The organism is Enterococcus gallinarum NBRC 100675, assembly GCF_001544275.1.
GTDB classification, from domain to species: domain Bacteria; phylum Bacillota; class Bacilli; order Lactobacillales; family Enterococcaceae; genus Enterococcus_D; species Enterococcus_D gallinarum.
The window spans coordinates 1-115,343 of sequence record NZ_BCQE01000003.1; the positions used below are offsets into that span (position 1 = coordinate 1).

Genomic DNA, 115,343 nt, shown 5'->3' on the forward strand with positions numbered 1-115,343 from the left:
TTTTTGAGACTTCAAAATGAATAAGTACTCTCTGAGTATCTTACTATGTATCAAAACAATGGTTAAATCAGTATTTTCGCTAAATGGAGAAATAAGTGATTTGCTTTGTGGTCTTACTTAATCCATCTCACTATCCAAATCATATTATTTCGTCTATCGTTGCTTTTTTTGTTAAGATAAAGAAATAATGAGTAAGAATTTAGGTGATGATTTATGCGACTGTTGTTTTTCTTTTTCCTTTTTACATTTTTGATTGGGTTTTTCTTCTATTTATTGACCCGTCGCACAATCGCCGAAGTCTATCATGAATTGACCGATAAGAACCGCTTCTTTCGAGGCATCAAAGCTTTCTTCATTGGAATTTATCGCATTTTGACTTCTGTTTAAAAAAACTGTCCAACAACAGATCTCTTGATCGTTGCTGGACAGTTTTTTGTTTGATTCGTCTTCTATTTCAATGGTTTCCATTGCCAATCTTGGACTTCAGCAATGTCGTAGCCATTCTCACGGATAAAGTCATGGTGATAGGTAACCGTCTCTGTCATTCGTTGCGCAAAGTCGGCAGCTTGTTCGCCATAGACCCATTCAGCGCCGTCTTTCGCTAAATGGAAGCGATCAAGTTCAGACAAGATCCGCATGTCAAATGGTGTGGTGATATCGCCATTTTCACGATAGCCATGAATATGCAGACGCTGATTCTTGCGGCCGAAGAAAATGTCCCTAATCAGTCCTTCATAGCCATGGAAAGCAAAAATGATTGGCTTGTCCTTAGTAAAGTAAGCCTCAAATGCTTCATCTGTCAATCCACGAGGATCGACATCCGGATGACGTAGTTTCAATAAATCAACAACATTGATAAAGCGAATTTTCAACTCTGGAAATGCCTCATTCAGTAGGCTTACAGCAGCGAGAGCTTCTAAGTTTGGCTCTGTCCCTGCTGCAGCGATCACCAAATCAGGTTCTCCTTGGTCTGTTGAAGCCCAATCAATGATCTTCAAGCCGTCTTTTACCAATATCTCCGCTTCTTCTGCCGTATAAAACTGCGGGCGAGGATGCTTCGAAGAAACAATCAGATTGATCTGTTCTTCAGTTTGGAACGTTTCTGCCATTACAGCCATCAAGCTATTGGCATCTGCTGGTAGATAGACCCGTACGAATTCCGCTTTTTTCTCAGCGATATGTGTCATGATCCCTGGGTCTTGATGGGTATACCCATTATGGTCTTGCTGGAATACGGTTGAAGAAGCAATCAAATTCAATGACGGATAGGCATGGCGCCAAGGCAGTTCTTTCGATTTACGCGTCCACTTAAAGTGCTGAGTGATCATGGAATCAACCACGCGCAAGAAAGATTCATAGCTAGCAAAAAAGCCATGACGCCCAGTTAAGATGTAGCCTTCTAGGAAGCCTTCTGCTTGATGCTCCGATAATTGGGAATCAATCACCCGTCCGGTAGCACTTAGCCATTCATCATAGTTTGGCTGTTTTGGTTCTAACCATTGGCGATTTGTCACTTCAAAAACATGGTTCAAACGATTGGATTTGGCTTCATCCGGACCAAAGATTCTAAAATTAGTCGGGTTTTCAACAATCAAATCCCGAGCAAACTTTCCGAACTCCATCATGTCTTGAGCAGTGGTTGAGCCAGGAACACCAATATCGATCGCATGCTGCCGCCAGTCGGTGATTTTCAACGGTTGAGGATCGATTCCCCCGTTAGTGATGGGATTCATTGCCATCCGTTGCTGTCCTTTCGGCGCGAGTTCTTGAATCTCCGCCTTGATGCGGCCAGATTCATCAAAGAGTTCTTCTGGCTTATACGATTTCAGCCAATCGGTTAGTGCATCCACGTGCTCCATCTGATGCGCATTGACTGGGATAGGTACTTGATGGGCGCGAAAACCACCTTCAATCGGCTCTCCCTCCCAAACTTTTGGTCCTGTCCAGCCTTTAGGTGTGCGCACGATCAGAACAGGCCAGCGGGGCATGACTGCTTCATCCGCTTTTCCTTGACGGGCTTTGGTTTGAATCGCTTTGATCTGCTCAACGGCGCGGTCCAATGTTTTTGCCATTTGCGGATGAACAGTAGCGGGATCATCTCCCTCAACAAAATAAGGGGTCCAACCCATTCCTTCAAAATACTTGGTTAGGTCTTCATCAGATTTGCGAGCCAGAATCGTTGGATTAGAGATTTTAGCACCGTTCAGATGTAAGATCGGCAGAACAGCCCCATCATTTACCGGATTGATAAATGTATTAGAAAACCAGCTGCCCGCTAACGGACCGGTTTCAGCTTCGCCATCTCCAACCACCACAGCAGCGATCACATCAGGATTATCAAGGACAGCCCCTGTTCCATGCGTGATGGAATAACCTAGTTCGCCCCCTTCATGGATCGATCCTGGTGTTTCTGGTGCCGCATGGGAAGCAATTCCTCCTGGGAAGGAAAAAATTTTGAAAAGATGCTGCATCCCGGCTTCATCTTGGGTTACTTCTGGATAGATTTCCGTATAACTGCCATCTAGATAGGCATTCGAAACCATCACTTGCCCCCCATGACCAGGTCCTTCAATGTAGAACATATTTAAATCATATTTATTGATGACACGATTCAAGTGGGTGTAGATAAAATTCTGACCAGCAATGGTGCCCCAATGTCCAATCGGATTGACTTTCAGATCTTTTTCTTCAATGGGCCGTCGTAACAGTGGATTGTCTTTCAAATAGATTTGTCCGACAGAAAGATAGTTCGCTGCCCGCCACCAAGCATTCATTTTGTCAAAATACTCTTGGGTATCAAATGTTGTCTCCATACTACTCCTCCTTGCTTTCTCTTAATTAAAAGTCTATGCGTCTCGATTTTAAAAGTCAATTTTGCTGATTGTACGTCTTGTATCTCTCTTATGGTTTGTCTGCCTCAGCACAAGAAAAAACAAGACCATAGTTTCTCCCAACATGGTAAGTTTGAGAGGGTTTGGTCTTGTCAGTGCTGGCTCTTTTCTGTTGTTTTGTCTATTTTATTAATAGCTACTTGATCGTCACATAGTCCAAACCAACGAGTTTTGCCCACGTTTCGATTTGATCTGACGTCAAAGCTAATGAAACAACCGTATGATGTCCGCCACCTGTTTCGATCCATTGTTTGACCCCTTGATGAAAGTCGGGACGGGGCGTCCACATCACGCGAGCCACCGGCAATTTAGGTGCGGCTTCTGTTGGCTCAAAAGCATCGACTTCATTGATCAATAATTTATAGTGAGTCCCAAAGTCGGCCATAGATACAACTACTCCTGCGCCGCCTTGTCCGTCAAAGACTAATCGTGCTGGGTCTTCTCGATCCCCCATCGATAGCGGCGAAACGACGATTTTTGGTTTATTGACAGCCAATACTGGATCCACTTCCATCATATGCGACTGCAAGATGGCTTCTTTGCCTTCGGTCAACTCATAGGTGTAGTCTTCCATAAAGCCGGTTGCTTTATTATGTGCCATGATCTTCATAAGACGATCGATGGCTGCTGTCTTCCAGTCGCCTTCACCAGCAAATCCGTATCCTTCCGCCATGAGTCGCTGTACAGCTAATCCTGGTAGCTGTTGCATGCCATAAAGATCTTCAAAGTTGGTCGTAAACGCACTATAGCCTCCTGCTTCTAAGAAACGGCGGATGCCGATTTCTTGTTTGGCCTGTACTTTCACATGCGCTTCCCAGATTGCGGCATCGTAATCTCCCTGATCAAACTCATACAAATTACGGTATTCTTCAAACAAGTCATTGATCTCTTCATCGGTCACAGCATCGATTACTTGAACAAGATCACCAATGCCAAAGTAATCCACGGTCCAACCAAATTGGATTTGTGCTTCGACTTTGTCCCCTTCTGTCACCCCAACATTACGCATATTGTCGCCGAAACGAGCGACTTTGATAGCAAAACTTTCATTGTAAGCAACCGCCACATCCATCCAAGCTGCGATTTCTTTTTGGACCGTCTCTTTTTTCCAATAACCGACAACGATTTTGTTTTGTTTCTGCAAACGCGCATTGATAAAACCATATTCGCGATCCCCATGGGCTGCCTGATTCAAATTCATAAAGTCCATATCGATGGTTTCCCAAGGAATGCGCTCATTGTATTGGGTTGCCAAATGAAGCAATGGTTTTTGCAGCAGTTTCGTTCCCCGAATCCACATTTTTGCTGGGGAGAAGGTATGCATCCAAGTAATGACACCAGCTACTTCATCCCGATAATTGACTTCCTTCATGATCTTTGTAATCGTGTCCGCAGTGACTGCCAATTCTTGTAAAACGACTGGATACGGCAGATTTCCACTGTCATTCAAACGTTCGACCATTTCAGATGCATGATCGCGGACTTCTTGCAAGGCTTCTTCCCCATATAAGTGCTGAGATCCTACAACGAACCAAAATTCTTTTTTACTGATTGCTAACATATTGTCTGCTCCTTCTTGATTATTTTTGCCCATAGTAGGCATCTTTGCCATGTTTTCGTAGATAATGCTTGTCAAGGATGCGCTGCGGCAGTTCCGGTGCATAACTATTGATCTGACGCGTCACAACGTTCATCTTTGCTACTTCTTCTAAAACGACTGCGTTCATGACTGCACTTTGAGCATCTTTGCCCCAAGTGAATGGACCATGCCCCTGCAGCAAGACGCCGGGAATCTCTAAAGGTTGGATACCGCGTTCCTGGAAAGTTTCAACAATCACGTTTCCAGTCTCTGCTTCATAACCACGGTCAATTTCTTTCTGTGTCAAAAAGCGCGCACAAGGGACACTGCCATAAAAGGTGTCAGCGTGGGTCGTGCCCATTGCCGGCAAATCAACTCCTGCCTGTGCCCAACTTGTTGCCCAAGTGGAGTGGGTATGGACGATGCCGCCAATTTCTGGAAACGCTCGATACAATACAGCGTGAGTAGGGGTATCAGAAGAAGGATTCATCTTTCCTTCAACAACGTTCCCCTCAAAATCGCAGACTACCATATCACTAGCTTGCATCGTTTCATAATCAACCCCACTAGGTTTGATCACAAATAGCTGCTGGCTGCGGTCAACGGCAGACACATTGCCCCAAGTGTATTTGATCAAGCCCTGTTTTGGCAGAGCTAAATTGGCTTGGAAGACGGCTTCTTTCAATTGTTCTAACAAATGACTCACCTCTATTTTTGTTTTAAATCAATCCATCGATCGCTGCTTGCTCAATTGGCAGGCCATGTTGGTAGCGCTTAACAAACTCAGTAAAACCAACTATATCCTCAGGTAATGGCGCTAAAGTTGTCCCTTCTTTCCCTTGGAAAACTCTGGATAAAAAGACTGTAAGTGTTTCTTCTACCGATTTTTTTTTCATAAAAGCTGCCAGTAAAGCGATGCCCCAAGCGCCACCTTCTCCTGCCGTTTCCATCACCGTCACTGGTGCTTCCATCGCAGCAGCCAACACCCGCTGCGCAACAGTCGGAGTCTTGAAAATCCCGCCGTGTCCCACGATTCGGTCGATCTTAACATGTTCTTTAGTTAGGATATCCATCCCGATCTTCATCGCACCAAACGCACTAAACAAATGGAGCCGCATAAAGTTTGCTAAAGTAAAACGGCTTTCTGGGGAGCGAACAAACAGCGGTCTACCAGCTGCTATTTTTGTAATATTCTCTCCTGAGTAATACCCATAAGACAACAACCCACCACAGTCAGGATCCCCTTTCAGTGCTTGGTTGAACAATGTCGTAAACAGAGCTTCTGTGCTCATTTCGAACCCTGCTGCTTCTACAAATTCCCGAAAAACTTTGACCCATGCATTGATCTCCGAAGTACAATTATTCGTATGGACCATGCCGACTAAATCTCCTGCTGGCGTTGTTACCAGATCAATTTCTGGATAGACTTTAGAGAGACCGCTTTCAAGAACGATCATGGCAAAAGCTGATGTTCCGGCAGAGACATTCCCACTTCTTTGCGCAACACTATTCGTCGCAACCATTCCGGTTCCCGCATCTCCTTCGGGTGGACAGAATGGAATGCCCGGCAACAATGTTCCTGTTGGATCTAACCGCAAAGCACCTGCTGCCGACAAAGTGCCGGCTGCTTCACCAGCCACTAAGACTTTGGGCAAAATATCTGCTAACTGCCAAGGTAAATTTTCTGGAAGGATCAGATCATCAAACTGGGCCATCGTCTGTAGATCATAGTCTTTTTGTAGGCTGTCGATTGGGAACATTCCCGAGGCATCTCCAATACCGATTACTTTTTCTCCTGTCAGCTGCCAGTGAACATAGCCCGCTAATGTCGTCAAAAAGTCGACTTCCGGTATATGCGCTTCTTGATTCAAAATGGCTTGGTACAGATGAGCGATACTCCAGCGTTGCGGAATATTGTATTGGAACAATTCAGTCAGAGCCTTTTCGGCTGCTTCTGTGCTGGCATTGCGCCAGGTGCGGAAAGGCACCAATAACTGATCATTCTCATCAAAAGCGAGATACCCATGCATCATAGCGGAAAAACCAATCGAACCAATTCTCGTCAAAGGTTCCCCGTATCGGGATTGAACAGAAGCTGCTAATGCTTGATAGCTTTCTTGGATTCCTTGCCAGACAGATGCCAAAGAATAGGTCCAGACACCATCTAATAACTGATTCTCCCACTCATAACTACCGGTTGCGATGGTTTGAAATTGCTCATCGATCAAGACAGCTTTGATTCTTGTGGATCCTAACTCGATTCCAAGTGCTGTGCGCCCTTCTTGAATCGCTGCACTTATTTGCTGCTCCATTTCTCTTCTCTCCTTTTGAATTTAGATATACATGAATCACGAATGGCTCATGACGGAGCCGCGAATAATCAATTCTGGCTCATAATAAAACGTTTCTTCCAACGTAGTTCCTGATGTGACCCATTGTGCCGCTAAAATCCCCATCTCTTCCTTTGGGTGAGCCAGAGTGGTTATTCCTGGTGAAGTCAATGTACTTAAAGGTGAATCATCATTTCCTACAATTGAATAATCTTCTGGTACACGCTTTCCATTGGCTTCTAATTGCTGGATCAACCCATGTGCAATTTCATCGTTATAACAGACGATTCCAGTGATCTCATTTGATTGGTTCAACCGGTCAATCGCTTGTGCAATGACAGCCTCTTTGGTTTCTGTGGTATAAGTCACGACATCTTCAGCAGCAAATGTTTTCTTTGCTTGTTCCAAAGCTTTGACAAAACCTTTCATCCGATATTTCCCTTGTAAATCATCAATTTTAGTGATCAGCATCAAGTGTTGATGCTGCTGTTCCAATAAATAATTCGTGGCTAGATAGCCTGAGCGAGTGTCATTGACACAAATATGAGGCAGATCCAGTTCTTCATAGTAGGCATTGATCATCACTAGCGGAATCCCTGCTTCTTTCAATGCCATGTAGTAGGCCAAATTGGGATTGTATTGACTGCTCTTCGTCGGTTCAACGATCAAGCCATCTACTCCTTGGTTCATCATTTGTTGAAGGCAAGCTCGTTCTTGTTCATGGTCATTATTTGTTGATCCCAACAGCAAAGAATAGCCTTGTTCCCGCAATGTTTGTTCGACTCCGCGCATAATTGAAGGAAAGATATAATCCGACAGATAAGTCATGATGATGCCGATTGTTTTATGGCTGCGTTGCGGAAGATTCTCAGGTTTTGAAACGTACGTACCAGATCCTCTTTCCTTACGTAAATAGCCTTCGTTTACCAGCAAAGCAATCGCTTGTCGCACGGTATGTCGGCTCAAATGATATTCTTCTTGTAATGCAGCCTCTGAAGGAATCGTCATTCCTTCTTTATAGGTTCCTAAACGAATGTTTTCCCGTAATTCATCCGCAAGTTGTTCGTACTTTGTCGTCATATTAATCCCATCTTCCGAAAGTTGTCCGTACATATAGTATATTTAGAATGCGCTTTCTTGTCAATGTAATTTTGTAAAAATCAATTTTTTACCTGAAGCAGAAATATAATAGTCAGTGGCAGCCTCTGCTAATTACACTATTCTATCAATTGCAACTGTTCAGAAAAGATGAATTGCTATACAATAAATGACAACGACAGCAAAGGAGGTTCTTCCTATTTTCTCTTTTAAAGATATTAAAGAAAATTACCCAAACGCTGCTTTGCATCCAGCAAAATCAACAGATCCAGGAATCGAATCGATTCCATTTGGTCAGAAATTCATCTGGCTGCCTACTGCTGATCTATCGGCAAAAGAAAGAATCATGCTGCAATTAGGCAGCGGTGCACTGTTTCCGGTAATCGACAACCGTTTTCGACCATGGTACCCGATTTTATTTGAACATCAGCCGATAAATGAGACCGGTGACTATCGCTTGTTGCAAGTGAAATTTACGAGTGGGATCGATTTATTGCAGACTGAGTGGCTGCAAGAGATCCAGCAAATGCTTCCCCATGTCGTCGACCTCTTTTTTGTCACCGAAGACAGTGCGTTGATCGTTGAACAACGGGCTGGTGAGAACTTGCGTTTAGATGAATTGGATGGTCTGTTTGTTGCTTTAGATATGGATTTTGACTGTTACTCGCATTTATTTGTGGGTCCGTTTCACCACTCCAGCCATGATTTCACACTCCTGCTGACAGAAGAAATGGCTCTTTTTCAGCAACAATTGACCCGACAAACCAATTTAAAAAGTTTGGATCTGGCCACATCTCTTATCCATTTATTGAGTACTGCCGGTTCCAACTATCAACTATTATTTCGGACACTTTATCAAGATTGGTTTCAGGAAAGCGATCTTATCCATTTGATCGAGTCGCTGTGGAAAAATCAAGGAAATGCCAGTTCTACAGCCAAGTCACTCTTCATGCATCGCAATACACTACTTTATAAGATCGATAAATTCCAAAGTATGACTAATCTGAACTTAAAGGAAATGGATGATCTGTTGCTGTGCTATTTTCTTATCAAAAATTTCGCTCATCCAGCCGATTGAACAACTTGCACAAGAAAACGTTTTTTTTCTTGTGCATATTTCCGTTGCTGAATCAAAGCGTTTTCATTTATGATACAAGTGTAAACTAAATGGAAAGAGGTAATCCTAATGGTAGAAATGGCTCTGAAACACGTGCATAAAAAATACGACAACAATGATAATTATTCTGTAACAGATTTTAATTTAGATATTTCTGATCGCGAGTTTATTGTTTTTGTTGGACCTTCCGGTTGCGGAAAGTCAACAACGCTGCGGATGATCGCTGGATTAGAAGATATTTCTGAAGGAGAATTATCCATCGGCGGCAAAGTAATGAACGATGTCGCACCAAAAGATCGTGATATTGCCATGGTATTCCAGAACTATGCGTTGTATCCACATATGACAGTTTTCAACAACATGGCTTTCGGATTGAAATTACGTAAATACGATAAAGAAGAAATCAAAAAACGGGTAGAAAATGCTGCCGAGATCTTAGGATTGACAGAATATCTAGACCGTAAACCAGCCGCACTATCTGGTGGACAACGTCAACGGGTAGCTTTGGGTCGTGCCATCGTACGTGATGCCAAAGTCTTCTTAATGGATGAACCTTTGTCAAACTTAGATGCGAAATTGCGGGTAGCAATGCGTGCGGAGATTGCGAAACTTCATCAACGTCTTGAAACAACTACGATTTATGTAACCCATGACCAAACAGAAGCGATGACAATGGCAGACCGAATCGTTATTATGAAAGACGGATTTATTCAACAAATCGGTTCACCGAAAGAAGTGTACAACTCACCTAAAAATATGTTTGTTGCCGGCTTTATCGGTTCACCTGCTATGAACTTCTTTACAGTTACTTTGAAAAACGGCATGATCTCAGATGGTCATGGATTAAACTTACGTATTCCTGAAGGCAAGAACAAAGTCCTTGTCGAAAAAGGGTACGAAGGCAAGGAATTAGTCTTTGGTATCCGTCCAGAAGATATCCACAGCGAACAAATCGCATTGGAAGCTTCACCAGAAGCAACTGTCCGTGCAGAAGTAGTCGTTTCTGAACTGCTTGGTGCTGAAACAATGCTTTATACAAAGATTGGTTCCACTGAGTTTATCTCTAAAGTAGATGCTCGTGACTTCCATCGCCCAGGTGAAGTGATTGATCTTGCTTTCAACATCAACAAAGCCCACTTCTTTGATAAAACATCTGAGAATGTGATCACGTTACCTTAATTTGTAGTTTTCTTGCACTGTCCTTGGTTTGCCCCCTAGACAGTCGCAATTAACTAATATCCACTTTTATTCCTTATTTGTATCCCCTGAAAACAGACAGCCCTGCGGCTGTCTGTTTTTGGGTGGATTCTCTTTAGGTGAAGGGCCTATTTTGAAGCTCTCTTCTCAAGAAAGCGTACATAAAAAGTTTTAATCGTTGGGTATTGGCGATACGCCAAGAAAACAACTTTGATTCTTTTAGTAGTAATTGGGTCGACATCAATGATTTTCTTATACCCGACGGTTCCGCATTCTGCTAAAAAGCAATCCTTGCCATCTTTTTCATAATAAAGTACTGCTTTTTCAATTCTCTGACTCTCGCGGATTTCTTCTTGTAAAATCACTGTATTGATTTGTGTTGGTTGTGCAAAAGTCACTGTTATCCACGGCTCATGATCGTTGTTCGCAGGTTGCCAATACGTCTTCTTTGATGCGGTAACCTTTTGTAGGCTTTCTTGATCCCAGGGTGATTTTTGGGAAGAAGCTGTGATTTGTCCTTGGTACAACGGCTGATCCGTTTGTAATGGCCGTAGATATTGCCCTAATTGCATCAGTGACTGCTGATCTTTCAGGTGGATCGCCCCATTGGGCATTGGCGGAACATTTAATAAAAATACCGCATTTCCTCCTACCGCTTTCCGATACAAAGAAAATAATGTTTCGGCACTTTTCACCACTGTATCCTCTTCCGGATGATAAAACCAGCCGGGTCTGATTGATAGATTGACCTCTGCTGGATACCAGACTAAATCTCTGCTGGAATCGTAGTTTTTCAATACAGATCGGCTACCTAAATCTTCTGCCATACTTGAGATTGTCGTCCGGAATTCTGCTGTGTCTGTTTGCTGTGATTTTTCGGCCGTCTTTTCGGCATCCAATAGCTCCCGAGGAACGACACTCCACTCATTCTGCCTTGTGTGTCCGGCTTCATTTCCGATCCAGCGAACATCTGGACCGCAAACGGCAATCACAGCATCCGGCTGTAATTGCCGAATCTGTTGATAATACCTTTGCCAGTCATAAAACTGCCGCTTTCCGTTAGGTCCTTCTCCATTGGCTCCATCAAGCCACACTTCTGCTATTTCACCATACTGCGTCAATAATTCTGTCAATTGACCCACATACACCTCGTTATAGGCCTGTCCGGTGCCGTAGCTTGCGGCGTGCTGATCCCACGGAGAAAGATAGATGCCAAACGCCATCTCTGCTTCTTGACAAGCCTCCGACAATTCTTTGACTAAATCTCCTTTGCCATTTTTCCAAGGTGTATAAGCGACTGTCTGCTGCGAATAGTTGCTGGGCCATAAACAGAAGCCGTCATGATGCTTACAGGTTAAGATCATCCCTTTCATCCCGCTGCATTTGCAAAGCGTGACCCACTCTTTACAGTCCAGTGCTTGCGGGTCAAATAGTGCTAAGGATTCTCTCCCATTTCCCCATTCCCGATTCGTCATGGTATTTAAGCCAAAATGAATAAAGCCATAAAATTCCCGTGCTTGCCATAGTAGTTGACGATGACTCGGACGTATCGCCGTCAATTCTTCAACTTTCATCGCACTTCCCCTTTCTCCAACTGACTGTCAACAAACTGGAACCCATTCAGATAAGTGTTCTTATTGGTGATGGCTCACTAACCGCAGTTGTTTTGCTTTTGGTCTTTACAGCAAATAGAGTAGTAGATGCCAAATGAATTGACAAGCCACTACTCTAAATTACATAGTTTAGTTTGTTTCACATAGTTTGTTCCCAGAGGTTGCGTTCAGGATTGCAACACCAGAATAGCCGAGAGCTAATTCAACTGCAATAATGTTAAACTATCTGCTAAGACCGCTTCACCATCAAGAAGCTCGTAATCTTCTGGTGTGATCAGTTTATACGGAACTGCTTTATAGTTCAAAAAATCTTTTAAGCGATTGATTTCATATTTCGATTGTGGTCCAATCAGTAATGCATCAACAGTCTGATTTTGAATGATTTGTTCAGCAATGATTGCTGGTGCTGAATAAATATGGACAGCTATTCCTTGTTCATCCGCTGCTCGCTGCATGTTTTTCACTAATAGACCTGTTGTGATGCCTGCTGTACAGATCAATAAGATCGTCTTTTGTGCTTCTGTCCCCATACTTACAGCCTCCTAAGATATTTTCTTTTTCTTATTATAGATATCTAAGACAACTGCTAACAGCAAGATCAATCCTTTGATTGCCTGTTGCCAGTCGACCCCTACACCTAGAATCGACATCCCATTATTCAGTACCCCCATCACTAATCCGCCTACGATCGCACCCATGATCGTTCCGATCCCGCCAGAAGTTGAGGCACCGCCAAAATAAACGGCAGCCATGGCATCCAGTTCCATAGAGGTTCCCGCTTGTGGTGTCGCAGCGTTCAATCGGGCAGCCAGAACCAAACCTGCCAATGCCGCCATCGCGCCCATATTGACAAAGACCCAGAAAGTGATTTTTTTCGTTTTGATTCCTGACAGTTCAGCGGCTTTCCTATTTCCACCAGTTGCATAGATTTGACGTCCGGCAACTGTTTTATTTGTTAAGAATCCATATGCTGCGACGATGACTCCTAATAAAATCAAGATGATCGGGTAACCCTGATAAGAAGCGAACACATAAGTTGCTCCAATGAAAACGACGCCGATGAAAAGAGCTTTGAACAAAAAGGTACTGGTGGACTCTACTTCAAACAAATTTTTCTTGCGGCGTTCCCGGGTTCGCCATTGGCCAAAAATCAATAGTGCCGTGATACCGACACCGATAATCATTGAAAGGAGATGAATATGATCGCCGCTGACAATATCAGGTAAATAGCCTGTTGAAATTTTTTGAAACGAGGTAGGAAATGGTGCTAAAGATTGGCCTCCCAAAACGACTTGAGTCAATCCACGGAACATCAACAGTCCAGACAACGTAACAATAAAAGCAGGAATCCCCACATAAGCTACCCAGAAACCTTGCCAAGCGCCAATCAACGCACCAATGAGTACACATAATGGCACAGCCGCCCAGGGACTCATACCATTATTGACCATCAAGACGCCGGCGATTGCGCCAACAAACGCCATGACAGATCCGACAGACAAATCGACATGTCCTAACAAGACAACTAGTAACATCCCCGCAGCTAAAACCAATATATGACTATTTTGCAAAACAAGATTGGTGATGTTCAATGGTCGCCAGAAAATACCATCTGTCATTGCTTGAAAGGCAATCAATAAGACGACCAGGATAATGATCATGCTGTATTTGCTAAAAATCTCTAACGCTTTATCTTTGATAGAATGTTTTTGCACTTTTTTTAATTTATTCGTTGTTTCCATCCTAAACCCCACTCTCTTCTAATGTCATCAAGTTCATCAGCAGTTCTTGATCCGCATCTTGCCGCAATACTTCTCCTGTAAAACGCCCTTCATTCATCGTATAGATCCGGTCACACATGCCCAAAAGTTCCGGCAGCTCGGAGGAAATGATACAGATCGCTTTACCCGCAGATGCCATTTCTTCAATGATCGTATAAATTTCATACTTTGCTCCAACATCGATTCCTCGTGTTGGCTCATCTAAAAATAAAATATCCGGTTCCGTCATCAACCACTTAGCCAAAACAACTTTTTGCTGGTTTCCGCCGCTAAGGCTGCCAACATTTTGATAGATTGAATTGGTTTTCGTCCGCATTTTTTTGCGGTATTCTTCTGCCAAAATTACTTCTTTCTCTTTGTCCAAAACACCGTTGCGACTGATTTTATTCAGACTAGCAATCGTTGTGTTCTCCCGAATGTCCATCAATAGATTAAGTCCTAATGCTTTACGGTCCTCTGAGACATACGCAAGCCCATTTCTAACGGCAGCTGGAACATCTTTTACGGAGATTTGTTGCCCTTCTTTATAGACCTCGCCCGTGATATTGCTGCCATAGGAATGCCCAAAGACACTCATCGCAAATTCTGTTCGTCCTGCGCCCATAAGTCCAGCAATGCCGATGATTTCTCCTTTGCGGATCATCAAATTGAGGTCTTCGTTCACGATTCGATTTGTATCGATAGGATGATGAACGGTCCAATTCTTCACTTCAAAAAAAGGATCACCAATCTGGGGATGTCGTTCCGGATAGCGATTCGTCAAGTCACGACCAACCATCCCCCGAATGATTCGCTCTTCAGAAATCTGATTGCCAGCCATCGTTTCAATGGTTTGTCCATCGCGCAAAATCGTGATGCGATCGGCGACATTGACTATTTCATTCAGCTTATGAGAAATAATGATTGAAGTAATCCCTTGATTACGAAATTCTTTGATCAATTCTAGTAAATTGGCACTTTCTTCTTCATTCAGAGCGGCTGTTGGTTCATCTAAAATCAATAATCGGACTGATTTAGAAAATGCTTTGGCGATCTCTACTAGTTGCTGCTGCCCTACGCCGATTTGTGAAACCAATGTATTAGGATCAAGACGCAAGCCAACTGTTTTTAATAAATTATCGGTCTTCTTTTCTGTGATATCCCAATCGATGATGCCATTTTTGGCTTGTTCATTTCCTAAAAAAATATTCTCTTTGATGGATAAATAAGGACTTAATGCCAGCTCTTGATGAATGATTACGATCCCTTTTTCTTCGCTATCTCGTAAATCTTTAAATTTACAGAGCTCTCCTTCGTAATATATTTCACCTTCATACGTGCCATGTGGATACAAACCGCTTAGCACATTCATCAATGTAGATTTTCCTGCGCCGTTTTCACCACATAGCGCATGGATCTCACCTCGTTCGATCGAAAGATTTACATTGCTTAATGCTCGTACACCTGAAAATTCTTTGACGATATTCTTCATTTCGAGAATATAATCTGCCATGTCCTTTCACCCTTTTCTTTTTATGTAGTCAGAGATTCTGCAGAAGAAATAAAATGATCCATTCAAAAGAGGAACGGCTCTTTGACAAACAAGTAAGAACAGGGCAAAACATTGGAGTATCCGCTGATCTGCCCCGATCATTATCCTTTCAGCTGCTCTTTTACCTTTTTTGCGCTTTTGACAGCCCCTCTGTCAACAACTAGCCCAGATCTTTTTCTGTGTAATAGTCACTGTCCACAAGCTCTTCTTTATAATTGCTGCTATCTACAGATACTGGATTAGATAGATAGGTCGGTACCACTTTGACCCCATTGTCATAAGTTTCGGTATCATTGACTGGGACCTCTTCATCATTGGCGATTGCTTCGATCATTTCGATCGTGTTTTTGGCTAGAACTCGGGTATCTTTGAAAATCGTTTGCGTTTGTTCTCCAGCAATGATCGATTTAACTCCAGCAATGGTTGCATCTTGTCCTGTAATTACAGGTAATGGTTTGTCAGAAGAACCATACCCCACACCTTTTAGGGATGAGATGATTCCTAGACTGATTGGATCATAAGGAGAAAGAACGGCATCTAATGTTTTATCGGTATAATTGGCACTCAATAAGTTGTCCATCCGTGCCTGTGCAGTAGAACCATCCCAGCGCAGTGTTGCAATTTGGTTGAAATTCGTCTGACCCGAAGGAACCACTAATTGATCACTATCAATATACTGTTGAAAAACAGACATCACGCCATTGTAATTGATCAACGCATTGTTATCATCCGGTGAACCACCAAACAATTCGATATTGAAGGGTCCTTTTCCATCTTTCAGGCCTAGCTTGTCTTCAATATAAGAAGCTTGTAAAACACCCACACCGAAATTGTCAAAGGTTGCATAGTAATCGACGTATTCCGAATTCATCAATAACCGATCATAAGCAATCACTTTGATGTCCTCGTTATGAGCCTTTTCGAGAACATCGGTAAGCGCGGAGCCATCAATAGAAGCAATCACTAATGTATCGACGCCTTTAGTGATCATATTTTCAATTTGGGCGACCTGATTCTCAACCTTATCTTCGCCATATTGCAAGTCTGTTTTGTAGCCCAACTTTTCCAGTTCATCTACCATATTGTTTCCGTCGGCAATCCAACGTTCTGCTGATTTTGTAGGCATAGCGATTCCCACAAACCCTTTGTCCCCGCTGCTGGCTCCACCACTATCTGAGCCGTTTCCGCAAGCTGCCAACATCCCTCCCAAGAGAACGGTTGAAGCGATACCTACGATTTTTTTCATTGTGCTTTTCATTTATTGATCCCTCCATACTTTTACTTACAGGCTAAGTATAGAAAAAACAGCAATCGCTTACATTAACTATTTTTGGTAGTTTCTTTGATTTCTTGGGACATTGGAATTCAAACCTTGATTTTCTTTCGATTACCTTGTTTTTTTTCGGAATCTTGAAATTAAGAAAAGCGCTTACCTTTTTTTGGTAAAATAGAGGTCGGGGGTGAAATTATGGATAAAAAATGGTTACACATCTTCCTTTCGATCCTGCTTATGACCAGTCTTAGCGCCTGCCAACGACCAGCTGAGGGGACCAATGAATCTGCTAAAGAGAGCATTGTAATTGGCTTTTCGCAATCTGGTACAGAAAGCAGTTGGCGCAAACGTCATACTGAATCGATTCGGACAGAGTTAGAGAAAGAAGGGTATGAAGTACTTTATCGAAATGGCTATATGAATCAAGAAAGACAGATCCAAGATATCCGCAGTTTTATCGTTTACCAAGTAGATGCAATCGTCTTTACCCCATTACAAGAAGATGGTTGGGAACCAATACTCGAAGAGGCGGCCAAAGCAGGCATCCCTGTTTTTATCGTTGATCGTCATGTAGATCTGGCAGATCCTTCCTTATTTTTGACACATATCGGTCCTAGTTTCAAAGCGGAAGGCAATCGAGCTGGCCTTTATGTCAGCAATTATTTCAAGCATCATGAAAATGAAACGATCAACGTGCTGGAATTGACCGGACTCAGCGATACATCCCCTACGCAACTACGTTCAGATGGCTTTCGAGAAACCATCAAACGAGATTATGCGAAAAACAATGTAACTATTCAAGTAACTGATGCCTTGAATGGCGACTTCATTCGTAGAAAAGGCAAAGAAGTGATCGAACAATATATTGCAGAAGGAAAAATGGATGACATCGATGTTTTATTCAGTCATAACGATGAAATGACTATCGGGGCATTAGAAGCCTTGAAACAAACAGATATCGTCCCTGGAAAAGACATTGTTATCGTTACGATTGATGCTCAAAAAGAAATGATCGACAATTTGAAAAACGGCATCGTTAATTGCGTTGTTGAATGTAATCCCGATGCTGGTATCTTCGTTAAAAATGCTATTTCCCGTTATTTAAGTCGGGGCAGAAGTGCAGTTCCAAAAGAAATCTATGTTCACGAGACAGTTTTTTCAAGTGATATGGATTTTGACCAGATTCCTCCCCGAAATTATTAAGGAGCCATTCATGAAAAAGACAAGTATAAAGGGCATCTTCCAACAAACCAATAAATTGATGATCTTAGTCGCTTTTCTCCCTTTATTAATTAGTAGTATCTTTTATTCCCGCCAAATTTTTATTTATCAAAATACGATCAACAATATTGAAGAAGCCAATCAGCTCTCGGGTAAAGTGGATGCAATTGTTTTAGAAGAAATGTGGGATCTTGTCTTTGGCCAAAAGAGCGTGGCGGATGTTCAAGACAACAACGTCATTGAAGAATTGCGCGCAGATCTTGACCATATCCAAACAAATACGAATACAGCCAAAGAAAAAAACACGTTGGCTGTTGCCTTACGTACACTGGATTCATTAGAAACCTACCAAAACAAGCTCATCGAAAATATTGCTAACGATGAACCACTAGAAAAAAATCAATATGTGATGGTCCAAGTGGATTCTGTGATTGAATTATTATCAGAAATCCTGCAGGAATTTGTTCGTGTAGAGATTAGTTTGGCAAGTCAAACCAATCAAGATTTGATTCAATCTGTCTTGTTATTGATCGCTTTTCAATTGCTTTTGATTCTTTTGATCATTTACTTTATTTCTAAAAATCGCCGCTTTGTTCGCGAAAATCTCCAAAATCCATTGGATCGTCTAGTCGAATTATCTGATGAACTTGCCCAAGGGCATCTCGGCTTTCGAGCAGTCCTGCCTGATACACCGGAATTGCGCACATTGACGAGCAGTTTGAATAAAATGGCGGATGATTTAACCCGTTTATTAGAAGAGAATGCTCTGAAACAATACCATTTGGCTCAAAGTGAAGTTCGTGTGTTGCAAGCTCAGATCACGCCTCACTTTATTTACAATAGTTTGGATGCGATCGTCTCTTTGATCGAAGTAGAACGATATGAACAAGCAACTGAAATGACGTACGCCCTCTCCGATTTTTTTCGGATTTCACTAAGCAAAGGGCACGATTGGATCCCTCTTTCAAAAGAGTTGCGCCATGTTGCTGACTATTTAACGATCCTGAAGATTCGTTATGGGGAGATGCTGACCTATGAAATCAACCAGCAGACCACTTCCCAAGACCTACTAGTTTTAAAGATGATCCTACAGCCTTTAGTTGAAAATGCCGTCTATCATGGCACCAAGTTTGTACGCCGAGTAGGAAAAATCACCATCACGATTCAGGAATATGAACAGACAATCCAGATGTCTGTCCGTGATAACGGTATTGGCATTTCCCACGAACGATTAATGGCCATCCAACACAATCTGAAAGAAAATACAGATCCCGATCCAGAAAATGGGTATGGTCTTTATAATGTTTATCGTCGTCTATTACTAAATTACGGTAGTGACGTACAATTTGAGATCGCGAGTATTGAATCACAAGGAACTACGATTTCGATCATCGTTCCTAAAAAAGGAGGAGCCCACTAATGTACAAAGTCTTCATTGTTGAAGATGAACACCTGATCCGTGATAACTTGCGGCATCAGATTATTTCCCTAGCTGAAAAATACCCCATTATTTATAGTAATGAAGCGGCAGATGGCGAGTTGGCACTTGCATCGATTCTTGACATTCGTCCAGATATCATTTTGACGGACATCAAAATGCCTTTTATGGATGGACTGACCTTTGCCAAAGAGGCCAAAAAATTATTGCCGCGTGTTCGAATTATTTTTATTAGCGGCTTCGATGATTTTGATTACGCAAAAACAGCTCTACAATTGCAAGCTGATGACTATTTGTTGAAACCGATCAAAAATGAGGACCTTGAACAGACATTGATTAAAGTCATTGCTGCATTGGACCAACAGTCCCAAGAACAACACTATCTCTCACAAGATGATGAACTCCTGCGAATGGAGGTTAGAAAGAATCTCTTTCTGAATACTCTTTTCGCAAGTAAAATCACAATTTCAGAAGCTTTCCAGCAAGCGACCGAGCTAAAGCGTTCCTTTTCTGGTAAACAATTTTGTGTCTTGTTGGCCAAGACACCATACAATCAGAATTTTTCGGATTATACCCGCTTCAGTAAGCAGTTGACTTCTACTTATGGTTCCGATGAAACAGTCTTATTCTCCAGCATTTCCAGTCGCTTCATCAAATTTCTGCTTTTTGATTTCAACAAAGATGCTGTACTCGAAAAAGCCTACCAAATGGCGCAAGCGCTAACCCATGACTCGAGTGAGGAAGTGGCAGTTGCCATCGGACCTGTAGTTGAGCGGTTTTCGGACATTCCAACTTCCTATCACAAAGCCAACGGGATGTTGAAAACTTATGGCGGCATCCGCAAGGAAAAGATCATTAGCTATGAGGATGATATGAAAGAAGGAGAATTATCTCCTACGAATCCTTTCAAAATCGACCTTGCCGAACGGATCTCCCAGACTGAGCCAGAGGCGATCAATGACTTAGTCAATGAGATCATGTCCGCTCAAGGAACTGCAGAAAGAACCCAAATGTATCGTTTTTTTGTTCTGGTGGAATTGATTGCACTGGTAAAAAAGCGTGAAGGCAAAGAGCAAAAGGACTTGCTAGCTCAAACTGCGGATTTAGACTATTTATCCCAACTGACCAGTGAGCCACACAACTACCAAGACAAAGTGACTGCACTGCTTACATACTTAGTCAAGCAGCAAATCAATCCGGCAATGGCAAAGTATCAAAGTGTGATCAGTCAGGCAAAACAGTTTATTGACAAAAATTTTTCTGATCCAAATATTTCGTTGAATGTCGTTGCAGAAAAAGTCAACTTGAGCCCCGCCCATTTCAGTACGATTTTTTCGCAAGCAACCGATGCCACATTCATTGAATACCTCACAGAACAGCGGCTTTCTTTGGCAAAAAAATTACTGATCACAACAAATTTGCGCCTTTCCGAGATCGCCTTTGATATTGGCTACAATGATCCCAATTACTTCTCTTTCCTATTCAAGAAAAAAGAACAGATTTCACCCAAAGAGTATCGTCAGATCCACCATTGACAGAAGTTCAAAAAAACCAGCCCAACCTTATAAATAAGGTTGGGCTGGTTTTTTAGACTAGCAAATAATGCAAGAAGCAAAATCGTTGAACGAACAAAACCAATACTGGCGTCTTGCCTTCAGCCGTTCGTCATTCTTTTCCCTCCATCGCCGCTTTTAATGCTGCAGCCAATGGACTTTCTTGCGGTTCTTCCTGATTGATCTTTTGCATCAACCGGCGTTCTTCCTGTTTGGTCAATTTTTTATTACGCTCTTTCTTATCCGCCATTTTCTCGGTGATCCCATCGAACTTGCAACGGAAGAAAGCACCATTCTTTCCTTCAATGATCTCCATCTTTCGATGACATTGTGGACAGCGATGGTTAGACACTTTAGGATCTTTACGGCGACGATACTTACAGGTTTGACTTGAACAAACATAGATCTTGCCATCTCGGGTACTTTTTTCCCTTAATGGTTCCCCGCATTCAGGACATCGTTTTTGCGTTAAGGAAAAGTCTTGGTATTTACTTTCGCTTTGCTTGATTTCTTTGACCAATTGCTTGGTATCTTTTTCAATTTGAGCCAGGAATTTTTGTTCCGAGTATTTTCCTTTAGCGATCAGTTCTAATTCCTTTTCCCATTTCTCCGTCAATTCTGGAGTGACTAAAGATGGGTTGACTAGCACCAACAGCTGCTTGCCTTTTGGCGAAACTTGTAAACCGCTAGGTGTTCGCTCCATCAACTCTGACTTGATCAACTTCTCAATGATCTCAGCTCTCGTCGCAGGCGTTCCTAAGCTATGTTTTTCCATTTTGCCTAAGAGCGTACCTTCATTCAATGGTTTCGGCGGCGTCGTTAGTTCCTTTTGGATACTGAATGCTGGTTTGACACTCATTTGTTCCTGCCAAGAAACAGTGGTTGCTTCTTCTTTTGACTTTTTCCAGCCTGCCTCGATCACAGTGTTGTGGGTAAAGACAAACACTTCATTACCAAATTTGACTGTAACTTTTTGCTGCTGCTTCTTATGCGGTTTGGCAAAAAGCATCAAAAAACGTTCAACGATCATTTGATAGATTCGCTGTTCGTCATTACTCAATTTTTCATAACGTGCCCGTTGCTCTGTAGGCAACAAGGCATGGTGATCCGTAACTTTCTTATCATTGAACACAGCTTGCTGCTGAACTTGACCGCCATTTTTCAAATAGCTTTTGACTTCAGGAGCAAAATCGGCCACTGCTTGCAACCGTTCTTTCATCGTTGCTTTCATGTCACTGGTTAAGTATTTTGAATCAGTCCGCGGATACGTGACGATTTTATGGGTTTCATACAAACTTTGGACCAATGACAACGTTTTTTTGGCAGAAAAGTCATAGCGTTGATTGGCTTCTCGCTGAATCTCCGTCAAATCATAGGGTAAAGGAGCCGCTTCGGTTTTGATCTTCTCTTCAATAGACGCAACACGGCCATTTTGCTGACTCATCTTTTGAACCAGTGCTTCGGCTTCGCTACGGTCTTTCAATTGATAAGGATTGCTTTGTTGCCGCTTTGCTTTACTGTCGCCCACTTCTAAGTTGATGACATAATAGGTTTGGGGGCGGAAGCCTTCAATCTGTTTCTCTTGTGCGCGAACCAAAGCAAGCGTTGGTGTTTGAACTCGGCCAGCGCTTAAATTATCCTGATATTTCACTGTTAAGGCACGGGTCACATTCAAGCCGACTAGCCAGTCTGCTTTTGCCCGAGCAATGGCAGAATGATACAAGTTATCATACTGCTTCGCCGGCTGCAACTTTGAGAACCCTTCTTTGATAGCCTTAGGGGTCTGAGAGGAAATCCATAGCCGCTTGACAGGTTTGTCACAGCGGACCCACTCTAAGATCCATCGGGCCACCAACTCGCCTTCTCGTCCTGCATCGGTAGCGATCACGACTTCCGACACATCTTTGCGATGTGCCAGTTGTTTGATTGCTTTCAACTGATGCCCCGTCTTAGGCAATGGTTTGATCCCGATCGTTTTGGGAACCATCGGTAATGTTTCCATCTGCCACGAGGCCCATTCTTTGTTTAAATCTTCGGGCATTTTTAGACCTAATAAATGACCAAGGGCCCAAGTAACGATTACCTTGGGTCCTTCGTAATAATTTTTATTTTTTTGATTACAACCCAATACTTTGCTGAGGTCTTTGGCAACGCTTGGCTTTTCCGCTAGAATTAGTTGTTTCATAAAAATCTTTCCTGCTTTCATCGACGACTTGTTGGTATTCTTTAAGTAGTGCCAACCCAATATATTGTTGGAGATAATCGTCGCATTCTTCACACCAGCGTTCTTCGTCTTCATTCCAAAAAGCCGTCATAAAGTTGGTTTTTGCATTTATGTACGAATACTCTTTCCGAATCTCGTGCCATTTTTCTTCGTAAAATGACTGTGCTTCCGCAAAAGATGCAAATGTGAACGCCTCTTGAATATCTGCCTGCCATCCTTCAAAAAACCACCATGGCTCGTTATCACCATACATGACTATTACTTGATACATCCCATCGCTCCTCTCAAGATTCCTTTCCCATATTAGTCACTTTTACCAAAAGTTGCAAGGAATAAGTCTCAACAATTAAGCACCCTTTAAAAAATTCAAAAAATCATCGTTTTTTTATGTTTTTATACTGTCTCTTAAGATGACATCAAAATGATGTTACCCTTAGTCTAGCATAGAACACAGGGAATGTGAATATAACAAGAAAAGATAACAACTCTACATAGGTGAAATTATTTTACTTGGAAAATTTTTTTTATGGCAAGAACAATTATGTTACACTAAACAAAAAATCTGTTAGGAGTTGGCGCGTTGATGTACCTTAATCAAATTACTTTTCCTGATCATGAATCCGAAGGGTCATTTTTTGCGGGGATTATGCGAACTGTCTATGATTCCTATTACCCCTATCAAGTCTTGTCAAAGAACGCCTTTTCTCAAATCGATTTTGAACCAATCACTATCCTTTACGGAGGCAACGGTTCAGGAAAAACCACCGCACTGAACGTCCTTGCTGAGAAGATCGGCGCGCAACGGTCCGCCGCTTATAATCGTTCCAACTTCTTTGAAGATTACCTTGATCAATGCCATTGCATAGTTACCAACGAACCTAAAATCAAGCAAATTTTGACCAGCGATGACGTATTCGACTATATGCTCGACATTCGCAATTTGAATCAAGGCATTGATCGCCGCCGAGAAGAAGTCTTCGACGAATATTTTGAAGCCAAATATGCAAATTTTCGTTTTAAAGGCTTTGAAGACTATGAGAGATTAAAAAAAATCAACCTCGCACGTTCCAATACACAATCGAAATTCACACGTAAAAATCTGATGGATAATGTCCGTGAATTCTCAAACGGAGAAAACGCGGCAAGCTTTTTCCAAGAAAAAATCGTGCCTAATGGACTGTATCTTTTAGACGAACCAGAAAATTCACTGTCGGCCCAACGACAAATTGAGTTAGTCGCATTTATCGAAGACATGACCCGCTACGAACATTGTCAATTTGTCATCGCTACCCACAGCCCTTTTGTCCTCTCCATCAAAGAAGCAAAGATCTACGATTTGGATCAAAAGCCGGTGGATGTGCGTCGCTGGACACAGTTGGAAAATGTTCAGACCTACTACCGCTTTTTCCAAATGCATCAAGAAGCTTTTGAAGATGAAAAAAGACGTACCGATCAATAAGAATCTCCTAGAATCAAACAGAAAACGATCCGAAAGATCATGCCTGCAAATCCACACAGGCATCACTGATCATTCGGATCGTTTCAATTATCACTGCTGCAATCGTTCGAATCGTTTAGACATATTGCAATTCTTTTGCTTCTTGGTAAGCGGCATCGATCAAGCCACCGCCAAGACATTCCATGCCATCATAAAAGACCACTGCTTGTCCTGGGGTGATTGCCCGAACGGGTTCATCGAAGATCACTTCGGCACGGTCATTATCTAGCAAGCGGACAGAGACGCCGACATCTTGTTGACGGTAACGGAACTTGGCTGTGCACTTGAATTCTCTTGGACGATCTATGTCTGTCGTAAAGTGGATTTGACTTGCTTCCAAGCGATCTGCATACAATGCTGGATGGTGGAATCCTTGTCCCACATACAATGTGTTTGTTGCTAAATCTTTGCCGACAACAAACCACGGTTCTTGTGAAGTGCCGCCGCCACCGATTCCTAATCCTTGACGTTGGCCGATGGTATAGTACATCAGACCATCATGTTGTCCTTTGACTTCACCATCTAATGTGACCATGTTGCCTTTTTTTGCTGGCAAGTAATTGCTTAGAAATTGTTTGAAATTCTTTTCACCGATAAAGCAAACACCTGTAGAATCTTTTTTCTTAGCTGTTGCTAAACCAGCTCGTTCAGCAATGGCCCGTACTTCAGATTTTTCCATGCCGCCTAAAGGGAACATGGTTTTACTCAATTGTGCTTGCGACAGTTGGCTCAAGAAATACGTTTGGTCTTTGTTGCTATCCACTCCGCGCAGCATATGGGTGACCCCATTTTCATCCGTTTCGACTTGAGCATAGTGTCCAGTTGCCACATAATCAGCACCAAGATCCATGGCATAATCTAAAAAGGCCTTGAATTTGATTTCTTTGTTACACATAACATCTGGGTTTGGTGTACGTCCAGCTCGATATTCAGCTAAGAAATATTCGAAAACGCGGTCCCAATATTCTTTTTCGAAATTGACTGAATAATAGGGAATGCCGATTTGAGCTGCTACTTTAGCCACATCTTTGTAATCTTCCGTTGCAGTACATACACCATTTTCATCGGTATCGTCCCAATTTTTCATAAAGATCCCGACAACATCATACCCTTGTTCTTTCAGCAAAAGTGCTGTTACCGACGAGTCCACCCCGCCACTCATTCCAACCACCACACGGGTGTTTTCGTTAGACATGATTTTTCACCATCATTTCAATTATAGATTCTGAAATCATCTACGATTTGAAGGTCGCAACTTTTCAGTAATTTGCATTATACAACAGATTGGCAAAAAATTCACGGAGAGTTTCATCGGTTTAGCTTTTCCTGTAAAAAAATTAGATACTTCTTTAAATTCAAAAAAACCTTTCCCACATAAATAGTTCCTCCGACAGCTGCTGCTTAAGCCTAATGCTAGCCTGCTTTCAAGCAAAAAGAAACTATCATAAAATCGTATGAATTTCTTCATAAAATACAGAAATGTCTGTTGCAAGGATCAGCTATACTCCTCTTAGATAATGACAAAAGGGGTAACAGAACATGAACAATCACGCAACGACTGACCGCAGAAATAGAAAAAAGCCAAAAAATTCCGTCAAAAAAAGTATTCTTGTCTTACTGATCATTGTCGCCGGTTCTTTCCTTTTACGACAATTAGTCTTTGAAAGAGTAAAGCATTCCGACTCACAAGATATCGTATTATTGCCAAAGAAATTCTCAGAGCAAGCCAATCAAGTGCTGCAAGAAGTGCTGCCGAAGTCCCAACAAGTCCCTTTGATTTTGCAAAGAGACGAACGTTGGGGGATGAAACGTTACGGCTCTGGGGAACAGCAAAATACCTTTGCCGATAATGGTTGTGCCATCGCATCTTTAGCAATGATTGATTCTTTTTGGCGAAATCAGGCATCAGAACCAGACAATATTCTCAACTGGGCAGGCAACCAATTTTATCTTGCTGATCAAGGAACTAGCTGGCAAATCTTTCCTCAGTTTGCCGAACATTTTGGCTATCAATTCTTAGATCTGGGAAATTCTTTCGAGGAAGCTTACAAGATGATCCAGCAAGGCTTTCCCGTCATTGTCTCCGTACAGCCGGGAACATTTACTACCACAGGCCATTTGATGGTATTGGCTTTGAATAGAGAAGGGGGGATTCAAGTGCTTGATCCAAATGATTCACCAGATAAAAACCACTACAAAAAAACTTTCTCTAATGAACTGCTTGCTGCTGAAGGATTGAATTATTGGTGCTTTTGGCTTTGATTTTCAAAAGCAACTTACAGACTTGCACTATTGACTGAGAACCATCCAAAAAAAACAGACTAGCCGATTAGCTAGCCTGTTTTTATATTTGCCGTAATTATTGAACTCGTGGTTCGTTGTTTTCTTGGATACGGCTGGCAGTTTTGTTGAATGCGCCTTTGGCTTTACGTGTTTGTTTTGAAGCAAATTCTCCAGTTGTTTCTGCAGCACTGCTAACTTTGTCTTGAACAGTTTCTGAATCTTTTTCGAATTGTTCACGAGTTTTAACATCTGCTACATTAACGTTCACTTCGATAACTTCCAAGTTTGTCATTTTGTTGACTTGTGTTGAAACGACTTCTTTGATTTGGTCGTAAATGGCAGTCATGTCGCTACCGTATTCTGCTACGATATCTAAATCTACGGCTACTTGTTTTTTACCAACTTCAACGTTGATACCGGAAGTAACATCATCCGTATTCACTAATTTTCCTGCGATATTTGAGAAGAACCCACCATCAACCGTTAATAGTCCATCTACGGATTCTAGCGCAATCCCGACAATCTTTTGAATTACTTTATCTTCGTAAGTCAATTCTCCTTTAACACCTGCAGTAGTTGTTGGTTTTACTTGATTTTCCATTGTACATTCCTCCTATATCTTCATAAAAATTATAATAATAAATGTTACCGATCACTAACGCCGCGGCTTTTGAAATTGATCAAAGAAACCGATCTCTTTGAGGTAGAAGCCAAGGTAACCTCCTAGTGCTGTAAAAATCAGTAGTAGCAATGTTTTCAAAAAGCCGACTGTCAGAAAGAGAATTGCTAGTATCAGTCCTAATGCAGCAAAGATAACCGGGATCTTATTTTGTTCGAACCATTTGTTCATCATTTCTCCTCCTAAACGACACGGGGTTGTGTGTGATGTTCTCTTGTTTCTTCAGCGTCTTTCAAGACAACTTCTGTTTGTATATCATGAGTGACACCGAATAGCGTTTGAAGCTTACTGCTGATCTCACCAACCAATGCTTCTTGTTGTTGCGGGATGGCTGCGGTCTGTTTCATTTCTCCATCGATCATGACTCGGACTTTATTCTTGATAATCTTGACCTTCACTGATGGCGAATGGATAAAATCAGCTTGTTGGACATTCTTTAAAACAAAATGTTCCAAGGCTTTCTTTTGAATCACCAATTCCCCGGATTTTTGCTGGATAACCAAACGATCCGAACGCTTTGGAAAGAACAAGACAACGAAAATACCAATGATCGTCAGCAGTGCAAAGCCGACACATGTCCAAAACAAAAACATGCTCATGGAAGCTCCGACCCACGGATACTCACGCAGTGGAATCAAGTAGAATGGTAAATCTACCGCTTGCTGATTCTCGATCATGCCAAAGAAAAAGACGAGCAACAATAACAGTAACCCAATGATCATGATCACTTTAGAAATCTTACGCATAGGCAACCTCCTTTACTACTTTCTATTTAAAGCATACACATTTCTTAAATATCCTTCAAATGATAAACCTTGAAACCGATTATTTTTTCATTCTATGACCAATGATCAGCTTACTAGAAGCAGAAATTTTGTCTTGCTATTATAACTATTGTTAAAAAGATATATGACTATAATTCTTTAACCGACTGTTTTCCTTGTTATTTCTCAATGAAACGTTTGGTGTATTTCTGCTTGTTTGGCTTGAAAGATCCTTTCTAATTGGTTTTCGGAAATTGGTCGTCCAAACGGCCAAGGTTGAGGAAGGAATGCTAATTCCGGCGCATCGACACCGACATTGATATTCTCAGCGATAGGCAAACTATGATGATGGATATGCCCATGAAGGTTACGGCTATTCTTTGTCATTCCCAATAGCATCGGATAATGACTCAAATAATACTGGTGATGATCAAATTTTAACAACAGACCGACATCCGCAAAAGAAAACTTCGGCTCTCCGGAAATTCCGGGATCGTGCTTTGCTAGATAACGAAAGAGTGCGCGCGTATCATGGTTGCCTTTGATAAAAGCGATCTTTCCTTGCAGCCGTACTAATAGCGCTAAAAGCTCTGCAAACCCCGCTTCATGTTCGGGATGGAGTGCAATATCTCCTAGATGGTAGACCGTATCTTGTGCTTGAACCACCTGATTCCAATTAGCGACCATGACTTCATGCATCTCTGAGACAGACGCAAACGGACGTGGGGCAAAATCATTCGAACCTAATAATTTTTCATGAAAATAATGAGTATCTGATGTAAAATAGCGCATCTTCTCTTCCTTTCTCAGGGTAAATGTTTTACATATCTGTCAGTATACGCTTAGCCTAAAAAGAAAACAGCAAACAAAAGCCATGATTGAAGTCACGATCTTTCCTTCAACTGTAACAAAAAAACAACCGAACGATTTCATTTCTGCCAAAGAGCAAGGGACAAGTCACAACAACATCCACATTGATAGTGTGGAACCGCTAGCGTAGTGGATTAGCGCTAGCCTCCACACTCGCTACTGTGGACGATCCAACATTGTCCACGGAATAATTTGTTCATGATTGTCTTCCAGATACACTTTTGAAACGAAAATCTTTTGGTTGCTTTTCCTAAATAACGGATCATTTTGTTCGCGATGGTTTACGCTTTGATGAATAATCCGCGACTAATAAACCCATCCATCAAGAAATAAAATTTTTCTTGCAGCATTTTGTGTTGCGGGTCTTTAAAGATGTTGACTGCTTTCAATCCATTGGCTGTCGTAATCGACATCTTAAACGTTTTGATGTCCTTTGCGACGGTGATTTTTAATTTAAAGCCTTCTTTACTTTGCGGAGTTGCTTCCAACCCGCGGATCAGTTGGAAATTGCCACTGTTTGTTTCAGTAAATCCATTGTCCCGCAGTGTATACTTTTTTGCTTCTGGTGCTAATTGGTAGCGGGTCTCTGCACCTAAGACAGTTGTTGTTGTTTCAAATGCCATTTGCTTTCCACCTCGTTCGACGTTTTGATTTCCGAAAAAGCTTCTCTAGAAAAAATACAAGTGCTTTTTTCTATAGAAAGTCTCTTTGCTATCCGGTATTTCTTTCTTCAGATTATCATGAATGGTTGCATGAGTGCCAGTTTTTTTTGCTTTCTGCACTCTTTTCGCTTATCTAGGAGCAGCCCCTTCGATTCCTCTAAAATCACGAAACTATGGGTACTACTTCTTCGTTCCTAAAACGGTTCGAGCAAGTAACTCTGCAAAACTATGGACCTCTTCTTCTGTGTTACCAAGACCAAAACTGATCCGCACAGATTCTCCCACAGCGGGATGCTCTTTGCCATACATTGCTTCTAAAACATGAGAAGGTTCCACGTTCCCTGCGGTACAAGCTGAACCCGTCGAGATCGCAATGCCTTTTAGATCCAATTTCATCAACAGCAGCTCACTAGTAACACCAGGAAATTGCAGATTGATGATGTGAGGCAGCTTGCTATCAGGATCTCCATTTAAACGGTAGTCAACCCTTTGCTCTTCCAAAACAGAAAAAACTTGCTTAGCAAATTGCTGATACGTCTCACTGTGCGCACGCTGTACTTCTGGAGTCAGCAAGGAAACAGCTTTTGCCATACCTACGATCCCTGCCAAATTTTCTGTACCGGCACGGCGCTTTTCTTCTTGCTCACCACCGTGTAAGAGAGTGGGTGGTGACAAGCCGTCTCGTTTGTACAAGAAACCAACGCCTTTAGGTCCATTGATCTTATGTGCTGAAATACTCAACAAATCGATGCCATACGCAGCGGGATCAATGGGCAGCTTGCCGTAAGCTTGTACGGCGTCCGTATGAAAAACAGCGGCGTGTTCTTTTAGCAGTTCGCCAATTTCTTGGATCGGCAAAATATTGCCCGTTTCATTATTGGCGAACATAATTGAAACGAGGATCGTATCTGGACGTAGTGCCGATGCTACTTGTTCTGCTAAGAGCTGTCCTTTTTTATCGACAGGTAAGTAAGTGATCTCGAACCCTTGCTTCTCCAAAAACTTCATGCTTTCGATGACTGCTGGATGTTCGATCGTCGTAGTAATGATGTGTTTTCCTACTGCTTGTTTTGCATACGCGGTGCCGAGGATCGCTGTGTTGTCGCTTTCCGTTCCGCCACTATTAAAAATGATCTCGTGGGCTTTGACACCTAACTGATCGGCGATTACTTGTCGCGCTTCTTCTAGCTTGGTATGGGCATCCCGACCGTACCTATGGATACTGGAAGGATTGCCAAAAAATGTCGTCATTGTGTCATTCATGGCTCGAATGACAGCCGGGTGCATCGGCGTCGTTGCTGCATGATCTAAATAAACCATTTGTTTCACCTATCCTTTATTAAAGCCATTATAACAAATCTAAACCAACCGTCTATCCCTAACGATTGATTTTCCGGTAGTTTAAAAGAATAGCAAAAAACAGCAAGCAGGTTTTCTTCTGCTTGCTGCGAATGATTTGGTTCTTCAATGTATTTTTTTAGAAGAAGCAATCACTTATGCGTTCTCGCCAGGTTCAGAGGCGATCACCGTCAGTTCTCCCTGTAATGTCCATTTTTTGATTGGATTAGGCAGAATACAGCTTGTTCCCATCTTCAATTCATAGGAATGACCATCGATCACAAGTTGACCATATCCGTCAATCACGGTCATCAGAGTATAGTCTGCTTGTTGTTCCAGATTCAATTTGCCACGAACTTCCCATTCATAAACATTGAAAAATTCGGTTTCCAGATACGTCACGATTGCCGAAGATCCTTGCTTGATTTCACGAATCGACAGTTCTGGTGCTTTAGCGGGCACAGTCGTCACATCAACAGATTGTTGGATATGCAGTTCTCTGGTCTTGCCTTGATCGTCTGTCCGATCATAGTCATAAACCCGATAAGTGGTATCTGAACTTTGTTGTGTTTCCAAAATCATGATGCCTTTACCGATTGCATGGATCGTTCCGCTTGGCACATAGAAAAAGTCGCCTTTTTTAACAGGAACTTTCGTTAATAGATCATCCCAACGGCCGTCTTCGATCATTGCTTTTAATTCTTCTTTGGTTTGTGCGTGGTGGCCATAAATGATCTCTGCCCCAGGTTCTGCATCAATGATGTACCAGCATTCTGTCTTGCCTAGTTCACCTTCATGTTCCATGCCGTACGCATCGTCTGGATGCACTTGCACAGATAGATCGTCTTCTGCATCCAAGATTTTGATCAGCAAAGGAAATACCGGCGCCTCCGAATGACCAAACAATTCTTGGTGATCCCGCCATAAGTCTGCTAATGTCTTCCCTTTAAATGGGCCGTTTTCAATCACGCTGACACCATGAGGATGTGCACTGATCGCCCAGTCTTCACCGATCTTATCATTTGGCAGATCAAAACCGAAAACAGAATGTAAACGGCTACCGCCCCAAATTTTTTCTTGAAAAACAGGTTTCATAAATAATGGTTCCATAGTTGATCCCCTCTCTATTGATTCGCTAATATTATAGCACGAAAAACTTCAACGAACGGATTCTTTTAAATAACTTTGTACAATTTGATCCCGATGTTTCAGATAGCTATCTCTGTGATCCTCTGGATGTACGCGATTCGAAAGAAAAATAAATGCTTTGCCATCAGAACCAATCAAAAGGAAGGTCCCTGTATACCCTGTATGATAGAGGTGTACAGGCGTACCTTTCAAGTCCCAGCCGATTGAGCGATGTCCTGTTTCAGAGGGCGTATGGTCTAGATATAGTCTTTCCAGTATATCTGCTGAAAGAAAAGATTGCGTCGCTGTCTGACCTTTCTTCAACATCATTTGTACAAATTGAGTCAAATCATCAATGGTTGAAAACAGCCCTGCGTTTCCGGCATGTTTGCCCAAAACTCGTGCTTTGGGATCATGGGTGATTCCTTTCAGAACAGTCCCATCTTCTTGGCGCTGAGTGGCTGCTACCTTGCTTGCTGCCGGCAAAGGAGTAAACCCACTGTTGGTCATTTCTAGCGGTTGCAGAACCTCCTGCTGGAAGATCTCGGTGACAGAACAGCCAAAAAGTTCCTCCAACATGAAGCCTAGAAGAATCGTGCCCGTATCCGTGTACTGGACTTGCTTGCCAAGCTGTGGTCCGCTTTGGACTCGAAGATACGCGTGACGCAGCTCTTCAGCAGACAATTGATCGCGGCGAGGAATCCAAGTCTGGATATCGGAGGTGTGGGTTAAAAGATGTCGTAACGTTACTTTCTGATCAGTAAAAGCAGGCAAATAGCGGACCAGAGGGTCATCGATTGCTAGGACTCCCTGTTCCCATAGTTTGAGAATCACCGTCGTCGTACAAACCACTTTCGTCAAAGAAGCCACATCAAATAGGTGTTCCGTCGTAAGTGATTCTATTTGGGGCTGCCGAGCCGCGTAGCCTAAACAATGAGTCTCCATTTGCTCTCCATGGATGAATCGATAAACAACTCCCGGAAAGACGCCCTCCTGTTGCTTTTCAGCGATTAGCCGAATCGTTTCTGGATACATACCAGTTCCTCCTTTCGTGCGCCTCTAAACTGTTTTGATTATACCAGTCAGGCCCTAATTGCACAAAAAAATACAGAAGAGATTTCCAGAGAAATTCTTCTGCATCTTAGTGGTGAATCGCATTATTTATTTGCAACGAACCACCATTCGATCCCGATGGTATCGTAGGTAGTCAGTAAGTTTTTCTTTTTATCAATAAAGAGTTCTTGCTTGCTGTCAGTCAAATGAGCTTCCAAAGTCAATAAGTCTTCTTTATCAATAGCGATCTTCAAAAAGTCCAATCCCAATACCTCATGTGTCGGTAAATCGATGGTTCCGCCTTGGCCTTCGATCAAACCAACTTGAAAATCATCTTCATTCAAATGTAAGAAACCATCTGCTTCTTTGGTCGTCAAACCTAACAGCTCTTCCAAAAAGTCGCGTTCTTTCGCTACATCACTGACATTCAGATGAATTTGGTTGAAGCGAGCTTTGCTTGATAACAGGACTATCTCACTTGGTGCAGCTTCGATCAATGCTTCAAGCGTTTTTGGCAAATCTGTTTCTTGAGTGCCTTCGTAAAAAACTTCGATTCGGTTTTCTTCAGGATCAGCCAAAACAACTGCGATTTGACTTTCTTCAAAAATAGATTCTTCAAAAGTCGCAGACTGTTCTTTCGCTTTTTTACAAATTGCTGCCAGTTCTTCTAAGGAAGCGACGGTCAAGCGGATCCGTTGCATTTTTTTGATTTCCCCAAAATGATCATTGGCCCGTGGACTTTCTTCTAGCCAGATGACTTCACCTTCTGCACCTTTGAAACCAAAAATGGCTAATTCGTTTTCTTCCCGTTTCAAATCAAAACCTAGAACATCACGATAAAAAGCAATCGCTTTATCCCGATCTTTTACTCGAATCGCGATTGTCCGCAACTTTGTGCTCTTCCCCAATACAAAATCTGTCATTATTTCTCCCCCTATATATGTATGCGTTTATCTATGCATTTGTCCTTATTGTACTGATAAACCGTTATACTAGCAAATGAAATCCTTTATCATTCTACCATTATCAAGCATTTTTTTTGACAAAAAAATAGATTTAACGACAAAAAAGGTCACTGAACTTCTTTTTTTTGTGGTTAAATCTACCTTTATTCATTGAAGGAAGGCTGTTTCTTTCATTCTTCTGATCTGAGTACCGTTTTTTTCTAATCGGTCGGTGATACTGACAGTTGCTACTCCGCTCATAAGCGCTTTTTTAGCACTGACTAACTTTGGCAACATCCCGCCAGTGATCACCTTCTCATTGATCAATGTTTTTATGTCAGTCAATGAGACTTGCTGCAGCCACTGGGAGTCTTTCTTGATTCCCGGTACATCTGTCAGCAGAATCAATCGTTCTGCTCTCAGACTGCTGGCAACTTTACAAGCGACTTCGTCCGCATTGATATTCAGCCACTGGCCTTCGGCTGTGATCCCAAGTGGGGCAAGGATCGGTATATGATTGCCTTTGATCAGCAGCTGAAGCAACTGCTGATTAATAGTCTTAGCCTTCCCAACATAGCCAAGTGTGGCGTGATTGATCATTTCCCCTTGGATCAACTGATCACAGCCAGCATTTAAGCCGATTGCCTGAAATCCAGCTTGCTGAAAACAAGTCGTGATCATTGGCTGGACTTGTCCCAGCAAAACCATGCGAGTGATCTCAAGAGTTTGCGCATCCGTTACCCTCAAGCCTTCTTTGATCTGAATCGGCAGTGACAATTTCTGCAGCATTTCCGAGATATAATGGCCGCCACCATGAACAATCACGATTTTCTTTCCTAGAGCTTGCCATTGTGCGACTTGTTCAAAAAAAACGGGGGTCAGATTATCTGAAGCAAGACCACCCATCTTGATGACAATGATTTCCATATGTTCTTCCTCCTGTTGGATCTTGTGGCGATTTTTTGATTCTTACAGCCAATGATTCCGATTCTATTCGTTTGATACCTCCATGAGATAGGCATTACGTATGATAGAGTGCATTGATTTTGACATAATCATACGTAAGATCACAGCCCCAAGCTTTCCCGCGACCGGCCCCTTCTTGTAAAATGACATTGATTTTTACTTCTGAGGCTGTCAAGCGTTCTTCCATCAGTGTTTCATCGTAGTCAAGGGGGGATCCTCCTGCAAAAACCGGGATCGCCGCTAATTCGATCGCCACATTGGCAGGATCGATTCTTTGTCCGCTATACCCAATTGCACAAAGGATCCGGCCCCAATTGGGGTCTTTTCCATAGATTGCTGTTTTCACGAGTGGTGAACCTACGATCGTTTTACTGATCATGCGGGCAGCTAAGTCGGTGGGAGCCCCTTTTGTTTCAGCTTCAATCAGTTTTGTCGCTCCTTCACCGTCTTTAGCGATGGCTTTGGCCAATGTCGTTAAGACTGTCTGTAGCATTTTTTGAAATTGCTTATAAGCAAATGTATTTTCTTCAATCGGCGGATTGCCCGCTTGCCCATTTGCCAGCACCAATACCATGTCATTGGTGGAGGTATCGCCATCTACTGTGATTTGATTAAAAGTGACTTCCGTGAGTTTTCGCAGCAATGACTGCAGAAGGGACGGTGCAATAGCGACATCGGTAGTGACGAATGCCAACATTGTCGCCATGTTTGGATGAATCATCCCTGAGCCTTTGGCGCAACCTGCCATGGTGACAGTGTGGCCCGCAATCTCCGTCTGAATCACTTGATTTTTTTCAACAAGGTCTGTCGTTAAAATGGCCTTCTGAAATCCGGTAGGACTGCCAGAATGACTTAATTGACGAATCCCAGCAGCAATCGTTGCCATTGGTAGTGGTCGACCAATGATTCCCGTAGATGCCACCGCCACCTCTTCTGAGGCCACTCCGGCTTGTGCTGCAGCCAAAGCGATCATTTCTCTGGCATCTGCTATTCCTTGTTCTCCAGTACAAGCATTCGCATTCCCGGAATTCACGATCACTCCCCGAAGCTTTCCTGTTTTCAACTGTTCTCTTGTTACTAGGACGGGGGCCGCTTGTACTTGATTGGTTGTGAAAACTGCGGCGGCACTTGCCGGAACTTCAGAGAACAACCAGCCAAGATCGGCTTTTCTTTTTTTCACCCCACAATGGATGCCATCTGCATAAAAACCTTTTGGTGAAGCAATTGTCCCTATGATTTCTTTCATGTTACACGCTCCTTATTCTGAACTAATCGAATTCCCAAGTATCGTTAAGGATACCAAGGGATCTGTCGTAATCCAGCTGTTTCCTCCAGCCCAGCCCATTTATTGACGTTCTGGATTGCTTGTCCGGCAGCCCCTTTTACTAAATTATCGATCACCGCAATGACTGTCACGATGTGGGTCATCGGATTTAAGACCAACCCAATGTCACAAAAGTTGGTTCCTGTCACCTGACGCAGTTCTGGCAGCTTTCCTAACGGCTGCAAGCGAATAAATGGTTGTTCTTGATAGTCTTCTTGATACCTCTGATAAATATCTTCCGCTGTTCTTTCTGGCGCTACAGGCACATAAAGGGTCATCATGATCCCTCTGTTAACCGGAATCAAACTAGTGGAAAATTGGATGGCCGTCAATTCTGGATCCCATTGTTGAAACTGCTGGACAATTTCTGGGATATGCTGATGCTGATTCAATTTATATGTCCGCATATTTTCTGAAATCGTCACAAAATGACTGGTATCTGACAGTTTTTTCCCCGCACCAGAAAGCCCAGATTTGCCGTCAAAAATGGGAATGCCTGCCAACCATTTTCTTCTGACTAAAGGCGCAGCGGCTAAAATTGCGGCAGTGGCATAGCAGCCTGGATTGGCCATTAAATTTCCGTGGGACGTCTGAAACTCTGGCAATGCATATGTTGCAGCATGCAATAAACGATCCGCAGCTGGCGTCTGCTGGTACCATTGCTGATAAACACCTGCTTCTTTCAAACGCAGATCTCCGGATAAATCCATCACAGGAAAGTCTTGTTCGACAAATGGCGAGACCAAATCTTTGCTAATACCAGCCGGTGTCGCAAAAAAGACCAATTCATTTTCTTGCATAATCTGCAGCGGATCAAACGGGTAAATCCTTTGGTTGACCAGTTGCTGCAGATGGGGATAAACATTGACTGAATTTTCTTGGACTGAATGACTATGTAACGTTCCTATCTCCAAGACAGGATGCAATTGGATCAAACGAACCAATTCCAATCCTGTATAGCCGGTAAACCCGACGATTGCTGCTTTCACTTACTACACCCCTTTTTCACTTGTTCTCAAATTCTTTTTCAACAACCTTTCAACAACCAAAGCAGCTCTTCTTTCTTCATTCTCGCCTTTCAGTGGTTTCTTCTTTCGTTCCTAAAACATGGCGTAGAACAGCGAGTCCTTCAGCCATTTCTGCTTCCGTTATAGTCAATGCTGGCAGCAGACGCAGGACGTTCGTTCCAGCTTTCAACACCAGTAACCCTGCTTGACGCAATTCTGTCATCGCCTGTTGGAGAGCAGCGCTATCCTTCAACTCTAAGCCAATCATTAGGCCCTGCCCTCGAATAGCCACGATCTGTGCCAGATCCGTTAAGCCTGCCATAAGCTGCTGATGTCTGGCAGTAACATTTACTAACACAGGGGAATCGGTTAGGACCGTACATACGGCATTTGCTGCAGCCATCGCTAACAAATTACCACCAAAAGTTGAACCGTGACTTCCAGGGCCAAACCTCTGCTGTAAGTCAGTTTTTCCTAGCATGGCACCAACCGGCAGCCCATTGCCCAACCCTTTTGCTAATGTAAAAATATCAGGTTCGATCCCATATTGCTCAAAAGCATAAAAACTCCCCGTGCGTCCCATTCCTGTTTGAATTTCGTCTATGATCAGCAGTGCACCTGCTTCTTGACATAACGCGGCCACCTTTTGGACCCATTCTTTTTCAGCTGGGATCACGCCGCCTTCTCCTTGGACCAGTTCCATCATCACCGCAGCTGTTTCCTCATCCAACGCTGCTTGCAGCGGGGAAAATTCATTGAAGGGCAAATACTCAAAATCTGGTACGAGCGGACCAAAATCCTGATGGATGCTTTCTTGAGCCGTTGCTGTCATGGCACCAAATGTTCGTCCGTGAAACGAGCCCTCGAAAGTTAAAATCTTTGTCCGACCAGTTGCTTTTCGAGCTAGTTTTAAGGCTGCTTCATTTGCTTCAGCCCCACTATTGCAAAAATAGGCAAGATATGGACCTTTTGCTAGTTTTTGCGCGACTGTCTCTTGTAACGAATTGGTGTAGAGGTTGGGCGCATGCCATAATTTGTCCGCTTGCTGCAGCATTGCCTGCTGGATTTCAGGCTGCCCATAGCCAAGGTTGACGACCCCAATACCGCTTGTAAAATCTAAATATCTCCGACCTTGAGTATCTGTTACATAGCTGCCCTTTCCTGCAGCAATCTCTAATGGCAAACGTGTATAATTGGGAAACAACTGACTCATCCATCAACGACCTCCTATGAATATTTATGTATTAATATACATTTTTAGCAAATAAATTGCAATATTTATTTATTTTATAACAAAAATATTCATTCCAACACAAAAAAAGAGAAGCTTAATGCTTCCCTTCATTCTTGTTTATATTCACAAAAATCGATTGAATAAAATCGTTGAATCCTTTTCGTTGTCTTCTTGTATCAGGCCGCATCTTCTGAAAATTGGCTGTTATACAAGTCCGCATAAAAACCATTCTTAGCCATCAATGTGTCATGGTTTCCGGTTTCGACAATCGAACCATGATTCATCACAATAATATTGTCGGCATCCCGAATGGTAGATAAGCGGTGAGCAACGACAAAACTTGTCCGATTTTCCAACAATTTGTTCATGGCTTTTTGGATGAGAATCTCGGTCCGAGTATCCACACTAGATGTTGCTTCATCCAAGATCAACACATCTGGATCAGCTAAGAAGGCGCGCGCGATCGTAATCAATTGTCGTTGTCCTTGAGAGATATTGCTAGCTTCTTCATTGAGGACCGTATCATATCCGTCCGGCAGCTTGCGAACAAAGTCATCCACGTGAGCAGCTTTAGCGGCTTCGATTACTTGTTCTTTCGTCGCTTTGTCATTGCCGTAATGGATATTGTCATAGATTGATCCTGTAAATAGCCATGTATCTTGTAGAACCATTGATATGTTGCTACGAAGCTCATCACGGGTCAGATCTCTTGTGTCCCGACCGTCGTAGCGAATACTACCGCCGGAAACATCATAGAATCGTTCCAACAGATTAATCAATGTCGTTTTACCGGCACCGGTAGGTCCAACGATAGCTACCATTTCCCCAGCTTTGACGTCTAGATTAAAATCGGTCATCAATAAGTTGTCTGGTGTATAACCGAATTGAACATGGTCAAAACGAACTTTATAGTCGCTTTCTTCCACGGGTAATCCAGAAGGTTCATCTGACATTTCTTCTTCATCCAAGACCTCAAAGACCCGTTCTGCTGATGCAACAGTTGATTGGATCGTATTCAATAAACTAGCAATTTGAGTGATCGGTTGTGAGAATTGGTTCGTGTATTGCAAGAATGCTTGCACATCCCCCAAAGTCATGTTCCCATTCGCTACTTTGATCCCACCCAGAACTGCGACAAAGACATAGCCCAAGTTCTTGATGAAGTTCATCAATGGCATAATGATTGCGGAAATGAATTGTGCTTTCCAACCAGCACTATACAGACGATCGTTTTCTTCTTCAAATACTTTTTGATCAGCCGCTTCATGGTTAAAGGTTTTGACAACGGTATGGCCGCCATAGGTTTCTTCAACCTGATTATTCAGTAATCCCAAGCTCTTTTGTTGCGCAGCAAAGAATTTTTGTGATTTTGGTGCGACGATCATTACGACGATCAAGCTTAGCGGCACCGTTGCTAATGCAACCAATGTCAACTGCCAGCTAATCGTTAGCATCATCCATAACACTCCGACTAAAGTAACAATACTGGTAATAAATTGGGTCAAGTTTTGTTGGAGTGTGCTGGCGATATTATCCATATCATTGATTGCCCGTGACATGATATCTCCGTTTGAATGGGTATCATAGTAAGAAATCGGCAAGCGATTCATTTTTTCTTCTAAATCACGACGCAGTTCATAGACGGTCCGTTGTGATACACGGGTCATGATGAATTGTTGCAAGAAATTGAAAATAGCAGAAATAACATACATACCGATAGCGATCATAATGATTTGTCCTACTTTATCAAAATCGATCGGAAATTCGGTGACAGTTTTTCCAGCTTTCATTTGCTCTGCACCAATCATAACACCTTTAAAGATTTCGGTTGTTGCTTCCCCTAAGATCTTTGGTGTTTGAATCTGGAAGATTACGGCGGCAATCGCTAAAACAAATACCGAAATGATTGCGATAGAACGTTTCGACATATAACCGAAAAGTCGTTTTACCGTTCCCCAGAAATTTTTTGCTTTTGGTCCTTTCGCTCCAATGTTGCGCCCTGGACCGCCACCCATCGGTCCACCGCCGCGAGGTGCTTGGTTTTTCCGTTCACTCATGCCACATCCTCCTCTCTCAATTGAGATGATACGATTTCTTGATACGTTTGGTTTGAGGCCATCAATTCTTCATGGGTTCCTTTACCCACCAATTGACCTTCGTCAAGGACAAGGATCGTGTCTGCATCCATTACTGTACTTACCCGTTGTGCGACTACAACCATAATGCTGTTCTTCATGTCTTTTTTCAATGCCGCTCGCAGCTGTGCATCTGTCTTAAAGTCAAGCGCTGAGAAAGAATCATCAAACACATACACATCGGCTTGTTTCACTAATGCCCGAGCGATCGCTAACCGTTGACGTTGGCCACCGGAGAAATTTCCGCCGCCTTGTTCTACATGACTGTCTAAGCCTTCGCTCAATTCTGAAACAAACTCTTTGGCTTGTGCGATTTCCAGTGCTTTCCAGATTTCTTCATCTGTCGCATCTGGTCTACCGTATTTCATGTTTTCTCGAATCGTACCAGTAAATAAAACCGCTTTTTGTGGGACGAAACCAACTGAGTCCCGCAAATTATGCTGTGTTACTTCAGCGATATTCACTCCATTGATGCGGATCGCTCCTGATTCGATATCATAGAGCCGAGGCAGCAAATTGACCAATGTCGTCTTCCCAGAACCCGTACCACCAATGATTGCCACAAAATCACCCGATTTTGCTTGAAAATCAATGTCTTGCAGTGCTAATTTTTCTGCACCATGGTAACGATAGTTGACGTGATCAAAAGCAAGTGTGGCTTGATCACCTTTTAGTTGAATCATCTTAGGTGCTTTATCATCAACGATCTCTTCTTCTTCGTCTAATACTTCATTGATCCGATCTGCAGAGGCTTGTGCTCTTGGGACCATCACAAAGATCATTGACAGCATCATAAAACTGATCAAGATTTGCATGGCATACGTCATGAATGCAATCAGATTCCCAACTTCTAATGTCATTTCAGCAATATAATGTCCACCAAACCAAGTGATAGCAATATTGGTCCCACTCATAATCAATGTCATCAAAGGCATCATAAGTGCCACGATAGTATTTACTTTGATGGCCGTGTGGGTATAGTCTTTATTGGCTTCATCAAAGCGATTGGCTTCATACCCGGTCTTATCGAAAGCTCGAATGACCCGCACTCCAGTCAATCCTTCACGGAAGACCAAATTCAGACGGTCAGTTTTTTTCTGCATGCTTTTGAAAAGCGGCACAGCAAAATACATGATTCCACCAACCAAAACGATCATAATTGGAATAACGACTAAAAAGATTTTGGTTAACTGAGCGTCTTTTTGATAGGCCAAGAAGCTTGCTCCGATCAAAGTGATCGGCGCATTGATCATCATCCGCAAGAACATTTGTGCCACCATTTGAATTTGGTTGACGTCATTAGTCGTACGAGTGATCAAAGAGGCAGTTCCGAATTTATCAAAAGAACGTGCTGAGAAATTTTCTACTTTTTCATAAATATCTGTCCGTAATTTTTGCCCCAATTTTTGTGATTCTCTAGTAGCAAAGAATGTATTGCCTAATGCAGCCAGAATACTGATCAGTGAAAACCCGATCATTAAAAAGCCGGTACGCCAGATATAATCAATGTCTCCAGTTGCAACGCCATTATTAATGATATTCGACGTTAATGTCGGTAAATAGAGATCTGCTATTACTTGTACAACCATAAAGGCAACGGCCATCAGTGCCGAAACGAGTGAAACTCGTTTAATCAACTTTGTCATTCTTTTCCCCTCTTTCTTTTTGTGCGCCATCTCTTAACCAGCTGATTTTATTATTGAAATCAGTCGTTGCTAGCGAAGGATCATAGGCATGACTTTCTGCTAACTCTCGGTATGCTTCAGCAATCGTAGAAAAAACGGTGTGCATCAACAGTTGGACGAGCATTTTCAATTCATGATCATCCTTGACCCGCAATAAGTCTTTATCGATCTCAGCAAAAAATTCTTCCTCCCACTTCTGTCTCGCTTCCTGATGCTCTTTGTGAGAGCCGTAGAGTGGTTTTTTGTGGATATCCGGCATCACTTTTCGCAAAGAACGATAATCCATACTCATGAAGAGATTGCGATAAAATTTTGCATTTTTTCCTTCTAACACTTCTTCGATCATCCGAGAAAAATACCATTCAAAGCCAGCAAACAGATCGCCCTTTTCGTGTTGAATGGAACGAATCAAATCCCGCTGACTGTTTTTTTTCAACGTATGAAAATAGTAGTAGTATAAGTCTTCCTTATTTTCAAAATACTGATAAAAACTTCCCCGAGGGATTTCTGCGTCTTTGATGATATTGGCAATCGAAGCATCCTTCAATGGGACCCGAGAAAATTCTTTCTTAGCAGCGCTTAAAATGCGTTTTTGCTTATCTAATGGCAAATGGAAAAACGTATCCGTTGGCATCGTCATCTCTCCTTTCAGTTCAAATGATAAATGACAACAATTATTATGACAGGTTGTCATATGACACTGTGTCATTATACACCCCTCATGAGAGAATGCAAGTAAAAAAGTTTGAATATTTTATGAAAGTCATTTTCTTTATAAAAAGGAAATTCGCTTAGTGATTTCATTTCATTGAAAATAGATTCATTGTCTTTTTCTGAAAACAAAAAAAGCAGCGGCTATTCCTTAAGAAAGGAAGCCACTGCACAACAGCCGTTTTTCGATTTTAAATAACGTCTATTTTTTCTTTCTAACCCACAGGACACAGCCTACTCCGACTAACAAAACGACTCCAACGACTGGTAAAAACCAATTGCCGGTCTCTCCCGTTTTTGGCAATGCTCGACTGTCCGAAGTAGCACTAGCTACTTCTGTTTTGCTAGTTGTTGTTTGTTCCGACGAAGTGTTGGCAGCAGACGTATCAGAAGATTCGGCATTCCCCGTTACTTCAGAAGCTGCTGGGAGATAATGACCTTGGTTCACAGCATAAATGATCCACCCAATCCGACCTGGAAACAATGTTTCTGAACCACTGGCAGCTACTTCTTCGTCTAAGTGTGACAAAATCGATGTCAACCATTCATCTGAAATTGGCTGTTCCGGAGAAATATAAACACCATTTGTTGGGTAAACAACTTGCAGATATGTTTTTAAGCGATCCAGTTCTGGAATCAACGCTGCAAAAGAAGAATAGCTGCTTGGATCAAAGGCTAGCTGCGGTTCAATCTTCTCCCAAGATAAGAGATGATCGATAAAAAGAGCACGAACGATCCGAGCAAAATAGCCGATATCCATTCCCATCACATCTTGGCTATATCGTAATGCTAATGTCTCTGCATCTTTTAATTGCTGATCGGTCAATTGATCCAACTCATCTTGCGTGAAAGCTGTCACACTTCCATCAGTGATGCCTCTAGTAAAAGCAGAGCGCAAATCACTTTGTTCTGTAATGGTTTCTGACTCAGGACTTGCTTGAACGCCTGTTTGAGCGACAATGGCTTCTACCACATCCTCGGGCTGTGTCGTCACGGATTCACTACTTTGTGCAGTGTCAGCGGTTGATTCCATTTCAGTATTCGAAACCGTCGCTTCTGTCGAAATGATTTCTTCAGTTGATTGCGTAGATTGAATCGTTTCTGATGATTCCGTTGTTTCCTCTGCAATGGCAGTAATTGGTAAAAATAATAGACAGCTCATGAACCAGATACTCTTTTTCATTCCTCTACCTCCTCAGGATTCTCAGGCTTTCTTTGTAACACGAATGTAACACAATAGTAAATTATCCGCAATGTAAAAAGGCACTTCCTTAAGAAATTTAAAAGATATTCAATGTCTTCCGATGCACTCCGCTTCTTCCCTAACAAAAAATCCCGAACCACTTCAGATGATTCACATTAACAGAAGCATTAACGAGATCATCATTCAGCAGTACGGGACGAAGCGTTCTTAATCACCGAATGACACATGGGTAGAAAAAATTGTACCATTCGAATCTAGCTGTTTTTTAATTATTTGACTTGTACAGTCATCACAGGACTAGCACTTGTGACTGTTCCTTTAGCAGTCATGGTTTCTGAGATAACTTGTTCCATATTGGTGAGTACCACAAGCATATCAGTTGCTTTATTGCTAGCTGCCAATTCTGCCAGATCAACTTCAGCAACTTGTGTCGCGGCAGTCACTTGTTGCCCTTCTTGGACGAGGATATTGAAAGGCTTGCCTTGTAGCTCAACGGTATCGACACCCATATGCAACAGAATCTCAAGTCCATTTGGTGTCGTGATTCCAATGGCATGTTTGGTTGGGAAGATCGTTGTTACAGTTCCTGCAGCTGGTGCATAGATTTTTCCATTTGCAGGAGCTACATAATATCCGTCACCCATCATTTTTTGAGAAAAAACAGGATCCTTTGACTCTGTAATCGCATGAACGGTTCCTTCAGCAACTGCATATAGTTCAATGGTTTCAGGTGCTGCAGACGTTGCTGGTGTTGTAGCCACCGTTGAAGTAGCCGCCGGTACTTCTTCATCAACAGCATTGACAGCAGCTAAACGGTCTTTAGGAATCCCAAAGAAGTAAGTAGCCACAAAGCCACCTGCATATCCTGCTAATAAACCAAAGACATAGCCTAACCAATGACCGTTTGCAATCAACGGAATCAAAGCTACTCCAGAAGGTCCAATGGCGGTAGCGCCGATATTCGACAATGCGCCGATAACCGCCCCACCGATTCCGCCTCCGATACATGCCGTAATAAATGGTCGGCCTAATGGCAGTGTTACACCGTAGATCAATGGTTCTCCAATACCTAAAATCCCTACTGGCAAAGCGCCTTTGATCATTTCAGAAAGTTCTTTATCTTTTCGCAGACGAATCCATAGGGCTAATGCCGCCCCTACTTGACCAGCGCCAGCCATTGCTAAGATTGGCAATAACTGTGTGCTGCCAGTTGCTTCGATCATTTGAATGTGGATCGGTGTCAAGATTTGATGTAGACCAAACATGACCATTGGCAAGAAGGTTGCTCCGAGAACAAAACCTGAGAATGCGCCGCCGACATTTAATACCCAATTGATTGAGCCAACCAAACTGTCTGAAATAAACCCAGCTAATGGCATGATCAAAAAGATCTCTGCCAAACCGATCGCTAACAAACACAAAGTTGGGGTAACGATGATATCAATGGCTTCAGGAATCACTCGGTGCAAAACAGTTTCCAGTTTAGCCAGCAACCAGACTGCAAAGATTACACCGATGATCCCTCCTTGTCCAGCTGCCAGAGGATCTCCTGTAAAGAGGTTGGTGATTGGGGCTTCTGGATTCATTCCAGTCAATAAGACGACCGACCCAATGACACCACCTAGCGTTGGGTTCGCTTTAAATACTTGAGCTGCATTGACACCTGTGAAGATCACTAAATAAGAAAACATCCCGTTTTTTAAGATATTTAAAATCATGACATAATAATTCCACGTGTCGCCATCGATTTTTCCTGCAGTGATCAAGTTCGTCATAACAGAAGCAATACCAGCAACTAGACCAGCACCGACAAACGCTGGGATCATTGGGACAAAAATATTCGAAATATCTTTCAATAATGACTTGATTGGTGATTGTTTTTGTTTCGCTTTTTGAGCAGCTTTCATTTCTGCTGCTTTCGCATTCACAGCCTCTTTTCCACTGGTGGCTGCCACAGGAATTTCTTGCCCTAGATCAACACCCGCTTGTGCCGCCATGGCATTTGCTACTTTATTGACTTTTCCAGGACCGATGATCACTTGCAGTTGTTCATCGTCCACTACTCCTAAGACTCCGGGAATGTTTTGTAACCCTTGCTTGCTGACCTTGTTGTGATCACGGACCGTCATCCGTACTCGAGTCATACAATGAGTGACAGAGGCAACATTCTCGATACCGCCTGATTCTTGAAATATTTTTTCTGCTAGTTGTGTAACTGTCAGTTCTTCTTTTGCCATTGATTTTTTCCTCCTATCCTTCTAACGTTCCTTTAACGAACCCTTCTGATTGTACCAGCTTTGCAGCAGCTTCTTCTTTTTCACTATTGGTAAGCAGCATAACGATCGCTAACTTCACATTTTGATCGGCTTTTTCAAAGTAGTCTGCCGCCGTTTCATAATCTGCTTCGGTAGCTTGCATGATGATTCTCTTGGCCCGTTCAACGAGTTTGTCGTTCGTTGGTTTAACATCGACCATTAAATTATTGTACACTTTTCCGATGCCTACCATCGAAATCGTGGAAATCATGTTCAAAATCAATTTTTGAGCAGTCCCTGATTTCAATCGGGTAGAACCTGTCAGAAATTCTGGTCCGCAATCCACTTCGATCGGGAAGCTGGCATGTTTTGAAATTTCTGCTTGTTTGTTGCAGGCGATCGTTCCTGTGGTAGCCCCGATTTCATTTGCATAGTCTAGTGCTCCAATGACATAAGGTGTGCGGCCGCTGGCTGCGATCCCAATGACCATATCATTTTCCGTCAGCTTCAGGTCAATCAAGTCTTGACGCCCTAATTCAACAGAATCTTCTGCCCCCTCAACCGCTACAGTCATTGCTTCTTCACCGCCAGCAATCAAACCGATCACCATATCCGGTGAGACCCCAAAAGTAGGGACACATTCAGCGGCATCTAAAACTCCTAGTCGTCCGCTGGTACCAGCACCGAGATAGATCAATCGTCCCCCTTTTTTGAAAGATTGAATCGTTTGCTGAATTACTTTTTCAATGCTTGGCAATTCCTTTTCAACGGATTGAGCAACTTTCTGGTCTTCGGCATTCATTTTCTGACAAGCCTCTGCCACAGTCATTTCATCCAAACCAAATGTTGCTTGATTTCGTCTTTCAGTTGTTAAGTTTTCTAAATTAATCATTGTCATTTCTCTCATCTCTTTCTATTTTGAATCGCATTCCTGCTTTGATTTGTTGGAGCAAGGGTAGATCTTCTTCAATCACTTGCGCAGCGACATTGACTTTGTCATCTGCGGGCAGGATTCGCTTACAAATTTGGATTTCCCCCATATAGCGCAAGTAATCTTGATTATCGATAGTCACAGCTCCGACAACCCGTTTTTGAGCAGTTTCTGGGGAAATCAATGGGACTTCAGCAAATCGGGCATTTGCACTGCGAATCACATCTCTTGCCTCATCTTGCCGGTTCTCATGCTCTCCTAAAATATGTTGATAATAGGCAGAACCAATATCCTTTGTGCGAAGAAGGACGGTCTGATCGGCTAGATAAGAACTGAATTGCTTCAAAGAAGCAGGGGTCACGATACCATCACCAATGTAGACAGCATCAACGGCACAATCCCTCAACAACTCCAGTGCTGCTGCGAAGGGGCTCATGCTGCGATGCGCTTCCAGTGTCGGCAATCCTTGGTAAAGAGGACCTCTTTTATTCGCATCCCCAGCAACAAAGGCCTGTACAAGAAAACCTTGTTGTTTCAACCACTGATTTTTGGCCTGAAACCATTCTTTGTCTAATCCCGTCTCCGGACGCGGATAGTAATTGTGCCACGCCTCTAGATTAGAAAAATCTGCCTGATAGGTGTTCAACTCGTTAATATCTTTTTCAGTCAATGTACTCGCATTTAAACTAATAGTTATTTTACGAGATAATTGAGCAATGGTCTGATTGTCGATCGCGTAATCCATTCGCAGCCCAGTGACTCCCCGATCCGTCAGTTCATTTAACTCTTTATAGGAAAATCCTGCTTTAGCCAATGCCTCTCCTGAAATATCTACCATTAATGACAACCGATTCTTTTTTGCTATTTCACCAAGTGTTGTCAATCGTTGGCGATAACTGGCGGCATCATCTTCTGGTATATGCATGGATGTAAAAATCCCAGAAAAACCTTGAAGCGCCATTTCTTCGATGGCATCGATGTCTGTGGTAGTCAAATCGGCATTCATAAATACTGAAAACCCAAACATTGTTGATTCCTCCTTGCTGGTACCGTTTTCTACAAAATGATTATACAACGGCCTGTTTGTTTTTGCAACTATATTTCATAATATATAATTATAAAAAGAAATATAATTTCATAACGGTGTATTTTTTAAGAAAAAGTTGTCCCTTAAACTTTCTAATGCGGTTCGGCCATTAGTTGTGGTACACTTTATAAGGAGTCAACGAGCGCGTAATTTTTACATAGTAGGAGGAATCACATCATCAATGATTACAATGGATGATATTATTCGCGAAGGCAACCCAACTTTGCGGGAAGTAGCAAAAGAAGTCCCCTTTCCATTAAGTGAAGCGGACATTCAATTAGGGAAAGACATGATGGAGTTTCTAGAAAATAGCCAAGACCCAGTGAAAGCCGAAGAATTGAATTTACGAGGCGGAGTCGGTTTAGCAGCACCTCAACTAGATATTTCTAAAAGAATCACTGCTGTTTTAGTTCCTAGTAGCGATCCTGAAAATCCAGAACCTGAATTTAAAGATGTGTTGTACAATCCTAAAATCTTAAGCCACTCCGTACAAGAGGCATGTTTAGGTGAAGGCGAAGGCTGTCTGTCTGTAGACCGGGAAGTACCAGGCTATGTCGTACGTCACGCCCGAATCACGATCAGCTATTATGACATGCAAGGCAAGAAGCAAAAAGTTCGTTTGAAGAACTATGCAGCTATCGTCGTGCAACATGAAATCGACCATTTGAATGGTGTCATGTTCTATGATCACATCAATGAAAAAAATCCTTTCTCATTAAAAGAAGGAATTTTAGTGATCGATTAACGATTAGCAAACAAGAGCGCACTCCCAAGTGGGAATGCGCTCTTGTTTACTTTAGTTGTCATTCATTAGGATTAATTTCCCTTTGCCAAGCTGGCTTGATGGTCCGCTTTGATTTGAGACAACAATTCTGGCTTTTGATAAAGATCTAATGCAGTCAATGCGAGTAATTCCGCTGCGATCGCAATCGAGTTCAGTCCTTTGGTACTACGAGCAGCCGCTTTAAATTCCTCGGAGTGACCAGCAATGTATTCATCCGAAATTGAGACAGTTGGCTGGATCGTGGGGATCACTTGGCTGACGTTTCCTACATCTGAAGAGCCTAAACTTGCTTTTGTTTCCACATCGATCTCTGCTTGGGGAACGCCAACTTCCTGAGTATGGGCAAAGAATAGTTCATCAAAACTTGGTGTTACGATCACATCGTCGACTGAATTCTGGAAGAGTCCAAATTCATAAGTCGTTCCTGTTGCTAAAGCTGCTCCTTTAACGATATTCTCCACTTTCTCATAGACTTCATCTAGTGTCGCCCGATTGGCTGCTCGTAAATAAAAACGTCCAGCTGCATATTCTGGAACAACATTCGCTGCCACACCACCATCAGTGATCACGCCATGAATGTTGACATCTTTCGGCAAATGAAGACGCAACCCATTGATCCCATTAAAAACTTGGATCAATGCCTCTAACGCATTAATGCCTTTCTCTGGTGCCGCTGCCGCATGGGATGCCCGACCATAAAATTTGATATCGACAGGATCATTAGCCAAAGATGCGGTGGTTTTGCCATAGCGATAAGCTGGATGCACGCACAATGCAGCATCGACATCCTCAAAAAATCCTTCACGCACAAAACTGCCCTTTGCTGAGCCATTTTCGCCCCCCTCTTCACCAGGAGTACCATAAACGCGGATTTCTCCTCCTAGTTCATCTACATAAGGTTGCAACGCACTAGCAGCCAATACAGAATAAGTTCCAAAGAGATTGTGCCCACAGGCATGACCGATGCCGGGCAGCGCATCATATTCTGCCAAAAAAGCTAATGTTGGTCCAGGTTTGCCGCTTTGATAACGGGCATCGAACCCTGTACGATGACCAGCCACTTCTTTTTCCACGGTGAATCCTTCTTTTTCTAATTGGGCAATCAGCGCATCTGCAGAATAAAATTCATAGTTGCTGACTTCTGGATGATCATGAATATCCAAAGCTAGTTCTTGGTATTCCGGTAAGCGTTGTACGATAAATTCTTTAATAGAAGTTTTTACAGTTGTTGTCATATGATTTTCTCTCCCTTTAATATGGATAAATAAGTATGAATAGTCAGTGGTCTCACAGCTCCTGCCTCAGAAAGGTAGGCATTCTTGCTATACTCTTCTTTACTTCGCGCCAAATGTCTCCCAGGCTGGAACGCTAGAACCTTTCGATGTTTCTTCGATAACTTTCTTTGTTTCGTCCGTTTGATAAGCAGCAACAACTTTTTGATACACTTCGTTTTCTTGATCTTCTTTACGCGCAGCAATGATGTTCACGTATGGGCGAGCCGTTTCATCTACAGGCTCTAAGAAGATCGCATCTTCTGTCGGAACAAAGCCAGCATCCACAGCCATTCCGCTATTGATTACTGAAATATCAACATCTGATAATGCGCGGGCAGTTTGGGCAGCATCTAACTCAGAGATTTTCAACTTTTGATTGTTTTCAGTGATATCCGAAACGGTCGGCGTCTGGCCTGCTGCTTCATCAACTTTGATCAAGCCAGCGCTTTGTAGTAACAACAACGCACGGCCGCCATTGGTGACGTCATTTGGAATTGCTACTGTCGCGCCTTCTTTCAATTCCTTGATATCTTTCACCTTGTCTGAATAAATCCCTAGCGGCGCATTGACTGTATTGCCGATAGAAACAAGATCCGTTCCAAACTCTTTATTGTAATTGTCTAAAAAGAACTGGTGTTGAAAAGAATTTATATCGATAGAACCATCTGCCAACGCCGCATTCGGTTGATTATAATCAGAAAATTGAACATATTCTAAGTTGATACCTTCATCTTTCAAACGATCTTTGACATCATCCCAAACATCCGTGTCGGCACCGATCACTCCAAGTTTGACGGTTACTTCTTTCTCTTTTGTTCCAGCATTGCTATTGCTGCACCCAGTAATAAATAATAATGCCGCACCTACCACGATTGCTTTAAGTAATTTTTTCATTTTCTTCCTCCAATAGTTTCTACTTAATTTTATTTGTTTTTTTTTGCCCTTTTTAGTGGCTGACTTTTTTAACCAACAGATTGCTGACAAATTGACTAAAAAAGACCAAAATTAAAATGATCAGTGTCGCCATGATGGTGACGTCGTTTTGGAAACGATTATAGCCGCGGGTGATCGCCAAGTTCCCTAAACCGCCAGCACCAACTGCACCAGCCATTGCGGTCAGTCCAATCACATTGATGATCGTTAAAGCAGAGACGCGAATGATCCCAGCCAACCCTTCGGGTAAATAGACCCGCACAATAATTCCCAATGGACTGGTTCCCATTGCTTCTGCCGCTTCAATAACCCCAGGATCAACTTCTAATAGGGCAATTTCGATTTGACGAGCAAAGAAAGGAATGATCCCTGCAATCAATGGAACCAAAGCAGCTGTTTCCCCAATCGTTGTTCCTACGATCAAACGAGTCGTCGTTCCTAACAAAGCCAATAGGATAATAAAAGGAATGGAACGTACGATGTTGATGATTTTATCCAAAAGTTCAAATAATCCGCGGCTTTCCAAAATACCTCCTGGTCGGGTCACGACAAGAACAATGCCCAAAATGATTCCTAAAATCCCTGCAATCAGTGCTGTCCAAAAGGTCATGTATAATGTTTGGATCGTTGCTTCTACAAATTCATCAGAGATAGCAACGACATTGGGAAAATACCGTTCAAAAAAAGTGCTCATCTAAAATCCTCCTTCAATCACGTTATTCAATGGTTCCGCGTGATTTTGCTTAATGATATTCGTGTAAACACCTTGATCCGCGAGAAAATCTAATGCTCGTTTACGCTGCCCATATTCCCCTGATAAACTAACGATCAAACTACCGATGGGAACATCTTGCAGAATCTCTACGTTTCCGTAGAGGATATTCGTCGTTACTTGATAACGACTAAACAATTGTGCGATCAATGGTTCATTGGTCTGATCCCCAACATAAGACAGTTCCACCAGCCATTCGTTGGCAGCCAATGAGGAGAATTTCGCACTGCCGAGAATCGTTTCCAGCGCTTGATCAATATGAGTAGCAGTCCGAATAAAGTCTTTTGTCAGCGGTTTTGCCGGCTGGCTAAAAATTTGAACACTCTTTCCTTGTTCAATGATCTCGCCATTTTCCATTACAGCGACTTTATTACAGATTTCTTTCACCACTTGCATCTCATGAGTGATAATGACGATCGTCAACCCTAATTTACGATTGAGTTTTTTCAATAATGCAAGTATCTGTAATGTTGTCTTAGGATCAAGTGCGCTAGTCGCCTCATCGCAGAGCAAGATCTCTGGGTCGTTGGCTAATGCTCGTGCGATGGCGACTCGCTGCTTTTGTCCCCCTGAAAGTTGACTAGGAAACGACCTTGCCTTTTCTTCCAGTCCAACCAAGGACAGCAATTCTGTCACTTTTTGACGACGTTCCTGTTTGGAGATTCCTGCATATTTCAAGGAAAAATCCACGTTGTCAAAGACATTCCGGCTATCCATCAAATTGAAATGCTGAAAGATCATTCCGATCGTTTTCCTTTTTTCTCTTAATGCTTTAGCCGGTAATGCGGTCAATTCAGTCTGATTGACTACGACACTCCCTGACGTTGGACGCTGCAATAAATTGATTACGCGTACCAGGGTACTTTTACCCGCGCCGGAGTAGCCGACGATCCCATAAACATCGCCTTTATCTACTTCTAGTGACACATTTTTGACCGCTTGGACCGTTTCCTTGTTTGGTTGTGTGAATGTCACCGATACATCCTTTAATGAAATCATTTTTTTCCTCCTTATTATCGCCGATTGATTAACTAGTTGATTTTTGGGGTGATCAACTACGCTCCCTCCGGTCGCCTAGTACTGTTCATCATCTGCTCGGGTCTTTGACCAATCGCAGTGATTCACAGCAAAAAGGCGTCCTCAAGCAAGCCAGTTATGGCTTGCTTGAGGACGCCTTTTTGCGTGTTACCACCTCAGTTTAAGCTATATTCACATATAGCTCCTCTTCGAGTACGATCATACTCTAGCAAGATAACGGATGCTGCCGTCGCCGCCTTGCATCATTGCTCGGGACGAATCACTCCTTGGCCATTTTCCAAAATTCGTTTCCTGCTTCTTTTCAGCTACCGAAGCTCTCTGTTTAGGAACATTCCTTTTGTACTTACCAATTCATCGTGTTGACTCTATTTTTTTATGCCGCTTTTTGTTTTCAAAGATCGATGAAAACAAAAAAAGTCCTTTTACCAGCATCTGCTGATAAAAGGACGATCACTCGTGTTACCACCTTTTGTTCAGAAGGTTTCCCTTCCCTCAACCCAACGTCTATCAAGAAAATTCCATCAAGAGATTGGTGCTCCTTTTAACGGTAGAGCAGATTCCGTGATTGCCTACTTATCGACAATCAATCCTCCAAGGCCATTTTTCAACGTTTCAGACTTAACTCTTTCCACCAACCAGAGTCTCTCTTTAAAGTATCTACGATTACTTTCCTTATCAACGGATAGTTATTCTTGTTGAAATATACTTTACCGGAAAAAGGATACCTTGTCAATCAGAAAACTATTTTTTTCAGAATTTTTTGGCAATGCTAGAATCTGGGCATAGCGATCTTGCCAGATCCGCTCATACCAATGAATGATTTCAGCAGCTGACCAGCCTTCGGATGCATAAGTAGTCGTTGCTTGCTGATACAACACATTCTGATACCCTAATCCATGGGCAAATTTGATCGTGCCATCCATACAAAATTCAGTCTGCGCACCGATCCATTCGATGCTGCGAACATGGTGCTTTGTCAACAAGGACTGTAAGGAGGTATTGAAAAAGCTATTCGCATGAGTCTTGCGCAAAAACAAGTCGGTTGCTTGCACAGCCAAATCTGGATGTAAGAGCCATTCATCTGTTTGGTAGCCGAGTTCTTCTTCCTCATGCTGCACAAATAAAACGGGGCGTTGTGCATGACGGTAAGTTTGGATCCGCTGGTTGGCAAACAACAGCAGCGAATCGAGATGATCCAGTTTGGTGCCATTGTTTGAACACACACCTTTTTGTAAATCAACGATGATCAGAATATCTTGCATCCACTTCTCCTTTAGTTTTGGTATAAGATTCCTTTATCAGCCAACAATTGCTTTGCTTGCTCTAACTCTGCTGCTTCTTGGTAGCGTAACGTATGGAGATGGATCCCATTGGTCAAATCAGAAAGCAGGCGGGCTTGTGAATGCTGGTATTTCCGCATAAAGTCTGCGACATCTTGTTCCGTTTTGATCCGCAGATTCCCTGTTAATTCCCCATAAATCTCATGTTCAACGATCACATCAATCACTTCGATTCCGCAAGAGACAAATGTCAACAATTCTTCTTCTGTTTGTTCCGGACGGTGTTGCACAGCAAGTTTGCTGACATGACCTGTCTCACTTGCAGCTTCTAAGCGGTAACCGCGAGCGGTAGCCACGATAGCCTCTCCTGCTGCTCGCAACAAGGCAATGTCCCCAACGATGATTTGGCGGCTGACACCTAACTCTCCCGCTAATTTACTAGCACTGATCGGTTTCTCGGCGGCCTGCAACTGCTTGATGATTGCTTCCCGTCGTGTTGCTCCATCCATCATTATCCCTCCAATTGATTCTTTTGATAAGTGCGAGAATGTTCCATGATCGACTCAAAGGTTGCGACAATCGTTTCTTCGAAGGCTTTATTGGAAACGGACTGGCGAACATTGTTCAAAACAGCTTCTTCCCGAGATTCATCCAGAACTGCTGTCTGTTCCTGTTTTTTCCATTGGACGATTTCACTGACTGCTGTCATGCGTTTTTCTAATAATTCTGTCAGTTCTCGATCAATCGCATCGATCGTCTCCCGTTGATGATCGATAGCAGCAACGACTTCTGTCGTGCTTTTAGTGGCGGGAGCGACATCTTTTGCGATCTCTTCGATGGTTTCACCAGATTCAATGGTTTTGATGATCCGAGCTGGATTTCCAGCGATCACCACGTTATCAGGGAAGGATTTAGTCACGACACTTCCCGCACCAACGACCACGTTATCGCCTAAACGAACACCTGGAAGGATAACTGCACCACCACCGATCCAAGCATTGTCGCCAACTGTAATTGGTGCGCCATACTCAAGGCCACTATTACGCTTGACTGGATGCAATGGATGAGAAGCTGTAAAGAGACGAACATTTGGTGCTAGCATACAGTTATCACCAAAGGTAATGGGACAAACATCTAAAAAGATACAATCATAATTGGCATAGAAATTTTTTCCAACTGAAATATTATAGCCGTAATCAAAGCGGACATTCGGTTCGATATAGATACGGCCAGCCACTTGACCAAATGTCTCTTTTAGCAGTTGTTCTTTGATCATCGGTTCGGATTCCCGATTGATCAAGTGCATTTGTTCTCTGGCAAATTTGCGATCGGCAACTAATTCTGGATCTGGTGAAAAATACAATTCACCAGCAATCATTTTTTCTTTTTCTGTACGTTCTGTCATAATGTGCCTCCATACTCCTTTTCAATTTTAGTGTGAGAGTTTTGCAAAAACTGTTTCCCCACTTGCTAAAACTTGAGGAGTCGTATTTTGTTCAAGCATTGTTTGGTTGATGATCAAGCAATTCTGGCTATTTTGATACTGCAACAAACCAGCAAAAGGATAGACTTGTAATGAGGTGCCTACCACGACCACTAGCTGTGCATTGGCAACAGCGTTGATAGCTGCAGTAATTGTTTCTTCGCTGAAACCTTCTTCATACAAGACGATCGCTGGACGAATCTGTCCACCGCAATCGGCATGATGCCAGTCTGTCAAATAGGTTTGCCAAGGAACTTCTGCACCGCATTGACGGCAGTAACAGCGGTAAAGGGTCCCGTGGAAATCAATACGCTGCTGACTCCCCGCCTGTTGATGGAGGCCATCAATGTTTTGCGAGACTACCCAAACGTTCCGTTCTTGAGCGAACTCTGCCATCGTCTGATGGATCACATTGGGCTTTGCTTCAGGATGGTAGAGATGTTTGACAAATTGATAAAATTTATCCGGCTCTCTGACCATACAAGTATGACTCAACAGATATTCTGGCGCTTCAATGCCATGATAAATCCCTTTCAAAGAGCGGTAATCCGGAATACCGGAAGGGGTTGAAACGCCCGCTCCTGTCAAAAAAGTGATAGACTCGGCAGCTTGAATCTTTTCGACAGCTGTTTCAATCGATACTAACATTTTGCTGAACTCCTTCCGTGATTGTTCTACTTTTTAATAGTATACCTAATTTCCCCATTTTTTATAACCATCATCCGCGATTTTTCACAAACCTTCCCTTGAAAAAGCCTCAACAGGAAGGAAATCTTCACTTGGAATTTTCAGCTCATTTCATTGATTCTTTCATGACATTCTACAAAAAACGTGGTAAACTATTCACGAATCAAAGTGAGGTGAAATACATTGGTAGCATCTATTATTTATTGGGCAATGATCATCATCAGTTTCGGCTGGTTGGCAGTTAGCTTATACTTCTCTATTTTCTATTTATCTCGTAAAGAAAATGGAAATCTATGGGCGTTTGCTTTCTTAAATGTCATCACAGCAATCATTCAAGCACTCGTTCTATTGGTTTATCGTACATTAGGTCAAGACTGGGGCGTTACACAATACTCAAGTCTCATTTATTTAGCTCTAGGCTTATTACTAGGTCTGACAGTTATTCAAGCTGTCTTAGGCCGCGAACCAAAAGCCAAAGTTGCTTAAAGTATCCGAAAGTAAAGAAAAGCAGTTCCCTTTTCCAAAGAAAAGAGACTGCTTTTTTTGTTGAAAAGAATTGACAAATCCACCTTTTTCTTCTACACTCGATTAAGTATCATAATCAAATACGAGTATCCTTTAACATTTAGGTAGAGGTCGCGAGGTTCATTAATCCTGCTGAGTGAAGCAACACGTCAAAAGCAGAGCTAGGGAACATCGCCGAAACAAAATGATTCTTGCTTGAATTATTTTGTTGGGACGCAAGTGAACAACTTGCGTACTGTCTTAGCTTGGCTAAGTTGCGCTATGTTTTGTGAAAGGTTTGTCGACGAAATTGTCAACAGCCGTTTTCCAATCATGGAGTACGGCTGTTTTTTTGTTACCTTTGCCTGTCTGTAGTGCCACTCGTGAAAGGAAAGAGAAAATGAAGAAAATGAATTGGTTTTGGGCATTTTTCGCCCTCTGTTTCACACTTGTCAATGTATCGATGACTGCTCATGCAGATGATCAAACTCCAGCTGATCAGTTTCGAGTGGGGATGGAAGCGGGTTATGCCCCTTTCAACTGGACCCAAACCACCGATGCCCATGGAGCGGTACCTATTTCTGGCGAGAAAGGGTCTGCCTATGCTGGCGGTTATGACGTTCAAATCGCGAAGAAAATCGCTGATGGTCTTGGCAAAGAATTAGTGATCGTCAAAACACAATGGGATGGCCTGGCACCTGCATTACAATCAGGGACCATTGATGCGGTAATCGCTGGGATGTCCCCTACAGCCGAACGACGGGAACAAATCGATTTTACCGATCCTTACTACGAATCGAACTTAGTCGTTGTCGTTCAAAAAGATGGTAAATTCGCAAATGCGAAAAGTTTAGCTGATTTGACAGGTGCAAAAATCACCGCCCAATTAAATACATTCCATTACACAGTGATCGATCAAATTCCAGAAGTACAAAAAGAACAAGCCATGAAAGATTTTTCTTCCATGCGCGTCGCGTTGGCTTCAGGCATCATTGACGGGTACGTCAGCGAACGTCCTGAAGGCGTCACTGCTACAGGGGCAAATCCTGATCTGAAGATGATCGAATTTGCCGAAGGTCAAGGTTTTGAAACCAACCCAGAGGATGTCCAAGTTGCCGTTGGTATGCGCAAAGGTGACCCCGATGTCCAAAAGGTCAACGAGATTCTAGCGACGATCCCTCAAAGTGAACGCACGAAACTCATGGATGCGGCTATCGAAGAGCAGCCTGCGGACACCAGCGGAGATTCAGCGAATCAAGGTCTGCTGGCCGATTTCAAAAAAATCATCGATGACTATGGTTCTCTATTTTTACGAGGGGCAGGATTGACGCTTTTCATTGCGATCGTTTCTACTGTCGTCGGATTATTGATTGGTCTATTAGTCGGTGTCTTTCGGACGCTGCCAGCTGCTGAAAATCCTGTAAGTCGCTTTTTCCAAAAATTGATCAATGCATTATTGACGATCTATATTGAAGTTTTCCGTGGCACACCAATGATGGTACAAGCTATGGTCATTTTTTATGGGACTGCTCTAGCATTTGGTGTTTCCATGAATCGTACGATTGCGGCATTATTGATCGTTTCTATCAATACAGGAGCCTATATGTCTGAAATCGTCCGTGGCGGGATCTTTGCAGTGGATGATGGCCAATTTGAAGCAGCACAAGCAATTGGAATGACTCACTGGCAAACGATGTTCAAAGTTGTCTTGCCACAAGTTATGCGAAATATCTTACCAGCAACAGGTAACGAAATCATCATCAATATCAAAGATACTGCCGTATTGAGCGTAATCAGTGTCGCCGATCTTTTCTTCCAAGGAACATCGGCTGCCGGAACAAATTATCAATACTTCCAAACATTTGCGATCATCGGTGCAATCTATCTCGTTTTGACAATCTCTGCGACTCAAATTTTACGTTTTGTTGAACACAAAATGGATGGTCCTAGTTCTTATGTCAAACTAGAAGATATCAACCCAGAATAAGGAGGAAGACAGATGTCAGCAATTATCGAAATCGATCATTTAAAGAAAAGTTTTGGCGACAATGTCGTTTTGAAAGACATTAGTCTTTCGGTCAATAAAGGTGAAGTCGTAACGATTATCGGCTCCTCCGGTTCAGGGAAATCCACACTGCTTCGGTGTATCAATCTTTTAGAAAAGCCAACCAGTGGAAAAATCATTTATATGGGCGAAAATGTCCTAGAAAAAGGATACAGCTTACCAAACTATCGGACTCATTTAGGGATGGTGTTCCAGTCCTTCAACCTTTTTAATAACATGGATGTTCTGGAAAATTGTGTCACGGGCCAAGTCACTGTTCTAAAAAGAAATCGCGCCGAAGCAGAAAAAATTGCTCGGGAGAATTTGGAAAAAGTCGGCATGAGCCGCTACGTCAAAGCAAAACCGGCTCAATTATCTGGTGGACAAAAGCAACGGGTAGCCATTGCCCGGGCATTGTCAATGGATCCTGATGTGATGTTATTCGATGAACCAACTTCAGCTCTTGATCCAGAGATGGTCGGAGAAGTTTTGAAAACGATGAATGCGTTAGCTCATACTGGGCTGACTATGGTCATCGTGACCCATGAGATGGGCTTTGCTAAAGAAGTCTCTGACCGAGTGATCTTCATGGACAAAGGTGTGATCGCTGAAGAAGGCACACCAGAAGAAATCTTTATCCATCCAAAAGAACAGCGGACGAAAGAATTTCTATCGCGGGTACTTAATTGATCCTGTGCTGAACTAGGGTACAAGTTGCAGACAAAATGATTTAGACGAACAGTCAGTGCCTTCCTGTCTTACAAGAGGGCATTGCTCGTCCTTACCGAATCATCTTCTTGTCGCTTGTTCCCTGGTTTCTTTTTTTGACCTGGATCAACTAAGAGTTGCTATTTGATCATTTTTTTGTTATTTTTTTTAAAACTAGAGAACTATAGGAGTAAGTTGATATGAAGAAAAAGTTACGTATTCAAGACTATTTGTATGTTGGTTCTATGTTGTTTGGTCTATTTTTTGGTGCGGGAAATTTGATTTTCCCAGTGCATATGGGACAAGAAGCTGGTAGTAATGTAGCCCTTGCCAATTTAGGTTTCTTAGTGACCGGAATTGGGTTACCATTCTTAGGCGTTATCGCATTTGGTCTTTCCCAAAGTACGGGTGTCTTCGAATTAGCTTCACGGATCAACCGCCGTTATGCCATTATTTTCACTGTGTTGCTTTATTTAGTGATTGGTCCTTTTTTTGCACTCCCTCGGTTAGCCACAACTTCCTTTGAGATTGGACTTGTACCCTTTGTTTCCCAAGATCTTCAAGCACCCTTGTTGGCCGTATTTTCACTATTATTCTTTGGGGCTGCATGGTGGTTCTCACGCAAGCCTAGTAAGATATTGGATTATGTAGGAAAATTCTTGAATCCCCTCTTTTTGGTATTGCTTGGCTTACTTTTAGTCTTTGCTTTTACGCAGCCAATGGGTACAATCCAAGAGGCACCTGTTTCTCCGCTTTACCAAGAACACGCCTTCTTCACCGGCTTCACAAATGGGTACAATACGTTGGATGCACTAGCCTCATTAGCCTTTGGCATCATTATTGTGACTGCGATCCGTAACATGGGTATCACGAAACCTTCCGAAATCGCGAAAGATACGATTCTTTCTGGCTCTATCAGTATCTTTCTGATGGGGATCATCTACACATTGCTTTCCTACATGGGAGCGATGAGCCTAGGAAAATTTGCGATCAGTGCCAATGGTGGGATCGCTTTAGCACAAGTAGCCAACCATTACTTAGGCCGCTCTGGAAGTCTGCTCTTAGCATTGATCGTCATTTTAGCTTGTTTGAAAACTGCGATCGGATTGATCACCGCATTTGCCGAAACCTTTGCAGAATTGTTTCCTGCAAGAAGCTACTTGTTTTTCAGTGCTGTTGCCAGCATTCTACCGGCGATCTTTGCAAATATTGGTCTGACGAAAATCATTGAGTTTTCAACTCCTGTTCTGATGTTTGTCTATCCGCTGGCCATTACATTGATTTTGTTGGCGATCATTAGTCCATTGTTCCAGCATCGTGCCAGTGTGTACCGTATGACCACTTATTTCACTCTGGTGGCAGCCGTTATTGACGGATTAAATGCTTGCCCGGCATTGATTAGAGACACTGCTGTCGTTCAGCAGTTATTGAAATTTGCAGAGCAATACTTGCCGTTCTTCAAAATCGGCATGGGTTGGCTGGCACCTGCAATCATCGGTTTCATCATAGGTCTCGTTTGGGCTTGGTGCAAAAAAGAACCGAAATCCGTCAAAAATCATTAATTCATTAAAAATGACCTACCATTTTTGAAAGGTAGGCCATTTTTTTTGATAAAAGACTGACAGTTGAAACAAAAACAGGTACAATAGACCCATTAAAGGAGGATATTTATGTTTTACGAAGAACTTATGATGGATCCGCAAACGTTGATCAAATTTAAATTATTCCGGCGCATGCTTACTTTACAAAATCCAAATCATCCAATCGCGCAATTAGCCAAAGAAATGGACTTGAGCTATCAGCAAACATTCATTGAGTTGACTGAGATCGATCAAGATTTACACGAGTTGACCCCGGATCACTTGTCAATACTTGGACGTGGTGGCAAGCTGCAGCCCCAAAATATTGCGGCAACGATTGATGAGTACCGGTTTTATCTTTTGAACAAGAGCGTACCATTCTTATATGTTCTTTATATGCTGAATGAAGAAAATCCTACCATTACGGATTTTTGCAAGAAATATGATGTCAGCCGTTCAACAGTATCCCGAAAATTCGAACATCTAAAAAACCATTTGAAGCAGTTTCAATTGCGTTTTACTTATACAGAATCGAATCTCGTTGGCGACGAGCGCTTAGTGCGTCTTTCCTTATTCAATATCATTTGGTTAGGCGTCCGGGGGATCAAATGGCCTTTTGCCGTTTCTGAGTCTGATGCAGAAGCTTTCGTCGATGAGTTTGCTAGCTATTTTCCTATCTCTCGTTCTTATCTAGGGAAGCTAGAGTTAAAATATTTTGCTGCGTTGGTCCTTTTACGCATTAGAAAAGCGAATTTTGCAAAATACGACCGCCGTTATAATTTTTTGATGAAAAACAATCGCTATTATGATTTCAATCGCTTGCGTACCACGTTGACTGCCGATACTGAATTAACAGAAAAACAGCTTAAAGGAGAATCAAGTTTTATCTATTTGCTCTCCCAAATGCTACCCTTCTACTTGTCTGAGGAAGATCCTTCCTTGCAACAAACATTGACATTCTATACGACTAAACAGAATCCGATCTATCCGTTAGTTTCTGATTTCCTTGCCCAAATGAAACAGACCTATTTTGCTGGACAGCAGGAACTTTTAGATGATCCTATCTTGATTGGTAATCTAATCAATGCGACCTTTGGCAACTACGTCTTTCGACAACCGTTTCCTAATATTTACCGGCTGCTCACCCTTTCCATGGGACATGGTCTGCCACAGGAACAATTGCATCAGCATATCGATCAATTCTTTACCGACTATCGCTCTTCCAATAATGTAGACTATATCAATGACACCAATCAAGAACAGTTAGCAGCGATGTTTACTCACGTCTTGTTACCATTCTATGATAAGATCCGCTACGCCAATCGGCTGCATGTCGGTGTCGTTTTGGAAGACAACTTTTTACTTGTCCAATCCTTGAATCAATTTCTGCAAGACCTGACCTTTGTGCAAGCGGATCCTTATGATCCGCAATTGAAGGAAACCTATGATTTAGTGATTAGTTCCAATCAATTGATGAAAAAAATGAACCCAACGATGGCAACTTATCTATGGGATTATGCAGCTGCTGATGCTCAATACATCGATCTTTATCGTACGTTGAAAAAATACTTCAATGAAAAAAATCAGCACGTGTAACCGAATCGTTATCTTTTCTTAAGAACTTCCGAAAACTTTTGTCACAGAATATTCATATTTAGTTAGTATAGTATAAGCATACCAACAAACAACCCTAACACTTTTTCATTTTTAACTCCTTCCCGCCGGCCACCCACCGGCGGGTAATTTTTTGCCTCTTTTTCTCTAGAAAGCAATCTTTAAAACTTTCCAAGCTTTTCTCCACAAAAAATTCACATTTGCCGACTATAGTATAAGCATACCAACAAACAACCCTAACTAACACTTTTCATTTTTAACTCCTAGCCTGTCAGCCACCCACTGACAGGCTCCTTTTTTTGTAAAATTCCTTTCTGTAGTACAATCAATACAAAAAGGGGGGGCTTTATGACAAACACCATTGAAACAGTTGATCAGTATATTGCTGGCTTTCCGGATCATTCCACTGTATTGCAGGAGGTCCGACATGTAATCAAAACAGTCCTGCCGGATGCCGAAGAGCGGATTCGTTATCAGATGCCAACCTATTTCCAAACAGAGAATATCGTCCACTTTGCCTGTGCAAAAGAGCACATAGGATTTTATCCAACACCCTCTGCCATTCTTGCTTTTGAAAAAGAATTGCAGCCTTATAAGACCAGTAAAGGAACAGTCCGTTTTTCGTTTACAGAACCTATTCCTTATGAGTTGATTGCTCGAATAACCGCTTGGCGTTTGCAAGAAGTTTTAGCGAAAACAACTACCGATTAACTAAAAAAGTGTAACAAAAAAGTCTGTGAGTGTAATAAAACAACGTCCTAAGATCAGCTTGATTGCTTCTTCCGCCTACATGGCTGTTATCTGCTGTCTTGGTCTCTTGTTTTACTTACGTCACAGACTTTTTTTACTTTTCGGGCCGCGTTGCTTTGACCTTTAATGTGCTGACCTTTAAAACGCTGGCTAAAGGGATCATACGAATTTGTTGCCGATCACTTTGCAGTTTCAAAACAACTTGTTCTTTCGCAACCGTTTTTCCAACGATCCAACCGGTAACGGTTTCAAAACTGCCAACCTTCTCGGTTTTCACTTGTAAGACGACCAGATGTTTGTCACTGGCCGCTTTTTGCAAAATTTGCCGAATCTCATTGATCTTTTCAGTTTGATTTTTTTTATCGGCATTGTCACTGAAGAAAGTATCCAACAAGGTTGTCGAAGTCATGACAATCAACTTGCCCAGCTGTCTGATGGGAGATGATTTCTTTTCCATTGGTCTTTCCTTTCTGCTAACAGCAGCGGGTTTCTCTAAAACCGCACATACGTTCTCGTTTATTGCTTTTATTTTAACAAATTTTGAGGAAAAAACAAGCGAACATTCCCTTTATTGGGCAGCATTTTTTATTTTTTCTATCCAAAGGGGCAGTCCTGCTTGAATCAAGCGGTATGTTTGGTTGAAATCTCCTGTGTAATAAGGATCTGGAATATCTTCTCCCTCTCCAGGAACGACACTTAAGTACGTGTAAAGCTTATGCTGCGTACCTGCTGGAGCCATTGCTGACAGGTCCTCATAATTGTTACGATCCATGCCAATGATCCAGTCATAGGTTTCAAAATCCTCAGAAGTGATCTTGCGGGAAACCATGTTCTGCCAAGAAATCCCCGCATCTGCTAATAGTTGACGAGTTCCTTGATGAGGCGGATTACCCGCTTCCCATGAACTAGTGGCTGCTGAATCGATCTGCCAAGGCAATTGACGTTCTGCTATTGCTTGCTTGAAAAGCCCTTCTGCCATCGGTGAACGACAAATATTTCCTAAACAGACAAATAAAACTTTCGTCATGATTATTGCTCCTCTTTTTGATAAATTTGATAAGAAAAAAATTCCACATCTTTTGCCAAGCGAAAGAGTTGGGTCGCGATTTCTAATGGCATTTCCGGAAAATCATCACGAATCCAAGTTTCTAAGATTCCACTACAGCCATAAGAAAAGAAACGGCTGTAAAAAGCAATGTCTTGTTGCGACAATTGTTGCTCTTCATCGACTTCATCAAACAAGCGCTGAAATAACGGCTCCGTAATTTGATAAAACTCACTCATCAGAATATCTCGGTCATAAGTAACAGATTTCCGATAGAAGGTTCCGTTTTGCCGCATCGCCTTCAACATTTTCAAAGCTGCTTCTTCCCAATTATCTAGCGAAATGTTTTCAGATGTTAGATAAATCAGCGCATCTGTTTTGTAGATCCAACGAATCAATGCTTTTTTATCCGGGAAATGATAATAAAAGGTTTGTCGATTGATCTGCGCCTTCTCAGCCAGCTCTTGAATGCTGATTTTGTTTAATTCTTTTGTCTCACAAAGTTCAACGAATGTTTGACCAATGACTGCTTTGGTTTGATTCCCTTCTGCCATGGTACACCTCTTTTTCAAATTCTCTCCTTATCATACCAAATTTCCAACTAAAAAAGTATTCTTGCAGAAAAAATCCCAGCTATTTCACTAGCTGGGATCAAAAAAAGAGCTGAAAACAATTTCAGCTCTTTTTTTAATGATGCAATCCTTCACGTCCCAATCGGTTGGGTGAACTTATTTCTCAAATTTTTTTTTCAAAAATTCTCTGCGGATGCCCACGACTTTCTCGGTAAAGTTGACCCAATCCACTGGACGCGGCGGCGCCAGCCACAAAATATGATTGATCCCCATTGCCCCATAAAAAGGCATGTTTGAAAGAGTCAGATGAGTCTTTTCATCTGGAAAACTTTGAAACTGAATATTCAAATCGAGAATCTTTTCAATATTGTTGCGAATCATTTGATTATACGAACGACCATAGGAAAAATCGACACATACATAGAGAGGAACAGATATTTCTTTTAATGGTATCGTTGAGATCAATAAAATCAGATAGCGAAAGAATAAGAATTCCTTATTGTTCCACAAAATTGGTCGATTCCGGTTGGCTTCAAGGTAGTTCCGACAAAAAGCCACATATTCAGGGTATGTTTCCAAAAAGTAGGTGACGTCCAAATGCTGATACTCACATCGCGAACTGAAAGAAAAAGAAAGCAGTTGGTAATGAATGCTCGTCAATTCAGTTGTAAGTAATGCCAGAAGTTCTTGTGAAAGAGTGAAACGTCCACTAAGTTCTGTATAGAAATGTTCATTTAATTGCGTGATGTAATGATTTTGATCAATGTAACGGTCATTTTCTATTAACCAGCCTTCAACGATCAAGAAACGCAATATTTCCCGCGCTTCCCGCTCTAACGTAGCAAGACTCGCCATAGGAACGATCTTAGACAACCACGTCTTCAGCTCTTCAATGATCCGTAAGTGTTCTGCATTAATCAATCCGTCTTCGACGGTATTTTGCAGGAAATGACCATTGCACATTCGGGTAATAATGATTCCTAAGTATTGTTCTTTGCGGATCTTCATTCGAGCAGATTGCTGTGGATTCAACCAGCCTTGACTATTAAGCATATCGAATGTCTTTCTTTTCGTCTCGATTTCTTTAGGAAAAACCGATTGATTCAAATAGTATTCTTTCATAAAAAACAATAAGATGAATTCTCTTATTTCATTTTCTTCACCGGTCAATCGAAATTCCTTTGTCACCTCAATGTCATAGTCGTTAAGGATCTGCTTGAATTGTTTAAATTCCTTATAGACAGGCGTATGGCTCAAAAAATGGTTCGTAGCGAATTCATAAAGTGAAGAAAGCTGTTCAAAAAAACACTCTTTCAGCATGGAAAATTTCAAGGACTGGTCTAAATAGTAGGTCAAAACTGTATCAGAGGTTGCCAGACCCGAAGCATTTAATTTGATCACTGTCCCATCAGTCACAATGCCAAATTCGTCATCCAAGCCAAATTCATAGAAGTCTGTATTTAATTCTTGAACGGTTTTGTTGATCAGAAATTCGGACATTGTCAGATTATCCATCAATGTCTCTTTTGTCTCGGATAAAGAAACCGCATTTTCCAAATATTGAAGCAGCACCAATTTTCGCTTATCCGCTTTATTCAAAAATGTCAAAAACATGCGTTTTCAGGCCTCCATCATTCTTTTGCCCATAAAGGACACTTCCGGTAAATAAATAGCACAAGCTCGTGAGATAAGACGGCTTGTCGTTGCCATCACCATCTGAATCATCATCTGGCATCGCTAGGTCGACCGACAGACTATTTGCAAGGAAGATATCTTCGACCGTCACGCGTTTTGCCAGCTGCTTGCCATCAGCCAAAAACGGTTTTGCTATATTCGACAATGGCTGTACCTTTTGATTGTTCTCTTTTGATTCGGGTTCTTCCTTAGGCGATGCTGGCTCTTCTGTTTTTGGTGCCTTCTTATCGACAGGCGCCTCGTTTATTTCCGGAGGATCTTTCGGAACGATTTCTTCTGAAGGATTTAACGGATTGTAAATGGTAGCGAATACGACCTGTTCTGTGACCAGATCGATCATTCCGATAATAATACAGGCTCCTAAAACAAAGCCAAATTTGCGTTTCATTGATCATTTCACCGCCTTAAAATAGTTGTATCTGGAATCAATCACTTGTATCTGTCCCCACGCGCCATCAATCGATGGGCATACCAGAGACACCCGCACATAATTAGGAGAAACAGGAGAAGAAAGAACCAGCTTTTTCTTACTTGCCGCTGCCAAATCTGTTTTTGATACTGCCTGCTCTTCCACTGCTGACTCTTTTCAACGGTTTTCTCTGATTGCTCCGCATTTTTTGAAAGCGTGAAGGTCGGCTTTGCCGAAATTACCAATCGCTCATCTGTCCTAGAAGGTGTAGGACAAGTGATCAATGTTAAAAGGGGCTGCTGATTTTCAATCACTGTTAAATCTGTTTCATTGACTTGCTTGACTTCGTCAATCGTATAGGTTTGCGTTTGGTCTAAATAAGTGACACTCACTTCCATGCCGGTTTCAGCTTGCTTCAACAAACCGAACAATAAACTTTGTCTGCCTAAATGATGGCCTAAGATCACAAAGTTATCTTGGGTCAGCGTTCGCTTTGGAAACATCACAACACCGCCTTGCAGCAGCTGTTGATTCGTCAGTTCTACCAAAAGAGGTTGCTGAAATTGGAGCGCTTCAATCGATACGAATCCATAGGCAGTCAATTCCGCTGGTTGAGGCGTAAGGACATCTTCCATCGTTGGAATCTGAATCTGCTCTTCTTCCATAAATTCATCAGGTAATTGATCTGATACGATCAATTGCTTTTGTCCTAACTGGATCCCGATAAGATTTTCTTTGAGAAAAGGGAGAGAGAGAAAAATGAACCCGCAAAGAATCAGTCCATCGATCATCACTTTCCAAAACCAGTTACTCTGCTTCATTCTTTTTCTTTCGGCGATACCAAATAATCAGAAATGCAATGATCAATAAGAGCAAACCAATCAAAAGATACAGCCATGTGTTATCTTCTTCAATGGTGACATCTTTTCGATTGAGAGCCCGCGCAACATCACCAGCTACTGTAAACTCTTTTTCAAATTCCCATTTGTATAAATATGTTTCTTCTTCATCGCCATTCTTGACTTTATACTGTCCTTCATCATTTTTTCCGCTGTAGGCAACAGATTTCAATACGTACGTACCTGCTTCAAGCTTTTGGCCTTCCAATGAGATGGGGTAGGAGAAATGGGAATTCGGTGCCATCTGCATACCAGAAGTATCAGAAGAATAGAGGCTGTCGCTTTGACCTTTTTTAGTGACTTCGTTGATCAAGCGAAATGAATTCAAATAGGTAGCTGTCGGATTTTGTAAAGTCACATTGATTACATTGCGGGCATTCACTTGACTTGGTTCGACGGCTAACAAATTCAAATCTGGAACGACTTCATCCGTTGTTTGACGCAGCAAAATCGCGACGACATAAGCATATTCATTTTTGATAGCTAATCCTTGCTCCTCGGACTGATCAGAGGATTCTTCCTGCTTTTCTTTTAATGTCAAGCCCCCGGAAATCATGCCTGTAAAAGATTCTGAAGGCATGCTTATTTTTAAAGGCACTGTCACTTGAGACTGTTTAGGAATGGTGATGGTCTCTGCAACGTCTACCAAATCTTTCAAATTGTGCTTTAAGGTTTCATCAGGTTCGATATCATTCTGACCGTATTCAACAACACCGTTTAGATTGGTCGTTGCGGAAGCGATCTTAGGTTCGATTATCACGTCTTTATCCGTATCATTTCTTAATTGAACCTCCACCGTTTGAACAGAGCCTGGCGACATCTTCAAATCAAAATAAGTTTTAGATTTGTCTATTTGGTTCTCTGGTATGACTGGATTTACTGCAAAATTGAATTCAGAGGCCATGCCCTTTACCGAAATAAACAAGAAAAGACTTGCCAAAATCAGCGTAACGAGCTGTTTACTTTTTTTCATGATGAATTTTTTCCTCTCTATCTATGTATCGCCCTTAAATGTCAAAATCATAAACCTAAGGGCGCTGACTGCTATGGATTTGTTGGTGTATCTGTTAGCAACCAGGTAAATGTGGTACTGTATTTCGCGGCATATTTCGTTGTTGAGCCTGGTACTTCTAATTCAATACTATCTACGGCTGCAGATAAACTGTCGCCCCAGCTCATGAGATAAGTACCGGCCCCTTCCCCTTCTTGGGCACTCATAACTAATGATTCAGCACCATTGGGATTCAATGTAATCGCGCTTTTAAAATTAGAAGGTTTTGGTGATTCCGATGGGGTAACAATCGTACCGTTATTCAAGCGAATTTGAGCTGCTTTTAATTCTTGGTCTTCTGCCGTTTTAAACTGACCATTTTGTTTGACATGCAATGTCCAGCCACTTTCCGTTCCTCGGTTGTCTGTGACTTGCACAAAATTCGGTCCTTCTTGCTCCGCACCTGCTGCATCCACATATTTTTGCAATGCAGCATGGTAGATCTCCGTTTTTGAAGTGATTTTTTGCGTGCCAAAATACAAACTGGAGGCAAAATCGATCGATAACGGCCCATTGGTTCCTGGTTCAGGTTTGCCATCTGGTGTTGTTGGATCGACTGGTTTGATTGGATTTTCTGGATCTGGGTCTGTTGGACTAATTGGATCCGTTGGCTCTGTATTTGGTTCAAAGACGATTTGTCCATTTGAATGATAAGCTGCCACTTCTGCTGCTTGAGCAGTGATCGGTATTGTCAATCCCAATCCTACGAATGCTACTGCGGTTACTAATTTTTTCATTTTTTTCTCCTTCTTATACTTCATTTCCTGGTGTATCTGATAATGTCCAAGTCAACGTTGTTTCATAGCTGACCGCGTCTTTTGGCGTGTTGCCAGGTACGGTTAATGAGATCGCTTTAGTGATCGCTGATTCAACTTCTTGACCATTGCTGTCATTTTCTCTCACTGTTTCGACAGCTCCCCAAGCGTTGACCCAAGTTCCCGCACCAGATTGAGCAGCGGCTGTCATCACGATTGCTTCAGAACCGCTCGCATCTAATGTGATCGTCTCCGTTGGAACCGGTGCAGTCACCCCTAGCGCATTGGATTTTACAGCAGGTTCCGTTAATTTAATGACTGAACCTGTTAATTCTTGATTTAATGTGTTCTCATTTTTGAATTGACCATTTTGTTTTACAGTCAGACGCCAGCCAGCATTATTTCCCCGATTATCTGTGACTTGTACATAATTTGCTGTTTTCAACATTGCTGCCGTCCCATCATCGTTCAAGTATGTTTGTGCTCGAGCGTAATAAGTTTCATTTTTATTCGAGATTTTATTGACCCCAAAATCCAAACTTGACGCATAATCGATCGATAATGGCCCGTTTGTTCCTGGATTCGGCCCATCTGGATCCGTTGGGTCGACAGGATTCACTGGCTTTTCTGGATCAGGATTTTCCGGATTGACGGGATTTGTAGGATCTGTATTGGGGATAAAATCAACCGCCCCATTTGACCGATAAGCCACTGTTTCTGCTGCGGACACATTCACTGCCCCCACAGTAATGCCTAAAGCAATTCCCACTCCTACGAATGCTCTTTTTTTCATTTTTCTACTCCTTCTTATTCAGTCCCTGGTACATTTTTGAGGTTCCAAGTCAACGTTGTTCGATATTCTTTGGCTAACTTCACGGAACGACCAGGAACGTTTAATTTTACAGCTTTCGCTCCTTCTGATGCATCAGCACCAAACCGATAGATCCAAGTCCCCATCCCCTTGCCTACTGGAGCATTCACCAAGTTCATTTCACTATCAGGGACAAATGTATGGTTCTCCACCACAGTTGGTGCGTAGTGCATATCTGTCACGGAAATCGCTGTTCCGTAAGAAATTGACAATGAAGCACCTTCTAGCACTTCATTCTGTGCTGTCTTAAATTGACCGTTCTGTATGACGCTAAGAGACCAGCCTTCTTGAGTCCCCCGTTTATCTGTGACTTGCACATAATTCGGTCCTGCTGAACCTGAAGTGAATTCTTGTAGCTTTGCGTAGTAATCCATTGTTTCTGATGTGATCTTTTGATTACCAAATTGGAAACTGGAGGCAAAATCAATTGACAATGGACCGGCTGTCCCTAGATTTGGCCCATCTGGGTCTGTTGGATCGACCGGGTCAACCGGTTTTTCAGGATCGGTAGGATCCACTGGTTTAGTAGGATCATTATCCGCTTCAAAAGTGATTGCTCCATTTGATGTATACTCTGCTGCAACTGCAGTAGTCTGCAAGAATGCTGAACTAATGAGGACGATACCCGCTGTTAATAAAATCTTTTTCATTTCGTATGCTCCTTTTTGATAAAATAACTAGTGCTGCCAACAAACAAGCTCCCCCTGTGAGTTGAATGGTACTGTAATAATCAGAACCTGTTGCTGGCAAGATTTGATTCCCTCGATGGTCGAATTGTTGATTTCCCGGTACTTTTACCGGTGGTTCTGGATTTTCTGCCGGATACTCATAAACGCCATAAAATGACGTTACTCCATTGCTGTCATATGCGCCTATCTCAGCAGCTAAGGTAGTTGCAGAAAACAAGAATAACCAGCCGAGCATACTTCCAATAATGATTTTTTTCATCTTTCCTCTCCTGCCATTTATGGATTTCCAGGGGCAGATACTAGTTGCCAAGATAATGTTCCGCTATATTCGCCTATTTTTTGCTTTTCTACCGGAACAACTAATTTAAGACCTTTATTCGCTGTTTCTCCCCAATCTTGATTCACATGATAGTCGCCGTTTTCTGTCAATTCCGTCTCTTCAACGATAATTTCCCCATTTGTTAGTAATTGCTCTTCCCCATTTTTTACAAAGAACAACGTATTTTCTAAATGATCTGTCCCATTACTCAAGCTCTGCTGTTCTTTCACAGTGAGCCGCCAAGGACTTCGTTCAGATCCTCGTGTATCTTTGACAATCAAATCTCCTTGAATGTCAGGCCAATACGTTTGAGTGGTGGTAGTGATTTTTTGTGCCCTAAAATCGATAGTTGTCGGTACACTGCTCAAGGTCAACTCACCAGCGATCGCCACATTCACTGTTTTTTCAGCTGTTTGCCCATTTTCGGTGAAATGATACGTAGTTGTGACATTTTTTAGCAGCTCTTCTTCGCTTGTTTGCTGGATCGATTCGAGTGCTTCTGGTGCAACTTGCGGCAACTGCTCGTCTCGACCATCAGCAAAAATCGTTGCGGCTTCCGTATATGCTGCTAAATCAGCTTGATTCGTGATAGCCGTTGCTTCCCCTAAAGTCAAGCGGCTATCTTTGGCAAAGACAGCGAATTGCCGATTGCTTGCCAAGGCACTCTCATTTTTCACGACTACCAGATTGACTGCTTGTTCTACAGATGATTGATTTGCTGCTCCTGCTTTGAATGAAACAAGATGCTTGCGAGAAGTTGCTGACCCCAATGGTTTTTGAATCTCTGCTATTGCTTCTTCCGTCAGACTATCTGTAAAGAATGGGCGTCCTTGTGCCTGCAAATAGTCCAGTGCATCTTCTTTAGTGAGGTTCTCAGCTTCTTGTTCTGTAATGATTGCGTTCTGAGCACGAAGTTCAGCTTGATTCGAGTAAGAAACCTTCACTTGATAGCTGTATTCACCATCGGGAATCTGCCAATCGACTGGATCTGAAGACGATTGTTCTGGGATTGTTTCTGTCGCACTAGCAACTTTGCTTGACTGGATCTGTCCAGCATAAAACCAAGAACCTGTATTCTGGGTTTCTGGTGTAAAGGTCAGTGTCGGTAAATTTGACCCAGTATATGGAATAAGCAGCCGCCCTTTTTGAACCTGGATGCCAGCAATATCTGTTCCCCATGCTTGAATCACAAGTGGCGCATTATTTTCTTTAACGCCTGTCACGTCATGAGTAATTGAACCTTGCCCATCAGCGATACCGGGCATTTCGACTTCATAGTCGATCACTGAACCAGGAATCGCAATTCCGTAGCCATTGACCCCCGTCACATCATTGTCCCCAATGAATGTTTTACCAGTCGCTTTTTCGATGCCGCTAAAAGTGATTGGCGTGATCGGCGTCGCATTGTTTGCAACTGGATTGATAGTCAATACTTGGTAGCTTGTGACTTCTCCAAACCAAGTGCCCTGACTTTTTACTTGTGCTGCAGCATCATTCTCCGTATTTTTGATCCAAGTCAAATGATCTTTTTTTGAATCTGGCACTTCAAAATCGGAAAGGTTGATCCGACCAGTACCCGGAGGAGATTCAATGGTTGCCTCATCTTCGATGGTTAACTTACTGCCTGAAATCATGTTGTTTGCTGAAGAAATTCCAATACCGGCATTTTTCGACAGCTGGATCGTCCCAAACTGGTGATAAGTCGTACTATGGTTGGCCGCTGTAGCTGAGCGCCCATTTTTGATATCCCCACCGGTAGCCATCAATGTCAATCCGTTACTCACAGTTAATTCGGTAAAATTCACGAGACCTAATCCTGTCATAGATATGGGCTCATCTTGGTAAGCATTGGTTCCATCTACATTCTCGCCAAAATTCATTTTGACTTGATTGGTGCTGTTAGCAACGATTGCATTGGTGAAATTGTCCGTTGCATTTCCGCCAGAGATCCCATTGATACTTTTCGCCCCTTGAATACGCATCTCTACATCGCGCAAAATCTGATTAGAGGAAATATTCGAGTAATAGGTGGTATATAAATTACCAATACTGGAATCTTCCGCTTGAATGTTCATCATGATCTTGCCGCTTCTCGTATTGCTAGCAGTTCGGCCGCCATCCCCATAAATCGTGGCACCGTTCAAGACATCCGATCCTGGTTTTGTATAGATGTTCAGCGTAATCGTATTGGATGTATCTGCTCCGACAATATTTGTACTGTTGAATGGATTTCCACCTGAAATATTGGTCCCGCTAGGCAGCTTAAACTCACCGTCATAATTTCTTAAATCCAATGTTAAACTTGCATTTCCCAACAGTCTGCCATTGTTAGTCACACCACCAGAAAAACCATTAGAGCCAGTTCGTGGGGTACCAGAAAAGTTCCCGCCGAAAATCCGATTATTCGAATTTCCGTTGATCGTATGAGAACTGGCAACACCATAGGATGCTCCCATTGAGGCGTTGATCACTCCATCGTAAACCGTTACTGCTACATCGCCACCGATCAGAAGATCGTCCCAACCGCCGCCAGACAAGAACCAATCCACTTGTCCGTTATTGACCGTCGTTTCACCATTACCATAGACTCTTCTACCGGTATAGCCAGTACCTTCAAGGGTGTCTACGATCCCTGAGTTCAATGTATTCGATGCATTTCCTTCAATAACTCCAGAGAAAGAGCCGCCATAGGTCCAGCGAGCAACCGTATTATTTAGAATTGTTTTAGTATTCCCTTTGATATAGATGTCCCAGGCAGTTCCTGGATAGCCGCCACCCCCGACAATATCCCAGCCAGATAGTTCCCCTCGATTTTTGGTTGTTGTGGAATAAGCAAGGTTGGTCGGTTTTGATCCTTTATAAGCAATACCGTCTCCACCTGGACTGCCATCTGCTGTAATCGACCCCACTTCAATCGTGGTATTCCCATCAATATAACCGCCGCGACCTGCAGCTGTAGTATATGTTGCACCATTTGAAAAAGAACCGCTGACCAGATGGGAGGTAATATTGCCGTATACTTTGAAACTTGCTCCCGCTTCTGCTAATTGAGCCCGTTGTGCGGGAGTATAATTGTCGTAAGTCGTTGTATTCGAAGCTCCCATCGAACTTTGTGAGAGCGTGCTGACATTGTTCCCGCCGCCGCCATTGAAATCACCGATCCCACCGACACTAGCGCTAGGACCCGCTTTGACCGTATTTACGATGTTTCCATTGATTGTGCCAGAGTATCGATTACCACCTTCAAAAGTTGCCCGGCCTGTAGAATAGAGACTCGAATCAAGATTCGTTACGATGGCCTCTTTAGCAGGTTCCGAGCCAATATTTCCATAATAGGAACCGCCGATAAAACGATTGGCTGTCCCAGTCCAGCCTCCACTACCGGAAACAGTGCTGTTGATTCTACCGTCGATCGTTCCATACTGAACCCCTCCGACAAACGTTCCCAACCGAAAATTGGCATTTTCCGTAGCAATCGTCGTTTCAACATTCCCAGTCACATTGGCTGCATTTGTAGCACTTGATCCAACACCACCGCCATAATAGTTTGTCAATGTGCCATTCAATTGCTTGATCGCTACTTTTGTATTGCCATCGATCGTTCCAACATTGGCTCCCCCTGCAATGGTACTTATCCCAGAGACGGTATTGTTTACGTTGATCGTTACATTCCCCTTCAACGTTCCGCCGCTTTGGTTGCCCCCATAAATATTCCAAGTACCTGAACCCGTGTTATTCACATGGATCGTCGGATTGCCTTCCAGATCCCCACTGTTTGTGCCACCATATATCGTAAAGCCATTTCCAACGGCACCCCCATTGAGGAAAAGACTGTGCCCGTTCATGTAAATCGTCGATCCCCTATAGTCGATATTGCGAAACACGATATCCGAGCCAAAATAATTATTCGTTGAGAAATCAACCCGTCGACTGCCTGAAGCCAATGTTGTCGCATCTGTGATGGGATCGTTAGCATGACCAGTTAATATCAAGCGACTAACTTTCCCTTGTAATGCATAAAACGTGATATTGCTACTGTCTACTGTGCTTGGTATTGTTTTGGCTGTCAGATCAGCCGGTAAAGTCAAGGTACCCCCTGATCCGACATACAAAGCAAACTCACCGCCATTGCCATTTTGATACATATCAAACAAGGCTTGCCGAAAGCCATCGACACTATTTGCATACTCTGCGTAAGTTTCCCCATCGCCTGCAGGACTTGGAACGGCAACAAGTCGTGAAGGATCTGCACTTGCAATAATATCTTTGATGGACAGGTCTACTAAGGAACCGCTAGACCGGACACTCACGCCCTGTTTAAAAACTGCTTGCAAGGTCTGATCATGATCTAGGTCCACGTTTTGCAATGCTTCATTACTATAAATTTTTCCTTCTAGCTGCCAGCCTTCAAAGGATGCCGGATTTTTAAAGGAAGGAATGTCCGTTGCTGTAAGACGTTCCCCTTTTTTCTTGCTGATTTGAAGGCTTGTTTCTCCTGTTTCCAACAAACGCCCTTCAGCACTTTTGAAGGTTATCGTCAGTTCTTCTGACTCTTGTGAAGAACTAGTAACAGATTCTTGGGAATGAGATTCAGATGCTGAATGTGCTGGCGATTCATCCGATTCTGCTGTTTCAGTCGCTTCAGATGTTTCGTTTGTTTCGTTATCCTGACTTGCGGTACCTTCACTGCTTTCACTGCTACTTTCTCTGTTACTCGTGATACTTTCCTTATTATCTATATCGCTAAGCTTTTCTAACTCGTTTAAAGCATCCGTTGTTTCACTTTTTTGCGCGATACTTTCTGCATGTGCAACTACCTCTGTGTATGAAAAACAAGGAGAAGATACTAATAGAAAAACAAGAAAATTGGTTAAAAAACGATTCACTTTATCCCTCCTGACTGAGTGAAAATGAGTAAAATATTGCGCAATACACGCATTATGCTATCCATAGTCTATATCCAAATAAAAAAAGGATTATAATTTTTTTTCATCCATTCCAAAATTATGATTATAAATTGACATCCTAACCGCTTGTTTCTTCTCATTTTTGGCCTTGTCAGGCAGTTTGTTTGACATTTACTTGAAATGCTTGGAAAGGATAAATTTAGAGTTAATTTCACCTAGCATACTAAAAAAACGTAAGAGTTCAAGAGATATAATTAGAATAAGATTATAAAAATCACATAATAAAGCAATCTTTACCACTGAAAAATTAATCTATTATCCGAATTATTTGTACTTGATGCCCCTATATAGAAATCGCTAACATCATTTATATTTCATAGAATTAATAATGTTATAACGAATAATAATTCACTGTATTTTCTAAAATAAAATAACTCAAAGTATAATAACCGAAAAAAATTTATAATTTTTTCTAAACAACATTAGAAAAATAATACAATCATAAAAAATAAAATATCTATTAATCTAATTTAACAGCATGTATTTTTATTTCCGTGCGCAAAAAAAGCACCAAACAGTCCTCTGTTTGGTGCTTCATTTTCAATTATTTGGAAAAGAACGTCCATCAATAAATGTTGTATAGATATGCTCGTCCTCTACTTGCTCTCCTTGAATCGATTTGACGATTTTCTCTGAAGCAATCATTCCCCAACGATGCTTCGAGTAAGAAATTGTCGACAACCGCGGCTGTATAAACGCCCCTAATTCTGTATTGTCAAAACCAATGATGCGGATATCTTCTCCGATTTTTAAGTCTGTTTTACGTACATACTTATAAACCCCGATGGCCATTTCATCGTTTAAGGCAAAGATATCGATTGGTCTTAGCGGATTTTTTGCTAAAATTTCTTCTGCTCCCCGATACCCTGAGGGTTCAGTAAAATCACCAGCTATTACATCATAGGAAATGCCAAATCGGGTAAGCTCTTTGATACTGGCTTCTAACCGTTCTTGACTATCATAACTTTTTTCAGGACCAGCAAGTAAAAAGACATGTTGGCTGCCACCTGAAATCAATTTATCAATAGCCAGTGCCGCACCGCCTTTATTATCCAAAAGGACTTGATGGATATTTTCATGATCGAGGATCCGATCTAGTACAACGATTTGATGTCCCTGCTGAGCATACCGCTCAATTTCCTCTGAAGGAAAAGTCCAATCTAAAATGATGGCTCCATCGATCATACGCTCTGGTATAAACAAATGGGATTTTTTGCCGCTGCAAACAATCATTTCGTAACCAAAAGTCTCGAGACTTTTTTTAATCCCGTCTAGCAACTCTCCATAGAAACTCCCCGCGTAGTCTGCGAGGTACACGCCAATGATGTTCGTTTGTCTGCGCTTCAGTGTACGAGCAGCCATGTTCGGAACATAATTCAAGTCACGAGCAATCGCTTGGATACGGGCGCGCGTCTCCTCCGTCACTTTAGGGCTGCCGTTCAAAGCATAGGATACAGTGGAAATAGACACACCGGCTTTTTTAGCAATATCTTTGATCCCTACCATGGCTCCTCCTTTCTATCGATAAATATCGATATGATTTATTTCCTTATTGAACAACGGCAGTACTGCTGATTTGTCTAAACAAAAGGCCCCTTTTCGATAGCTGTTTTCTGCTAGTGTATAGTCTACCGGTTGGCCATTGATCAATACCTGTTCTTTTGACGCTTCGTGAAAATGGATCTTAACCGGTTGATCAAAGACCCGGTAGGTCATCGTTAAGTCAGATAACTCAGTTGGCAAGACAGGATCAAGGAACAAATCATCTGCCATTTCGCGAATGCCCAAGACATTGCTGATCAATTGATTCAAATAGATACCTGGTCCGCTTGAGTACACGCGCCAACCGCCTTTTACACCGACGCTTCCATCTCTAAGTTTACCAAAATTCTCTTGGGCTTCAAGCCTTGTTTTGAAATCGCCGTCAGAGCTGCTGAAATAGACATTGGCTTGTCGCAGTTCTGCATTTGGCACGCGTTCTTGCAACTGAATAGGATTGATGACCCCTAAAGCATGCCAAGTTTCTTCTTTTTGTCCCAATTTGGCCATTGCTTCAGTAAAACGGATGTGGGCATGAACATATTGCAACCCGATTTCCCGACCAAAGTTCGCTGCTTGCTCTGCACGTTTGAAATTCGTACTGACCCCACCATGATAAGCCGCTGGACGATTCATCAAGCGAACGCCATCTGGATGTTGCAAGTGTTCTTTGATGATGCCTAAATGGTGCTCGGCTTCGTCCGGAGAAAGTAATTCACCGATCATGCTTTGCTGCATCGGCAACAATCGGTACTGAATCCCTGTCTTTTTGTCTTCTGGATGGATCATCAATTCCACATGTTCAGGGTCTTCCATATAAACAAATCCTGGGATGGTTCCTGAGGACAAAATGTATTTATCAAAATCTGTACGAATGCCGCTGACGATGGTTTGTAAATGATCAGCATAATTTGGATCATAGTCTTTCAGCTGTGCCGCTAGTTTCTTCATCACTTCATAAGTTAATGCAACTGTCCAACTGCTGGCCATCTGCTTTTTCAATTTGCTATTGTTTGGTTGCAGGGTATCATCCCAGTCCCCATCCCCATAACATGAAAGATACGTACCTTCCAAGAAATTCGCTTCGATATATGCAATCTCTTTTTGTAAATGATCATAAAGAGAAGCAGTTTGACTTGTCTTTAAGAACGTTTCGCGATCTGTATAAGGTATTTGCGTTTCTAAAATCGCGAAGTCCTTCGTTTTTTCCAAGTAATCGCTGACGACTTTCATTGGCCACACAATCACATCTCCATGACTTTCGTCGGCTTTTTGTTTTTCGTAGCGGTCAAACATAAACCATTGCGGCCAATTGCCATCGTCGGCAAATTGATTGGCAAAGAGGTGTTTGATGATCGACGCAACGATCTCTGGACGATTGACTGCTAAGAAAAATTCTGTTGGTCCTTGTGAGACATCTCTGGTCCCCCAAGCAGCACCGCCATACTGTTCCAAACCATGAGGAGACAAATAATGGACCAGCATGTTGTGCGTGTACCACCGAGAGAGCAAATTAAGAGTTTGGACTTCTGCTTGGTCATGGGTCAATTCAAATTGATTCAGCAGTGAATCAATGAACGTCACATATTTTGCTTCTTCTTGCTGCTTAGAAGACGCTTGTTCTCGGTAAGGATCTCCGGTCAACGTTCCTTGAATCTTAAGGGTAACTTCTGACTGATCCGCAAATGTCAGAACAGTTAGTGCGCCATCACTGTTTTCTTGTAAGAACAAGGAATCATCTGTCACATCAAAAGGCTGATCCGCCTGCAGATAATAAGTTAATTCTGGATACGCTTCTTTTACTGGTGACGTAGTCCCGCTTGTGATCACTACTTGCTGCTCTTTTTTCACAACCGCTGTCGGTGCTTCTTCATCTGGTCCCATCAAAAACTGGTTGCTGATGGCCCATGAATAAGCCTTTTTGCTATGGATCGTCGTTCGGATCTCACGGCTGTCAAGCAGTGTATACGTCGTGACCGTGATCAAATCATCTGCTGTTTTGTAATACCACGTTGCAGAGTTCAGCCCCATCTCGAACGCAGATGGCATCGTCAATAAGCGCCACGTATCCTGTTCTTTCAAGTAGATCCGCTGTCCTGATCGTTTCATGACATTCAACGCATTACGGCTGTTACTCAATAATTTATTCATTGACGTATTCCCTAGAACGATCTGCGAATTGAAAATACCATACATATAAACCGTCGTACTAAGCAACGGCTGATCTACCACTAGATCACTGCCACTCAGCAATATATGCCCATGAGCCCGTTCCATGGCACTTTCTTTTTCCTTCAACACAACGTGACGATAGTTTTCGGTAAAAAATGAATACATTTGGCCATCGATTCGTTCCATTGCTTCCTGTTTTGGAAATAGCGCGGAAATATCTGCTTCTGACAAGGTCTCACCAGTCAATGTTGCTCCTAGTTGTTTTGCCGGAAGTAGCTGTGTCGTCAATGACTCAAAAGTCAATTTTTGAAACTGTTCCTTCAGAGAAGGGCGGTCGAATTGCGGACCGGATACTGCTTGTGGCTGATCTGCCTTGACAGCACTATAAAAAATGACTTCTGTTGTTTCGTCAGATAGCTGATAAGACTCGGACTGCAAAGCAATGTAGGCAAATTCATATTGATACACTTCATTCGCTAATGTTTCTTGCGCTAAGGCTTGCGGCAAATTAGTCACCTTGTATGTTCTGCCAAAAAATTGATACCCATCTGTTGAATAACTCCGCAAGGGTTGGAAACTTCCTTGTTCGACTAATGGAAATTTGCCGGATTGCGGTTGATTTTGACGAGAAGAGACGACGATCGTTCCGTTATCCTGAGTCACGTGGTGATCCAGATATTGAGAAACATACGCTTCATTGGACTGAACTGCTCCTTTTAGTGCATTGCCTATATCTTGACCATAAATGATATCTGCTTTTCCAGAACCCGTTAACTGGATTCGCCAAAACCAGCAATCTTCTGCCAGTTGCAAGTCCACTTGATAATGAACGTCCAAAAACTCTCCTGACCAAGACAACTGCTGTTGGGAATACCCAAACTTACTGGCTGAATTAGAACCGACCATCGGTGTCCAACGAATCCCTTCTGATGTATAGACTCGCAGATACAATTGATTCAAACTGCCGTCTAACGGATTGCCATTTAGTTGATTGATCATCATGCCATTGCTATCTATTTCATACAGATCCCCGGTTTTCAAAAACCTCAGGCGTGTCTGATTCTTTTCAAGAGTAATATATTGTGTCATATAAACCTTCCTATCCTTATCTTACGAATTTGAATGTAGCCATCTGCAGATCGCGACTGTTGCTGCCGACCATGGCTTGGAATGTGCCAGCATCACTGGATGTTTCCTGATTGCTGTGGACGTAACGCAACATATCTTCCGTAATTGAAAAAGTTACTTCTTTGGTTTCCCCTGGTTCTAACCATACTTTTTGGAATCCTTTTAATTCTTTGATTGGTCGGACAACTTCACCAACGAGGTCTCGCAGATATAACTGGACGGTTTCTTCACCAGCAAAGTCGCTATTATTCTTGATCTGAAGGGATACTGTCAGTTTCTCTTCAGCAGACAGTTGTGATTTATCTAAACTTAACTCACTATACTGAGCCTCGTGATAGCTCAAACCGAAACCAAAAGGATATTTTGCATAGTTGGAGACATCCAAATATTTCGAGACATATTTTTCATCAGGTGCACTTTCATAAGGACGACCGGTAGTTTCAGTATTGTAATAAACAGGTACTTGACCGACTGTTTCTGGGAAAGACATACTCAAACGGCCGCTTGGATTGTATTGTCCCCATAAAAGATTTGCTAATGCGTGACCACCTTCTGTTCCAGGGAACCATGCTTCAACGATGGCTTTTGCTTCATCAATGCCTTGAAGATCTAATGGACGACCATTATACAAGGTCACAACGAGTTGCTCATTGACTGCCTGCAATTGTTTGAATAATGCTAACTGCGCTTCAGGCAAGCGAATATCGCTGCGGCTCGCTGCTTCTCCGCTCATCCAGTCTTGTTCACCTAGTGCGAGAACCACTTTATCTGCTTGTTTAGCTAATGTAACAGCTTCATTGATCGCTGCTTCTGTTGGCGCAAAATAATCGAATGGTTCTTTTCCATAAAGAATGTTCTCTGAAACTGCTTTGCTCCCTTCGATCAATGAAACGGCTTCTTCTTGTTTCCCTTGCCATGACCATGCACCTAAAATATCTTTAGAGTGAGCCGCTGGTCCAATGATCGCGACCGTCTCCGTTGATTTAAATGGTAAGATGTTCTCATTCTTCAATAAAACCATTGATTTTTGAGCGATTTCTCTCGCGGCTGTTCGATGTTCTTGCGAAAGTACGACCCTAGCTTCAGCAGCTTCATCTGCCCCACGATGAGGATTTTCAAAAAGACCAAGATCATTTTTAAGGGTCAAGATCCGCAATACCGCTTCATCCAATAACTCTTCCGCAACAGCGCCTTCTTCGATCAATTCTTTCAAATAATCGTTGTAGCAAGTCGTCATCATTTCAATATCGACGCCTGCTTTGATCGCTAATTCTGCCGCCTGTTTCTCATCCTCTGCTGCGCCATGGGCAATGATTTCTTTGACCGCACCCCAGTCAGAGATCACTACGCCATCAAAACCAAATTCTTTTCGCAACACATCACGGAACAACCAGCGATTCGCTGTAGCCGGAATCCCATCTACCGTATTAAAGGAAGTCATCACCAATTTTGCCCCAGCTGCTAGTGCGGCTTGGTAGCCTGGTAAGTAACTTTCCCGCAATTGACGCTCAGACATATTGACTGTGTTGTAATCACGACCGCCAATTGCTGCGCCATACGCCGCAAAATGCTTCACACAAGCGGCGACCCGTTCAAAATCATTGGTCAAATCTTCTCCTTGGTAGCCTTTCACGAAAGCCTCCGCAAGTCGACTGTTCAAGTAGGGATCTTCTCCGGTAGATTCCATCACTCGTCCCCAACGAGGGTCTCGGACTAAGTCCACCATTGGCGAGAACGTCACATGGAGCCCAGACACAGCGGCTTCTCTAGCTGAAATTTCGGCCATTTGTTCCGCAGCATTCAGATCCCACGAACTACCTAGAGCCAATGGAATCGGGAAGATTGTTCGAAACCCATGGATAATATCTGCCATTAGAATCGTCGGGATCTGCAGGCGATTGTTTTTGATGTATTCTTGTTGTACTCGGATCGCTTCTTTGGCACCGGAAACACCTAGCGTTGTTCCAGCGTTGTTGATGGTTTCTTGGGTCAGTCCCAGATCACTCATCGGTCCGGTTTTTTCTTCCGCTTTGTCTGAATAAAACGCAGCAGCCAGTTGCAATAATTGATCGATTTTTTCATCGATAGTCATTTGTTCAAGTAAGTGCGTCAATTTTGTCTTTTCCATTTTTGTTCCACCTTTATCGTTCATCGAATCGGAGATCTGCTTCCAACGGGAAATGATCGGAAGGAAACCGTCCGTCACAAGAATCCGTCAAACACCCGGTTTTAATGATTCGAAATCCTTTAGTATAAATATAATCAATTTCTTCTAACTGGTTCCATGGGAGTTGATAGTCAAAATTTTGATAGGAACCTCTGGGACCGTAATGTCCTTTTTCATTTTGTTCTTTTGCGTTAACAAAAATCGTTTGCAGGGATTCATGGACGCGTTCAACTGCTTCTGCATTGAGATCCCCCATTAGTAAAACGGGTAAAGTGGCGATTTTATCCGCTAACCGTTCCAAGATGACTTTCATCCCTTCAAAACGGGCGATTTCTGAAATATTGTCCAGATGCGTATCGATGACTAAAAAGTCATGTCCTTTTCTATCTCTTAGTACCGTCCACAAACACAGACGCAAGTATTCCGCTTCTGGATGAATACTTGGCACATCAGGTGTCAGAGATAACCAAAATGAGCCAGAATCTACTTTAGAAAACATCGTCTTCTTGTAATAGATCCCGATACCTTCTCCTGTTCCATCGCCGTCTCGTTCAGCTGTTACCGACTCGTAATCAGTCAATCTTGTTAAATCAGCGACTTGCGTCGGCCGGACTTCTTGTACGCACAAAATATCCCAATCATGATAATCGATCAATGCCAATACTTTGTCCGCACGATAAGACCATTGCCACTCTTTATCGTAATCCGTATCCACACGTAAATTGTAAGTTGCCACTTTCATTTCTTCATATCCTTTTTAACAATTTTTGGATCTGTTGCATTTCTTTTCGAATCTGTTTGGCTTCACCGCCGCCATGCCCTTTGTTTAAATACACAGTTAATTGTTTGGGGGTTGAGATTCGATGATAACTGACAAAAAAATCGGTCATTGGGCAGATAGGATCTTGGCTCCCTACTGAAGCAAAGACAGGGCCAGTGATTTTTGCTGCCAGATTTTTCAAATCATAGTAGGCCATTTGGTAATAGATGGTCTCCTTGCTATCTGGAAAGGTATCGATATATTCTTGCATCACATGATAGCTCCCAGTTCTGCTTTCGATGCGGTGAGAAATATTCGAGTGACTAGGAACATCTGCAAAAGTCGCAAAGATTGACGTTTCAGCCAGCGCATTGACAATTAATGCAATCCCGCCGCCTTGTGATCCGCCTCTTAAAATCACTCGTTCAGAATCAATCTCCGGCAGCTCTGCTGCGACCTCTAGCAGGCGAAGACTATCTGCAATCATGCGTTTCATATAAAAATCTTCTTTTTTTAAAATTCCTCGACCAAACGGTGCCTCATGTTGCGTCGTTTCATAAGGATGTGTATCTTTCGTACGGCCGCCTTGCCCGCGATTATCGATCACCAAGCAGGCACAATCAATCAATGCCCAGTGGGCAAACTGAAAGGGTTCCTGTAGATGATTCATATAACCTAAATAATCGATGACGATTGGAAGTTGGCTCTTATTTTTCGGAACTAAAAGATAGCCGTAAATCGTTTCATTGTATAAACTTTGGAAATTGACCTGATAGACATCGATTCCTGTCAGCAATGCTGGTTGTTGCTTTCGTTCAAACGCTAATGGAATCTGTTTGATTTCTTGTTTGACTTGTCGCCAAAAACGGTCGATTTCCTCCTGAGATGGTTCATTTCTAATTGATTTCATTGACGTCACCCTCTTTTGCCCACACCTTATGAAAGAACAGTACTTGCAGATAAGCGAATCCTGAAATACCTAAACATACGAATAAGAAAAAATTGATCTTATTCAGCAATAGAAATACGAATACTGGAATCACTAGCAAGATAATCGCATTGGCGGTACTGCTCAACACCGCATAGGCAGTTTCGTGTGCGGTTTGTTTGACTGTGGAAGAAAACAAACAAAACAGTAGGACAAACACCGTCAAGAATAAACCAGCTAAACTGCTGAGTATCACTGCCAACACCCCAAGATAAGTGGTGATTCCCATCAATCCATAAATGATCGCCGCGGTGACAGCAACATACCCCACGATGATCCCTTCAAGTACGATTCCACGTTTGATATTTGCTAGAAAAGCTCGACTATACCGTTGCCAAACTGGAACATCTTTTTCTTGGTAAAGTTGATCGATGGTTTGATACAAGGCGATCAAGGCTGGTCCTGTCAGTACAATCGTGACCGCAGGAACAAGGAACAAAAAACTTAATAGGATCATATCCGCGGCAAAGGAAAAGACACGATAGTACCATCCTTCATAAGAGAAAATTTGTTTCATCTCCACTCACCTGCTCCCTTTCTAGTTTCAATCCTACTGATTTCTTGTTGTTTTCTTACTCATCTCTTGTTTATTATCCTTTTGCTAAAGTAGTAAAAAGATCCTTTTACATATACTTTTGTTGGTACTTTTCTACATCTGCTCGTCTACGCTGCGCTTCGCCTACAGTTGCTTCTAGGCTGGCGCCAAGAAGAACTTGCATGCCTTGCTTTGCAAGCCAATCGCAGTGTTTCAAAGCACCGAGTAGGTACTTTTCTACATCTGCTCGTCTACACTGCGCTTCGCCTACAGTTGCTTCTAGGCTGGCGCCAAGAAGAACTTGCATGTCTTGCTTTGCAAGCCAATCGCAGTGTTTCAAAGCACCGAGTAGGTACTTTTCTACATCTGCTCTGCCTTGCTTTGCAAGCCAATCGCAGTGTTTCAAAGCAAAAAGAGGAAAGGTCGTTGGGTCTCGCTTTCCTCTTTTCATCCTTTCTATAACTGATTATTTAAGTTTTTCGCGGTTTTCTGCCATTTTTTCAGATTTGACTTCTTTGATTGCATCCCAATTGTTGGAATCTAAGAAACTTTCAAAATCAGACAGTGTTGAATCAAACGTTTTTTCATCTTTTGAACGAATCAAGGAGATGACTGTGCTATTTAGTTTTGTTTTGATCGAATTATTGGAACGAGCTTCTGCAGTCCCAGCATCTGGATCTGTGTTCTCAATAACAAAGTGCGGATAAAGTTTTCCTTCGCCCCATTCTTGCATTTGGGTTAATGCGCTCTCTGTTTCTACTTTCAATGCATTGACACGGTCATTGTTGAAGTAGTTGAAGCGACTGATACCATATTTCTTGTTGTACCCTTCGTTATCTGTTTTCTCCATTTCTTTTACTTCAGGTAAGTAATCGATTTTGCCTTCGTCATTGTATTCATAAGTGACGCCTTCAACACCGAATTTCGTCAAGATTTGTCCTGGTTCATCGATCAAGTAAGTGAATAGTTGAGTGACTTTTGCTGGATCGACTGCATCTTTTGTGATGTAGTTGATCAACCAGCCTGAGATACCGGTTTGATTCAATGTTGGTTTCCGGCCTGATGTGCTGGCTGGTCCATCAATAGCAATATAGCGAGTATCAGAATTCTTCATAAATTCAGTAAAGTTGCCGCCTTGACCACTAGTTCCTGCAACAAGCATCGTTGCATATTTCCCTTGCTTCACTTTTTCATCATAGGTCGGACCGTCATCTGTAAAGCTGTCATCACTGATGTTGCCTTCACGGTATACTTTGTTGAATGTTTTCAACCAATTGATATATTCTTCATCTAAGTTGCGGTCATAGTAATTACCAGATTCATCTTCTAATGGAACACCTAAGAAGTCTTGTAATTTATCTAAGAAAGGACCTGCTGTGTCACCGACAGTTGTGAAGCCCATTGGTGTTAGATCAGGATATTTCTCTTTGATTTGATCCATTACTTTGACAAAATTTTCTGGTTTAGAAATGTCTGGTTTGCCAAGTGCTTCATAGACATCTTCACGAATGACGAAGTTATCATTTACCGGAATATTGCCGCTTTCATAATCGGCTGCTGTATTCGAATAGTTTGGATAGCCATATGTTTTGCCATCGTCTAATGCAAACCAATTGAAGGTATCTTCTGTTACGACATCCAATAGGTAAGGATCATATTTCTTCGCTAGATCATTCAATGAGTAAGCCCAGCTATCTGCTTTAGTGGCTGCTTGACTGGTTTTGTCCATCAATGTCACGATGTCTGGCATATCGCCACTTGAAATAAGTGCATTCAACTTCGAGTCGTCTCCGGAAATAAATTCGATATCGATATTTAAATCTTTCTTGATCTGTGCGGTGGTAACATCTTCCCCAAAAGGTAATGCCGTCCAGTCTGAGTTGATGTACCAAGTGATTTTAGTTGGTTCTTTTTTGGTATCAAGTTTCCATGCTGGTGTTTTCTCATCAAGCTCATAACGATCTTTGATCGAAAAATCTGAGCTGCTAGCGTCATCCGAGCTGCCGCCACATGCTGCTAAGCTAAGTAATGCTGCTGCTGCCAATAAACTGCCTAATACTTTTTTCATACTGATCCCTCTTTCTATTCTTTTACCGCACCGGCCATCATACCGCCGATGAAGTGTTTTTGAAGTAATGGATAGATAATCAAAATTGGTACAGTCGTGATAACGATAGTAGCCAATTGCACCCCACGGGTCGTTGCCTGCACGACAAAGTCGGTACTACCGCTTTCGGTCATCGTGCTTAAGTTGGACTGCACAATGATTTCATAGATCTTCATTTGCAGCGGATAGAGATATTCTTTGGTGATGTACAATTTTGTGGTCATAAAGTCGTTCCATTGTCCGACACCATTGAACAATATGATGGTAGCTAATGCTGGTTTCGTTAATGGTAGGAAAATCTTGTAAAAAATTTGAAATTCGCTGGCCCCATCGATTTTCGCCGATTCTTCCAAAGAAGGAGGAATCTCACGGAAAAAGTTCATCAAGATAACGACGTCATAATAGCTGAATAACGCTGGAATGATATAGACCCAAAATGAATCTAGTAACCCTAACGATTTGATCAGCAAATAGGTTGGGATCATCCCACCGCCGAAGTACATCGTAATGACTCCTAGCGTGGTGTAGATATTCCGGCCGATCAGCCGTGATTTACTGAGTCCGTATGCCACAACGGCACAAAACAGTGTATGTGTCACTGCCCCGATCAATGTTTTCAGTACAGAGATCAAAAATGCCCGTGGGATACTGTCATCGGAAAATACTTTCCGGTAATTCTCCCAAGTAAATCCCCGCGGCCATAAAACGAGACCGTTTTCAGCCAACCCTGAACTAGAAGATACCGATGAGACTAAGATATTCCAGATTGGAATAATGATCAGCAGCGAAAACAGAACGAGGATCACTGTGTTAAAGAAATAAAACCATTTGTTCTCTTGTGTTCTTCTTTTTATCACTTGGTCACCCCTCCTATAAGATAACTGAATTGCCATTGTTCAATTTGCGTGTCACACGATCGGTGATGACTAGAAGAATGACAGAAATGATTGCTATTCCCAAGCCAACCGCTGTTGCATATGAGAAATCGCCTTGTGTCAGACCCATTTTATAAACGAATGAGTTGATGACTTCCGATTTGTTTTGGTTTTGTGAATTCATCAAAACCAATGTCTGGTCTAAATTAGATCCTAAGATACCGCTCACATTTAGGATCAGATTCAATGAAATGATCGGCGTCAAAAGTGGTAATGTGATTGTCCGAATCTGCGTCAACTTGGTGGCGCCATCGATTCTGGCCGCTTCATAAAAAGTTGGATCGATACGAGACATTCCTGCAAGATATAAAATCGTTCCCCATCCTACTTCTTTCCAAAGGTCAGATAAAACAGCGATCCACCAATATTTATCAGGATCCAACAAATGATTGACACCTTTATCCATCATTCCTAAAGACATCAGGACCTGGTTGATAAACCCATTGGTCGACAGCCATGAAATCATCATACCGCCTAGGACAATCCAAGAAAAAAAGTGAGGGATATACGAAACGGTTTGAATAAATTTCTTCAATTTTCCGTCCCGCATCTCAAAAATCATAATGGCGAGAATAATTGGAATCGCAAAGCCTAAGCCTAACTTCATCATACTGATTGCTAACGTATTCCCAACTGCTTCCCAGAAAAAACTGTCGTGTAAAATAATTCGGAAATTCTCTAACCCTACCCATGGTGCGGAGGAAATCGTATCAATGACCGTATAATTCTTAAAAGCAATAATGATTCCATAAATTGGAATATAATTAAATACGATCATGAATGCCACGCCTGGTAGTACCATCCAATGCAGTTGCCGCTGCCGGTATATCTCTTTCAGCTTACTCATACGCAAAAACCCTTTCTGTTATCGTCTCAACGCTCATCCTATCTTTTTCTTTTTAGTGAAACGTTTCTACGAGTTGATTATAAATCGCCCTAGAAAGAAATGCAATCCTTTACATCATTAAAGTTTTATCATTTTTCATTATCTCATTTTTAATGACTTACATGTCCTTTAAAGATATTTTTCACAAACAAAACCCTTTAATAACAAGGTTATCTACTACACTAAATCACTTATTTTTGTTTTTCTACAGCTCTTGCAACCGTTTCTTGCGTTGTTTCTTTTCTCGAAGCAACTAATTTTAGAACACGAACGATAGAAAAACGTTTCACTAAACTATAAAAAAAAGAGCTTTACAGCTCTTCAAAATGATTTTCATAGCCAAAATGGGTATAAGCAAGTGTGGTAGCGATCCGTCCACGTGGTGTTCGTTTCAAAAACCCTCTCTGAATCAAGTAAGGCTCATACATATCTTCCACGGTCTCTGTTTCTTCGCCGATGTTTACAGATAATGTGCTGAGGCCCACAGGCCCTCCACCATACAACTCGATCATCGTTCGAATCAGCTTCTGATCCACATAATCTAAACCAGCATGATCGACTTGCAAAAGCAGCAAAGCTTTATCTGCGATTTGGCGGTCAATGATTCCATTCGCTTGCACTTGCGCGAAGTCTCGAACACGTTTCAGCAAGCGGTTAGCGATCCTTGGCGTTCCTCGAGATCGTCGAGCAATCTCAAATGCCCCTTCTTCCACGATCTCCGTCTGAAAAATATCCGCTGAACGTAAGACGATTTCTTTTAAGTCTTGGTCTTCATAATATTCCATATGAGAAATGATCCCAAATCGATCCCGTAATGGTGCAGAAAGCATCCCTGCCCTAGTTGTAGCTCCTACTAGGGTGAATGGCGGCAACGGGAAATGGACCGGATGCGCAGTTGTTCCTTGGCCAACCATGATGTCCACGAAGAAATCTTCCATTGCAGAATAGAGCATTTCTTCGGCAACTCGCGGCAAACGATGGATCTCATCAATAAACAAGACATCCCCCGGCTGCAATTCATTCAAAATCGCAATCAAGTCTCCCGGCTTTTCGATAGCAGGTCCACTAGTCGTCTTGATGTTGACCGCCATTTCATTGGCGATGACCATCGCCATTGTCGTCTTTCCTAATCCAGGTGGTCCGTAAAGCAGCACATGATCCAATGCTTCTTCCCGATTTTTGGCTGCTTGAATGTAGATCGACAACTCTTCTTTTACTTTATTTTGACCGATATATTGCGCGAGAAACTGCGGACGCAATGATTTTTCGATCAATTCTTCTGTTTCATTCGTTTCCGGTGAAACAATCCGTTCATCCGTCACCTAACTCGCTCCTTATTTTTTCATCATCAATTTTAATGCTTCTCGTAAGTATTCATCTGTTGATTTAGTCGTATTAGGCGCTAAATATTTCTCGGCTTTCTTGATTTCTTTTTCACTATAGCCTAATGCTTTCAAAGCTGCCATCGCTTCGTCCAACGCGGTATTCGCCACAGTGACTGGTGCCGTTGGCTCTTCACCGACTAATTCTGCGACTTTTCCTTTTAAGTCCAATATCATTTGCTGTGCTGTTTTTTTGCCAACACCTGGGAATTTGGTTAAATAAGTGACATCTCCGTTTTCGACAGCTGTGATCAATCCCGCATGGTCTTCATTCGCCATAATTGCCAATGCACTTTTAGGACCGATCCCAGAGACGCTGATCAGTTTTAAAAATAATTGCTTTCCTTCTAATGTAGAAAACCCGTATAAACTATGGGCATCTTCTCTAATTACTTGATGCAGATAAATCTTCACTTCTTGATTCAGCTTGCCGCTGAACGCATACGGATTGCCGAATGCCACTTGATAACCGATACCGTGCGTTTCAACAACGATATACGCCGGAAATATATCCGTGACTTTTCCAATAATATATTCGTACATAACCGTTCCTTTCTATACATCTAGCTGTACATATGTTCCCTTTATTGTAGCATAGACTGAAAGACAAAAAAAGAAGCAAGCGAAGCTTGCTCCTTTACTCAACAAGAGAAGTATATTCTCCATATCCTTGCTCAACCATTTCTTCCAATGGGACGAATCGCAAGGCTGCGGAATTGATGCAGTAGCGCAACCCGCCTTTGTCTTGCGGGCCGTCTGAAAAAACATGTCCTAGATGGGAATCTGCTTCTTTACTGCGGACTTCGACACGGTGCATGCCATGAGAGAAATCTGCTTTCTCTTTGATTTCTTTGCGGTCGATGGGCTTCGAAAAAGAAGGCCAGCCACAACCAGCATCATACTTATCTGTCGAAGCGAATAGCGGTTCGCCGCTGACGATATCCACATAGATCCCTTTTTCATAAAAATCATCATAAGTCCCTGTAAAAGGACGTTCGGTCGCATTTTCTTGTGTGACCGCATATTCGATCGGTGACAATTTCGCTTTCAAATCTTCTTTTGATTCTGACATTTTTCTCACCTGCTTTCTTCTCTTATCTTGCCTTTTTTCCAATCGTTTGTAAACGAACTTGCTTCTTTGCTTAAGAAGAGGGCAGTTCTGGCCACCTTCTGGTTCTTTCAGCAAAATGATAAAACAGCGGCTGGTCTTTCGTATAGATTTCTTCTGTGAAAACTGCTTCTGTCAATTCTTGAAACAAACCAGTGGCAAAGAAGAATTCTGCCGTCTCCTGTGCATAATAAAATAAGCTAGAGCCACACTGGCGGCAAAGTCCCCTTTGCGCCCAATTAGAAGAGTTATACCGTTGAATCAAGGATTCGCCAGTAAATGTGATTTGATCTCGGGAACAAGCGGCCAGCGCTAAAAAAGGACCACCATGAAATTTCTGACACATTGAGCAATGACAGGCAGTCACTTGGGGATGAACCTCCGTTAGCTCAATCGTAACTTGACCACAAAGACACCTGCCGGATAGATTCATTTTTTCAGCTCCTCCGGAAATTCTTTTAATAACTTGGCAACCGTATTAACAGGGAAGCCAACGATCGTATAAAAATCCCCTTGGATCGCTTCAACAAACACTTTTGCTGCTCCTTGGATCCCATAGCCCCCGGCTTTGTCTTGATATTCCCCAGTTTTCAGATACTCGGTAATCATTTGCTCCGTCAACAGACTAAAGGAGACTTGTGCAGAAACCAATTTTTCTCGTCGTTTTTCTTGTTTTTGTAAAACGACCGCAGTATGGACCCAATGAGTCTTTCCACTCATCTTCTGCAACATCCGTCTGGCATCTGCTTCATCAACAGGTTTGCCGAAAATCTCCTGGCCAACCACTACGGTAGTATCACTGGCGATCACAAGATCTGTGGGAAAGCAGGCTGCGACAGCTGCTGCCTTTTCCCGCGCCATTCGCTGCACATACTCCTCTGGTGTCTCTCCAAATACCACAGACTCATCGATATCTGCCGGCTGTATCTGAAAAGATGGGACCAATTCCGCTAATAATTCTTTTCGCCGTGGCGATTGAGAAGCTAAGACAATCATTCCATTCCACTCCTTGCACGATGCGGATCTTGGATCCGTTTAAACATTCGCTCCATATCACTATTGGTAAAATGAATCAATACCGGACGTCCATGAGGACAATTGAAGGGATTCTCACACTTTGCAAGATCCGCCAACAGGATTCGTGCTTGCGCCTCATTTAGATAATGATTGGCTTTGATCGAACGTTTGCAGCTCATCATGATCGCTGTTGCTTCCCTGAATTTCTTGACGCTGACTGAACCTGTCTCTAAAAGCATGTCGATCATTTCTCGAATGATGCTTTCTTCTTCTCCTGCTGGGTACCAAGTGGGATGCGCCCTTACAATAAAGCTGTTCGCCCCAAACTCCTCCAAATGGATCCCAACTTCTTGTAATTTTTCAGTTTGTTCCTTCAACTTGATCGCATCATTATTGGGATAATCTAAGACGATCGGTACCAATAATTCTTGCAAATCGTCGCTCACTTCTCCGATTTTTTCCCGAAAATATTCATATTTGATCCGTTCTTGGGCCGCATGCTGGTCCACGATATAAAGTCCTTCGTCGCTTTGAGCAAACAGGTACGTCCCATGCATCTGTCCGAAATATTCTAAATGAGGGAAACGTTGCTTGGCAGGCGTTTCTTCTAACAAACGATCCACATATTTCGTATAGTTTTTCTGTCCGGCATGCAGTTCAGGATGCAGCCGTTCTTGCGCCTGCTCTTCGATTAACGACAAGTCCTGCTGACTGGCATCCTCGAGAACAGACGCTGCTGGTTGATCATCTTCTTGGACAATCTCTGTCACAGGTACTGTCGCAGCAAAAGGATCTCGCAACGTTTTATTGGGCAGTGTTTCTTCCAGACTATCGAAAACTGCTTGATTTTCCACAGAATATGCCGAAGACTCCGGAGCCTTTTCCCTTTGCTCCGCGCTTTCTGGAAGTTTTCCACCTTCCTCCACAGGGTTTTCCACAAAGTTATCCACAGTCTGTTGATAACCTGATGACGCCACTTGAAACTTTCCTGTCTCGCGGTTGAAAGTTAATCCCGAAGAAGTCGTAGGACTCGTTCCCAGATCCAGTTTCGTTTGTTCCACAGGTTCAGTGGTCACTTTTTTCTTAAAACGAAGATTATCGGCGGCATTCGGAATCAAATTCTCTTCTCGCAAACTGTCATTGATCGATTTACTGATCAATTTGGTCAGTTCTTCTTCTTTTGATAAACGTACTTCTTGTTTAGTGGGGTGAACATTGACATCGACTAATAATGGATCCATCGTGATCTCCAGGACCGCAATCGGGAATCGTCCCACCATCAATTTTGAGCCATATCCAGCAACGATTGCTTTATTCAAGGCAAAATTCCGAATGTATCGTCCATTGATGATCGTGGATAGATAATTACGGCTAGCCCGGGTCACTTCAGGCAACGAGACATAACCAGTCAGCTTAAAATCAAGATCTTCACTGTTGATAGCTAACATTTTTTTAGCAGTCTCAACACCATAGATCCCGGCGATGGTTTGTTTCAAATCCCCGCTACCAGTAGTAGTCAGCATTTTATTGCCTTCATGGACCAAGCGAAAAGCAACTTCCGGGTGACTCAATGCAATACGGTTCACGATATCGCCGATATTGGCCAATTCTGTCTGCAATGTTTTGACATATTTCAAGCGCGCTGGCGTATTATAAAAAAGGTTTTCTACAGTGATCTTCGTTCCTTGCCGCAAGTTCGCTGGTATATGTTCTTCCACAGTGCCTCCCTTCAACCGAAGGAATGAGCCTTGGGAAGCATCTTTGACAGCTGTTTCGATTGTTAAAATCGAGACTGAGGCAATACTTGGCAATGCCTCACCGCGAAAGCCAAGTGTCCGTATCCGAAACAAGTCATCGCGGTTATGGATCTTACTGGTGGCATGGCGCTTGAAGGCCGTAACGACATCTTCTTCGGCAATCCCCTCGCCATTATCGATCACCTGGATTTTGCGTAGACCGGCTTCTTCAATGAAGATATCGATCTGTGTGCTGCCGGCATCCACTGCATTTTCCACAAGTTCTTTGACAACAGAGGCTGGCCGTTCCACGACTTCACCGGCAGCGATTTGATTCGCTAGACGTTCAGATAATTCTTGGATCTTGCCCATCTGTTTTCCTTCTTTCTAGATTCGTTTTTGCAATTCATAAAGCTTATTTAACGCATCCATTGGGGTCATTTCTAAGAGATTCAGTTTTTTCAACTGATCGATGACGCCAACTTCTTCTGTGGACACCTCGCTAAACAATGAAAGCTGTTGTGTTTCTTCTATCACAGGCTTTTCGATCGTTGGTTCATGTTCTTCCAGAGCTTTCAAGATCGTTGCCGCCCGTTGTAGTAATCCGCTAGGCAGTCCTGCAATTTTTGCCACATGGATTCCGTAGCTCTTGTCTGCCGGACCTTCCATCATTTTATGCAGGAAGACAACTTCACCGTCTTTTTCTACCGCTCCTACATGAATGTTCCGCAAACGCAGTAATTCTTCGTCCAATATGGTCAGTTCGTGATAATGGGTCGAAAAAAGGGTCTTCGCTTTGACTTCTTTATGGATATATTCAATGATGGCTTGAGCAAGTGCCATCCCATCATAGGTGGCTGTTCCACGCCCTAATTCATCGAATAGGATCAAACTGTTTGGTGTGGCATGACGCAACGCCTGATTGGCTTCCATCATCTCGACCATGAATGTACTTTGTCCAGCAATCAAGTCATCGCTGGCACCGATTCGGGTAAAGATGCGGTCAAAAATCGGCATTTCTGCTGATTGCGCAGGAACAAAACAACCGATTTGAGCCATAATCACTAACAGTGCCAATTGCCGCATATACGTACTCTTACCAGACATATTCGGTCCGGTGATCAGTAAAATATCGGTGTCTTCATGCATCACGATGCTATTAGGAATATATTCTTGGTGCCCCAGCACTTTTTCCACAACGGGATGACGCCCATCGATGATATTCAAGGAGCGCTCTTTTTTCAAAACTGGCCGTACATATTGATAGCGTTCAGCAATTGTCGCAAAACTTTGTAACACATCGACTGCACTAATGGCTTTGGCTAATTTCTGCAAGCGAAGGATACTTTTTTTCACTTCTTCTCGTACTTCCAAGAACAATTGGTATTCCAGATCCACCGATTTTTCTTCCGCTTCTAAAATCACTGTTTCCAGCTTCTTTAATTCAGGTGAAATAAAACGCTCCGCATTAGCAAGGGTCTGTTTTCGTTCATAACGACCTTCTTCGAGACCAGCCAGATTGGCTTTGGTGATTTCGATGTAATAACCAAAAACACGGTTGAAACCCACTTTTAAATTCTTGATACCTGTTTCTTGGCGTTCTTTGGCTTCTAACTCAGCTAGCCACTGCTTGCCGTTGCGCATCGCTTCCCGATACTTGTCTAGTTGTTCGTGAAAACCATCTTTGATGACATTTCCTTCAGTGATCTGCAGCGGTGCGTCTTCATCGATGGCGCTATCGATCAATGCCACTAACTCATCCAGTGGCTCCAATTCGATCAACAGGTCATTCCACTCTCCACGATTGATGCCTTTGATCAACTGGGCGATCAGAGGAACTTGCTGCAAAGAAGATTTCAGCTGCAGAAGATCCCGTCCATTGACATTGCCAAAGGCAACTCGCCCAACTAAGCGCTCCATGTCATATACTTTTGTCAGTGCGTCTTGTAAGTCTGCTCGTTCAAAAAAGCTGTCCAACAATGATTGAACCATTTCTTGACGTGCAAAGATCTTCTTTGGTTGGATCAAAGGACGATCCAACCACTGCTTCAATAAACGGGCACCCATTGCTGTTTTGGTTTCATCTAATAACCATAAGAGTGTTCCATGCTTTTTGCCAGTTCGAATGGATCGACTCAATTCGAGATTGAACTTTGAGTAATAGTCCATTTTCAAAGAATGATCTGGTTGATATTCTACTGCTTGCTGGATGTGAGCCAAGCTGCGTTTTTGGGTGATTGCGAGATAACTCAATAATTTGCCAGTGACCGTCTTTTCATCTTCAGGCAATCCGCTAGTCAAAAAACGGAATTCAGCGTTTTCTTCATATGTCTCTTGTTTTGAAAAAACAACACTCAAGCGAGTGGTCAACAGTTCTTTAAGGGAGTCAGGAACTTCGCTGCACAAAACGACTTCCTTGGTTTGTAAGGCAGCGGCCTCATTCAATACCGCATCCTCGTCTTCTAAAAGCGCGGTCTTTAACTCACCGGTACTCAAGTCTGCATAAGCAAAACTGTAACCTTGCGTCGTTTTCATCACAGCCGTCAAGAAGTTATTATCTTTGGCGGACAGCCCTTTGCTATCCATCACTGTCCCTGGAGTGATCAATTGAACGACTTCCCGTTTGACCATTCCTTTGGTGGTTTTGGGATCTTCGACTTGTTCACAGATGGCGACTTTATAGCCTTGTTCGATCAACGTATCAATGTAATTACTGGCGGCATGATAAGGGACTCCGCACATTGGGATCGGTTCTTCCGCATTTTTGTTGCGGCTTGTCAATGTCAGCTCCAAGATTTGTGCAGCTTTGATCGCATCTTCATTGAACAGTTCATAGAAATCTCCCAGACGATAGAACAAAAAAGCATCTTGGTATTGTGCCTTGATGCTTAAATATTGTTCCATCATAGGAGTGTTTTTAGTTTTTTGAGGCATGAGCATCTTCCTCCTCGATGGCTTTATTCACTTGCTTTTGGATTTCTGTTGTGACGTAGTGCAGCAATTCATCTGCTTCCTGAAGTGCCGCACGATAGGCGATCACGAGTGGATGCTGGTCATATTGTTGGGTCAACTCAGCCACTCGTCGCAAAGCATCCTTTTTTGCTTCCGGTTTATCATAATGTTCATACTGAACGATTTCTTTTTGGGTTTGCTTGATTGCTTCTTCTAACTCCAGCAGCTTTTGATTCTTTTGCGCCCGTTGTTGAATCCTTTGAAACTCTTGTACTACCGGGTGTTGTGCCAATAATTGCCGCAATGCAGCCAATTCTTGTGCTACTGCTGTTTCTTTTTCTAGTGGGTCCATGATTCTCCTATTCTGTAAAAGGCCGGTCTTCGCTGATTTGGATTGGACGAATCGATTTGGCTTTTCCAGTTTGATCATCGATCTCGATCAGACAAGCGGACAAAATACTGCGTCCGTTCTCGATCACTTCAAAGCGTTGCGGCAATGCCGTCAAGAATTTTTCGATGATAGGTTCTCGTTTCATCCCTAAAATCCCATCATAAGGACCAGTCATTCCTACATCTGACAAATAAGCCGTTCCTTGTGGCAAAATTCGGGCATCATTGGTTTGTACGTGGGTGTGTGTGCCGACGACTGCAGAAACTCGTCCGTCTAGATACCAGCCCATGGCTTGTTTCTCACTCGTTGTCTCACCATGAAAATCAACAAAGATAAATGGTGTACGCTTGCGGGCGATAGTCACCAACTCATCCATTTTACGAAAAGGGTCATCAATGTCGACCATGAAAGAGCGTGCTTGCATATTGATAACTGCTAATTCGATCGCATTGACTTTCACAAAGACCATTCCTGTACCAGGAGTCCCTTCTGGAAAATTTGCCGGACGAATCATTTTTTTTGCATCACCAATAAATTCAAAAATATCTCGATTATCCCATGTATGATTTCCTAGTGTGATCACATCGACGCCATCTTGAAGAAATTTCTTATAAATTTTCCCCGTGATCCCCCGACCCGCAGCTGCATTCTCGCCATTTGCGATCGTCACTTGTGGCCGATAGGCTTTCTTCAATTTTGGTAAATACTCTGTCAAGGTATTTCTCCCTAACGATCCAACCACATCTCCAATAAATAATACCCGCACACTTTTTCCTCTTCTCTTTTAACATCTTTCTTTATTATAAGTGTTTTCCTTGAGAAAAAAAAGAGCTATTCCATAACAGCAAACAACCTTAAACTACAGGAATTCCTTCCTACCGACTGCTCTTGTTGCTCTTCTAGGACCCTTTAGAAAATAAAACACTCTCCAAACAACGTTGGTCGTTTGGAGAGTCATCATTATTCAGCAACACGTTTCACGATCGCAACGATTAAGTCCCGCGCCTTTGCCATCGCTTCAACAGTGATAAATTCATATTGACCGTGGAAATTCTCGCCGCCGGTAAATAGATTAGGGGTTGGGATCCCTTTGTAAGTGATTTTGGATCCATCTGTGCCGCCGCGAAAAGGGGCTTCGATCGGTGTGATCCCTAAGTCTTTCATTGCTTGACGAGCGATGATAACACTTTGAGGATTTTCTTTGATTCGGTCGCCCATATTGTAGTATTGATCATACAGCTGATAGATGATCCGCTCACCATAGTACTCATTCAACTTTTCAATGATCTGCACCATCTTCTCCTTGCGCTTTTGGAAAAGCGTTTGATCGTGATCACGAATGATGTAGGAGAGTTCTGCTTGCCCGATATGTCCAGAAAGATTGTGAAGTAAGTAAAAGCCTTGATAGTCTTTTGTTTTTTCCGGGACTTCTGCTTGCGGCAGTGCTGCATCGATCTGGTTGGCGATCTTTAATGCATTGACGAGACGACCATAAGCCGTCCCAGGATGGACGCTTGTTCCGTTGATTTGGATATCGATCCGCGCAGCATTAAAGGTTTCATACTCCATATGTCCCACACGACCACTGTCCATTGTATAAGCAAAAGCCACTGGGAAATCGGCTGGGTCAAATAGATCCGCCCCTTTCCCAATTTCTTCATCCGGACCAAAAGCGATCCAGACATCTCCCCGTTCTTGTGGATCAATCGTTTGTAAAATCCGCAATGCATCGATGATCTCAGCAATCCCGGCTTTATCGTCTGCACCTAGGAGCGTCGTTCCATCTGTAGTGATCAACGTCTCACCTATGTAGTCTTTGAGGTTAGGAAACTCAGCGACTGTCATCATGATCCCCAACGGCTCATTGAGGCAAACGTCTTTGCCATCATAATTTTCATGGATCTGGGGTTGGATGTTTTCGGCTGCAAAATCAGCGGTGTCTACATGTGCGATAAATCCGACAGCCGTTTTGTCCGGATTTCCTGCAAGACGTCCGATCACAAAGCTATTCTTTTCATGGTACAACACATCGTTAAGCCCCATAGACTGCAATTGATCCCGTAGTAAAAGTGCCAGCTCAACTTGTCCAGGGGTAGTAGGAATTGTTTGGCTGCTTGCATCGGAACGGGTATTGATTTTGGCATAACGCAAAAAATCGGCGATCATTGGTTTGTCCTTCACTTTCGTCACTTCCTTCAAAAAGATAATGGTCGATGGTCCGTTTCATGGATGATCTGTCGGAAATCTGCAAATCCTGCATCTAATCCTCGGAGCAGCATTTCTGCTGTACCGATATTCGTAGCCAACGGGATTTCATAAACATCTGACAGACGAATCAATGCGGTCACATCCGGCTCATGTGGTTGCGCTGCCAAAGGATCGCGCAAAAAAATCACCATATCCAACGCATCCTCCGAAATCATCGCCCCAATTTGTTGATCGCCTCCTAAAGGACCAGACTTATAGCGATGAACGGATAGTCCCGTAGCTTCTTGGATTCGTTTCCCTGTTGTTCCTGTGGCATATAATTGATGCTGTGCCAAGATTTCGCGATAAGCGGTGACCATCTTCACCATCAATTCTTTTTTGCGGTCATGGGCTATCAATGCTATTTTCATCTTCACTCCTCCTCTTTTTTTCCATTGTACCAATACTTGCTGAAAAAAAGAAACTGTGCTCCCAAGAATCAGACATTGCCTAATCTTTCACAGAGCTTCCATCATAGAATCAACCGAATCCCTTAGTAAAATAGGTAGGCTGCCACCTTAAGAAGGGGCACCGAAGGAAATCCTTCTGGCAATTTGCGGGGCTGATTTCTCTGATTTGGCTGTTGCAAAAAATTTCAGGTTTGTCTGTTTCTTAGGACACAGTTTGTTTAAATCAAGTCTAGTTCTTTCAATGCTTGCCAGATGCCATCCTCATCATTGCTGGCGGTGACTTTATCAGCGATCGCTTGAATCTCGGGAGCCGCGTTACCCATGGCCACGCCGACGCCGGCAGCTTGCAGCATTTCGCGATCATTTTGGCCATCGCCAAAACAAATCACATCTTTTTGTGAGATTCCTAGTTGGTGTGCCACCGAAAGAATCGTGGCTGCTTTTGAACCATCTTTTGGCACGACATCGACACTGTTTTCATGCCAGCGAACAAAACGTAATTTACTGTAGCGATCGTCAAAATAGTCTTCATACTCTTTCCCATAAAAAGCCAACGCTTGATAGACTTCTTTTTCTTCCGGAAAGTGCATGTCTAATTCAGGCAATTGTGCGCCAAAAGAGCGCATTGCTTCATCCATGATGCCAATATTTAAAGAAGAAGCTCGTTTAGCCGTATCCATTCCCACAAATGCGGTATCGATCCCTAACTCGTTTGCTTCAGCAACAAATGCTTTTAGCTGTTCTTCATCTAATAAATTTTTGTACACTTGTTGGTGTGCCAAAAATGCAGCAGCGCCATTGCATAAAATATAATTATCAAAAGCAAGGGAGCGGATGATGTCTTTCGCATGGAAACGACTGCGGCCTGTAGCAACTGTCACGAAATGCCCTGCATTTCGCAGCAACTCCAATGCTTCAATCGTACTTTCCAACGGTTGCTTGTTCGAATCCAGTAACGTGCCATCAATATCAAAAGCAAAGAATTTCCGATTCATATCCATAAAAAACTAAGACTCTCTTTCTGTAAGAAATAACAAGAATTTTTACTTTTGGATCATGTTCTCTCCAAAAAGCATACCCTATTCTTAACATAAAAAGCTGTCTATTTCAATAAGTGGCGGATCTTGGTGAATGACTCTTGCTCACCAATGAAGGTGGGCTCATTTTTTTGGGAAACTGAAATATTTTCAACCACATGAAGTGTTTGCCTCAATCGTCTTTGTCTATTTGGCAGTGACTGGTTGAGTGCCCCAGACTTCATCTGCCACTTCAATGATCAGCTGCAATTTCTTCCATTGATCTTCTTCTGACAGAATGTTGCCCTCCTCTGTTGAAGCAAAGCCACACTGCGGACTCAAGCTCAAACGCTCTAAGGGCACGTATTGGCTGGCTTCTTTGATCCGGGCAATCAAGCTTTCTTTCTCTTCCAGAGCCCCATTTTTACTTGTGACTAGACCGAGAACGACTTTCTTTGTTTCCGGGACAAACCGCAATGGCTGGAAGTCCCCAGAGCGATCATCATCAAACTCCAAGAAAAAGGCTTCGACCGCTTCATGTCCCAACAGCGAATCCGCAACTGGCTCATAGCCTCCCGATGCCGCCCATGTCGAATGGTAATTGCCACGGCAAACATGGGTAGTCACGTGCAGGTCGTTAGGCAGATCCACCAATGCACTGTTATTCAACCGCAGATACAATTCTTGTAATTTTTGTGTATCATACTCATCGTTGGTCCTTGACTGCCAGTAATTTTTGTCCACCAGCATCCCCCACGTACAGTCATCCAATTTTAGATGACGACAGCCAAGATCATACAAGGCTAAAATGGTTTCACGATAGGCTTGCGCAATATCAGCAAGCAATACTTCCCGATCCGGATAGATAGCGTTCACTTTTTCTTCGTTGCTGCCTCGAACAAGTTCGACAAACAATTGAGCAGGCGCTGGGATACTCTGGCGAACAGGCACCCCATCTGCTTGAGCCGCGACAAAGCGATATTCCTCAAACACGGGATGTTCTGGATTGAATGCGACTTTCCCAGCTAATCGTGCAGAATCAGCACGGGTTTCTTCCCCATGGAACAAGTAGCCTTGATCCATTAAAATATGCTCTATTCCTTGAAATCCCCAGAAAAAATCCAAGTGCCAATAACTACGGCGAAATTCGCCATCGCTGACATATTTCAAGCCAACTTCTTTTTGTTTTGCGACTAACTCACTGATCGCCTGATCCTCAACTTCTTTTAACTCGGATCGAGTGATTTTTCCTTCAGCGAACGCTTCCCTTGCTTGCTTCAACTTCTCCGGACGCAAAAAACTTCCTACAATTTCATAATGATTGATCACTTGGCACATAGTTTCTCCTCCTTTTTTGGGTAAAAAAAAATCCTTAAGAGTTATCTCTTAAGGATGTAATAAATTTACATGGTACCACCTTAGTTTGCATCCGACTTACGAAGAATGCCTCTACTCCAATGCGACGCTGTTGCGTGATATTGGGGTCTCAGTAACGGGGACATCCGTGCGCTTCTAAAACTTGCGTTCTCGAAACACCCACTCAAAAGCCATTTTCAGATTCGTTTTCTTTCACCCTTTTTCAGCTGTCGGGGCTCTCTGTTAGAAATTCCACAGAATCTTACTTTCTTTTTCTACGTGTTTACTTATTGATTTTTAACAAGGATAGCAGAATGATTTTAGTGTGTCAATATTGATTTTAAAAAAAAGAAGCATTGCTGCTTCTTTCTTCGTTTAATCCACATAAGTTGATTTTGATTGATTGAGCCATGCATAGCCCAGACCCATGATCAAGCCGCCACCGATATAGTTCCCGATAAAGGCAAAGACAAGATTGTGAATCACGCTGTCGACAGTCATACCAGCTAAGTGGCCGCCAGATGCCCAGAAAGCTAACGTAAACGCTGGGAAGTTAGCGATGACGTGTTCATAGCCTAAGAAGGCAAAGATAAAGATAATGAAAATAATCGCAGCTACTTTCCCTGCATCATCTTTCATCCGCATACTTACTAAAACAGCTGTATTAACGACAATGTTTGCGAACATTGCTTCGACGACGATTTGGAGTGTCGGCTTATCAAGTTTTGCGGTAATGGAAGTCAATAAGAAATTATCCGCAAGCAACCCTTGAAAAGGTCCAGTCAAAGAAATAATTGATCCAAAAATCAAACCACCGACTAAATTGAAGAACACACAAGTGAACAAAATCTTCAATGCCAAAGGAACACTCAATCGTTTGCGATAAACACCGACGGTCATATACAACATATTTGATGTGCCTAATTCTGCGTTCATATATAAGATCATGACAAGGGACCAACTAAACATAAATGCATACAACATTTTTCCTAGTCCATGTGCAATGTCCTCACCTTTCATAGCAATCGCAAAGGCAATCGCTGTTCCTAGCGTCAAGAAAAGACATGCCATCATGGCCCGTACAGCATAGCGTAAATAACTGCTTTTGATCAAATCGACCTTCTTTTCAATGGAAGAATCAATTTTTTCAAATAATGGGGATACTGGATTCATTTTTCTGCTCCTTTTTATGGGTATGATAATTGAGTTCGTTATAAAGTACACAATACCTTCACATTTTAATAACCAAACGCCTATTTGTAAAGTGTTTTCTGAAAAACGTTACTTTTTATATGAAATTTTCATCACATTTTCATTGCAATTGAATTCAATCATACCTTGACTTTTCCTCTTATTTTATCGTATACTGTTCCTTGTGTAAAATAATGCAGCAGGGAAATAACAGCTCGTCACCAGTTCGTTGCCTAAAAGGTTCAATTGCGTAACCGCGGCTGCAAAGGTGAAGATTGAAGAACGAACTGCACGGATGTGAATTTTTCAACGGATTATTTTACTCCAAACTATATTTATTGGAGGAACTAAATTATGTCTCGTTATACAGGACCATCATGGAAAATTTCTCGTCGTTTAGGAATTTCTCTTTCAGAAACTGGTAAAGAATTGGCACGTCGCCCTTACGCTCCAGGACAACACGGACCAAACAGCCGTGGCAAAAAATCAGAATACGGTATGCAATTGACTGAAAAACAAAAACTTCGTCATATGTATGGCATGAACGAACGTCAATTCCGTACATTGTTTATCAAAGCAAGCAAAATCAAAGAAGGTAAACACGGTGTTAACTTCATGATCTTGTTAGAACAACGTTTGGATAACGTCGTTTACCGTTTAGGTCTTGCAACTACTCGTCGTCAAGCACGTCAATTAGTAAACCATGGCCACATTTTAGTAGATGGCAAACGTGTAGATATCCCTTCTTACCATGTTGAAGTTGGTCAAGTGATCAGCGTTCGTGAAAAATCACAAAACATCTCAACAATCAAAGAAGCAATCGAAGCAACTACTGGTCGTACAGCATTTGTAAGCTTTGATGATGAAAAATTAGAAGGTTCATTGACTCGTTTACCAGAACGCGATGAATTGACTGCAGAAGTTGACGAAGCACTAGTCGTTGAATTCTACAACCAAAAACTATAAGAATTTTCACCAGAAGCTGCGACAGAAATCTTGTCACAGCTTCTTTTTTTATAAATTGTTAGAAATAACTTCTTCGGAAAGAAGTCAAAATTTCACAGAAATCCGACAAGCAATTTTCGAACTCTCCTTTTCCTCTCTCTTGAAGCAGACTACTTCTGACATGACCTCTTTTTTGAGAAATCAAAAAAACTGTGCTGGTTTCCCGAAGGAAATACCACACAGTTTGCGATTAATCGGCAGGTCGGCTTCAAATAATATTGACGACGGACTCTCCGGATGATTTTTTTTGATGATAGTTGAACAACAGCAAATCTTTCTGACGCTTTTTAAAGATTACTTTCCGAATATTGCGTGGCACAAATTTGCGGATATCATCTTCATTATATCCTACTTGCAGTTTGTCGCCATCAACAATGATGGGACGTTTCAATAAATTCGGGTATTGCTCAATCAACGCTAATAATTCTTCTAATTTCAAGTCATCCAAATCAATGGCTAATTTTTGATACACTTTTGAACGTGTTGAGATAATATCTTCTGTCCCGTTTTTTGTCAAAGAAAGAATTTCCAGTAGTTCATCACTATTTAATGGATCGCTAAAAATGTTTCTTTCTTTGAAGGGTAGTTCATTTTCGGTCAACCAAGCCCGCGCTTTGCGACATGATGTACAGCTAGGCGTTGTGTATAGTGAAATCATTGATCATTCTTCCTTTCTGATTTTTCTGCGGATTCTTATTGATTATCTGTGATTTTTTCGATCGTTTCTTGTTTGACGACATCCACGATGCGAATGTTGATTTCTTTGACTTCTAAAGCAGTCAACCGACTAACTTCTTGCAAAACAATTTCTTGGATCTGAGCAAACAACCGGGGAATATCCTTCCCGTAGGCAACAATAACTTCCAAATCAATTGCTACTTGTTCTTTGCCAACTTCCACTTCGATCCCCGATGTCACATTGCTCTGGTCGGCCAAATCTTCCGTCATACTTGAAAAAAATTTTCCATCTGCACTGATTAAGCCATCAATTGACGCCAAGGCTACACCTACGATCGTCTGCAAGACTTTCTCCTCAAAGGTAAGCGAAGCAGTCTCTACACTTGCCGCTTGTTCATTTTCCATTTTTCACACTCCTTGTTTGCATTTCTGAAAAAAGAACGTTTTTTTTAGTAACAGATCCACCAAAACCAACAACCTTTTGCGGTTATCTGCCACCATGGGTAAAAATACCCTCCTCTATTAGCATAGAAGTTTTTTGTTTTTTTTACAAAGAAAAACACTTGTTACCGGATACTTTTTTTGCAAATTACCGAAATAAGGTACGTTTTTTTAATATAAAAAAGCGATTCCAGAAAATATTTTCCTCGATCGCTTCTTATATTTTATCTGATTTATCTAAAAAGATTCTTCCTCAATCCTACCGCTCATTCAACCTTGTATAGCTCCGGTCAGAAGACACTTCCTTATAAGCTGGTCGCATGATTTTTTGGGCATTGACTAATTCTTCGATTCGATGAGCAGACCAGCCGACGATTCGCGCAATCGCAAACATCGGTGTGTAAAGTTCTTCTGGCAAGTCTAACATTTTATAAACAAAGCCGCTGAAAAAATCAATGTTCGCACTGACGCCTTTATACATTTTTCGTTTTTGAGCAATCACTTCTGGAGCGATTCGTTCAACAGTTGTGTAAAGTTGATATTCTTGCCAAGCGCCGACGCCTTTCTCTTGTGCGAGTTTGGCTACATAATTTTTAAAAATTGCCGCTCGAGGATCATTGTCACTGTAGACAGCATGTCCCATACCATAGATCAAGCCCTTGCGATCAAAAGCTTCTTTATCCAAAACTGCTTCTAAATAACGACGAACTGCAGCTTCATCTGTTGTATCAGCAATCTGGCGTTTCAGATCACTCATCATCTCCGTCACTTTGATATTGGCTCCACCGTGTTTAGGCCCTTTTAGCGACCCTAATGCGGCTGCGATCGTCGAATAAGTATCGGTACCGCTAGAAGTAACTACCCGAGTAGTAAAGGTCGAGTTGTTTCCGCCCCCATGTTCCATATGAAGCACCAGCGCCATATCCAAGGTTTGAGCTTCTTGAAAACTATAGGCTTTATTAGGACGCAGCATGGTCAAAATCGTTTCTGCCGTGCTTAATTCCTCCGAAGGGCGATGAATATACATACTTCCCTCTTGATTGTAGTGATTATAGGCGTGGTAAGCGTAGATCGCCAGCAGTGGAAAGACACTGATCAGCATCAAACTTTGCTCTAATACATTCTCAATACTGACATCATCGGCTTGCGGATCATAACTGGCTAATGTCAAAATACTGCGAGATAAACTATTCATGATATCCGCAGAAGGTGCTTTCATGATCACGTCACGAACAAAATTGGTTGGAAGCGTACGTTTATCCGCCAATAACTGACGAAATCCCTGCAATTCAGATAACTTTGGCAGCTCGCCAAAAAGTAATAAATATGCAATCTCTTCAAAACCAAACCGATTTTCTTCAACGAATCCTGCAACCAGTTCATTGATATCGATTCCGCAATAACGTAATTCCCCACAAGCCTCGAGGGGCTTCCCCGCCACGATTTTTTCTGGATAAATGGTAGAAATGGTTGTTAAGCCGGCTAAGACGCCTTTTCCATCTAAATCTCTCAGTCCACGTTTTACGTCATACTCTGAATAAAGATTCATATCGATTTGATTGTGTTTCTGACACAATGTTGAAAGATATGCGATATTCTTTTCTTTTTCTAATTTTTCCACAGCCATGTTACCTCCTAACATCCTTACGTAACCATGCTACTAACTTCATTTGATTCAAAAAATAAAAACTTTTAAACATTATAGCACGATGTTTATAAAATGAAATATTTTTCATAATTTTAATTGATTTTTCTTTTTATAAACGTATAATTATTCCTAATAGATTGATATTTAAGGAGGATGCTTATGAATTGGCACACAAACCTGATCGTGAATGATCAGCGCTATACGTTTATTGATTTAGCAAAGGTCGCGGCTGACTTTAACGCTGAATTAAAAAGATTGCCTTACTCGATTCGCGTGTTACTAGAAAGTGTCGCCCGTCACCAAGATGAAGAGATCACTGCTGTTTACTTGGATTATTTGGTCAATTGGAACGCTGAACAGCCCACAGGCGTCGTACCTTTCAAACCCGAACGTGTCGTTTTGCAAGACTTCACTGGTGTTCCAGCAGTCGTAGACCTTGCTGCGATGCGAGATGCCATCGTTGCCTTAGGCGGGAATGCAGATACGATCAATCCTGAGATCCCCGTGACTTTGGTTGTCGATCATTCCGTCCAAGTCGATTGTGCAGGGACTCCGGAAGCAGTGGCTTTCAATACGGCGCGTGAATTTGAACGAAACCAAGAGCGCTACCAATTCTTGAAGTGGGCTCAGGATTCATTTGACAATTTTGAAGTCGTCCCTCCAGAGACCGGTATCATCCATCAAGTAAATATTGAATCACTTTCTGATGTGATTTTGGAAAAAAAAATCGCTGGCGAGCCGTTTCTTTTTCCGGATACATTGCAAGGAACAGATTCCCATACAACGATGATCAATGGTCTCGGTGTATTGGGCTGGGGCGTTGGCGGTATCGAGGCAGAAGCAGCGATTTTGGGCGAGCCGTCATTTTTCCCGACTCCAGAAGTTATCGGTGTCTGTTTTGTGAACGAAATGCCTGCCGGTACAACCGCAACTGATTTGGCGTTGACTGTTACTGAAGTCTTGCGAAAGGAGCAAGTGGTAGGAAAATTTGTTGAATATTTCGGAACCGGTTACCAACGGTTAAGTTTAGCTGACCGTGCGACCCTTGCCAATATGGCACCAGAATATGGCGCCACTTGCGGTTTTTGTCCAATTGATGAAGAGACCCTCAACTATTTAGCTACTACGGGACGAACACCCGAATTGATCCATAAGGTTGCTGCCTACACAAAAGCCAATCATCTCTTTTATGATGCGACGGAGATACCAGACTACACCAAAACGGTCACCATCGATCTAGCCAAGATCCAGCCCGCATTGGCAGGACCAAAACGACCACAGGACCGTATCTTATTACCGGAAGTTGGCACTGATTTCGATCGTTCCCTAACGGCTGACATCGGACCAAAAGGCTTCGGTCTTTCGGAGAAGGAATGGCAAAAAAGCAGCCAAGTTAACTGGCCAAACGAGCCTTCCGAAACATTGCAGACAGGAGATATCGTACTTGCAGCTATCACCAGCTGTACGAATACGAGCAATCCCTTCGTCATGCTCTCTGCGGGATTGTTAGCAAAAAAGGCGGTAGAAAAAGGATTGACCGTGCCAAAATCGGTCAAGACTTCCTTGGCCCCTGGTTCCCAGATCGTAACCACCTATTTGACTGCCAGTGGATTATTGCCTTATCTTGAACAATTAGGCTTTTATTTAGTTGGATACGGCTGTACGACTTGTATCGGCAACTCCGGCCCATTAGAAGCACCCGTAGCAGAAGCAATCGAAAACGAAAATTTACTGGTCGCTTCTGTTTTATCTGGAAACCGCAACTTTGAAGGTCGGATCCATCCACAGATCAAAGCCAATTATTTAGCTTCTCCTCCGTTAGTCGTCGCCTATGCCATTGCTGGAACCATCCGGAAAGATTTGACGAAGGAGCCTCTAGGCGTCGTAGCAGGACAAGAAATTTATCTGGCGGATATCTGGCCAAGTAACGAAGAAGTCAATGAATATATTCAAGCTTTTGTTGGACCAGAAGCGTTTCGTGCAGCTTATGCGCATCTATTCGACGCCAATGAGCGTTGGAACCGCATCGATACAACTGCCAGTGATTGTTATGCTTGGGAGGACACATCAACATATATTGCCCACCCACCCTATTTTGATTCCTTGACCAAAGAATTACCTATCCAAACGAGTTTGTCTGATTTGAAAGTGTTAGCCAAATTGGGGGATTCTGTTACGACAGACCATATTTCTCCCGCTGGTAGCATTGGATTAGATTCTCCCGCCGGCAGGTTTTTGCAAACCAAAGCTGTTCCTTACCGTGAGTTCAACTCTTTTGGTTCACGGCGAGGCAATCATCACATCATGATGCGGGGAACTTTCGGCAACATTCGTTTACAGAATCAGCTGGTTCCTGGAAGTACTGGCGGGATCACCCATTATTTTCCTACAGGGGAAACGATGTCAATCTATGACGCTGCCATGAATTATCAGAAAAACGAACAGTCTTGCATTATTTTAGCTGGTAAAGATTATGGGATGGGTTCTTCCCGAGATTGGGCAGCTAAAGGGACCCAACTTTTAGGCGTCAAAGTAGTCTTGGCAGAAAGTTTCGAACGGATTCATCGCAGCAATTTGGTCATGATGGGTGTGATTCCTCTAGAATATCTTGCTGGGCAAACTGCCGCTTCCTTGGGATTGGATGGCTCTGAATCCTTCTTTATCCAACTGCCCGAAGAACCGCAGGTCAATCAGCAGATTGATGTGACAGCCAAACGTACAGATGAAACAATGATCACCTTTCCGACTCGGCTGCGTTTCGATGCACCAGCAGATATCCGTTACTGGAAACATCAAGGAATCTTACCAATGGTCATTCGCAAAAAAATAGAAGCAGGAGGAACTAGCAATGCATTCTGAAGCGCCCTTATCTAACACTGTTCTCACAATTCCTTATATCAGTGGTGACGGCATTGGTCCAGAAATTTGGCAAGCAGCGCAACCTGTGATTGATGCGGCCGTAAAACAAGCGTATGGTCCCAAAAGAAGGATCCACTGGCAAGAAGTTTTAGCTGGTGAAAAAGCATTTAGACAAACCGGCGAATGGTTGCCGCAGTCGACTCTTACCACTATCCAAGAGGCTAAAATCGCATTGAAGGGACCATTGACCACACCAGTTGGCAAAGGATTCCGATCCCTCAATGTCACATTGCGCCAAACATTAGACCTCTATGCTTGTGTTCGGCCCGTTCGATACTTTGCCGGGGTACCTTCTCCTTTGAAGCATCCGGAAAAGACGAATATGGTGATTTTCCGTGAAAATACAGAAGATGTTTACGCAGGAATCGAATTTGCAAAAAATGATCCCCTCACGAAACAATTAATTGAGGTGCTGCAAACACAGTTCAGTGTCAAAAACATTCGCTTTCCAGAAAGCAGCGCCATCGGGATCAAACCGATCTCAAAAGAGGGCAGTCAGCGGTTGATCAGCGGAGCGATCGAGTATGCTATCGCACACCACTTGCCGTCTGTCACCCTTGTTCATAAAGGGAACATCATGAAATTCACCGAAGGCGGCTTCAAAAATTGGGGCTATCAATTAGCGGAAACGAATTATGCCGATCAGTGCTTCACGATGAACCAATGGGCAACAATTAAATCTGAGCAGAATATTGAAGCGGCTCAAGCAGCACTTGCTGCTGCACAACAAGCCGGAAAAGTCATTATCAATGATGTGATCGCAGATAATTTCCTGCAACAGATTCTTTTGTACCCAGAAAAATTTTCAGTGATCGCAACTTGCAACCTCAATGGCGACTATCTTTCCGACGCATTAGCCGCTCAAGTCGGCGGAATTGGGATCGCTCCAGGTGCAAATATCAATTATGTAAGTGGTGCCGCAATCTTTGAAGCAACCCACGGTACTGCCCCCGATATCGTTGACACAGGAAAAGCCAATCCCTGCTCGTTGTTGCTCTCTGCTTGTATGCTCTTGGAATATATCCAGTGGGATGAAGCAGCAGTTCTTATTACCACAGCCATCGAGACAGCAATCAAGGAAAAGAAAGTCACAGCTGACTTTGCGGCAGCTATGACTGACGCGCATTGTTTGTCTACCAAAGCGTTCGGTGACTATCTGGTCACATTGATCACTCCATAATCATTCACCGCCCTCGTTGACTTGTCATTTTAAACAACTCAACGAGGGCTTGAATTTTTTTGAGACAACTCAACGAAGGCTTGATTGTATTTCAGTTGCTAGTTCCCCTATACTGGAGACACGAAAGGAGGAATTCACATGAATGAATTCAACATACGGCAAATCGGCCAACGGATTGCCAGCAAACGTCGAGAACTAAATATGACTCAAAGCAACTTAGCAGATCAATTATTGGTCAGTTATCAAGCTATCAGCAATTGGGAGCGAGGCAATACATTGCCTGACATCGAAAAATTGCCCCAGCTAGCAACAATTTTGCAGTTATCCATTGACGAACTATTAGGAAATAGCGGAGTTGCAGTAATGCATTACCACGAGGGAGTCGCCGATTCTCAGGAAATCACCACGTTGGCGCCGATCATAAAACCTAAAGAATTGGCAGCTGCGACTCAAGCCCAGCCTTTTGAACTTGAGTTAGTGGAGCAATTGGCACCTTTTTTGAGCAGTGAAGAATTATTTGCTTTATTGAAACCTATAACAGAACCGCTGACCGAAGAAGCACTAGAAGAATTTTTACCTTTTTTAGAGACAGATCATTTGGAACAATTGATGAAAGAGGACTATACTTTCGCTTTTCTGGAAGAAGCAGCGCCCTACTTATCTGCCACTTTCTTAGCCCAAAAAGTTGAGCAGGCTGTCTCAAACTCGCTGTCTTTGTACGAGTTGGAAGATATTGCCCCTTTTCTCGAAAAGCAAGATCTAGGACGCATTCTTCAAAAGATCCTGGCAGCGTCAGAGAATCCGGAGCAACGGTTGTCAGAGCTTGAAGACCTGCTACCTTTTCTCGATGAATCTACGTTAGTAACGCTTGTCGGATACTTTCCTGTATCCTCTGAGGTTTTTGAACTGTTTACCCCTTTTTTGGCTACAGAAACTTTGTTGCAAGCGTTGCGAAAAAAACGTTGATTTACTCTTTACTTTTCGTTAACCAAGATTTATAATTTCGTTAACCAACTATTGGATTATGTGTTAACGAAAGAAGGATACTATGAAACTACCATTGCGAGAACAAATCTATGCTGCTTTTTTTGCCATCATTATTGCTGGGCTGTCTCAACTAACCATCCCATTAGGATTGATTCCTCTGACAGGCCAAACCTTTGCTGTCGGCTTGGCGGTAACCTTTCTAGGAATGCGCACAGGGACCATGTCGATCCTTATTTACTTATTGCTGGGGTTGATCGGATTACCGGTTTTTGCCGGCGGAGCAAGTGGCATCGGCGTCTTATTCGGACCTACAGGCGGCTATCTGATTGGTTTTATCTTTAATGGACTCTTGACGGGGAAACTTTTGGAAATAGGCCGTGCCGGATATGTGAGAGGGATGTTAGCGAATATCGCTGGTGCATTAGCAACATTGTTTTTTGGTACCTTATGGTTAAAATGGAGCACCGCTATGTCTTGGACTGCTGCCATCAATGGCGGTTTTGTTCTCTTCCTTCTGCCCGATGTGATCAAAGCCATTGCTGCGGCTTATTTAGGGATTTTCTTGCGGAAAAGATTGCAGCGGTAAAAAAAGAGAAAGTAGCAAACGTGGACTGCTTCAAGCAATAAAAAGGAATTGCCGAAAATTGCTGCTTTATTTTTTTGAAATTTCTGCTTATTTCCGAAGAAGCTACTGTTAGTCGTTTATTTGAAAAAAAGAGGGACTGTGCCATAAGTCATCATCCAACAAGTTAAACCGAATAATAGTCTGTTGCTAGGATAGATTCCTCTGACTTTTGCGACGAGGAGTCCCTGCACCGCAGGAGCAATAATCATTAATGTTCGGATAGTGTTACTTGTAGGAGACTTATGACACAGTCCCTCACGCTTTTATCTCGTAGCGAATCAATAGTTGATCCATGTGATTGCTTGCTGGAGCTCTGCTCTTAAATGGGCTGCTTTGTATTGATTGAACGCTGCTTGATTAGTTCGCAAAAGTCCCCGTAGCTTTGTTGGCTGAAAATTTTCTGTCAACTGATTTTCCAGAACAAATCGTCGGGTCAATTGCCATTCATAATAATAGCCCAAAGGACGACAGCTATAAATCGTCTGTCCAATCACTTGATCTTCAAACCGA

101 protein-coding genes, 1 riboswitch and 3 other annotated features (1 of these 105 running past the window's edge) are annotated in these 115,343 nt (G+C 42.5%); of the genes, 20 read left to right on the plus strand and 81 right to left on the minus strand.

Annotation, left to right across the window (positions count from 1 at the left end):
* Nucleotides 1-213: 213 nt before the first annotated feature.
* Entirely contained in the window at nt 214-387 is a 174-nt protein-coding gene (locus EG2_RS19095) for a hypothetical protein (RefSeq protein WP_169793121.1), read from the plus strand.
* Nucleotides 388-449: 62 nt separating this feature from the next.
* On the opposite strand, the gene EG2_RS01450 is transcribed toward EG2_RS19095, so the two are convergent.
* From EG2_RS01450 to EG2_RS01470, 5 genes are all read right to left on the minus strand, one after another.
* Nucleotides 450-2,813, minus strand: coding sequence for a phosphoketolase family protein (locus tag EG2_RS01450; RefSeq protein ID WP_060813197.1), 2,364 nt, complete (start codon nt 2,811-2,813; stop codon nt 450-452).
* 214 nt (nt 2,814-3,027) lie between these two features.
* Nucleotides 3,028-4,452, minus strand: coding sequence for an L-arabinose isomerase (gene araA, locus EG2_RS01455; protein ID WP_060813274.1), 1,425 nt, complete (start codon nt 4,450-4,452; stop codon nt 3,028-3,030).
* A gap of 19 nt (nt 4,453-4,471) precedes the next feature.
* Nucleotides 4,472-5,167, minus strand: coding sequence for an L-ribulose-5-phosphate 4-epimerase (locus tag EG2_RS01460; RefSeq protein ID WP_060813198.1), 696 nt, complete (start codon nt 5,165-5,167; stop codon nt 4,472-4,474).
* A gap of 22 nt (nt 5,168-5,189) precedes the next feature.
* Nucleotides 5,190-6,782 (minus strand): xylulokinase, encoded by a 1,593-nt coding sequence (locus tag EG2_RS01465; RefSeq protein WP_060813199.1) that lies wholly within the window; start codon nt 6,780-6,782, stop codon nt 5,190-5,192.
* 36 nt (nt 6,783-6,818) lie between these two features.
* Nucleotides 6,819-7,913: a GntR family transcriptional regulator gene (locus tag EG2_RS01470; RefSeq protein ID WP_060813200.1), complete on the minus strand. Its 1,095-nt coding sequence runs from the start codon at nt 7,911-7,913 to the stop codon at nt 6,819-6,821.
* A gap of 154 nt (nt 7,914-8,067) precedes the next feature.
* Here EG2_RS01470 and EG2_RS01475 point away from each other — a divergent pair, with 154 nt between their 5' ends.
* Together EG2_RS01475 and EG2_RS01480 are read left to right on the plus strand one after the other, a co-directional pair.
* Nucleotides 8,068-8,976, plus strand: a complete 909-nt coding sequence (locus EG2_RS01475; RefSeq protein ID WP_071870097.1) for a helix-turn-helix domain-containing protein — start codon at nt 8,068-8,070, stop codon at nt 8,974-8,976.
* A 108-nt stretch (nt 8,977-9,084) separates the two neighbouring features.
* On the plus strand, nt 9,085-10,194 hold the full coding sequence (locus tag EG2_RS01480) for an ABC transporter ATP-binding protein (RefSeq protein WP_060813201.1): 1,110 nt from the start codon (nt 9,085-9,087) through the stop codon (nt 10,192-10,194).
* A 146-nt stretch (nt 10,195-10,340) separates the two neighbouring features.
* On the opposite strand, the gene EG2_RS01485 is transcribed toward EG2_RS01480, so the two are convergent.
* The 5 genes from EG2_RS01485 to chvE all read right to left on the minus strand — a co-directional run bounded on the left by EG2_RS01485 (nt 10,341) and on the right by chvE (nt 16,395).
* Nucleotides 10,341-11,786 (minus strand): alpha-L-fucosidase, encoded by a 1,446-nt coding sequence (locus tag EG2_RS01485; protein WP_060813202.1) that lies wholly within the window; start codon nt 11,784-11,786, stop codon nt 10,341-10,343.
* A gap of 236 nt (nt 11,787-12,022) precedes the next feature.
* On the minus strand, nt 12,023-12,355 hold the full coding sequence (locus tag EG2_RS01490; protein ID WP_060813203.1) for a PTS sugar transporter subunit IIB: 333 nt from the start codon (nt 12,353-12,355) through the stop codon (nt 12,023-12,025).
* A gap of 12 nt (nt 12,356-12,367) precedes the next feature.
* On the minus strand, nt 12,368-13,567 hold the full coding sequence (gene mmsB, locus EG2_RS01495) for a multiple monosaccharide ABC transporter permease (RefSeq protein ID WP_060813204.1): 1,200 nt from the start codon (nt 13,565-13,567) through the stop codon (nt 12,368-12,370).
* 1 nt (nt 13,568) lies between these two features.
* The gene (gene mmsA, locus EG2_RS01500) at nt 13,569-15,098 is read right to left on the minus strand and encodes a multiple monosaccharide ABC transporter ATP-binding protein (protein ID WP_060813205.1); all 1,530 of its coding nucleotides are present in this window, start codon (nt 15,096-15,098) and stop codon (nt 13,569-13,571) included.
* Nucleotides 15,099-15,297: 199 nt separating this feature from the next.
* Nucleotides 15,298-16,395, minus strand: coding sequence for a multiple monosaccharide ABC transporter substrate-binding protein (chvE, locus tag EG2_RS01505; RefSeq protein WP_060813206.1), 1,098 nt, complete (start codon nt 16,393-16,395; stop codon nt 15,298-15,300).
* A gap of 252 nt (nt 16,396-16,647) precedes the next feature.
* On the opposite strand from chvE, the gene EG2_RS01510 reads away from it, so the two are divergent.
* The 3 genes from EG2_RS01510 to EG2_RS01520 are packed head-to-tail and all read left to right on the plus strand — an operon-like array spanning nt 16,648 to nt 20,604.
* On the plus strand, nt 16,648-17,613 hold the full coding sequence (locus EG2_RS01510) for an ABC transporter substrate-binding protein (protein WP_172461437.1): 966 nt from the start codon (nt 16,648-16,650) through the stop codon (nt 17,611-17,613).
* Nucleotides 17,614-17,623: 10 nt separating this feature from the next.
* Complete coding sequence (locus EG2_RS01515) at nt 17,624-19,051, plus strand: sensor histidine kinase (RefSeq protein WP_060813208.1); 1,428 nt, start codon at nt 17,624-17,626, stop codon at nt 19,049-19,051.
* Complete coding sequence (locus tag EG2_RS01520; protein ID WP_060813209.1) at nt 19,051-20,604, plus strand: response regulator; 1,554 nt, start codon at nt 19,051-19,053, stop codon at nt 20,602-20,604. The genes EG2_RS01515 and EG2_RS01520 overlap by 1 nt, the downstream gene beginning before the upstream one ends.
* A 130-nt stretch (nt 20,605-20,734) precedes the next feature.
* On the opposite strand, the gene EG2_RS01525 is transcribed toward EG2_RS01520, so the two are convergent.
* Together EG2_RS01525 and EG2_RS01530 are read right to left on the minus strand one after the other, a co-directional pair.
* On the minus strand, nt 20,735-22,807 hold the full coding sequence (locus EG2_RS01525) for a DNA topoisomerase III (RefSeq protein ID WP_060813210.1): 2,073 nt from the start codon (nt 22,805-22,807) through the stop codon (nt 20,735-20,737).
* Nucleotides 22,740-23,117: a DUF1033 family protein gene (locus EG2_RS01530; protein WP_003128166.1), complete on the minus strand. Its 378-nt coding sequence runs from the start codon at nt 23,115-23,117 to the stop codon at nt 22,740-22,742. The genes EG2_RS01525 and EG2_RS01530 overlap by 68 nt, the downstream gene beginning before the upstream one ends.
* Before the next feature lie 312 nt (nt 23,118-23,429).
* On the opposite strand from EG2_RS01530, the gene EG2_RS01535 reads away from it, so the two are divergent.
* Complete coding sequence (locus EG2_RS01535) at nt 23,430-24,305, plus strand: AAA family ATPase (protein WP_082709498.1); 876 nt, start codon at nt 23,430-23,432, stop codon at nt 24,303-24,305.
* Nucleotides 24,306-24,420: 115 nt separating this feature from the next.
* Here EG2_RS01535 and mnmA read toward each other — a convergent pair whose 3' ends face one another.
* On the minus strand, nt 24,421-25,539 hold the full coding sequence (gene mnmA, locus EG2_RS01540) for a tRNA 2-thiouridine(34) synthase MnmA (protein WP_060813212.1): 1,119 nt from the start codon (nt 25,537-25,539) through the stop codon (nt 24,421-24,423).
* 344 nt (nt 25,540-25,883) lie between these two features.
* On the opposite strand from mnmA, the gene EG2_RS01545 reads away from it, so the two are divergent.
* Nucleotides 25,884-26,606, plus strand: coding sequence for a C39 family peptidase (locus tag EG2_RS01545; RefSeq protein ID WP_060813213.1), 723 nt, complete (start codon nt 25,884-25,886; stop codon nt 26,604-26,606).
* 97 nt (nt 26,607-26,703) lie between these two features.
* Here EG2_RS01545 and EG2_RS01550 read toward each other — a convergent pair whose 3' ends face one another.
* The 20 genes from EG2_RS01550 to EG2_RS01645 all read right to left on the minus strand — a co-directional run bounded on the left by EG2_RS01550 (nt 26,704) and on the right by EG2_RS01645 (nt 48,544).
* A complete protein-coding gene (locus EG2_RS01550) occupies nt 26,704-27,228 on the minus strand; it encodes an Asp23/Gls24 family envelope stress response protein (RefSeq protein WP_003128162.1) in 525 nt (174 codons plus the stop codon).
* A 54-nt stretch (nt 27,229-27,282) separates the two neighbouring features.
* Nucleotides 27,283-27,477 carry a DUF2273 domain-containing protein gene (locus EG2_RS01555; protein WP_029486300.1) on the minus strand — a complete coding sequence of 65 codons (195 nt, stop codon included), beginning with the start codon at nt 27,475-27,477 and terminating at the stop codon, nt 27,283-27,285.
* Between the two features lie 11 nt (nt 27,478-27,488).
* Nucleotides 27,489-28,052, minus strand: a complete 564-nt coding sequence (gene amaP, locus EG2_RS01560) for an alkaline shock response membrane anchor protein AmaP (RefSeq protein WP_003128159.1) — start codon at nt 28,050-28,052, stop codon at nt 27,489-27,491.
* 204 nt (nt 28,053-28,256) lie between these two features.
* On the minus strand, nt 28,257-28,862 hold the full coding sequence (locus EG2_RS01565; RefSeq protein WP_021150561.1) for a metallophosphoesterase: 606 nt from the start codon (nt 28,860-28,862) through the stop codon (nt 28,257-28,259).
* 359 nt (nt 28,863-29,221) lie between these two features.
* Nucleotides 29,222-29,563: a DUF1831 domain-containing protein gene (locus tag EG2_RS01570; RefSeq protein ID WP_003128156.1), complete on the minus strand. Its 342-nt coding sequence runs from the start codon at nt 29,561-29,563 to the stop codon at nt 29,222-29,224.
* Between the two features lie 219 nt (nt 29,564-29,782).
* Nucleotides 29,783-30,922 (minus strand): cysteine desulfurase family protein, encoded by a 1,140-nt coding sequence (locus EG2_RS01575; protein WP_060813214.1) that lies wholly within the window; start codon nt 30,920-30,922, stop codon nt 29,783-29,785.
* Nucleotides 30,923-31,096: 174 nt separating this feature from the next.
* A complete protein-coding gene (gene manA, locus EG2_RS01580; RefSeq protein WP_003128154.1) occupies nt 31,097-32,050 on the minus strand; it encodes a mannose-6-phosphate isomerase, class I in 954 nt (317 codons plus the stop codon).
* A gap of 48 nt (nt 32,051-32,098) precedes the next feature.
* Nucleotides 32,099-33,103: a serine hydrolase domain-containing protein gene (locus EG2_RS01585; RefSeq protein ID WP_060813215.1), complete on the minus strand. Its 1,005-nt coding sequence runs from the start codon at nt 33,101-33,103 to the stop codon at nt 32,099-32,101.
* Nucleotides 33,104-33,225: 122 nt separating this feature from the next.
* Nucleotides 33,226-34,044, minus strand: a complete 819-nt coding sequence (locus EG2_RS01590) for a VOC family protein (protein ID WP_060813216.1) — start codon at nt 34,042-34,044, stop codon at nt 33,226-33,228.
* Between the two features lie 189 nt (nt 34,045-34,233).
* On the minus strand, nt 34,234-34,992 hold the full coding sequence (argB, locus tag EG2_RS01595) for an acetylglutamate kinase (protein WP_060813217.1): 759 nt from the start codon (nt 34,990-34,992) through the stop codon (nt 34,234-34,236).
* 94 nt (nt 34,993-35,086) lie between these two features.
* A complete protein-coding gene (gene argJ, locus EG2_RS01600; RefSeq protein ID WP_060813218.1) occupies nt 35,087-36,277 on the minus strand; it encodes a bifunctional glutamate N-acetyltransferase/amino-acid acetyltransferase ArgJ in 1,191 nt (396 codons plus the stop codon).
* Nucleotides 36,278-36,321: 44 nt separating this feature from the next.
* Entirely contained in the window at nt 36,322-37,344 is a 1,023-nt protein-coding gene (argC, locus tag EG2_RS01605; protein WP_060813219.1) for an N-acetyl-gamma-glutamyl-phosphate reductase, read from the minus strand.
* 76 nt (nt 37,345-37,420) lie between these two features.
* Nucleotides 37,421-38,575, minus strand: coding sequence for an acetylornithine transaminase (locus EG2_RS01610; protein WP_060813220.1), 1,155 nt, complete (start codon nt 38,573-38,575; stop codon nt 37,421-37,423).
* A 197-nt stretch (nt 38,576-38,772) separates the two neighbouring features.
* On the minus strand, nt 38,773-40,653 hold the full coding sequence (locus EG2_RS01615; protein WP_003128146.1) for an ABC transporter ATP-binding protein: 1,881 nt from the start codon (nt 40,651-40,653) through the stop codon (nt 38,773-38,775).
* Nucleotides 40,650-42,377: an ABC transporter ATP-binding protein gene (locus EG2_RS01620; RefSeq protein ID WP_003128145.1), complete on the minus strand. Its 1,728-nt coding sequence runs from the start codon at nt 42,375-42,377 to the stop codon at nt 40,650-40,652. The genes EG2_RS01615 and EG2_RS01620 overlap by 4 nt, the downstream gene beginning before the upstream one ends.
* Nucleotides 42,361-43,050, minus strand: coding sequence for a TetR/AcrR family transcriptional regulator (locus EG2_RS01625; protein ID WP_060813221.1), 690 nt, complete (start codon nt 43,048-43,050; stop codon nt 42,361-42,363). Before EG2_RS01625 ends, EG2_RS01620 begins: the two co-directional genes overlap by 17 nt.
* A gap of 279 nt (nt 43,051-43,329) precedes the next feature.
* Nucleotides 43,330-44,310, minus strand: a complete 981-nt coding sequence (locus EG2_RS01630) for an LPXTG cell wall anchor domain-containing protein (RefSeq protein WP_060813222.1) — start codon at nt 44,308-44,310, stop codon at nt 43,330-43,332.
* Between the two features lie 290 nt (nt 44,311-44,600).
* Nucleotides 44,601-46,568, minus strand: a complete 1,968-nt coding sequence (locus tag EG2_RS01635; protein ID WP_060813223.1) for a glucose PTS transporter subunit IIA — start codon at nt 46,566-46,568, stop codon at nt 44,601-44,603.
* 13 nt (nt 46,569-46,581) lie between these two features.
* The gene (gene murQ, locus EG2_RS01640; protein ID WP_005470111.1) at nt 46,582-47,484 is read right to left on the minus strand and encodes an N-acetylmuramic acid 6-phosphate etherase; all 903 of its coding nucleotides are present in this window, start codon (nt 47,482-47,484) and stop codon (nt 46,582-46,584) included.
* Nucleotides 47,471-48,544, minus strand: coding sequence for a DUF871 domain-containing protein (locus tag EG2_RS01645; protein ID WP_060813224.1), 1,074 nt, complete (start codon nt 48,542-48,544; stop codon nt 47,471-47,473). Before EG2_RS01645 ends, murQ begins: the two co-directional genes overlap by 14 nt.
* Before the next feature lie 241 nt (nt 48,545-48,785).
* Here EG2_RS01645 and def point away from each other — a divergent pair, with 241 nt between their 5' ends.
* Entirely contained in the window at nt 48,786-49,349 is a 564-nt protein-coding gene (gene def / locus EG2_RS01650) for a peptide deformylase (protein ID WP_003128139.1), read from the plus strand.
* A 71-nt stretch (nt 49,350-49,420) separates the two neighbouring features.
* Here def and EG2_RS01655 read toward each other — a convergent pair whose 3' ends face one another.
* From EG2_RS01655 to EG2_RS01690, 8 genes are all read right to left on the minus strand, one after another.
* Entirely contained in the window at nt 49,421-50,623 is a 1,203-nt protein-coding gene (locus tag EG2_RS01655; protein WP_060813225.1) for a M20 family metallopeptidase, read from the minus strand.
* A gap of 99 nt (nt 50,624-50,722) precedes the next feature.
* Complete coding sequence (locus EG2_RS01660) at nt 50,723-51,556, minus strand: MetQ/NlpA family ABC transporter substrate-binding protein (RefSeq protein WP_060813226.1); 834 nt, start codon at nt 51,554-51,556, stop codon at nt 50,723-50,725.
* Nucleotides 51,557-51,608: 52 nt separating this feature from the next.
* The gene (locus tag EG2_RS01665) at nt 51,609-52,289 is read right to left on the minus strand and encodes a methionine ABC transporter permease (protein ID WP_003128135.1); all 681 of its coding nucleotides are present in this window, start codon (nt 52,287-52,289) and stop codon (nt 51,609-51,611) included.
* Nucleotides 52,290-53,366 (minus strand): methionine ABC transporter ATP-binding protein, encoded by a 1,077-nt coding sequence (locus EG2_RS01670; RefSeq protein WP_060813227.1) that lies wholly within the window; start codon nt 53,364-53,366, stop codon nt 52,290-52,292.
* A 164-nt stretch (nt 53,367-53,530) separates the two neighbouring features.
* Nucleotides 53,531-53,769 (minus strand) — a binding site (T-box leader).
* Nucleotides 53,770-53,844: 75 nt separating this feature from the next.
* Nucleotides 53,845-54,093, minus strand: a binding site (T-box leader).
* A gap of 19 nt (nt 54,094-54,112) precedes the next feature.
* Nucleotides 54,113-54,667 carry an isochorismatase family protein gene (locus EG2_RS01675; RefSeq protein WP_060813228.1) on the minus strand — a complete coding sequence of 185 codons (555 nt, stop codon included), beginning with the start codon at nt 54,665-54,667 and terminating at the stop codon, nt 54,113-54,115.
* 11 nt (nt 54,668-54,678) lie between these two features.
* Nucleotides 54,679-55,197, minus strand: a complete 519-nt coding sequence (locus EG2_RS01680; RefSeq protein WP_060813229.1) for a transcription repressor NadR — start codon at nt 55,195-55,197, stop codon at nt 54,679-54,681.
* Nucleotides 55,197-56,090 (minus strand): chorismate mutase, encoded by an 894-nt coding sequence (locus tag EG2_RS01685; protein WP_060813230.1) that lies wholly within the window; start codon nt 56,088-56,090, stop codon nt 55,197-55,199. The genes EG2_RS01680 and EG2_RS01685 overlap by 1 nt, the downstream gene beginning before the upstream one ends.
* Before the next feature lie 27 nt (nt 56,091-56,117).
* Nucleotides 56,118-56,816, minus strand: a complete 699-nt coding sequence (locus EG2_RS01690) for an NAD-dependent protein deacylase (protein ID WP_003128130.1) — start codon at nt 56,814-56,816, stop codon at nt 56,118-56,120.
* A 222-nt stretch (nt 56,817-57,038) separates the two neighbouring features.
* Between EG2_RS01690 and EG2_RS01695 the strand changes: the two genes are divergently transcribed.
* The 6 genes from EG2_RS01695 to EG2_RS01720 all read left to right on the plus strand — a co-directional run bounded on the left by EG2_RS01695 (nt 57,039) and on the right by EG2_RS01720 (nt 64,016).
* Nucleotides 57,039-57,341: a hypothetical protein gene (locus tag EG2_RS01695; RefSeq protein ID WP_003128127.1), complete on the plus strand. Its 303-nt coding sequence runs from the start codon at nt 57,039-57,041 to the stop codon at nt 57,339-57,341.
* Between the two features lie 136 nt (nt 57,342-57,477).
* Nucleotides 57,478-57,650: riboswitch (Lysine riboswitch) on the plus strand.
* 109 nt (nt 57,651-57,759) lie between these two features.
* Nucleotides 57,760-59,346, plus strand: coding sequence for an ABC transporter permease subunit (locus tag EG2_RS01700; RefSeq protein ID WP_060813231.1), 1,587 nt, complete (start codon nt 57,760-57,762; stop codon nt 59,344-59,346).
* Between the two features lie 12 nt (nt 59,347-59,358).
* Complete coding sequence (locus EG2_RS01705) at nt 59,359-60,093, plus strand: amino acid ABC transporter ATP-binding protein (RefSeq protein WP_003128125.1); 735 nt, start codon at nt 59,359-59,361, stop codon at nt 60,091-60,093.
* A gap of 218 nt (nt 60,094-60,311) precedes the next feature.
* On the plus strand, nt 60,312-61,673 hold the full coding sequence (gene brnQ, locus EG2_RS01710) for a branched-chain amino acid transport system II carrier protein (protein WP_003128124.1): 1,362 nt from the start codon (nt 60,312-60,314) through the stop codon (nt 61,671-61,673).
* Nucleotides 61,674-61,781: 108 nt separating this feature from the next.
* Entirely contained in the window at nt 61,782-63,287 is a 1,506-nt protein-coding gene (locus EG2_RS01715) for a helix-turn-helix domain-containing protein (RefSeq protein WP_060813232.1), read from the plus strand.
* A 366-nt stretch (nt 63,288-63,653) separates the two neighbouring features.
* On the plus strand, nt 63,654-64,016 hold the full coding sequence (locus EG2_RS01720) for an iron chaperone (protein ID WP_060813233.1): 363 nt from the start codon (nt 63,654-63,656) through the stop codon (nt 64,014-64,016).
* Nucleotides 64,017-64,149: 133 nt separating this feature from the next.
* Here the strand turns inward: EG2_RS01720 and EG2_RS01725 are convergent, their stop codons facing one another.
* The 36 genes from EG2_RS01725 to EG2_RS01900 all read right to left on the minus strand — a co-directional run bounded on the left by EG2_RS01725 (nt 64,150) and on the right by EG2_RS01900 (nt 105,332).
* Complete coding sequence (locus EG2_RS01725) at nt 64,150-64,512, minus strand: hypothetical protein (RefSeq protein ID WP_005470095.1); 363 nt, start codon at nt 64,510-64,512, stop codon at nt 64,150-64,152.
* A gap of 111 nt (nt 64,513-64,623) precedes the next feature.
* Nucleotides 64,624-65,082 carry a low molecular weight protein-tyrosine-phosphatase gene (locus EG2_RS01730; RefSeq protein ID WP_060813234.1) on the minus strand — a complete coding sequence of 153 codons (459 nt, stop codon included), beginning with the start codon at nt 65,080-65,082 and terminating at the stop codon, nt 64,624-64,626.
* A 2-nt stretch (nt 65,083-65,084) separates the two neighbouring features.
* Nucleotides 65,085-65,654, minus strand: coding sequence for a TetR/AcrR family transcriptional regulator (locus tag EG2_RS01735; protein WP_005470091.1), 570 nt, complete (start codon nt 65,652-65,654; stop codon nt 65,085-65,087).
* Between the two features lie 174 nt (nt 65,655-65,828).
* Nucleotides 65,829-67,286: a helix-turn-helix domain-containing protein gene (locus EG2_RS01740; protein ID WP_060813235.1), complete on the minus strand. Its 1,458-nt coding sequence runs from the start codon at nt 67,284-67,286 to the stop codon at nt 65,829-65,831.
* Nucleotides 67,264-67,755, minus strand: coding sequence for a hypothetical protein (locus EG2_RS01745; RefSeq protein WP_060813236.1), 492 nt, complete (start codon nt 67,753-67,755; stop codon nt 67,264-67,266). The genes EG2_RS01740 and EG2_RS01745 overlap by 23 nt, the downstream gene beginning before the upstream one ends.
* Before the next feature lie 41 nt (nt 67,756-67,796).
* Nucleotides 67,797-68,597, minus strand: coding sequence for a class A sortase (locus EG2_RS01750; RefSeq protein ID WP_060813237.1), 801 nt, complete (start codon nt 68,595-68,597; stop codon nt 67,797-67,799).
* Entirely contained in the window at nt 68,584-69,648 is a 1,065-nt protein-coding gene (locus EG2_RS01755; RefSeq protein WP_060813238.1) for a DUF916 and DUF3324 domain-containing protein, read from the minus strand. The genes EG2_RS01750 and EG2_RS01755 overlap by 14 nt, the downstream gene beginning before the upstream one ends.
* A gap of 71 nt (nt 69,649-69,719) precedes the next feature.
* Nucleotides 69,720-70,463 carry a WxL domain-containing protein gene (locus EG2_RS01760; RefSeq protein ID WP_060813239.1) on the minus strand — a complete coding sequence of 248 codons (744 nt, stop codon included), beginning with the start codon at nt 70,461-70,463 and terminating at the stop codon, nt 69,720-69,722.
* A 13-nt stretch (nt 70,464-70,476) separates the two neighbouring features.
* Nucleotides 70,477-71,274 (minus strand): WxL domain-containing protein, encoded by a 798-nt coding sequence (locus EG2_RS01765; protein WP_060813240.1) that lies wholly within the window; start codon nt 71,272-71,274, stop codon nt 70,477-70,479.
* A 14-nt stretch (nt 71,275-71,288) separates the two neighbouring features.
* Nucleotides 71,289-72,002 carry a WxL domain-containing protein gene (locus EG2_RS01770; protein ID WP_060813241.1) on the minus strand — a complete coding sequence of 238 codons (714 nt, stop codon included), beginning with the start codon at nt 72,000-72,002 and terminating at the stop codon, nt 71,289-71,291.
* Nucleotides 71,962-72,300, minus strand: a complete 339-nt coding sequence (locus EG2_RS01775; protein ID WP_060813242.1) for a hypothetical protein — start codon at nt 72,298-72,300, stop codon at nt 71,962-71,964. The genes EG2_RS01770 and EG2_RS01775 overlap by 41 nt, the downstream gene beginning before the upstream one ends.
* A 17-nt stretch (nt 72,301-72,317) precedes the next feature.
* Nucleotides 72,318-77,246, minus strand: coding sequence for a hypothetical protein (locus EG2_RS01780; protein WP_060813243.1), 4,929 nt, complete (start codon nt 77,244-77,246; stop codon nt 72,318-72,320).
* A gap of 621 nt (nt 77,247-77,867) precedes the next feature.
* Nucleotides 77,868-78,833, minus strand: coding sequence for a LacI family DNA-binding transcriptional regulator (locus EG2_RS01785; RefSeq protein ID WP_060813244.1), 966 nt, complete (start codon nt 78,831-78,833; stop codon nt 77,868-77,870).
* Nucleotides 78,834-78,845: 12 nt separating this feature from the next.
* Nucleotides 78,846-82,127 carry a GH36-type glycosyl hydrolase domain-containing protein gene (locus EG2_RS01790; RefSeq protein WP_060813245.1) on the minus strand — a complete coding sequence of 1,094 codons (3,282 nt, stop codon included), beginning with the start codon at nt 82,125-82,127 and terminating at the stop codon, nt 78,846-78,848.
* A gap of 16 nt (nt 82,128-82,143) precedes the next feature.
* A complete protein-coding gene (locus EG2_RS01795; protein WP_060813246.1) occupies nt 82,144-84,294 on the minus strand; it encodes a glycoside hydrolase family 3 N-terminal domain-containing protein in 2,151 nt (716 codons plus the stop codon).
* A 13-nt stretch (nt 84,295-84,307) separates the two neighbouring features.
* Nucleotides 84,308-85,075 (minus strand): endonuclease/exonuclease/phosphatase family protein, encoded by a 768-nt coding sequence (locus EG2_RS01800; RefSeq protein ID WP_060813247.1) that lies wholly within the window; start codon nt 85,073-85,075, stop codon nt 84,308-84,310.
* A 4-nt stretch (nt 85,076-85,079) separates the two neighbouring features.
* A complete protein-coding gene (locus EG2_RS01805; RefSeq protein WP_060813248.1) occupies nt 85,080-86,003 on the minus strand; it encodes an acetylxylan esterase in 924 nt (307 codons plus the stop codon).
* On the minus strand, nt 85,990-86,598 hold the full coding sequence (locus tag EG2_RS01810) for a YesL family protein (protein ID WP_060813249.1): 609 nt from the start codon (nt 86,596-86,598) through the stop codon (nt 85,990-85,992). Before EG2_RS01810 ends, EG2_RS01805 begins: the two co-directional genes overlap by 14 nt.
* Before the next feature lie 106 nt (nt 86,599-86,704).
* Nucleotides 86,705-86,923, minus strand: a complete 219-nt coding sequence (locus EG2_RS18730; RefSeq protein ID WP_147283394.1) for a hypothetical protein — start codon at nt 86,921-86,923, stop codon at nt 86,705-86,707.
* 159 nt (nt 86,924-87,082) lie between these two features.
* On the minus strand, nt 87,083-88,684 hold the full coding sequence (locus tag EG2_RS01820) for a type 2 periplasmic-binding domain-containing protein (protein ID WP_060813251.1): 1,602 nt from the start codon (nt 88,682-88,684) through the stop codon (nt 87,083-87,085).
* 14 nt (nt 88,685-88,698) lie between these two features.
* Nucleotides 88,699-89,580, minus strand: coding sequence for a carbohydrate ABC transporter permease (locus EG2_RS01825; protein WP_021150594.1), 882 nt, complete (start codon nt 89,578-89,580; stop codon nt 88,699-88,701).
* A 13-nt stretch (nt 89,581-89,593) separates the two neighbouring features.
* On the minus strand, nt 89,594-90,505 hold the full coding sequence (locus tag EG2_RS01830; RefSeq protein ID WP_005470074.1) for an ABC transporter permease: 912 nt from the start codon (nt 90,503-90,505) through the stop codon (nt 89,594-89,596).
* Between the two features lie 350 nt (nt 90,506-90,855).
* Nucleotides 90,856-91,866: a Holliday junction branch migration DNA helicase RuvB gene (ruvB, locus tag EG2_RS01835; protein ID WP_003128097.1), complete on the minus strand. Its 1,011-nt coding sequence runs from the start codon at nt 91,864-91,866 to the stop codon at nt 90,856-90,858.
* A 12-nt stretch (nt 91,867-91,878) separates the two neighbouring features.
* A complete protein-coding gene (gene ruvA, locus EG2_RS01840) occupies nt 91,879-92,469 on the minus strand; it encodes a Holliday junction branch migration protein RuvA (protein ID WP_003128096.1) in 591 nt (196 codons plus the stop codon).
* Between the two features lie 94 nt (nt 92,470-92,563).
* A complete protein-coding gene (msrB, locus tag EG2_RS01845) occupies nt 92,564-92,998 on the minus strand; it encodes a peptide-methionine (R)-S-oxide reductase MsrB (protein ID WP_060813252.1) in 435 nt (144 codons plus the stop codon).
* A gap of 70 nt (nt 92,999-93,068) precedes the next feature.
* A complete protein-coding gene (locus EG2_RS01850) occupies nt 93,069-93,467 on the minus strand; it encodes a GFA family protein (protein ID WP_060813253.1) in 399 nt (132 codons plus the stop codon).
* Nucleotides 93,464-94,030: a Maf family protein gene (locus tag EG2_RS01855; protein ID WP_060813254.1), complete on the minus strand. Its 567-nt coding sequence runs from the start codon at nt 94,028-94,030 to the stop codon at nt 93,464-93,466. The genes EG2_RS01850 and EG2_RS01855 overlap by 4 nt, the downstream gene beginning before the upstream one ends.
* Entirely contained in the window at nt 94,027-96,159 is a 2,133-nt protein-coding gene (gene mutL, locus EG2_RS01860) for a DNA mismatch repair endonuclease MutL (protein WP_060813255.1), read from the minus strand. The genes EG2_RS01855 and mutL overlap by 4 nt, the downstream gene beginning before the upstream one ends.
* A gap of 15 nt (nt 96,160-96,174) precedes the next feature.
* The gene (mutS, locus tag EG2_RS01865) at nt 96,175-98,721 is read right to left on the minus strand and encodes a DNA mismatch repair protein MutS (RefSeq protein ID WP_060813256.1); all 2,547 of its coding nucleotides are present in this window, start codon (nt 98,719-98,721) and stop codon (nt 96,175-96,177) included.
* Nucleotides 98,705-99,091: a YlbF family regulator gene (locus tag EG2_RS01870; RefSeq protein ID WP_005470065.1), complete on the minus strand. Its 387-nt coding sequence runs from the start codon at nt 99,089-99,091 to the stop codon at nt 98,705-98,707. The genes mutS and EG2_RS01870 overlap by 17 nt, the downstream gene beginning before the upstream one ends.
* Before the next feature lie 7 nt (nt 99,092-99,098).
* Nucleotides 99,099-99,896, minus strand: coding sequence for a TIGR00282 family metallophosphoesterase (locus EG2_RS01875; RefSeq protein WP_060813257.1), 798 nt, complete (start codon nt 99,894-99,896; stop codon nt 99,099-99,101).
* 194 nt (nt 99,897-100,090) lie between these two features.
* A complete protein-coding gene (pepT, locus tag EG2_RS01880) occupies nt 100,091-101,296 on the minus strand; it encodes a peptidase T (protein ID WP_060813276.1) in 1,206 nt (401 codons plus the stop codon).
* Between the two features lie 29 nt (nt 101,297-101,325).
* Nucleotides 101,326-101,748: a methylglyoxal synthase gene (mgsA, locus tag EG2_RS01885; RefSeq protein WP_003128085.1), complete on the minus strand. Its 423-nt coding sequence runs from the start codon at nt 101,746-101,748 to the stop codon at nt 101,326-101,328.
* Between the two features lie 257 nt (nt 101,749-102,005).
* The gene (locus tag EG2_RS01890) at nt 102,006-102,782 is read right to left on the minus strand and encodes a Cof-type HAD-IIB family hydrolase (RefSeq protein WP_003128084.1); all 777 of its coding nucleotides are present in this window, start codon (nt 102,780-102,782) and stop codon (nt 102,006-102,008) included.
* 228 nt (nt 102,783-103,010) lie between these two features.
* Nucleotides 103,011-104,141, minus strand: a complete 1,131-nt coding sequence (locus EG2_RS01895) for a 5-methyltetrahydropteroyltriglutamate--homocysteine S-methyltransferase (protein ID WP_003128083.1) — start codon at nt 104,139-104,141, stop codon at nt 103,011-103,013.
* A 47-nt stretch (nt 104,142-104,188) separates the two neighbouring features.
* Nucleotides 104,189-104,446: a binding site (T-box leader), on the minus strand.
* An 88-nt stretch (nt 104,447-104,534) separates the two neighbouring features.
* Nucleotides 104,535-105,332, minus strand: a complete 798-nt coding sequence (locus tag EG2_RS01900; protein ID WP_060813258.1) for a formate/nitrite transporter family protein — start codon at nt 105,330-105,332, stop codon at nt 104,535-104,537.
* 372 nt (nt 105,333-105,704) lie between these two features.
* Here EG2_RS01900 and rpsD point away from each other — a divergent pair, with 372 nt between their 5' ends.
* Entirely contained in the window at nt 105,705-106,316 is a 612-nt protein-coding gene (rpsD, locus tag EG2_RS01905) for a 30S ribosomal protein S4 (RefSeq protein ID WP_003128081.1), read from the plus strand.
* A gap of 247 nt (nt 106,317-106,563) precedes the next feature.
* Here the strand turns inward: rpsD and spx are convergent, their stop codons facing one another.
* From spx to EG2_RS01920, 3 genes are all read right to left on the minus strand, one after another.
* Complete coding sequence (spx, locus tag EG2_RS01910; protein WP_060813259.1) at nt 106,564-107,013, minus strand: transcriptional regulator Spx; 450 nt, start codon at nt 107,011-107,013, stop codon at nt 106,564-106,566.
* A 35-nt stretch (nt 107,014-107,048) separates the two neighbouring features.
* The gene (locus EG2_RS01915; RefSeq protein ID WP_060813260.1) at nt 107,049-107,438 is read right to left on the minus strand and encodes an Asp23/Gls24 family envelope stress response protein; all 390 of its coding nucleotides are present in this window, start codon (nt 107,436-107,438) and stop codon (nt 107,049-107,051) included.
* Nucleotides 107,439-107,733: 295 nt separating this feature from the next.
* Nucleotides 107,734-109,095 carry a citrate/2-methylcitrate synthase gene (locus EG2_RS01920; protein ID WP_115241670.1) on the minus strand — a complete coding sequence of 454 codons (1,362 nt, stop codon included), beginning with the start codon at nt 109,093-109,095 and terminating at the stop codon, nt 107,734-107,736.
* A gap of 186 nt (nt 109,096-109,281) precedes the next feature.
* On the opposite strand from EG2_RS01920, the gene acnA reads away from it, so the two are divergent.
* The 4 genes from acnA to EG2_RS01940 all read left to right on the plus strand — a co-directional run bounded on the left by acnA (nt 109,282) and on the right by EG2_RS01940 (nt 114,794).
* Nucleotides 109,282-111,981, plus strand: a complete 2,700-nt coding sequence (acnA, locus tag EG2_RS01925; RefSeq protein ID WP_060813262.1) for an aconitate hydratase AcnA — start codon at nt 109,282-109,284, stop codon at nt 111,979-111,981.
* Nucleotides 111,971-113,221 carry an NADP-dependent isocitrate dehydrogenase gene (icd, locus tag EG2_RS01930; protein ID WP_060813263.1) on the plus strand — a complete coding sequence of 417 codons (1,251 nt, stop codon included), beginning with the start codon at nt 111,971-111,973 and terminating at the stop codon, nt 113,219-113,221. Before acnA ends, icd begins: the two co-directional genes overlap by 11 nt.
* A gap of 138 nt (nt 113,222-113,359) precedes the next feature.
* Nucleotides 113,360-114,187 carry a helix-turn-helix domain-containing protein gene (locus EG2_RS01935; protein ID WP_003128072.1) on the plus strand — a complete coding sequence of 276 codons (828 nt, stop codon included), beginning with the start codon at nt 113,360-113,362 and terminating at the stop codon, nt 114,185-114,187.
* Nucleotides 114,188-114,269: 82 nt separating this feature from the next.
* Nucleotides 114,270-114,794, plus strand: coding sequence for a biotin transporter BioY (locus tag EG2_RS01940; protein WP_060813264.1), 525 nt, complete (start codon nt 114,270-114,272; stop codon nt 114,792-114,794).
* Nucleotides 114,795-115,111: 317 nt separating this feature from the next.
* Here the strand turns inward: EG2_RS01940 and EG2_RS01945 are convergent, their stop codons facing one another.
* Nucleotides 115,112-115,343, minus strand: the 3' portion of a protein-coding gene (locus EG2_RS01945; RefSeq protein ID WP_003128069.1) for a metallophosphoesterase. It continues 659 nt past the right edge of the window; only the last 232 of its 891 coding nucleotides appear in the window; the start codon falls outside the window, past its right edge; it ends in the stop codon at nt 115,112-115,114.

Bases quoted from the DNA above. Each gene is read 5' to 3' on its own strand.
- EG2_RS19095 (WP_169793121.1), top strand. From the start codon at position 214: ATGCGACTGTTGTTTTTCTTTTTCCTTTTTACATTTTTGATTGGGTTT.
- EG2_RS01450 (WP_060813197.1), bottom strand. From the start codon at position 2,813: ATGGAGACAACATTTGATACCCAAGAGTATTTTGACAAAATGAATGCT.
- araA (WP_060813274.1), bottom strand. From the start codon at position 4,452: ATGTTAGCAATCAGTAAAAAAGAATTTTGGTTCGTTGTAGGATCTCAG.
- EG2_RS01465 (WP_060813199.1), bottom strand. From the start codon at position 6,782: ATGGAGCAGCAAATAAGTGCAGCGATTCAAGAAGGGCGCACAGCACTT.
- EG2_RS01470 (WP_060813200.1), bottom strand. From the start codon at position 7,913: ATGTACGGACAACTTTCGGAAGATGGGATTAATATGACGACAAAGTAC.
- EG2_RS01475 (WP_071870097.1), top strand. From the start codon at position 8,068: ATGACAACGACAGCAAAGGAGGTTCTTCCTATTTTCTCTTTTAAAGAT.
- EG2_RS01480 (WP_060813201.1), top strand. From the start codon at position 9,085: ATGGTAGAAATGGCTCTGAAACACGTGCATAAAAAATACGACAACAAT.
- EG2_RS01485 (WP_060813202.1), bottom strand. From the start codon at position 11,786: ATGAAAGTTGAAGAATTGACGGCGATACGTCCGAGTCATCGTCAACTA.
- EG2_RS01490 (WP_060813203.1), bottom strand. From the start codon at position 12,355: ATGGGGACAGAAGCACAAAAGACGATCTTATTGATCTGTACAGCAGGC.
- mmsB (WP_060813204.1), bottom strand. From the start codon at position 13,567: ATGGAAACAACGAATAAATTAAAAAAAGTGCAAAAACATTCTATCAAA.
- mmsA (WP_060813205.1), bottom strand. From the start codon at position 15,098: ATGGCAGATTATATTCTCGAAATGAAGAATATCGTCAAAGAATTTTCA.
- chvE (WP_060813206.1), bottom strand. From the start codon at position 16,395: ATGAAAAGCACAATGAAAAAAATCGTAGGTATCGCTTCAACCGTTCTC.
- EG2_RS01510 (WP_172461437.1), top strand. From the start codon at position 16,648: ATGACCAGTCTTAGCGCCTGCCAACGACCAGCTGAGGGGACCAATGAA.
- EG2_RS01515 (WP_060813208.1), top strand. From the start codon at position 17,624: ATGAAAAAGACAAGTATAAAGGGCATCTTCCAACAAACCAATAAATTG.
- EG2_RS01520 (WP_060813209.1), top strand. From the start codon at position 19,051: ATGTACAAAGTCTTCATTGTTGAAGATGAACACCTGATCCGTGATAAC.
- EG2_RS01525 (WP_060813210.1), bottom strand. From the start codon at position 22,807: ATGAAACAACTAATTCTAGCGGAAAAGCCAAGCGTTGCCAAAGACCTC.
- EG2_RS01530 (WP_003128166.1), bottom strand. From the start codon at position 23,117: ATGTATCAAGTAATAGTCATGTATGGTGATAACGAGCCATGGTGGTTT.
- EG2_RS01535 (WP_082709498.1), top strand. From the start codon at position 23,430: ATGTACCTTAATCAAATTACTTTTCCTGATCATGAATCCGAAGGGTCA.
- mnmA (WP_060813212.1), bottom strand. From the start codon at position 25,539: ATGTCTAACGAAAACACCCGTGTGGTGGTTGGAATGAGTGGCGGGGTG.
- EG2_RS01545 (WP_060813213.1), top strand. From the start codon at position 25,884: ATGAACAATCACGCAACGACTGACCGCAGAAATAGAAAAAAGCCAAAA.
- EG2_RS01550 (WP_003128162.1), bottom strand. From the start codon at position 27,228: ATGGAAAATCAAGTAAAACCAACAACTACTGCAGGTGTTAAAGGAGAA.
- EG2_RS01555 (WP_029486300.1), bottom strand. From the start codon at position 27,477: ATGAACAAATGGTTCGAACAAAATAAGATCCCGGTTATCTTTGCTGCA.
- amaP (WP_003128159.1), bottom strand. From the start codon at position 28,052: ATGCGTAAGATTTCTAAAGTGATCATGATCATTGGGTTACTGTTATTG.
- EG2_RS01565 (WP_021150561.1), bottom strand. From the start codon at position 28,862: ATGCGCTATTTTACATCAGATACTCATTATTTTCATGAAAAATTATTA.
- EG2_RS01570 (WP_003128156.1), bottom strand. From the start codon at position 29,563: ATGGCATTTGAAACAACAACAACTGTCTTAGGTGCAGAGACCCGCTAC.
- EG2_RS01575 (WP_060813214.1), bottom strand. From the start codon at position 30,922: ATGGTTTATTTAGATCATGCAGCAACGACGCCGATGCACCCGGCTGTC.
- manA (WP_003128154.1), bottom strand. From the start codon at position 32,050: ATGGAACCATTATTTATGAAACCTGTTTTTCAAGAAAAAATTTGGGGC.
- EG2_RS01585 (WP_060813215.1), bottom strand. From the start codon at position 33,103: ATGTATCCAGAAACGATTCGGCTAATCGCTGAAAAGCAACAGGAGGGC.
- EG2_RS01590 (WP_060813216.1), bottom strand. From the start codon at position 34,044: ATGACAGATTTTGTATTGGGGAAGAGCACAAAGTTGCGGACAATCGCG.
- argB (WP_060813217.1), bottom strand. From the start codon at position 34,992: ATGGAAATCATTGTCATCAAGATGGGTGGTCTTGCTTCAGATAATCTG.
- argJ (WP_060813218.1), bottom strand. From the start codon at position 36,277: ATGAAAGAAATCATAGGGACAATTGCTTCACCAAAAGGTTTTTATGCA.
- EG2_RS01610 (WP_060813220.1), bottom strand. From the start codon at position 38,575: ATGAGTCAGTTGTTTCCCAATTATACACGTTTGCCATTAGAGATTGCT.
- EG2_RS01615 (WP_003128146.1), bottom strand. From the start codon at position 40,653: ATGAGTGAACGGAAAAACCAAGCACCTCGCGGCGGTGGACCGATGGGT.
- EG2_RS01620 (WP_003128145.1), bottom strand. From the start codon at position 42,377: ATGACAAAGTTGATTAAACGAGTTTCACTCGTTTCGGCACTGATGGCC.
- EG2_RS01625 (WP_060813221.1), bottom strand. From the start codon at position 43,050: ATGCCAACGGATACGTTTTTCCATTTGCCATTAGATAAGCAAAAACGC.
- EG2_RS01630 (WP_060813222.1), bottom strand. From the start codon at position 44,310: ATGAAAAAGAGTATCTGGTTCATGAGCTGTCTATTATTTTTACCAATT.
- EG2_RS01635 (WP_060813223.1), bottom strand. From the start codon at position 46,568: ATGGCAAAAGAAGAACTGACAGTTACACAACTAGCAGAAAAAATATTT.
- murQ (WP_005470111.1), bottom strand. From the start codon at position 47,484: ATGACAATGATTAATTTAGAAAACTTAACAACTGAAAGACGAAATCAA.
- EG2_RS01645 (WP_060813224.1), bottom strand. From the start codon at position 48,544: ATGTTTGGGTTTTCAGTATTTATGAATGCCGATTTGACTACCACAGAC.
- def (WP_003128139.1), top strand. From the start codon at position 48,786: ATGATTACAATGGATGATATTATTCGCGAAGGCAACCCAACTTTGCGG.
- EG2_RS01655 (WP_060813225.1), bottom strand. From the start codon at position 50,623: ATGACAACAACTGTAAAAACTTCTATTAAAGAATTTATCGTACAACGC.
- EG2_RS01660 (WP_060813226.1), bottom strand. From the start codon at position 51,556: ATGAAAAAATTACTTAAAGCAATCGTGGTAGGTGCGGCATTATTATTT.
- EG2_RS01665 (WP_003128135.1), bottom strand. From the start codon at position 52,289: ATGAGCACTTTTTTTGAACGGTATTTTCCCAATGTCGTTGCTATCTCT.
- EG2_RS01670 (WP_060813227.1), bottom strand. From the start codon at position 53,366: ATGATTTCATTAAAGGATGTATCGGTGACATTCACACAACCAAACAAG.
- EG2_RS01675 (WP_060813228.1), bottom strand. From the start codon at position 54,667: ATGCAAGATATTCTGATCATCGTTGATTTACAAAAAGGTGTGTGTTCA.
- EG2_RS01680 (WP_060813229.1), bottom strand. From the start codon at position 55,197: ATGATGGATGGAGCAACACGACGGGAAGCAATCATCAAGCAGTTGCAG.
- EG2_RS01685 (WP_060813230.1), bottom strand. From the start codon at position 56,090: ATGACAGAACGTACAGAAAAAGAAAAAATGATTGCTGGTGAATTGTAT.
- EG2_RS01690 (WP_003128130.1), bottom strand. From the start codon at position 56,816: ATGTTAGTATCGATTGAAACAGCTGTCGAAAAGATTCAAGCTGCCGAG.
- EG2_RS01700 (WP_060813231.1), top strand. From the start codon at position 57,760: ATGAAGAAAATGAATTGGTTTTGGGCATTTTTCGCCCTCTGTTTCACA.
- EG2_RS01705 (WP_003128125.1), top strand. From the start codon at position 59,359: ATGTCAGCAATTATCGAAATCGATCATTTAAAGAAAAGTTTTGGCGAC.
- brnQ (WP_003128124.1), top strand. From the start codon at position 60,312: ATGAAGAAAAAGTTACGTATTCAAGACTATTTGTATGTTGGTTCTATG.
- EG2_RS01715 (WP_060813232.1), top strand. From the start codon at position 61,782: ATGTTTTACGAAGAACTTATGATGGATCCGCAAACGTTGATCAAATTT.
- EG2_RS01720 (WP_060813233.1), top strand. From the start codon at position 63,654: ATGACAAACACCATTGAAACAGTTGATCAGTATATTGCTGGCTTTCCG.
- EG2_RS01725 (WP_005470095.1), bottom strand. From the start codon at position 64,512: ATGGAAAAGAAATCATCTCCCATCAGACAGCTGGGCAAGTTGATTGTC.
- EG2_RS01730 (WP_060813234.1), bottom strand. From the start codon at position 65,082: ATGACGAAAGTTTTATTTGTCTGTTTAGGAAATATTTGTCGTTCACCG.
- EG2_RS01735 (WP_005470091.1), bottom strand. From the start codon at position 65,654: ATGGCAGAAGGGAATCAAACCAAAGCAGTCATTGGTCAAACATTCGTT.
- EG2_RS01740 (WP_060813235.1), bottom strand. From the start codon at position 67,286: ATGTTTTTGACATTTTTGAATAAAGCGGATAAGCGAAAATTGGTGCTG.
- EG2_RS01745 (WP_060813236.1), bottom strand. From the start codon at position 67,755: ATGAAACGCAAATTTGGCTTTGTTTTAGGAGCCTGTATTATTATCGGA.
- EG2_RS01750 (WP_060813237.1), bottom strand. From the start codon at position 68,597: ATGAAGCAGAGTAACTGGTTTTGGAAAGTGATGATCGATGGACTGATT.
- EG2_RS01755 (WP_060813238.1), bottom strand. From the start codon at position 69,648: ATGAAAAAAAGTAAACAGCTCGTTACGCTGATTTTGGCAAGTCTTTTC.
- EG2_RS01760 (WP_060813239.1), bottom strand. From the start codon at position 70,463: ATGAAAAAATTAGTAACCGCAGTAGCATTCGTAGGATTGGGATTGACA.
- EG2_RS01765 (WP_060813240.1), bottom strand. From the start codon at position 71,274: ATGAAAAAAAGAGCATTCGTAGGAGTGGGAATTGCTTTAGGCATTACT.
- EG2_RS01770 (WP_060813241.1), bottom strand. From the start codon at position 72,002: ATGAAAAAGATTTTATTAACAGCGGGTATCGTCCTCATTAGTTCAGCA.
- EG2_RS01775 (WP_060813242.1), bottom strand. From the start codon at position 72,300: ATGAAAAAAATCATTATTGGAAGTATGCTCGGCTGGTTATTCTTGTTT.
- EG2_RS01785 (WP_060813244.1), bottom strand. From the start codon at position 78,833: ATGGTAGGGATCAAAGATATTGCTAAAAAAGCCGGTGTGTCTATTTCC.
- EG2_RS01790 (WP_060813245.1), bottom strand. From the start codon at position 82,127: ATGACACAATATATTACTCTTGAAAAGAATCAGACACGCCTGAGGTTT.
- EG2_RS01795 (WP_060813246.1), bottom strand. From the start codon at position 84,294: ATGGAAAAGACAAAATTGACGCACTTACTTGAACAAATGACTATCGAT.
- EG2_RS01800 (WP_060813247.1), bottom strand. From the start codon at position 85,075: ATGAAAGTGGCAACTTACAATTTACGTGTGGATACGGATTACGATAAA.
- EG2_RS01805 (WP_060813248.1), bottom strand. From the start codon at position 86,003: ATGAAATCAATTAGAAATGAACCATCTCAGGAGGAAATCGACCGTTTT.
- EG2_RS01810 (WP_060813249.1), bottom strand. From the start codon at position 86,598: ATGAAACAAATTTTCTCTTATGAAGGATGGTACTATCGTGTCTTTTCC.
- EG2_RS18730 (WP_147283394.1), bottom strand. From the start codon at position 86,923: ATGCAAGTTCTTCTTGGCGCCAGCCTAGAAGCAACTGTAGGCGAAGCG.
- EG2_RS01820 (WP_060813251.1), bottom strand. From the start codon at position 88,684: ATGAAAAAAGTATTAGGCAGTTTATTGGCAGCAGCAGCATTACTTAGC.
- EG2_RS01830 (WP_005470074.1), bottom strand. From the start codon at position 90,505: ATGAGTAAGCTGAAAGAGATATACCGGCAGCGGCAACTGCATTGGATG.
- ruvA (WP_003128096.1), bottom strand. From the start codon at position 92,469: ATGTACGAATATATTATTGGAAAAGTCACGGATATATTTCCGGCGTAT.
- msrB (WP_060813252.1), bottom strand. From the start codon at position 92,998: ATGTCAGAATCAAAAGAAGATTTGAAAGCGAAATTGTCACCGATCGAA.
- EG2_RS01850 (WP_060813253.1), bottom strand. From the start codon at position 93,467: ATGAATCTATCCGGCAGGTGTCTTTGTGGTCAAGTTACGATTGAGCTA.
- EG2_RS01855 (WP_060813254.1), bottom strand. From the start codon at position 94,030: ATGATTGTCTTAGCTTCTCAATCGCCACGGCGAAAAGAATTATTAGCG.
- mutL (WP_060813255.1), bottom strand. From the start codon at position 96,159: ATGGGCAAGATCCAAGAATTATCTGAACGTCTAGCGAATCAAATCGCT.
- mutS (WP_060813256.1), bottom strand. From the start codon at position 98,721: ATGCCTCAAAAAACTAAAAACACTCCTATGATGGAACAATATTTAAGC.
- EG2_RS01870 (WP_005470065.1), bottom strand. From the start codon at position 99,091: ATGGACCCACTAGAAAAAGAAACAGCAGTAGCACAAGAATTGGCTGCA.
- pepT (WP_060813276.1), bottom strand. From the start codon at position 101,296: ATGATCGCCGATTTTTTGCGTTATGCCAAAATCAATACCCGTTCCGAT.
- mgsA (WP_003128085.1), bottom strand. From the start codon at position 101,748: ATGAAAATAGCATTGATAGCCCATGACCGCAAAAAAGAATTGATGGTG.
- EG2_RS01890 (WP_003128084.1), bottom strand. From the start codon at position 102,782: ATGAATCGGAAATTCTTTGCTTTTGATATTGATGGCACGTTACTGGAT.
- EG2_RS01895 (WP_003128083.1), bottom strand. From the start codon at position 104,141: ATGTGCCAAGTGATCAATCATTATGAAATTGTAGGAAGTTTTTTGCGT.
- EG2_RS01900 (WP_060813258.1), bottom strand. From the start codon at position 105,332: ATGAATCCAGTATCCCCATTATTTGAAAAAATTGATTCTTCCATTGAA.
- rpsD (WP_003128081.1), top strand. From the start codon at position 105,705: ATGTCTCGTTATACAGGACCATCATGGAAAATTTCTCGTCGTTTAGGA.
- spx (WP_060813259.1), bottom strand. From the start codon at position 107,013: ATGATTTCACTATACACAACGCCTAGCTGTACATCATGTCGCAAAGCG.
- EG2_RS01915 (WP_060813260.1), bottom strand. From the start codon at position 107,438: ATGGAAAATGAACAAGCGGCAAGTGTAGAGACTGCTTCGCTTACCTTT.
- acnA (WP_060813262.1), top strand. From the start codon at position 109,282: ATGAATTGGCACACAAACCTGATCGTGAATGATCAGCGCTATACGTTT.
- icd (WP_060813263.1), top strand. From the start codon at position 111,971: ATGCATTCTGAAGCGCCCTTATCTAACACTGTTCTCACAATTCCTTAT.
- EG2_RS01935 (WP_003128072.1), top strand. From the start codon at position 113,360: ATGAATGAATTCAACATACGGCAAATCGGCCAACGGATTGCCAGCAAA.
- EG2_RS01940 (WP_060813264.1), top strand. From the start codon at position 114,270: ATGAAACTACCATTGCGAGAACAAATCTATGCTGCTTTTTTTGCCATC.